Origin of the sequence: Chitinophaga chungangae (assembly GCF_017742215.1) — a bacterium.
Taxonomy (GTDB): domain Bacteria; phylum Bacteroidota; class Bacteroidia; order Chitinophagales; family Chitinophagaceae; genus Chitinophaga; species Chitinophaga chungangae.
In genome coordinates, this window is the sequence record NZ_JAGHKP010000002.1 from 932080 (window position 1) to 1046817 (window position 114738).

General features: G+C 53.3%; 109 protein-coding genes, 2 tRNA genes and 1 riboswitch (2 of these 112 cut by a window edge). Of the genes, 59 read left to right on the plus strand and 52 right to left on the minus strand.

Annotated elements, in window-relative coordinates:
* The 6 genes from J7I43_RS12025 to thiS form a co-directional block, all read right to left on the minus strand.
* Positions 1–676 carry the 5' portion of a thiazole synthase gene (locus J7I43_RS12025; RefSeq protein ID WP_209145923.1) on the minus strand. 98 nt of this gene lie to the left of the window's left edge, so 676 of the gene's 774 nt are visible here — the first part of the coding sequence; its start codon is at positions 674–676; its stop codon lies beyond the left edge, outside the window.
* A 10-nt stretch (positions 677–686) separates the two neighbouring features.
* Positions 687–1292 (minus strand): thiamine phosphate synthase, encoded by a 606-nt coding sequence (gene thiE, locus J7I43_RS12030; protein ID WP_209145924.1) that lies wholly within the window; start codon positions 1290–1292, stop codon positions 687–689.
* 135 nt (positions 1293–1427) lie between these two features.
* Positions 1428–2240, minus strand: coding sequence for a hydroxymethylpyrimidine/phosphomethylpyrimidine kinase (locus J7I43_RS12035; protein ID WP_209145925.1), 813 nt, complete (start codon positions 2238–2240; stop codon positions 1428–1430).
* Between the two features lie 142 nt (positions 2241–2382).
* Complete coding sequence (locus tag J7I43_RS12040; RefSeq protein WP_209145926.1) at positions 2383–2961, minus strand: thiamine phosphate synthase; 579 nt, start codon at positions 2959–2961, stop codon at positions 2383–2385.
* Complete coding sequence (gene thiC, locus J7I43_RS12045) at positions 2961–4772, minus strand: phosphomethylpyrimidine synthase ThiC (RefSeq protein ID WP_209145927.1); 1812 nt, start codon at positions 4770–4772, stop codon at positions 2961–2963. Before thiC ends, J7I43_RS12040 begins: the two co-directional genes overlap by 1 nt.
* Before the next feature lie 144 nt (positions 4773–4916).
* Complete coding sequence (gene thiS / locus J7I43_RS12050; protein WP_209145928.1) at positions 4917–5120, minus strand: sulfur carrier protein ThiS; 204 nt, start codon at positions 5118–5120, stop codon at positions 4917–4919.
* Between the two features lie 50 nt (positions 5121–5170).
* Positions 5171–5271, minus strand: a riboswitch (TPP riboswitch).
* Positions 5272–5355: 84 nt separating this feature from the next.
* Between thiS and J7I43_RS12055 the strand changes: the two genes are divergently transcribed.
* On the plus strand, positions 5356–5838 hold the full coding sequence (locus J7I43_RS12055; RefSeq protein ID WP_209145929.1) for a lipocalin-like domain-containing protein: 483 nt from the start codon (positions 5356–5358) through the stop codon (positions 5836–5838).
* A 107-nt stretch (positions 5839–5945) separates the two neighbouring features.
* Here J7I43_RS12055 and J7I43_RS12060 read toward each other — a convergent pair whose 3' ends face one another.
* From J7I43_RS12060 to dnaN, 3 genes are all read right to left on the minus strand, one after another.
* Positions 5946–6200 (minus strand): hypothetical protein, encoded by a 255-nt coding sequence (locus J7I43_RS12060; RefSeq protein WP_209145930.1) that lies wholly within the window; start codon positions 6198–6200, stop codon positions 5946–5948.
* Positions 6201–6235: 35 nt separating this feature from the next.
* Positions 6236–7069, minus strand: a complete 834-nt coding sequence (locus J7I43_RS12065; RefSeq protein ID WP_209145931.1) for a sterol desaturase family protein — start codon at positions 7067–7069, stop codon at positions 6236–6238.
* A gap of 310 nt (positions 7070–7379) precedes the next feature.
* Complete coding sequence (gene dnaN, locus J7I43_RS12070; protein ID WP_209145932.1) at positions 7380–8498, minus strand: DNA polymerase III subunit beta; 1119 nt, start codon at positions 8496–8498, stop codon at positions 7380–7382.
* Between the two features lie 284 nt (positions 8499–8782).
* Here dnaN and J7I43_RS12075 point away from each other — a divergent pair, with 284 nt between their 5' ends.
* Positions 8783–10042, plus strand: a complete 1260-nt coding sequence (locus J7I43_RS12075; RefSeq protein WP_209145933.1) for a pyridoxal phosphate-dependent aminotransferase — start codon at positions 8783–8785, stop codon at positions 10040–10042.
* Between the two features lie 79 nt (positions 10043–10121).
* Here the strand turns inward: J7I43_RS12075 and J7I43_RS12080 are convergent, their stop codons facing one another.
* Positions 10122–10427 carry a hypothetical protein gene (locus tag J7I43_RS12080; RefSeq protein ID WP_209145934.1) on the minus strand — a complete coding sequence of 102 codons (306 nt, stop codon included), beginning with the start codon at positions 10425–10427 and terminating at the stop codon, positions 10122–10124.
* Positions 10409–10756 (minus strand): hypothetical protein, encoded by a 348-nt coding sequence (locus J7I43_RS12085; RefSeq protein WP_209145935.1) that lies wholly within the window; start codon positions 10754–10756, stop codon positions 10409–10411. The genes J7I43_RS12080 and J7I43_RS12085 overlap by 19 nt, the downstream gene beginning before the upstream one ends.
* Before the next feature lie 623 nt (positions 10757–11379).
* Here J7I43_RS12085 and J7I43_RS12090 point away from each other — a divergent pair.
* From J7I43_RS12090 to J7I43_RS12110, 5 genes are read left to right on the plus strand one after another with little or no spacing between them, the layout of a single operon-like run.
* The gene (locus tag J7I43_RS12090; protein WP_209145936.1) at positions 11380–11985 is read left to right on the plus strand and encodes a TetR/AcrR family transcriptional regulator; all 606 of its coding nucleotides are present in this window, start codon (positions 11380–11382) and stop codon (positions 11983–11985) included.
* Between the two features lie 2 nt (positions 11986–11987).
* A complete protein-coding gene (locus J7I43_RS12095; protein ID WP_209145937.1) occupies positions 11988–12596 on the plus strand; it encodes a TetR/AcrR family transcriptional regulator in 609 nt (202 codons plus the stop codon).
* A gap of 24 nt (positions 12597–12620) precedes the next feature.
* Positions 12621–13979, plus strand: a complete 1359-nt coding sequence (locus tag J7I43_RS12100) for a TolC family protein (protein WP_209145938.1) — start codon at positions 12621–12623, stop codon at positions 13977–13979.
* Between the two features lie 8 nt (positions 13980–13987).
* Complete coding sequence (locus tag J7I43_RS12105) at positions 13988–15055, plus strand: efflux RND transporter periplasmic adaptor subunit (RefSeq protein ID WP_209145939.1); 1068 nt, start codon at positions 13988–13990, stop codon at positions 15053–15055.
* Positions 15056–15085: 30 nt separating this feature from the next.
* Positions 15086–18280, plus strand: coding sequence for an efflux RND transporter permease subunit (locus J7I43_RS12110; RefSeq protein WP_209145940.1), 3195 nt, complete (start codon positions 15086–15088; stop codon positions 18278–18280).
* A 121-nt stretch (positions 18281–18401) separates the two neighbouring features.
* On the opposite strand, the gene proC is transcribed toward J7I43_RS12110, so the two are convergent.
* The 3 genes from proC to dusB form a co-directional block, all read right to left on the minus strand.
* Complete coding sequence (proC, locus tag J7I43_RS12115) at positions 18402–19202, minus strand: pyrroline-5-carboxylate reductase (RefSeq protein WP_209145941.1); 801 nt, start codon at positions 19200–19202, stop codon at positions 18402–18404.
* 136 nt (positions 19203–19338) lie between these two features.
* Entirely contained in the window at positions 19339–19908 is a 570-nt protein-coding gene (locus J7I43_RS12120) for an HNH endonuclease (protein WP_209145942.1), read from the minus strand.
* A 34-nt stretch (positions 19909–19942) separates the two neighbouring features.
* A complete protein-coding gene (dusB, locus tag J7I43_RS12125) occupies positions 19943–21013 on the minus strand; it encodes a tRNA dihydrouridine synthase DusB (RefSeq protein WP_209145943.1) in 1071 nt (356 codons plus the stop codon).
* Between the two features lie 81 nt (positions 21014–21094).
* On the opposite strand from dusB, the gene J7I43_RS12130 reads away from it, so the two are divergent.
* The 5 genes from J7I43_RS12130 (at position 21095) to J7I43_RS12150 (ending at position 24316) form a co-directional block, all read left to right on the plus strand.
* Positions 21095–22045, plus strand: a complete 951-nt coding sequence (locus tag J7I43_RS12130) for a CPBP family intramembrane glutamic endopeptidase (RefSeq protein WP_209145944.1) — start codon at positions 21095–21097, stop codon at positions 22043–22045.
* Between the two features lies 1 nt (position 22046).
* Positions 22047–22280, plus strand: coding sequence for a putative signal transducing protein (locus tag J7I43_RS12135; RefSeq protein WP_209145945.1), 234 nt, complete (start codon positions 22047–22049; stop codon positions 22278–22280).
* A gap of 32 nt (positions 22281–22312) precedes the next feature.
* The gene (locus J7I43_RS12140; protein ID WP_209145946.1) at positions 22313–23209 is read left to right on the plus strand and encodes a phosphatidate cytidylyltransferase; all 897 of its coding nucleotides are present in this window, start codon (positions 22313–22315) and stop codon (positions 23207–23209) included.
* A gap of 70 nt (positions 23210–23279) precedes the next feature.
* The gene (locus J7I43_RS12145; RefSeq protein WP_209145947.1) at positions 23280–23930 is read left to right on the plus strand and encodes a phosphatidylserine decarboxylase family protein; all 651 of its coding nucleotides are present in this window, start codon (positions 23280–23282) and stop codon (positions 23928–23930) included.
* A gap of 149 nt (positions 23931–24079) precedes the next feature.
* A complete protein-coding gene (locus tag J7I43_RS12150) occupies positions 24080–24316 on the plus strand; it encodes a hypothetical protein (RefSeq protein WP_209145948.1) in 237 nt (78 codons plus the stop codon).
* 72 nt (positions 24317–24388) lie between these two features.
* Here J7I43_RS12150 and J7I43_RS12155 read toward each other — a convergent pair whose 3' ends face one another.
* Positions 24389–25081 carry a YjjG family noncanonical pyrimidine nucleotidase gene (locus tag J7I43_RS12155; protein ID WP_209145949.1) on the minus strand — a complete coding sequence of 231 codons (693 nt, stop codon included), beginning with the start codon at positions 25079–25081 and terminating at the stop codon, positions 24389–24391.
* 131 nt (positions 25082–25212) lie between these two features.
* Between J7I43_RS12155 and J7I43_RS12160 the strand changes: the two genes are divergently transcribed.
* From J7I43_RS12160 to J7I43_RS12170, 3 genes are all read left to right on the plus strand, one after another.
* Positions 25213–25920 (plus strand): SDR family oxidoreductase, encoded by a 708-nt coding sequence (locus J7I43_RS12160; protein ID WP_209145950.1) that lies wholly within the window; start codon positions 25213–25215, stop codon positions 25918–25920.
* 96 nt (positions 25921–26016) lie between these two features.
* A complete protein-coding gene (locus J7I43_RS12165) occupies positions 26017–27996 on the plus strand; it encodes a BatD family protein (RefSeq protein ID WP_209145951.1) in 1980 nt (659 codons plus the stop codon).
* A gap of 6 nt (positions 27997–28002) precedes the next feature.
* On the plus strand, positions 28003–28776 hold the full coding sequence (locus J7I43_RS12170) for an SH3 domain-containing protein (protein WP_209145952.1): 774 nt from the start codon (positions 28003–28005) through the stop codon (positions 28774–28776).
* A 4-nt stretch (positions 28777–28780) separates the two neighbouring features.
* Here the strand turns inward: J7I43_RS12170 and J7I43_RS12175 are convergent, their stop codons facing one another.
* From J7I43_RS12175 to J7I43_RS12205, 7 genes are all read right to left on the minus strand, one after another.
* On the minus strand, positions 28781–29524 hold the full coding sequence (locus J7I43_RS12175; RefSeq protein WP_209145953.1) for a LytR/AlgR family response regulator transcription factor: 744 nt from the start codon (positions 29522–29524) through the stop codon (positions 28781–28783).
* A gap of 46 nt (positions 29525–29570) precedes the next feature.
* Positions 29571–30437, minus strand: coding sequence for a histidine kinase (locus J7I43_RS12180; protein ID WP_209145954.1), 867 nt, complete (start codon positions 30435–30437; stop codon positions 29571–29573).
* A gap of 119 nt (positions 30438–30556) precedes the next feature.
* On the minus strand, positions 30557–31267 hold the full coding sequence (locus J7I43_RS12185) for a response regulator transcription factor (protein ID WP_120518973.1): 711 nt from the start codon (positions 31265–31267) through the stop codon (positions 30557–30559).
* A 50-nt stretch (positions 31268–31317) separates the two neighbouring features.
* The gene (locus tag J7I43_RS12190) at positions 31318–32337 is read right to left on the minus strand and encodes a sensor histidine kinase (RefSeq protein WP_209145955.1); all 1020 of its coding nucleotides are present in this window, start codon (positions 32335–32337) and stop codon (positions 31318–31320) included.
* Between the two features lie 89 nt (positions 32338–32426).
* Positions 32427–32924, minus strand: coding sequence for a gliding motility lipoprotein GldH (locus J7I43_RS12195; RefSeq protein ID WP_209145956.1), 498 nt, complete (start codon positions 32922–32924; stop codon positions 32427–32429).
* A gap of 14 nt (positions 32925–32938) precedes the next feature.
* Positions 32939–33814, minus strand: coding sequence for a YicC/YloC family endoribonuclease (locus tag J7I43_RS12200; RefSeq protein WP_209145957.1), 876 nt, complete (start codon positions 33812–33814; stop codon positions 32939–32941).
* An 81-nt stretch (positions 33815–33895) separates the two neighbouring features.
* On the minus strand, positions 33896–34483 hold the full coding sequence (locus J7I43_RS12205) for a pseudouridine synthase (protein WP_209145958.1): 588 nt from the start codon (positions 34481–34483) through the stop codon (positions 33896–33898).
* Positions 34484–34554: 71 nt separating this feature from the next.
* Between J7I43_RS12205 and J7I43_RS12210 the strand changes: the two genes are divergently transcribed.
* From J7I43_RS12210 to J7I43_RS12220, 3 genes are all read left to right on the plus strand, one after another.
* Positions 34555–35259: a Crp/Fnr family transcriptional regulator gene (locus J7I43_RS12210; protein WP_209145959.1), complete on the plus strand. Its 705-nt coding sequence runs from the start codon at positions 34555–34557 to the stop codon at positions 35257–35259.
* Between the two features lie 402 nt (positions 35260–35661).
* Positions 35662–36603, plus strand: a complete 942-nt coding sequence (locus tag J7I43_RS12215) for a UDP-3-O-(3-hydroxymyristoyl)glucosamine N-acyltransferase (RefSeq protein ID WP_209145960.1) — start codon at positions 35662–35664, stop codon at positions 36601–36603.
* A 10-nt stretch (positions 36604–36613) separates the two neighbouring features.
* Positions 36614–37312: a hypothetical protein gene (locus J7I43_RS12220; RefSeq protein ID WP_209145961.1), complete on the plus strand. Its 699-nt coding sequence runs from the start codon at positions 36614–36616 to the stop codon at positions 37310–37312.
* A 74-nt stretch (positions 37313–37386) separates the two neighbouring features.
* Here the strand turns inward: J7I43_RS12220 and J7I43_RS12225 are convergent, their stop codons facing one another.
* The 3 genes from J7I43_RS12225 to pheS form a co-directional block, all read right to left on the minus strand.
* Positions 37387–38370: an NAD-dependent epimerase/dehydratase family protein gene (locus J7I43_RS12225; RefSeq protein WP_209145962.1), complete on the minus strand. Its 984-nt coding sequence runs from the start codon at positions 38368–38370 to the stop codon at positions 37387–37389.
* A 34-nt stretch (positions 38371–38404) separates the two neighbouring features.
* A complete protein-coding gene (locus tag J7I43_RS12230) occupies positions 38405–39262 on the minus strand; it encodes a 3-hydroxyacyl-CoA dehydrogenase family protein (RefSeq protein WP_209145963.1) in 858 nt (285 codons plus the stop codon).
* A gap of 79 nt (positions 39263–39341) precedes the next feature.
* Positions 39342–40370 (minus strand): phenylalanine--tRNA ligase subunit alpha, encoded by a 1029-nt coding sequence (pheS, locus tag J7I43_RS12235; protein ID WP_209145964.1) that lies wholly within the window; start codon positions 40368–40370, stop codon positions 39342–39344.
* A gap of 63 nt (positions 40371–40433) precedes the next feature.
* Between pheS and J7I43_RS12240 the strand changes: the two genes are divergently transcribed.
* Positions 40434–41717, plus strand: coding sequence for a histidine kinase (locus J7I43_RS12240; RefSeq protein WP_209145965.1), 1284 nt, complete (start codon positions 40434–40436; stop codon positions 41715–41717).
* Positions 41718–41794: 77 nt separating this feature from the next.
* Positions 41795–42262 (plus strand): hypothetical protein, encoded by a 468-nt coding sequence (locus J7I43_RS12245; protein WP_209145966.1) that lies wholly within the window; start codon positions 41795–41797, stop codon positions 42260–42262.
* A gap of 149 nt (positions 42263–42411) precedes the next feature.
* On the opposite strand, the gene purU is transcribed toward J7I43_RS12245, so the two are convergent.
* On the minus strand, positions 42412–43239 hold the full coding sequence (purU, locus tag J7I43_RS12250) for a formyltetrahydrofolate deformylase (protein ID WP_209145967.1): 828 nt from the start codon (positions 43237–43239) through the stop codon (positions 42412–42414).
* 101 nt (positions 43240–43340) lie between these two features.
* Here purU and J7I43_RS12255 point away from each other — a divergent pair, with 101 nt between their 5' ends.
* Entirely contained in the window at positions 43341–43664 is a 324-nt protein-coding gene (locus tag J7I43_RS12255; protein WP_209145968.1) for a YegP family protein, read from the plus strand.
* A 35-nt stretch (positions 43665–43699) separates the two neighbouring features.
* Here the strand turns inward: J7I43_RS12255 and J7I43_RS12260 are convergent, their stop codons facing one another.
* Positions 43700–45040, minus strand: a complete 1341-nt coding sequence (locus J7I43_RS12260; RefSeq protein WP_209145969.1) for a sugar porter family MFS transporter — start codon at positions 45038–45040, stop codon at positions 43700–43702.
* 623 nt (positions 45041–45663) lie between these two features.
* Here J7I43_RS12260 and J7I43_RS12265 point away from each other — a divergent pair.
* From J7I43_RS12265 to J7I43_RS12275, 3 genes are all read left to right on the plus strand, one after another.
* Positions 45664–48942 carry a SusC/RagA family TonB-linked outer membrane protein gene (locus J7I43_RS12265; protein WP_209145970.1) on the plus strand — a complete coding sequence of 1093 codons (3279 nt, stop codon included), beginning with the start codon at positions 45664–45666 and terminating at the stop codon, positions 48940–48942.
* Positions 48943–48959: 17 nt separating this feature from the next.
* Positions 48960–50666 (plus strand): RagB/SusD family nutrient uptake outer membrane protein, encoded by a 1707-nt coding sequence (locus J7I43_RS12270; protein WP_209145971.1) that lies wholly within the window; start codon positions 48960–48962, stop codon positions 50664–50666.
* Between the two features lie 157 nt (positions 50667–50823).
* The gene (locus tag J7I43_RS12275; protein WP_209145972.1) at positions 50824–51750 is read left to right on the plus strand and encodes a hypothetical protein; all 927 of its coding nucleotides are present in this window, start codon (positions 50824–50826) and stop codon (positions 51748–51750) included.
* 82 nt (positions 51751–51832) lie between these two features.
* On the opposite strand, the gene J7I43_RS12280 is transcribed toward J7I43_RS12275, so the two are convergent.
* The 9 genes from J7I43_RS12280 to J7I43_RS12320 form a co-directional block, all read right to left on the minus strand.
* Entirely contained in the window at positions 51833–52594 is a 762-nt protein-coding gene (locus J7I43_RS12280; protein WP_236023360.1) for a LuxR C-terminal-related transcriptional regulator, read from the minus strand.
* A 103-nt stretch (positions 52595–52697) separates the two neighbouring features.
* Positions 52698–52778 (minus strand) — tRNA-OTHER (locus J7I43_RS12285).
* Between the two features lie 92 nt (positions 52779–52870).
* Positions 52871–53101 carry a hypothetical protein gene (locus J7I43_RS12290; RefSeq protein WP_209145973.1) on the minus strand — a complete coding sequence of 77 codons (231 nt, stop codon included), beginning with the start codon at positions 53099–53101 and terminating at the stop codon, positions 52871–52873.
* A 16-nt stretch (positions 53102–53117) separates the two neighbouring features.
* Entirely contained in the window at positions 53118–53696 is a 579-nt protein-coding gene (locus J7I43_RS12295; RefSeq protein ID WP_209145974.1) for a hypothetical protein, read from the minus strand.
* Between the two features lie 136 nt (positions 53697–53832).
* Positions 53833–54108, minus strand: coding sequence for a hypothetical protein (locus J7I43_RS12300; RefSeq protein WP_209145975.1), 276 nt, complete (start codon positions 54106–54108; stop codon positions 53833–53835).
* The gene (locus J7I43_RS12305) at positions 54096–54689 is read right to left on the minus strand and encodes a hypothetical protein (RefSeq protein WP_209145976.1); all 594 of its coding nucleotides are present in this window, start codon (positions 54687–54689) and stop codon (positions 54096–54098) included. The genes J7I43_RS12300 and J7I43_RS12305 overlap by 13 nt, the downstream gene beginning before the upstream one ends.
* A gap of 322 nt (positions 54690–55011) precedes the next feature.
* A complete protein-coding gene (locus J7I43_RS12310) occupies positions 55012–55596 on the minus strand; it encodes a hypothetical protein (protein WP_209145977.1) in 585 nt (194 codons plus the stop codon).
* 496 nt (positions 55597–56092) lie between these two features.
* Positions 56093–57316, minus strand: a complete 1224-nt coding sequence (locus J7I43_RS12315; RefSeq protein ID WP_209145978.1) for a site-specific integrase — start codon at positions 57314–57316, stop codon at positions 56093–56095.
* A gap of 178 nt (positions 57317–57494) precedes the next feature.
* Positions 57495–57568 (minus strand) — tRNA-Ile (locus J7I43_RS12320).
* Positions 57569–57695: 127 nt separating this feature from the next.
* Between J7I43_RS12320 and J7I43_RS12325 the strand changes: the two genes are divergently transcribed.
* Positions 57696–58316: an HAD family hydrolase gene (locus J7I43_RS12325; protein ID WP_209145979.1), complete on the plus strand. Its 621-nt coding sequence runs from the start codon at positions 57696–57698 to the stop codon at positions 58314–58316.
* Here the strand turns inward: J7I43_RS12325 and J7I43_RS12330 are convergent.
* The 3 genes from J7I43_RS12330 to J7I43_RS12340 all read right to left on the minus strand — a co-directional run bounded on the left by J7I43_RS12330 (position 58313) and on the right by J7I43_RS12340 (position 59263).
* On the minus strand, positions 58313–58567 hold the full coding sequence (locus tag J7I43_RS12330) for a hypothetical protein (RefSeq protein ID WP_209145980.1): 255 nt from the start codon (positions 58565–58567) through the stop codon (positions 58313–58315). The genes J7I43_RS12325 and J7I43_RS12330 overlap by 4 nt on opposite strands.
* 65 nt (positions 58568–58632) lie before the next feature.
* Positions 58633–58986: a TM2 domain-containing protein gene (locus J7I43_RS12335; RefSeq protein ID WP_209145981.1), complete on the minus strand. Its 354-nt coding sequence runs from the start codon at positions 58984–58986 to the stop codon at positions 58633–58635.
* Positions 58979–59263 carry a DUF2752 domain-containing protein gene (locus tag J7I43_RS12340; protein ID WP_209145982.1) on the minus strand — a complete coding sequence of 95 codons (285 nt, stop codon included), beginning with the start codon at positions 59261–59263 and terminating at the stop codon, positions 58979–58981. The genes J7I43_RS12335 and J7I43_RS12340 overlap by 8 nt, the downstream gene beginning before the upstream one ends.
* A gap of 185 nt (positions 59264–59448) precedes the next feature.
* Here J7I43_RS12340 and J7I43_RS12345 point away from each other — a divergent pair, with 185 nt between their 5' ends.
* The 6 genes from J7I43_RS12345 (at position 59449) to J7I43_RS12370 (ending at position 68790) form a co-directional block, all read left to right on the plus strand.
* Positions 59449–59913 carry a ribosome maturation factor RimP gene (locus J7I43_RS12345; RefSeq protein WP_209145983.1) on the plus strand — a complete coding sequence of 155 codons (465 nt, stop codon included), beginning with the start codon at positions 59449–59451 and terminating at the stop codon, positions 59911–59913.
* Positions 59914–59928: 15 nt separating this feature from the next.
* Complete coding sequence (gene nusA / locus J7I43_RS12350; protein ID WP_209145984.1) at positions 59929–61176, plus strand: transcription termination factor NusA; 1248 nt, start codon at positions 59929–59931, stop codon at positions 61174–61176.
* 127 nt (positions 61177–61303) lie between these two features.
* Positions 61304–64645 carry a translation initiation factor IF-2 gene (gene infB / locus J7I43_RS12355; RefSeq protein WP_209145985.1) on the plus strand — a complete coding sequence of 1114 codons (3342 nt, stop codon included), beginning with the start codon at positions 61304–61306 and terminating at the stop codon, positions 64643–64645.
* Positions 64646–64798: 153 nt separating this feature from the next.
* Positions 64799–66169, plus strand: a complete 1371-nt coding sequence (locus tag J7I43_RS12360; RefSeq protein ID WP_209145986.1) for a peptidylprolyl isomerase — start codon at positions 64799–64801, stop codon at positions 66167–66169.
* A gap of 161 nt (positions 66170–66330) precedes the next feature.
* Positions 66331–68178, plus strand: a complete 1848-nt coding sequence (locus J7I43_RS12365; protein WP_209145987.1) for an amidophosphoribosyltransferase — start codon at positions 66331–66333, stop codon at positions 68176–68178.
* A 108-nt stretch (positions 68179–68286) separates the two neighbouring features.
* The gene (locus tag J7I43_RS12370) at positions 68287–68790 is read left to right on the plus strand and encodes a SixA phosphatase family protein (RefSeq protein WP_209145988.1); all 504 of its coding nucleotides are present in this window, start codon (positions 68287–68289) and stop codon (positions 68788–68790) included.
* Between the two features lie 29 nt (positions 68791–68819).
* On the opposite strand, the gene J7I43_RS12375 is transcribed toward J7I43_RS12370, so the two are convergent.
* From J7I43_RS12375 to J7I43_RS12385, 3 genes are read right to left on the minus strand one after another with little or no spacing between them, the layout of a single operon-like run.
* Positions 68820–69206: an acyl-CoA thioesterase gene (locus J7I43_RS12375; RefSeq protein WP_209145989.1), complete on the minus strand. Its 387-nt coding sequence runs from the start codon at positions 69204–69206 to the stop codon at positions 68820–68822.
* A gap of 10 nt (positions 69207–69216) precedes the next feature.
* On the minus strand, positions 69217–70116 hold the full coding sequence (locus tag J7I43_RS12380; RefSeq protein WP_209145990.1) for an SAM hydrolase/SAM-dependent halogenase family protein: 900 nt from the start codon (positions 70114–70116) through the stop codon (positions 69217–69219).
* 21 nt (positions 70117–70137) lie between these two features.
* Positions 70138–70686: an RNA polymerase sigma factor gene (locus J7I43_RS12385; protein WP_209145991.1), complete on the minus strand. Its 549-nt coding sequence runs from the start codon at positions 70684–70686 to the stop codon at positions 70138–70140.
* Positions 70687–70780: 94 nt separating this feature from the next.
* Between J7I43_RS12385 and J7I43_RS12390 the strand changes: the two genes are divergently transcribed.
* The 9 genes from J7I43_RS12390 (at position 70781) to J7I43_RS12430 (ending at position 83283) form a co-directional block, all read left to right on the plus strand.
* Positions 70781–71794 carry a FecR family protein gene (locus J7I43_RS12390; RefSeq protein WP_209145992.1) on the plus strand — a complete coding sequence of 338 codons (1014 nt, stop codon included), beginning with the start codon at positions 70781–70783 and terminating at the stop codon, positions 71792–71794.
* 37 nt (positions 71795–71831) lie between these two features.
* Entirely contained in the window at positions 71832–75302 is a 3471-nt protein-coding gene (locus tag J7I43_RS12395) for a SusC/RagA family TonB-linked outer membrane protein (protein ID WP_209145993.1), read from the plus strand.
* 34 nt (positions 75303–75336) lie between these two features.
* Entirely contained in the window at positions 75337–76920 is a 1584-nt protein-coding gene (locus tag J7I43_RS12400; RefSeq protein WP_209145994.1) for a SusD/RagB family nutrient-binding outer membrane lipoprotein, read from the plus strand.
* A 26-nt stretch (positions 76921–76946) separates the two neighbouring features.
* On the plus strand, positions 76947–78275 hold the full coding sequence (locus J7I43_RS12405) for a glycosyl hydrolase family 18 protein (protein ID WP_209145995.1): 1329 nt from the start codon (positions 76947–76949) through the stop codon (positions 78273–78275).
* 87 nt (positions 78276–78362) lie between these two features.
* Positions 78363–78863, plus strand: a complete 501-nt coding sequence (locus J7I43_RS12410) for an RNA polymerase sigma factor (RefSeq protein ID WP_209145996.1) — start codon at positions 78363–78365, stop codon at positions 78861–78863.
* 26 nt (positions 78864–78889) lie between these two features.
* A complete protein-coding gene (locus J7I43_RS12415; RefSeq protein ID WP_209145997.1) occupies positions 78890–79327 on the plus strand; it encodes a hypothetical protein in 438 nt (145 codons plus the stop codon).
* Between the two features lie 113 nt (positions 79328–79440).
* Positions 79441–80847: an aspartate ammonia-lyase gene (aspA, locus tag J7I43_RS12420; protein ID WP_209145998.1), complete on the plus strand. Its 1407-nt coding sequence runs from the start codon at positions 79441–79443 to the stop codon at positions 80845–80847.
* Positions 80848–81196: 349 nt separating this feature from the next.
* A complete protein-coding gene (locus J7I43_RS12425) occupies positions 81197–82537 on the plus strand; it encodes an anaerobic C4-dicarboxylate transporter family protein (RefSeq protein WP_209145999.1) in 1341 nt (446 codons plus the stop codon).
* Between the two features lie 257 nt (positions 82538–82794).
* Complete coding sequence (locus J7I43_RS12430; RefSeq protein ID WP_209146000.1) at positions 82795–83283, plus strand: VOC family protein; 489 nt, start codon at positions 82795–82797, stop codon at positions 83281–83283.
* A 1-nt stretch (position 83284) separates the two neighbouring features.
* On the opposite strand, the gene J7I43_RS12435 is transcribed toward J7I43_RS12430, so the two are convergent.
* Genes J7I43_RS12435 through J7I43_RS12445 form a run of 3 tightly spaced genes read right to left on the minus strand, consistent with a single transcriptional unit; the run spans position 83285 to position 85641 of the window.
* A complete protein-coding gene (locus J7I43_RS12435) occupies positions 83285–83770 on the minus strand; it encodes a low affinity iron permease family protein (RefSeq protein ID WP_209146001.1) in 486 nt (161 codons plus the stop codon).
* Positions 83771–83773: 3 nt separating this feature from the next.
* A complete protein-coding gene (locus tag J7I43_RS12440; RefSeq protein ID WP_209146002.1) occupies positions 83774–85225 on the minus strand; it encodes a sigma-54-dependent transcriptional regulator in 1452 nt (483 codons plus the stop codon).
* Between the two features lie 53 nt (positions 85226–85278).
* Entirely contained in the window at positions 85279–85641 is a 363-nt protein-coding gene (locus J7I43_RS12445) for a response regulator (RefSeq protein ID WP_209146003.1), read from the minus strand.
* Between the two features lie 313 nt (positions 85642–85954).
* Here J7I43_RS12445 and J7I43_RS12450 point away from each other — a divergent pair, with 313 nt between their 5' ends.
* Positions 85955–86140: a CsbD family protein gene (locus J7I43_RS12450; protein ID WP_209146004.1), complete on the plus strand. Its 186-nt coding sequence runs from the start codon at positions 85955–85957 to the stop codon at positions 86138–86140.
* A gap of 336 nt (positions 86141–86476) precedes the next feature.
* Here the strand turns inward: J7I43_RS12450 and J7I43_RS12455 are convergent, their stop codons facing one another.
* Complete coding sequence (locus J7I43_RS12455; protein WP_209146005.1) at positions 86477–86935, minus strand: ferritin-like domain-containing protein; 459 nt, start codon at positions 86933–86935, stop codon at positions 86477–86479.
* A gap of 218 nt (positions 86936–87153) precedes the next feature.
* Between J7I43_RS12455 and J7I43_RS12460 the strand changes: the two genes are divergently transcribed.
* Together J7I43_RS12460 and J7I43_RS12465 are read left to right on the plus strand one after the other, a co-directional pair.
* The gene (locus J7I43_RS12460) at positions 87154–87306 is read left to right on the plus strand and encodes a lmo0937 family membrane protein (RefSeq protein ID WP_120519031.1); all 153 of its coding nucleotides are present in this window, start codon (positions 87154–87156) and stop codon (positions 87304–87306) included.
* A 90-nt stretch (positions 87307–87396) separates the two neighbouring features.
* Entirely contained in the window at positions 87397–88320 is a 924-nt protein-coding gene (locus J7I43_RS12465) for a DUF6528 family protein (protein ID WP_209146006.1), read from the plus strand.
* Here J7I43_RS12465 and J7I43_RS12470 read toward each other — a convergent pair.
* Positions 88317–89753 carry a hybrid sensor histidine kinase/response regulator gene (locus J7I43_RS12470; RefSeq protein WP_209146007.1) on the minus strand — a complete coding sequence of 479 codons (1437 nt, stop codon included), beginning with the start codon at positions 89751–89753 and terminating at the stop codon, positions 88317–88319. The genes J7I43_RS12465 and J7I43_RS12470 overlap by 4 nt on opposite strands.
* Before the next feature lie 49 nt (positions 89754–89802).
* Positions 89803–91212, minus strand: coding sequence for a sensor histidine kinase (locus tag J7I43_RS12475; protein WP_209146008.1), 1410 nt, complete (start codon positions 91210–91212; stop codon positions 89803–89805).
* A gap of 302 nt (positions 91213–91514) precedes the next feature.
* Here J7I43_RS12475 and J7I43_RS12480 point away from each other — a divergent pair, with 302 nt between their 5' ends.
* From J7I43_RS12480 to J7I43_RS12495, 4 genes are all read left to right on the plus strand, one after another.
* Complete coding sequence (locus J7I43_RS12480; RefSeq protein ID WP_209146009.1) at positions 91515–91964, plus strand: hypothetical protein; 450 nt, start codon at positions 91515–91517, stop codon at positions 91962–91964.
* 36 nt (positions 91965–92000) lie between these two features.
* Positions 92001–92630 carry a YciE/YciF ferroxidase family protein gene (locus tag J7I43_RS12485; protein WP_209146010.1) on the plus strand — a complete coding sequence of 210 codons (630 nt, stop codon included), beginning with the start codon at positions 92001–92003 and terminating at the stop codon, positions 92628–92630.
* A 69-nt stretch (positions 92631–92699) separates the two neighbouring features.
* On the plus strand, positions 92700–93569 hold the full coding sequence (locus J7I43_RS12490) for a glucose 1-dehydrogenase (protein WP_209146011.1): 870 nt from the start codon (positions 92700–92702) through the stop codon (positions 93567–93569).
* On the plus strand, positions 93544–94572 hold the full coding sequence (locus J7I43_RS12495) for a DNA topoisomerase IB (RefSeq protein ID WP_209146012.1): 1029 nt from the start codon (positions 93544–93546) through the stop codon (positions 94570–94572). Before J7I43_RS12490 ends, J7I43_RS12495 begins: the two co-directional genes overlap by 26 nt.
* 51 nt (positions 94573–94623) lie before the next feature.
* Here the strand turns inward: J7I43_RS12495 and J7I43_RS12500 are convergent, their stop codons facing one another.
* Positions 94624–94998 carry a hypothetical protein gene (locus J7I43_RS12500; RefSeq protein WP_209146013.1) on the minus strand — a complete coding sequence of 125 codons (375 nt, stop codon included), beginning with the start codon at positions 94996–94998 and terminating at the stop codon, positions 94624–94626.
* 233 nt (positions 94999–95231) lie between these two features.
* On the opposite strand from J7I43_RS12500, the gene ku reads away from it, so the two are divergent.
* The 11 genes from ku to J7I43_RS12555 all read left to right on the plus strand — a co-directional run bounded on the left by ku (position 95232) and on the right by J7I43_RS12555 (position 109623).
* On the plus strand, positions 95232–96008 hold the full coding sequence (gene ku, locus J7I43_RS12505; protein WP_209146014.1) for a non-homologous end joining protein Ku: 777 nt from the start codon (positions 95232–95234) through the stop codon (positions 96006–96008).
* Positions 96005–98662 (plus strand): DNA ligase D, encoded by a 2658-nt coding sequence (ligD, locus tag J7I43_RS12510; RefSeq protein WP_209146015.1) that lies wholly within the window; start codon positions 96005–96007, stop codon positions 98660–98662. Before ku ends, ligD begins: the two co-directional genes overlap by 4 nt.
* Before the next feature lie 74 nt (positions 98663–98736).
* Positions 98737–99231 (plus strand): DUF4199 domain-containing protein, encoded by a 495-nt coding sequence (locus J7I43_RS12515; protein WP_209146016.1) that lies wholly within the window; start codon positions 98737–98739, stop codon positions 99229–99231.
* Between the two features lie 97 nt (positions 99232–99328).
* Entirely contained in the window at positions 99329–100663 is a 1335-nt protein-coding gene (locus J7I43_RS12520; protein WP_209146017.1) for a sigma-54-dependent transcriptional regulator, read from the plus strand.
* Between the two features lie 423 nt (positions 100664–101086).
* A complete protein-coding gene (kdpF, locus tag J7I43_RS25020; RefSeq protein WP_378108749.1) occupies positions 101087–101164 on the plus strand; it encodes a K(+)-transporting ATPase subunit F in 78 nt (25 codons plus the stop codon).
* A gap of 22 nt (positions 101165–101186) precedes the next feature.
* Positions 101187–102902 carry a potassium-transporting ATPase subunit KdpA gene (gene kdpA / locus J7I43_RS12530; RefSeq protein WP_209146018.1) on the plus strand — a complete coding sequence of 572 codons (1716 nt, stop codon included), beginning with the start codon at positions 101187–101189 and terminating at the stop codon, positions 102900–102902.
* A gap of 21 nt (positions 102903–102923) precedes the next feature.
* Positions 102924–104972, plus strand: coding sequence for a potassium-transporting ATPase subunit KdpB (gene kdpB / locus J7I43_RS12535; RefSeq protein ID WP_209146019.1), 2049 nt, complete (start codon positions 102924–102926; stop codon positions 104970–104972).
* Positions 104973–104984: 12 nt separating this feature from the next.
* Positions 104985–105545, plus strand: coding sequence for a K(+)-transporting ATPase subunit C (locus tag J7I43_RS12540; RefSeq protein WP_209146020.1), 561 nt, complete (start codon positions 104985–104987; stop codon positions 105543–105545).
* 117 nt (positions 105546–105662) lie between these two features.
* A complete protein-coding gene (locus J7I43_RS12545) occupies positions 105663–106739 on the plus strand; it encodes a porin (protein WP_209146021.1) in 1077 nt (358 codons plus the stop codon).
* A 77-nt stretch (positions 106740–106816) separates the two neighbouring features.
* The gene (locus J7I43_RS12550; RefSeq protein ID WP_209146022.1) at positions 106817–107923 is read left to right on the plus strand and encodes a sensor protein KdpD; all 1107 of its coding nucleotides are present in this window, start codon (positions 106817–106819) and stop codon (positions 107921–107923) included.
* A complete protein-coding gene (locus J7I43_RS12555) occupies positions 107920–109623 on the plus strand; it encodes a sensor histidine kinase (protein ID WP_209146023.1) in 1704 nt (567 codons plus the stop codon). Before J7I43_RS12550 ends, J7I43_RS12555 begins: the two co-directional genes overlap by 4 nt.
* Here J7I43_RS12555 and J7I43_RS12560 read toward each other — a convergent pair.
* A complete protein-coding gene (locus J7I43_RS12560; RefSeq protein WP_209146024.1) occupies positions 109620–112586 on the minus strand; it encodes a PAS domain S-box protein in 2967 nt (988 codons plus the stop codon). The genes J7I43_RS12555 and J7I43_RS12560 overlap by 4 nt on opposite strands.
* 217 nt (positions 112587–112803) lie before the next feature.
* On the opposite strand from J7I43_RS12560, the gene J7I43_RS12565 reads away from it, so the two are divergent.
* Positions 112804–113517, plus strand: coding sequence for an outer membrane beta-barrel protein (locus J7I43_RS12565; RefSeq protein WP_209146025.1), 714 nt, complete (start codon positions 112804–112806; stop codon positions 113515–113517).
* A gap of 89 nt (positions 113518–113606) precedes the next feature.
* Here J7I43_RS12565 and J7I43_RS12570 read toward each other — a convergent pair whose 3' ends face one another.
* Both J7I43_RS12570 and J7I43_RS12575 read right to left on the minus strand, forming a co-directional pair.
* Positions 113607–114389, minus strand: coding sequence for an enoyl-CoA hydratase-related protein (locus J7I43_RS12570; RefSeq protein WP_209146026.1), 783 nt, complete (start codon positions 114387–114389; stop codon positions 113607–113609).
* A gap of 51 nt (positions 114390–114440) precedes the next feature.
* A protein-coding gene (locus J7I43_RS12575) for a S9 family peptidase (protein ID WP_209146027.1) crosses the window boundary here: on the minus strand, positions 114441–114738 show its final stretch. It continues 1658 nt past the right edge of the window; 298 of the gene's 1956 nt are visible here — the last part of the coding sequence; the start codon falls outside the window, past its right edge; it ends in the stop codon at positions 114441–114443.

Here is a 114738-nt window from a genome sequence, read left to right on the forward strand (position 1 = left end):
CCTGTTTGAAGGCGGCCGCCATTTTTACGGGCTGCCGCGCCACGGCGATGGCGGTATTCACCAGCACCGCATCGGCCCCCGCTTCCATGGCCTGCGCGGCGTGCGAAGGCGCGCCGATGCCCGCATCCACGATCACCGGCACCTTGCTTTGCGCGATAATGATCTCCAGGAAATCGATCGTGCGAAGACCTTTATTGCTGCCGATCGGCGAGCCCAGCGGCATTACCGCGGCCACGCCCGCTTCTTCCAGGCGTTTGCACAACACCGGGTCTGCATGGATGTACGGCAGCACGACGAACCCGAGCTTCACCAGTTCCCTGGCCGCTTCCAGCGTTTCTACCGGGTCTGGCAGCAGGTATCGCGGGTCGGGATGGATCTCCAGCTTAAGCCAGTCGGTTTCCAGCGCTTCGCGCGCCAGCTGCGCGGCATACACGGCCTCTTTGGCGGTGCGCACGCCGGAGGTATTGGGCAGCAGGTGAATGTGCGGATGTTGCAGAATGGATATCATCCCGTCGTGTTGCGTATCGGAAGTGTCCACGCGTTTGAGCGCCACGGTCACCAGTTCCGAGCCGGAGGCGAGTATGGCTTCTTCCATTACCCGCGGCGATCCGAATTTGCCGGTGCCGGTAAACAGGCGGCTTTGAAAAGTTCTTCCGGCTATGATGAGTGTGTCCATTGAAAACGATTTAGTTTTTTAATAACTCCATGATTTGCGCCACCATGGCTTTTTTGTCCGGTGCATGGGTGATGAGGCCCGATACCGCGATGCCCTGCACGCCGGTGCTCATCAGTGCCGGAATATCTTCCGGCAGGATGCCGCCGATGGCGAGCACGGGCAGTTTCCCGCCGATGCCTTTCATCAGCTGCCGGAAACCATCAATGCCTAAAATGGGACTGAGCTTTTCTTTGGTGACGGTGAAGCGGAAAGGTCCCGCGCCGATGTAATCCGCTCCGGCATCGGCATGCATGAGCGCATCGTTGAGCGTATTGGCGGTGCCGCCCAGCCAGCAGCCGTCGCCCACAATCCGGCGGGCTTCGTGCACGGGCATGTCCTGCAGGCCCACATGCAGCCCGAAAGCCCCGACCGTTCTGGCGATAACGGGATGATCGTTGATGGACAATTTTGCGCCGTATCGATCGCAGACCTGTTTTGCATCGAACGCAATGGCGGAAACATCGCCTGATTTTACGCGGAGCTGCACCCAGCGGCAGCCTGCTTCACAGGCTTCGCGGATATTGTCCACATGCGAAGCGCCGGGCGTTTGTTGGGAAATGTATAAGAGACGTTCCATTTTTTGGTTTGTTTAAAGGGAAATGAATGATTGTTTGTATGTGCGGGTGCCTTGCGATGAACGCGCCCATCCTGTGGATATTTGGCTTCTGAAACAGTTTGAGCAAATGTTTGTTTTCATTTCATGTTGAAAGATTTATTGCTGCCCTTTCTGCTTTATGGAACAGGTTAGATGATGGCCGAAATCGGAGCTATTTTGAAGAGCATTCTGCATACCATGCCAACCGAGCAACGACGGACTGCTTTGCAGGTAACGGTACGTGTAAGCTTTTCCTTCGCGGCAGGCGTCTTCCAACAAAAGGCCTTTTGCCAGTAAAGCCGTAATGGCGGCGGAAAGCACGCAGCCCGAACCATGCTTCGGAAAAACGTCATCCGAATGCGGCCCGAAATCGATACGCGCATCTCCGTCGTACAAAATATCCCAGCCTTTGCGGTCCATACGGTGACCGCCTTTCAGCAAAACCGCACAATGCCTTGCCAGGTGCTGCGCCGCTTTCTCTCCATGCGGCTCTCCGCTCATAGCGATCACTTCTTCGAAATTCGGCGTCAGCAGGCGGAGGTACGGCAGCACTGCTTCCCACTGGCGGGAAATGGCTGAATGAAAAACGTACCCGGCGGAAGCTTTCAACACGGGATCGAGAATAAACTGCAGGCCGGGCGCGATCTTGCGCAGCGCTGGAAACACTTCCGCCAGCACGGCGGGGTGCGACACGATGCCCACTTTGCAATACGCCACGGGGAATTTCTCCAGTAACGGCAATGCCTGCGCGATGATCTTATCCGCCGTAAGCCATTCCACGCCCAGGAACTCGCTGTCTGTTTGCGCGGTAAGGGCCGTGCATACGCCCAAACCATGCAGCCGGTGCGCTTCGAAAGTTTTGATATCGGCCAGCAAACCCGCGCCGCCGCTGGGGTCCAGGCCGGCGAGGCTCATTACGTATGTGGACATATGATTGCGTTGTTCGTTGATGGTTTTATTTTTATGATTCCACAAGTCAGCATACGCGCATAAGCCCGCAAGACTTGCGCCAGCCATGGGGCAGCGCTGCGCATGAAAACTCCATCTGCCCCAACCGAATCGTTACCGCAGGCTATTTCCATAACTCTTTTGCGCGCATAAACACCTCTACCGCCTTCGCCGGCTCCTGCCATACGGCCCCGAGCAGCGCTGCGCCTGAGAACCCCATCTGCCGCACCTCTTCCGCATTGCAGGGCGTTACGCCGCCGATGCCTACCGCGTTGTACGGCACGCTGTCAAAACTCCGGCCTTTATAATTCGCTTTGGAAATGCTGTCGAATACAGGGCCAAGCAGCAGGTAATCCCAGTCTGACGGATCAGCCGCTACGCCCGAAATTCCCGGGTGTAGCGACGTGCTCACGAAAAAGCCGGCAGCCCTGAAAGCGGCCGTTTCCTTCGTGGGAACTATGGCCCGCAGCCTTTCGCTGAGATGCAGCCCTTTGAGGCCGTAAGGCGCTACCAGCTCGGGATAGCCCGCCAGCATCACACGATGACGGAAACCCGGCGGAATGCTTTGTACCAGCTTTTCATACCCGGCCGCGCTCCACCCGGGCTTGCGCAGCAAAAGCGTTTCCAGACCAGCGGAAAACAGGTCGTAATAAATCGATGCTTCCTGTTCAACGGCTTCAGGAGCGGTTACCACCCAGATCATCAGGAATAGATTTCGCCGCCCTGGTCCGCAAATGCTTTGGACTTCTCCGCCATGCCCGCTTCGGCCTCGGCGTATTCCCTCACTTCCTGTGTGATTTTCATGGAGCAGAAATGCGGGCCGCACATGGAACAGAAATGCGCCACCTTGGCGTTTTCCGAAGGCAGGGTTTCATCGTGGTAAGCACGCGCTGTATCCGGGTCCAGCGAAAGATTGAACTGATCTTCCCACCGGAACTCGAAGCGCGCCTTGCTCAACGCATTGTCCCGGTACTGCGCGCCGGGATGGCCTTTGGCAAGGTCCGCCGCGTGCGCCGCGAGTTTGTAGGCGATCACGCCCTGTTTTACGTCTTCCCGGTCTGGCAGGCCAAGATGTTCCTTGGGCGTTACGTAACACAGCATGGCGGTGCCGAACCAGCCGATCATGGCGGCGCCGATGGCGCTGGTGATGTGGTCGTAGCCGGGCGCAATGTCTGTAGTGAGCGGGCCGAGCGTGTAGAACGGCGCTTCATGGCAATGCTCCAGCTGTTTGTCCATATTCTCTTTGATGAGATGCATGGGCACATGGCCCGGCCCTTCGATCATCACCTGTACGTCCTGCTGCCAGGCGGTTTTGGTGAGCTCGCCCAGGGTTTCCAGCTCGGCGAACTGCGCGGCGTCGTTCGCATCTGCAATAGAGCCGGGGCGCAGGCCGTCGCCGAGAGAAAACGCAACGTCGTAGGCTTTCATGATCTCGCAGATCTCATTGAAATGCGTGTAGAGGAAATTTTCTTTATGATGCGCGAGGCACCATTTGGCCATGATGGAACCGCCGCGGGACACGATGCCGGTCATGCGGCGGGCGGTGAGCGCCACATACCGCAGCAGCACGCCGGCATGAATGGTGAAATAATCCACGCCCTGTTCGGCCTGCTCGATGAGCGTGTCGCGGAACAGTTCCCAGGTAAGCTCTTCGGCTTTGCCGTTCACTTTTTCGAGCGCCTGGTAAATAGGCACGGTGCCGATGGGCACGGGACTGTTGCGGATGATCCATTCGCGGGTTTCGTGGATGTGTTTGCCGGTGCTGAGGTCCATGATCGTATCTGCGCCCCAGCGGCAGGCCCACACGGCTTTTTCCACTTCTTCTTCGATGGAAGAGGTAACGGCGGAATTACCGATGTTGGCGTTTATTTTCACGAGAAAGTTGCGGCCGATGATCATCGGTTCGCTTTCCGGGTGATTGATGTTGGCGGGAATAATGGCGCGGCCTTCGGCCACTTCTTTGCGCACAAATTCGGAGGTGATGAACGCGTTGTGTTTGCCCGTGCCGCGGTGTTGCGCCCAGAGGGAATTATCGGCGCGGAACTGTTCTTCCGTGCGCTGGTTCTCCCGGATGGCGATGTATTCCATTTCAGGGGTAACAATGCCTTTGCGGGCATAATGCAGCTGCGACACGTTGGCGCCGGGTTTGGCTTTGCAAGGAAGCTGAAGGTGCTCGAAACGGAGATGGTCCAGCGAAGCATCGGCGAGGCGCGCGCGGCCGTAAGCGGAAGAAAATTGATCGAGCAATTGCACGTCCCCGCGGGAGGCGATCCATGTCTGGCGCAAGCGGGGCAGGCCTTTGGCGGGATCGATGTGAACGGTGGGATCGGTGTAAGGGCCGCTGGCGTCGTAAACGGTAACGGGCGCGTTGGCTTCGGTGGCGCCGTTGCGGCCATGAAGGCGTGTATCCGTGAGCGTTATTTCGCGCATGGCCACTTTGATGTTGTGCAGGCTGCCTTTGACATAAATTTTTTGCGATGCCGGAAACGGCGTGCGGGTGATGTTGGTGTGCATTTTTTACAGTCTTTTAAAATGATGGGAAAAAAGAGGGCCCGTTTGCGCGGGAAAACGCGCAAACGCCCGTTCGCATCCCGCCGCTGAAGTGTGCGACGCAACGGATGCCTGGACCGGGCACTGAAGCCGGGCTCCGAAAAAAGATCAACCGCCCTGTGTGGCCTGGATGATCGTAACCTGGTCTGCCGGACGCAACGTAACGTCGCTCCAGCGAAGGCGCGGCACTACTTTCTGGTTAACGGCAACGGCAATGCCCTTGCGGGTGGTGAGCTGAATAAACTGTAAGAGGGCAGCGAGCGTGGTTTCCGGCTGCACCGCATAAAGTTTATTGTTTACAAGCACTTCCATGTTTGCAGGAGTTTAGGTGAAACAATAAACTTTAAGGATGTGATGAGAAGGAGTTCAGTATTACTTTTCCCTACGCCAGTGTGAACTGTATCAGGTACTGAGGGTATCATCTCAGTTCCGGCTTTGGGCCGGAACACCCCTAAAGTGGCTACAAAGCTAAGGGGTAAAATTCAAATTCCAAATAGCCGGCCGTTTAGCATTATCTTTGATAACAACCTGGAATAAAATCGACCGTATGAATAAACCTTGGATGCTACTGACCTGCCTGATGGCGATGGCCGCGTGCCAGCAGCCCGAAAAGCAGGCAGCCGTGCAGGATTCCGCCGCCGCGATGCCGGCGGACAGTGTGGCGGATACCCTTGTGATGGAAGCTGATTCGGTAAAGGTGGCGCCCGATACGGTGCATATCGATTCCACGCTGGCGCCGGGCAGATGGATGCAGCCGGTGCCGGGGCTGGACAGTCTTACACAGGGCATTTATCTCCGGAAAAACGGCAAAGCATCTTCCATCAACATGCATACGCTGCTGTACGATAAATGGGCTTTAGTAAAGGACACTTTGTTTTTATGGAGCCACTCCGAGGGCGTTGAAAATCCTGTTACAGCTGTCGATACGCTTCTCGTTAAGTCGCTGGACGATACATCCATGGTATTATTCCCGCTGAAGGCCGCGCCGGGGTACCTTGAAAAATATACGCGGAAGGGGAAGGGGAAATAGGCTCAAAGCAAGTTCCCCGATCCGGATTCGGGAGGTTTCTTCATTTTTGGGTACGGTTATTACACCGGCACCCGAAAAGAGGAACTTGTTACGCACTTCTGTGCAGGTTACAGGTTGTACAGCTGCCAAACGCCGATGCCTGTAGCCACGATGGACAGGAACAGGCCGGCCACGGCCATTTGCAGTTCGTCGATATTCTTACGGGCGATAACCAGGGACACGAGACAAGCTAAAACTCCCGCAGCGCCAAAATAAATGGCTGCTTCGGCAGATTTGCTGATGAATGCAAAGGCGGCAGTGATCACACCGATAAAGATGGACGCAAATCCTGCAATCTTAGGCAAACTAGTTGGGTGGTGCATTGTAATTGTATTATATAGTGATCAAATAAAAATCCCTACTGTTGTTGTAAGCCCACCTGTTTTTTCGGTACAGGTACGTTCTCCCAGGGCGTCTTAAGCAAAGCCCCTATCTGCCGGTATTTTTCATCCTGGTATTCGTTCAGCCCATAACGCAGGCTGGCGGTATCTTTTACCGTTACGAAAGTGCCGAATAAACGGTCCCAGACAGAAAATATGTTCGCATAATTAGAATCGGTTTCAGGTTGATGACGGCTGTGATGCACCTTGTGCATGTCTGGCGACACGATGACCCAGCTCAGCGATTTATCTACCCAATGCGGCAAATGAATATTGGCGTGATTGAACTGGCTCATGAGGGCGCTGAGGCTTTGATAGAACATCACCATCCAGATGGGCACGCCCATAACCAAAATAGCCGCCAGCAAAGCGCCCACGCGGAACACGGATTCCACGGGGTGATGGCGCAGCGCCGTGGTAGCGTCTACCGCGATGTCCATATGATGGATCTTATGAAAATGCCACATCCAGGCGATCTTGTGCTGCACCCAATGCACGAGGTACGCGCCGATAAAGTCCAGCATCAGCAGGGCGAGGGCAGCATGCAGCCAGAGGGGCAGCTGAACGAGGTACAGCAGCCCGAACTGGTCTTTCGCGGTAAAATCCGACGTTTTTACGACCAGGAAAGCAAAGCCGAGGTTGACGATAGCGGTAGTGAGGGTAAAAAAGAGATTGGCGCCGGCATGGCGGTAGCGGTTGCCGGAGAAACGCAAACGGGGAATCACTCCTTCGAGTATCCATAAAATTACCAGCCCGGCAACGAGAAAAGCGGTACGGTAATAAGAGGGAATATGTTCGAAAAATTCGGTCATTGGTTTTCAGGGTTGAGACGTGTAGTCATACCAGTTACGTGAAATTCTGCATTAATCCACTTAGAATTTACGACATTTTGCCCAATAGTGGCGGATTTCAGGGCAGGAATTTCTCGCGGGGAAATCAAGAAATTCATTCATAGAATGCTTTATATAAGAAGAAAGATTTAATTGTTTGTTAAAATGGGAGCTTTTAAAACCGATGACTTAATAGTTTAATATATAGTGCAGTTTAATGCCTGGCCGGTTTACGAAATAAAAAAAGGGCAGTTATCAAACGATAACTGCCCTTGTATTTTTAATGCTCTTTTTAGTTGTTCATCAGTAGCGGCATTACCAGCATCAGCAGGTCTTCTTCGTCCGTTTTTTCAACGGGGCGGAGAATGCCGGCTTTGGTGGGGGCGCTGAGGTCGATGGTGATCTCGTCTCCTTCGGCCGCGTGCAGCATTTCGATGAGAAATTTCGCGTTAAAAGCGATCTGCATGTCTTCGCCGTTGTACTGGCAGCTCATGCGCTCATTGCCTTCGAAGGAAAAGTCCACGTCCTGGGCGGAGAGCTGCAGTTCAGAACCGCTGATGCTCAGGGCCACCTGGTTGGTGCTTTTATTGGCGAACACGCCTACGCGTTTCAGTGCGTTCTGGAAGTCGTTTTTCACGAGCGTGAGACGGTACGGGTTTTCTTTCGGGATCACGACCTTGTAATCGGGGAAACGTGCATCGATCAGGCGGCAGATCATCTGTGCGTTGTCGTGCGTCACGAAAAAGTGGTTGCGGCTGTAGGCTACCTGCAGGGGGCTGTCGTTGTCCGGGATGGCGGATTTGAGCAGGTTCAAAGGTTTTTTAGGCACGATGAAGCTGTCTGCCTGGGGGCATTTTACGTCGGTGCGGATATATTTTACCAGCCTGTGCGCGTCGGTGGCAACGAAGGTGAGGTTCTCCGGGTTGAGCTCGAAGAACACGCCGGTCATTTGCGGGCGGAGATCGTCGTTGCTGACAGCGAACAGGGTCTTGTTGATAGCGGTGATCAGTGCGCCGGACGGCATTTCGAATTTGGTCGCGTCTTCGGCGGCGGGCTCTTTCGGGAAGTTTTCGGGATTTTCGCCCATTACTTTATACTTACCGTTGTCTGAAGTGATCTCCACGGCGAAAGAGTTAAGGTCGATGTTGAAGGTGAGCGGCTGCTCGGGCAGGTTCTTCAGCGAATCCATGAGGATCTTTGCGGGAATGCAGATGCGGCCGCTTTCTTTGGCTTCCACCTCCAGCTTTACCTTCATAACGGTTTCCAGGTCGGTAGCCACAACGGTCAGTTCATTCTTTTCGATCATGAAGAGAAAATCTTCGAGAATGGGCAATACCGTGTTGGAGTTGATGACGCCGCTGATCTGTTGCAATTGTTTTAATAAAGTAGAGGAAGAAACGATAAACTTCATAAGGTTACTTAATAATTGTTGCAAATGTAAGGTTAAAGATATAAAGTTTTGCGATTGATCGCGGACGGCTTTTCCACATCGGGAACAGCAGGGGCAAGCATTAGCGGAAAATTTAATTCTTGCTAAATATGCAGTAAAAAGGCCCGTTTTTGAATGAAACGACAGTTTTTTACCAAAATGTTGAAAATATTGGAAACCATTGCCCGTTTCTTTTAAATTATTGATAAATCGGTTAGTTTTGCGGGCGCAAAAACAATCATTCATTAAAAACAAAAACAGGGGTTATGAAACTGTCTCATTTAGCCGAAACGCTGATAGGTTCCGAAATTATCAAACTTGCAGGAGAGATCAAGGAAAAGCAGGCTAAGGGTGAAAAGATCTACAATTTCACCATCGGTGATTTTGACCCCAAGGTGTTCCCTATCCCGGTTGAGTTCGAGAACGAGATCTGCCAGGCGTACCGGGACAAATACACCAACTATCCCCCGGCAGACGGTATCGCGGAGCTGCGCAAAGCCGTTGGCGAGTTTATCGCCGAGCGCGAAGGGCTTACCTTCGACCCTGCAAGCGAGATCGTGATCTCCTGCGGCGGCCGCCCGATCATTTATGCGACTTACCGCACCATCGTAGACCGTGGGGAGAAAGTGATCTATGCCACACCGTCCTGGAACAACAATCACTACACGCACTTCCTGGAAGGCGAGCACGTGGTGCTGGAAGCCAAAGCGGAAAACGACTTTATGCCTACGGCGGCGGAACTGAAGCCCCTGCTGAAAGGCGCAACGCTGCTGGCGCTCTGCTCTCCGCAGAACCCCACTGGCACTACTTTCGGGAAAAAACAGCTGGAAGAGATCTGCGATATGGTGCTGGCCGAGAACAAAAGCCGCGGCGCGGACGAAAAACCGCTGTACGTGCTGTTCGACCAGATGTACTGGGTGCTCACATTCGGTGAAACCGAGCACTACAACCCGGTAAGCCTCCGCCCGGAAATGAAAAACTACACCGTGTTCATCGACGGGATGAGTAAGGCGTTTGCCGGCACTGGCGTACGCGTGGGCTGGGCGCTGGGCCCCAAACACGTGATGACCAAAATGAAGGCGATCCTTTCCCACGTTGGCGCATGGAGCCCGATGGCAGAGCAGAAAGCAGCCGCGAAATACCTTGTACAGAAAGAAGCGGTAGATAAATACCTGAAACATTTCAAAGGGGAAGTAGAAGAAAGACTGGTAAAGATCTACGAAGGTTTCGACGCGCTGAAAAAAGCAGGTCATAAAGTAGACGCCATTGCGCCGCAGGCGGCGATCTACCTCACCATCAAACTGGACCTGGCCGGCAAAAAAACAGCCGACGGCATAGTGCTGGAAGACCAGGGCGCGGTAACCTCGTACATCCTGGACGAAGCGAAACTGGCGGTGGTTCCGTTCTATGCATTCGGTTCCGCGAAAACTTCCCCCTGGTACCGCCTGAGCGTGGGCACCTGCGTGAAGGAAGAGATCCCGGCGATGCTGGCTGCGTTGAAAGCCGCGCTGGAGAAACTGCAGTAAGTTTAATGTAATTATTATAGGGAGGCGCTCCGGGAGGAGCGCCTTTATTTTTTGAAAGCCGCGTTGTGATACGGGCAGGTTATTTTCTGACCATTTCGGATTCGGCTGAACAGTGCAGCTGATCGTTGCTGTCCATGATCTGGATGGTAAAAATATTCCTCCTTGTTTCTTCGTCTGTCGTTTCCCACAGTATTCCAAACAGTAATTCCAATGCATCTGAACAATACATCTCCTCCACCCATGGAGCCCTTATCTGGACGATAAATGGTGTGGCGGCATCCCCTGGGAACGCTTCTATAAGACAATAGTCAGATAATGGCTTTCCTTTTTCGCTACACCTGGCAGCAAAAGGAATCAAAAGTTCTTTTAATTGTTCTCTATCCATGATAAAAATCCATTATCTTCTGAAAGCAAAGTTATCATTTTTTCTACGTCTTTATTTGCCATATGCCCGCAAGGCTTATAGCGGGCGTTTTCATTCCATGAGCGAAAAAGCAAAGAGTTTGCGATCGCCAGGTGCATGTTCGTTGCTTTATCTTTATTAAACTGATCTTTTAATCCGCTGAAGATTAATAAGATAAATAAATTGTGCGTTTTTAAGGCTTTTCTGATTTCCCCGATTCCGGCAATGGAATTTGAGGTCGGGTCAGTTTCATCAAAAAGATTTGGAATACCAAGCCGGTCGCAAATTTTTGCTTTTAGCGTCAGCTCCACACTATACCCCGCTAAATAAAATGCCCCATCGCATTTTCCCGCTTTGAATAATATTTCAAGCTTCTTCCAGGCGTTGTTTTGCCAATTTTCTTATTTCTTGAGGACTGGTCATTTATGTATCGGTTCAAGAATCAATCATTGTTGTTTTATCTGTCTCATGTATTTTAAAGACAACAACCGGATGATTTTGGGTGAAGCAAGGCCCGGAATAATTTTTCACGATAAATTTTAAGTCAAAATATCGATTGATTCTGAGGCTCATAACGCCAATCTCTTTCTTTGCCGATACCCCTGCTTCAAAACAGTTATGAGCGGGTAAATTCGCCTAAAAACATATTAATGATGTTTTTACACATTTTATTTTGAACGCAACCCGATCCTGATTCTTTTGTGTAAAACACATAATAATTACTCAATTAACTGATTATCAATTAATATTGATTTTTCCGCTTTTTTCCTTCATTTCCTAAAATACTGACACTCAAGCCCCCGAAACCCCAGAAACCGCGAAGCCTCCCATCCTCAAAAAATAGTTAAAAATCCGTTAAATGGTCAACCATGCTTACTAATATTCAAAAGTTGTTTCTAATTTTGACTTTGTAACTAAAAAAGTCAGAAAGTTAATGCACACGGAAAACAGAGACGAAATGCGCGAGCGGATCATCGAAGCGGCTCTGAAACGGTTCACTCATTATGGGGCGTCAAAAACCACCATGAACGAGATCGCCGACGATCTGCATTGCTCGAAAGCTTCCCTTTATTATTATTTCCCCGACAAACACGCCCTTCACCTCGCCGTGCTCGAAAAAGCCGGGGAAATGTATTTCCAGGAAATAGAACAAAGCACCGCCGAAGCCCCCAACGCCGAGGCCGCTCTCCTGGACATGATACCCGTACGGCAGAACTTCGCCCGCAAATTCTGCCGCCTGGAACTTTTTAAAGTTTTAAAAGACAAGCAGCTATTAAACTCCGACGAAACCTTCCGCCTGGCCCGTGAAAAAGAGACAGCCATCGTTGCAGGAATCATCAGAAAAGGCGTCGCCGGCGGAGAACTGGTTTCAGACAACCCGGACCAGGTAGCTGCCCTTTACATACAATCCATGATCGGCCTGCGCCTGTCGCTCTCTACCCGTGAATTGACCGACGAGATCAGTGAGGAGGAGTTTGAAACCGTGAGACAGTGGCAGGTGCAACTGGCCGACATTTTCATCAAAGGCTTAAAAAGTTGATCATGCGGGAAAGGATACTTGAAACCGCTTTGAAGCTCTGCCGCACCTTCGGCATCAAAAGCATCACCATGCAGGACATTGCCCGCGAATGCGGCATCTCCAAAAAAACGGTGTACGAACATTTCCAGGATAAAACCGAACTGATCAACGAGGTGGTCGCCTTTATGACCCGCAGTTACTGCCGGCAGCTGGCGGAATGCGCCACGGCCGGCGCCAACGCCATTGAAGAGCTGGCGCTGTCTATCAAACACACCGAGCGCCTCGCCCGGATCACCAACCCGGTACTGCTTTTCGAGCTGGAAAAATATCACCCTGCCGCTTGGAAGACCATACTGGACTTCCGCCAGCAGCAGGTTACCGGCATCATCCGCGCCAACGTGGAGCGCGGCATCCGCGAAGGGCTTTACCGCTCCACGCTGCACACGGGCATTCTCGTGCACATGCGCCTGCTGCAGCTCAACGCGCTTTTTAACCCGCTGCTTTATCCCGCCTCGGAGTTCGACCTCCACGAAGTGGTGGAACAAATGACGGCCCACTATATACACGGCATTGCCACCGCGGAAGGCCAACGCGTGGTGGAACAATACTTACCGGAAAAATTAAACGCATAACTCATTCGCCATACAAACCGTAACATGAAAAAATGGATCATACCGTTCCTATTCCTCTCAACCGCAGGAACGATTAACGCGAACGCACAAACGAAACAGCTCACGCTGCAGGAATGCCTCCGCTTTGCCCTCGACCATAACCAGACGCTGGCCGTTAGCCGCCTGGAAGAAGACCTGGGCAGGCTCAAAACCAAAGAGATCCGCGCGCAGGCGCTTCCGCAGGTTACCGGCACCGGCAACCTGACAGACAACCTGAAAAAACAGGTAATGGTATTGCCCGGCGCCTTTAACCAGGCCGAGCCCGGCAAACCCATGCCCGTGGAAGTAGGCACCACCTGGAACGCCACCGCCCAGGCCGACCTTAACCAGCAGATCTACAACCAAAGCGTGTTCACCGGCCTCAAAGCCGCCAAATCGGGCGAAGAATATTACAGCCTGCAAACCCAGCAGACAAAGGAAAACGTGATCTACGGCGTATCCGGCCTGTATTACGCCCTGCTGGTAAAACAGGAAAAAATGAGCGTTATCCAGACGAACATCGACAAACTTTCCCGGCTCGTGGAAACCACGCAAAGCCAGTTGGACAACGGCCTGGCCAAACGCATCGACCTGGACCGCATCAAAGTGAGCCTGGTGAATTACCAGACGCAGAAAAGCCAGCTGCAGAACCAGCTGCGCGTGGAAGAGAACAAACTCAAACAGCTGATGGGCATGGCCGTGGAAGAAAACATCGCGCTGCCGGCCCTCGAGCTCAGCGATATAGAAAGAAAAGCCGCCGTGACAACGGATTTCGGCAACTTCGACCTCAGCAACAGAACTGAGTTTAAACTGCTCAAAAAAACGGAAGAGCTGCAAACCTTCCAGAAAAAAGCATACATCGCGGAATATTTCCCCAGCCTGAGCTTCAACGGCCGCTACTCTTACAACGGCCTCAGCGACAAGTTCGACCTGTTCAAAGGCGGCTCCCCCGCCAACTGGTTCGGCATGGCTTCCATCGGGCTTACGCTGAAGATCCCCATCTTCGACGGTTTTGCGCGCCGCTCGCGGGTAGACCAGGCCAATGTTACGCTCGCGCAGGTAAACAAACAGCTGGAAGCGAACAAACTGGAACTGACCACCGCGTTCGAAAACAGCCGCCTCGTGCTGTTGAACAGTCTGAGCACCATCAAAACACAAAAAGAAAACGTATCCCTGGCCGATGAGGTGTACGCCTCCACCCAGAATAATTATAACCTGGGCCTCGCCAGCCTGACGGACCTGCTGAACGCGGAAACCTCGCTGGCGGAAGCGCAGAACAGCTACAACGAAGCGCTGCTGCAATACAAGCTCGCAGAGCTGGACCTCATCAAATCACACGGCAACCTGCCCTCACTTTTAAACTAATGCAAGCCATGAAGAAAGTTTTAATCTACGGCGTTTTAACAATAGCGGCCCTCGCCGCCATCATCTGGAAACTGAATGCGAACAAAAAGGCCAACACCGAAAAAACCGAGTTCGTAAAACAAGCCAATACGGGCGATGTTCCGGTGCTGACCGAGAAAGTGACCACCACCGATTTCGCCCAGGCCTTCGCGGCCAACGGCAATTTTGAACCGGTACGCGAGCTTACATTCCTCAGCGAAACTTCCGGCCGCATCACCAAACTGATGGTGGATGAAGGTTCCTACGTAAAACAAGGCCAGATCATGGCGCGCATCGACGACGAATTGCTGGGCACCGACCTGCAATCCGCCAAAGTGAACCTCGAACAGCTGAAAGTGGACAAGGAACGCTACGAAAGCGCCTACAAAACCGGCGGCGTTACGCAGAAACAAATGGACGATACGCGTCTTCAGTACGAGCTCGCCCAAAGCAAATACGAGGCCGCTTCCCGCCGCATCCGCGATACTTACGTGAAGGCGCCCATTTCCGGCACCATCAACGCCAAATATGTTGAACAGGGTGCCTACCTCTCCGCAGGCACCAAAATGTTCGATATCGTGGATGTAAGCCGCCTGAAACTGCGTGTAAGCGTTCCCGAACAACAGGTGATCCATCTCAAAAACGGCGACAACGTGGAAGTGACCACCAACGTTTTCCCCGAAACCAAATACAACGGCAAGATCACCTTTATTGCCGCCAAAGGCGACGCTTCGCTGAGCTACCCGGTGGAAATGGAAGTGAGCAACGTGAGCGGAAAAGCCCTGAAAGCGGGCATGTACGGCACCGCCAATTTCGCGATGCCGCAGCAGGCCGCCGCCATCCTCGTTTCCCGCAACGCATTTGTGGGCGGCGTGAACGGCAACCAGGTATACGTGATGGAAAACAATACCGCAAAACTTCGCAAAGTGACAGCAGGCCGCATTTTCGGCGACAAAGTGGAGATCCGCGAAGGGCTCGCCGAAGGAGAAACCGTGATCACCAGCGGGCAGATCAACCTGACTGACGGCGCGAAAGTAACCGTACAGCAGGGCAAATAACCGGACCGTTTACCTAAACAATTTTGACCGATGAAGATTACAGAGATTTCGATAAAGCGGCCTACCGTAGTGATCGTGTTGTTCACGATCCTCACCCTGCTGGGGCTGATCAGCTACAAGGCGCTGAACTATGAGCTGCTGCCCAAGTTCAGCTCGCCTATCGTAACGATAGCCACCGTATACCCCGGCGCTTCGCCGCAGGAAGTGGAAAGCACCGTCACCAAAAAAATTGAAGACGCGGTGGCTTCCATGGAAAAGATCAAAAAACTGACCTCCCGTTCCTCCGAAAGCCTTTCCATGGTTACGGTGGAGCTCAATAACGACGCGGATGTGGACATTGCCCTGCAGGACGCGCAGCGGAAGGTGAACGCCATCCTGGCGGACCTTCCCGGCGACGCCAAACCGCCCAGCCTCAATAAATTTTCGCTGGACGACCTGCCCATCATGACCCTTTCCGCCACCGCTAAAATGGACGACCGCCAGTTTTACGACCTGGTGGACAAAAAACTCCAGCCACAGCTTTCCCGTCTCCCCGGCGTTGCGCAGATCACGCTGATCGGCGGGCAGGAAAGGGAAATAAAGATCAATATCGACCCGAAGAAACTCGAAGCCTACGGCCTTTCCATTCTCCAGGTTCGCCAGATCGTAACCAACGCCAACCTGGACTTCCCGACGGGCAAGGTTAAAACCGTGGACCAGCAGATACTGGTGCGCCTGGCCGGTAAATATAAAAACGTAGACCAGCTGCGCAGCCTCGTGCTCACCACCACTGCCGGCGGCACGCAGGTGCGCCTCGGCGACGTGGCGGACGTGCAGGACAGTCAGAAAGACGCTGAAAAACTCGCCCGCGTAGACGGCGAAAGCGCCATCGCGATGCAGGTGCAGAAACAGACGGACGCCAACGCCGTAACCGTGAGCGAGGCCATGCAGAAAGCCATTCAAGAAATTGAAAAAGAATACGCCGCCGCCGATGTAAAGATCAAGATCGCGAACGACGCGTCTGTATTCACACTGGAATCCGCCGATTCCGTGATACACGACCTGATCATCGCCATCCTGCTCGTGGCCGCCGTGATGATGCTGTTCCTGCATAGTCTGCGCAACGCCATCTTCGTGATGATCTCCATCCCGGCTTCGCTGATCGCCACGTTCATCGGCATGAAAATGTTCGGCTTCTCGCTGAACCTGATGAGTTTGCTCGGCCTGTCGCTGGTAGTGGGCATCCTTGTGGACGATGCGATCGTGGTGCTGGAGAACATTTACCGTCATATGGAAATGGGCAAAAACAAAGTGCGCGCGGCTTTCGACGGGGTGAAAGAGATCGGGTTCACCGTTACTTCCATCACGCTCGTAATCGTGGTGGTGTTCCTTCCCATTTCTTTGACGAACGAATTGGTGAGTAAGATCCTGCGCGAATTTTGCGTGGTGGTGATGATCTCCACCATGTTAAGCCTTCTCACCTCCTTCACCATCGTGCCTTTGCTGGCATCGCGCTTCGGAAAGCTCACGCACCTGACCGGGAAAAATATTTTCCAGAAATTTATTCTCTGGTTCGAAAGGCAGCTGGACAAATTCACGAACTGGATGACCGGCCTGCTGAAATGGGCGCTGGCGCATAAAACCATCACCATTGTTGGTTCCATCGTGCTGCTGATCGCTTCTTTCCAGCTGGTGGGCAGGGGTTACATCGGCGGGGAGTTCATCCCCAACGGCGACCGCGGCCAGTTTATCGTGATGCTCGAAATGCCGAAAGACGCTTCGCTGGAACAGACCAACCAGGCTACGCGCAAAGTGGAGCAGCTCATGAGCAAAAAGAACGCCGTGACCTCGCTGATCACTACCGTGGGGCAAACTTCCGAAGACGGTTTCGGCGCTTCGCAATCCACCGCTTACAAATCCGAGATCACCGTGATGCTGGTAGACCAGCACCTGCGTGAATCTTCAGACATCTTCGCGTCGAAGATCAAAAAAGAGCTTTCAGGCCAGTTGCCCGGGGTGAAGGTGAAAACCACGCCCGTGAGCATTCTCGGCACCGCGCAGCGCGCACCGGTGGAGCTGGTGGTGATGGGCACCGATCTTGACAGCGTGATGCGCTTCGCCAAAGTGGCGATGGCCGAATTAAAAACGATCGAAGGTTCCAGCGAGGTGAAATTGTCTGTGGAAGAAGGAAACCCGGAGATCAACGTGCAGGTGGACCGCGACAAGATGAGCGCGCTCGGTCTTACGCTCGAGAACGTGGGCGGCACGATGCAGACCGCGTTCAGCGGCACGGCAGACGATTCGAAAGTGAAATTCCGCCAGGGCGAATACGAATACGACATCAACATCCGGTTCGACGATTTCAACCGGAAAAACATACAGGACGTTTCGCAGATCGATTTTAAAAACGACAAAGGCGAGCTGATCAAGCTCAGCCAGTTCGCAACCGTAACCGAAGGTTCCGGCCCGAGCAGGCTGGAGCGCCGCGACAAAAACACGTCCGTGAACGTGCAAAGCCAGGTGATGGGCCGGCCTTCCGGTACCGTAACGCAGGAGTTCGCCGCCAAACTGGCCAAGCTGGAAAAACCGACCGGCGTATCGTACAAATTCGGCGGCGACGCGGAAAACCAGGGCGATTCTTTTTCCACGCTGGGCATGGCGCTGCTGATCTCCATCGTGATGGTGTATCTCATCATGGTGGCGCTGTACGACAACTACATTTATCCTTTCGTGGTGATGTTCTCCATCCCGCTGTCTATCATCGGCGCACTGCTTGCGCTTGCGCTCACGAACAACACGTTGAACATCTTCACCATCCTCGGTATGATCATGCTGATAGGCCTGGTGGCGAAAAACGCGATCATTCTCGTGGACTTTACGAACCAGATGAAAGAAGAGGGCCAGAGCACGTACAATGCGCTGATCCACGCCAACAAGGCGCGCCTCCGACCGATCCTGATGACCACCATCGCGATGGTGATCGGCATGCTGCCGATCGCACTGGCGACGGGCGGCGTGGCTTCCACCAAAAACGGCCTGGCATGGGTAATCATCGGCGGTCTCATCTCTTCGATGTTCCTCACGCTGATCGTGGTGCCGGTGGTGTATATGGTGGTGGATAAACTGATGGCGAAGTTCGGCATGGGCCGCGTTTCGAAGAAACGTTACATCCGCCAGCGCATGGTGGCGCCTACGGTGCAGGAGATAGAAGCGCGCGACCTGTCGTCTGCTTCGATGATGAACTGATAAAATACTTGCATAAGTGATAAGATTGTTACGAACAGTGTAACAGTTGTAGGTTTAACTAAATGGCCGGGATATTCTTATCCCGGCCTTTGTTTTTAGTTATATCTACGAAGTTGAATGTTTATCCTTTCACGATCTTATCGTAGCTGGCGGTGATGCCTTTGATGAGGGAAGAGCTGAAGCCCTGGTGTTCCATTTCGTTCAAACCCGCAATAGTGCAGCCTTTGGGCGTTGTCACCTTGTCTATTTCCGCTTCGGGATGGCGGTTGCCCTTGATCAGCAGTTCCGCCGCGCCTTTTACGGTTTGCGCTGCAATGAGGTTGGCCGTAGCCGCGTCGAACCCGATCTCGATGCCGCCCTGGATATTGGCGCGGATAAAACGGAGCGCATAGGCGATGCCGCAGGCGCCGAGCACTGTGGCTGCGTCCATCAGTTTTTCGTCGATGCTGACGGTAATGCCCAGCTGGTCGAACATTTCTTTTACGAAAGCGGTTTGTTCGGCCGTAACGTTGCGCCCGCAAATGCAGGTAATGGATTCCTGTATGGCGATAGCCGTGTTGGGCATGGCGCGGAAAATGGGGAGGCCGGGCAGGGTGATCTTTTCAAGATCGTCCAGCAGCACGCCGGTAACCACGCTGATCAGGATCTGCTTTTTGGCGTCGAAGCTGGCGCGCAGCTCGCTGAGCACTTCTTTGACGTTGTAGGGTTTGAGGGCCACCACCACCACGTCAGATTGGCTGATGGCTTTGGCGTTATCTGATTCCACATGCACGCCCTTTTCGCTCAGGGCGGCCAGTGTGGCGATATTTCGTTTGGTGACGGTGATGCTTCCGGGTTTGCTGAACCCGCTCTTTAAAAGTCCTTCCGCTATAGCGGAACCGAGGTTTCCGCCGCCGATGATCGCTATTTTCTTGTCTGCCATAGTCTACTGATTTGGGAGAGTAAGGTACGGCAAAACGGGGAAGCAAGCAAGAAGGGCTAAAAAGGCAGCGGCCCCGTTGGTACGAAGGCCGCTGTCAGACAACATCAAAATATGATCATTCCTGAAGATTCAGGCTTTAATCCAGGGTAACATGGCTCCAGTTCTCGCCGCTTTTGATGCGGTAGAGCTGCATTTCGCTGATGGAGAACTGTTCGGCGATCTGCTTCATGGTTTTTTTGCCGGGTTTATCCAGCAACCGTTTGATGCTTTTCACCTTTGTTACGTTCAGCTTCAGCCCTTTCAGGCGGTGGCGCTGCAGTTCCTTGTAGGCCAGCTTCGCCGGGCTGTTCTGCTGGTGCCTTTCCATTTCCTCCTTGGTGGCCCAGCGGAGGTTAGACACCTTGTTGTTCTTTTTATTAAAATCGAGATGGATAACGTATTTCTGCGCCCGGCTGGTTTTAGGGGAGAAGAGCCGCGCCACTTCACGGTGCAGGTAAAGGCTTTGATAGGTGTCCGCCGGTTTGATGTTCAACACCGTATAACCTTCAACGGTAGAACCGTTCAGCAGCTTCCCGTCTTCGATGCTTTCGTGGTAACTGATCACTCTTCCCATGTTGGACACTGCGTACCTTTTGCGCAGGGCAGATTTGTTTTTAATCTGCAAGTCTTTCCAGACTTCATTTTTCAGATTTTTAACCGTGGCCATTGTGAATGCAGTTTTTTGGTGATTCAATTCGGGGTTAATCCGCGATACCACACGCCAGTTCTCTTTCTGTCTGAATTGCTGTTCCTTCCGAGCCAGCCATTGGGGGCATTGTCCTCTCAAATATATGATCTTTGTACTGTAATGCAACGGCATCCAGTACCGCTTCAATTGCTGACGCCGTATTGCAAGTTACTAATTGTGCACGGAATTCTTTGATATGCGGAAGCCCTTTCAGGTAATTGGTGTAGTGCCTCCGCATTTCGAGTATGCCAACGATTTCTCCTTTCCAGCTGATGGAATGCCGAAGGTGCTGTTTGCATACTTTTACTCTTTCTTCAACAGTCGGCGGCGGCAAGTGTTCGCCTGTTGACAGGAAATGTTTGATCTCGTTAAATATCCAGGGATAACCGATGGCCGCGCGGCCGATCATCACCCCGTCCACCCCGTACTTTTCCCGCGCGTTTTTTGCCTGTTCGGGCGTACAGATGTCTCCATTACCGAAAATGGGTATATGTATCTTCGGGTTGTTCTTCACTTTGCCGATCAATGTCCAGTCCGCGCTGCCTTTGTACATCTGGGTGCGGGTGCGGCCGTGAATGGTCAGCGCTTTGATCCCCACGTCCTGCAGGCGTTGGGCTACTTCTTCGATGTTTTTGGTATCGTCGTCCCAGCCGAGGCGGGTTTTGACCGTTACGGGCAGCTTCGTGGCCTTTACGACCGCTTCGGTAAGCCGCACCATTTTGGGAATGTCTTTCAGGATGCCGGCGCCCGCGCCTTTGCAGGTCACTTTTTTTACGGGGCAGCCGAAGTTGATGTCCAGCAGGTCGGGATTGGCCGCTTCCACGATCTGGGCGGCCATGGCCATTGGCTCTTCGTCTCCGCCGAAGATCTGGATGCCGACGGGCCTTTCGTAATCAAAAATGTCCAGTTTCATCCGGCTTTTGATCGCGTCACGGATGAGGCCTTCGGAGGAAATGAACTCCGAATACATCAGGTCTGCCCCGCTGGCTTTGCATACCGCCCTGAACGGAGGATCGCTCACATCTTCCATGGGCGCCAGCAGCAGCGGGAATTCACCCAGTTCTATATCTCCGATTTTCACCATATTATTCCTGCCCGTTTTTATTTTGTCGGTCAACTGGCAAACACGGTGTAAATTTACGCAAAATTACTTCAGCGATAGTTTATGGACTTAATACGAAGATCGTCTCCCTGGGCCCAGCTATTCTGGCTTCTGACGCTGTTTTTCACCTGTTACGTCGTAACAAGCGCCCTGTTGTGGATAATATTCCCCGCTATCAGCGGCGGCTATACGTTTACGCAGATCAACGAAACGGCGGTATGGAAGGACCCCTCGTTTGTTTTCGCCGCCAAAACCATGCAGTTCCTGTTCACGCTGGGGGCGTTCCTCACGCCGGGGCTGATATTCGCCCGCCTGGCCAGTCCGCGCCCGGGCGCATACCTCGGGCTGGAAGGACGTTCTTCTTTCATTCTCGTGGCGCTGGCATTGCTGATCATGCTGTCTGCCCTGCCCATGGTAGGCCTGCTCAGTGAATGGAACCAGCTCTGGCCCCTGCCAGACGTGCTGGCCGAACTGGAAAAAGATGCCAAAACGCAAACGGAAATGATCCTCAAAATGCCCGATACCGCTTCGCTGGTGGTGAACCTGGTGCTGATCGCCCTGGCCCCGGCCATCGCCGAAGAAGTGCTGTTCAGGGGCGTGATCCAGAACCTCGTTTTACGCATGGTCAAAAACGGCTGGGTGGCCGTGGTGATCACCGCGCTGTTCTTCAGTTTTATTCATTTCCAGTTCCTCGGATTCATGCCCCGCGCGCTGCTGGGCTTTTTGCTGGGTGCGATATACCTGGTTACCGGGAACCTCTGGCTTTCTATCCTCGCGCACTTCCTCAACAACGGATTGCAGGTGGTGCTCGTGTTTCTCTACCAGGCGAAAATGTCCAATTACGACGCGATGGCAGACGAACATGTGCCGCTGTATTTCGGCCTGCTGAGCACCGCCGTTACCGGCCTGCTGATCTGGCGGCTTCATAAACGGGCGCAGGAGAACGGGTATACCTACGGGTTAGCGGACGAATACCCGGACGAGACCATTTCAACAACAGAAAAAGAATACTGATATGGAAAAAGATTGGGTAAAAGTATTTGCCAGCAACGTGTCTTTCGAATCGGAGATCATTAAAGGCATGCTGATAGAAAACGAGATAGAAGCCGTGATCGTGAACCGGCAGGATTCCTCTTTTGTGACCATGCTGCCGGGCATGGACGAAGTATACGTGCATAACAGCAACGAGGCGAAAGCGAAAGAACTGATCGCGGCCAGCCGGGAAGGCAAGAATGAAAACAATGCGTAGCTTTACGGCCGATCCAATATTGTAAGCACAGTATGAAGACCTTCATCACGCGTACCATTACCGCCCTGTTTTTCGTAGCCATCATGCTTGGGGGCATCCTGTGGAATGAATTGAGTTTCTTTCTTCTTTTTTTCCTGATCAACTTTTTTGCCCTGCGGGAGTACGTGAAACTCGTGCGCCTGATGGACGGCGATTATAACGAAGTATCGCCCTGGCACAGCGCAGGCTTGCTGATTGCGGGCTGTGCGGTGATGATGGCGGTTACCGACCGGCATTTTGGCGGAAGCGGCGTAACGCTCGGCGAAATAGGTTTTGTGATGGCGTTTATCTTTATACTGCTGCTGCCGCTCGGCGAGATCCTGATGAGCAAGAACTTTTCGCTGAAAACGATCGGTTATTCCATCCTCGGCCTCATTTATGTAACGGCGCCTTTGAGCATGATGGTAGACCTGCGTTTATTGCCTGTTTCATTTTCTGTTGTGCCCGGATGGCATACGACGATCGGCGGATCAGGCAGCGTGCTGATTCCCTTACTGCTGATCGTTTTTATCTGGATCAACGATACCATGGCCTACATCGTTGGCTCCCTCATCGGCCGCACGCCGTTCGCCCCGTCCATCTCCCCGAAAAAAACCATTGAAGGTACGGTAGGCGGCATGATACTGGCCGTTGCCGCCGCCGGCGTGTTCGGTTATTTCTGGGGCGCAGACCGCTGGGGCCTGGCCTGGCCGCATTGGGTGGCGCTCGCGGTGATAGCCGCCGTTTTCGGAACGGCGGGCGACCTGCTGGAATCGCGCTTGAAAAGACTGGCCGGCGTAAAAGATTCAGGAAGCATCATGCCGGGCCACGGCGGTTTCCTCGACCGCTTCGATTCGCTACTGGTAGCCGCGCCTTTTGCATGGATATACGTGAGCCTCTTTGTGCGATAAATTTTTATTTTCTTCATACCTTCGTACCGCCGGAAAAAAACCGGCGATCTTTCATTAACAAAACAGAACAATGACTATCCATCGTGAGGGAACGGCGACCATCGCCATCACCTTTGTGATACTGGCGCTGATCAACGGCGCGGTATTTTACCTGGTGTCCCCGGTTGCGGGCTACATCGTGTCCGCCATTTCACTGGTTTTTTTCCTTTTCATCGTTTCCTTTTTCCGTATTCCCAACAGGGAAATGAACCAGGACGAACAGCTGGTGATTGCCCCGGCAGATGGTAAAGTGGTGGTGATCGAAGAAACTTTCGAGACAGAATATTTCAAGGATAAAAGATTGCAGGTATCCATTTTTATGAGCCCCGCCAACGTTCACGTAAACCGCAACCCCATCAGCGGCGAAGTGAAGCTCAGCCAATACCATGCCGGTAAATACCTCGTGGCCTGGCATCCCAAATCGTCTACCGAAAACGAACGCCATACCGTGGTGATCGGCAACGGCAAAAACGAGATACTCGTGCGCCAGATCGCCGGCGCCCTCGCCCGCCGCATCGTGAACTACCTCAAAGCCGGCATGCAGGTGAAGCAGAACCAGGAAATGGGCTTCATCAAATTCGGCTCCCGCGTGGACATTTACCTGCCCGTTGGCACCGAAGTGAACGTGGCGCTGGAGCAGACCGTAAGAGGCGGCCAGACCGTGATCGCGAAGCTCGGCTAAGTTTTAACAGTTTTTTAAACCGGTTTGGAGTATCTTCAGGGTATTATGCAACCCGCTCAAAAAACAAATACCCGCAGCCGTTTGAAGTCTTTCCTGAAAGGAATGAACGTATTCGGGCTTGTTTTGGAGTTCTTCACGACCTTTTTAATATGAAAAAAGTATTCTTCGCCCTCGCGGCAATTACACTGATGGCCGGCCCCGCGCCCGCGCAGGAGAAACCCGCCGCTAAAAAGAAGCCGCCTGCAAAAGAAGCCGCCTGCCAGAAACCCGGCGAAGGCAAATCGTGCTGCATGCCCATGCCTTCCAGGACTTCCGCCGCGATGAAGAGCAAACCCGCCAAACCCGCGGCCAAGGCCGAAAAAGCCAAACCTTCCACCAAAGGATAATATTCACTTAACGATAAAGAAAAAGCGGCGTTCCATATCCGGAACACCGCTTTTTTTATGATTGCGTTGTTTTTAAAGAATTTCCTTCAGCTCGTGCAGGCTTTGGATGGTGTAGGTAGGCTGAATGCCTACGGCCGGTTTCGGTGAAAAATACACCTGGTCGATGCCGGCCTGCTGCGCGCCGAGAATGTCCACATCCAGCGTATCGCCGATCATGATGCATTCGGCGGCCGTGCAGCCGGAGAGTTTCATCGCATAGTCGAATATTTCGCGGTGCGGTTTCAGGCTGCCCGCAGTTTCGGAAGTAACTACATGCGTGAAATAATCGTTGATGCCGGAATGTTTCATCTTGAGCCGCTGCGTTTCCTCAAACCCGTTGGTAATCAGGTGAATGGGATATTTTTTGTCGCGCAGGTAATCCAGCACGTCCGTGCAATGAGGGAACAGCGCGGTTTTGGTCGGCAGCAGCTCGATAAAACGCGCGCCGATGCTTTCGCAAAGCCGGTCGTCGCACAGTTTGAAATCGAGGAAGGTCATGCTGAAACGTTTGGTGCGCAGTTCGTTGCGGTTGATGAAACCTTTGCGGAAGCGGTCCCACAGTTTATCGTTGATCACGGAATAGGACGCGTAAAAAGTGTCGAAAGACGGAATACCTCTCTTTTCAAGGGCGTATTCGGCGTAAAGTTCCTGCAGCGTAGCGGTGGCGTTGGCCTCGAAGTCCCACAATGTATGGTCCAGGTCGAAAAAAATATGTTTGTATCTCATAATGATCTGTAGCGTTGGCAGCTGTGTGTTTCCACGGCAAATTTACGATAATCGGCGGGAAGCCCGGCCATTTTAACGATTCCGTATTTTTTGCGTTATTTTTAGGGGCTTTAAAAACGGTAATCAGAAATATGTACGCGATCATTACAGGCGCCAGCAGGGGAATTGGCCTGGCAACAGCTGAAAAGCTGGCTGCTGAAGGGTTTGACATTGCCATTTGCGCGCGCAACGCCGCCGTGCTGAAAGAAGCCGGCGAATCCATTCAACAACAAAGGCAGGGCGCCAAAGTGCTGGCCGAAACCGTGGATATGGGCGACAAACAGGCCGTGCTCGGTTTCGCAAAAAAAATAAAAGAAACGTTCGGCGATACGCCGGCCATACTGGTGAACAACGCCGGCATTTTTACGCCCGGCGCGGTACATGAGGAAGAAGACGGGCATCTCGAAAAGATGATGGCCGTGAACCTTTACAGCGCATACCATCTCACGCGTGCGTTCATACCCGCCATGAAAGCGGCGCGCAAAGGGCATGTGTTTAATCTTTGCTCCACCGCCAGCCATAAAGCATACCCCAACGGAGGATCGTACAGCATCACGAAATTCGCGCTGCTGGGCTTTTCCAAAAACCTGCGCGAAGAAATGAAACCGTTCAACGTAAAAGTGACCTCGGTAAGCCCCGGCCCGGTATGGACCGCCAGCTGGGAGGGTTTCGAAGCGCCGGCGGACAGGCTCATGGAAGCCCGCGATGTGGCGGATATGATCTGGGCCGCGTATAACCTCAGCCCGCAGGCCGTTATCGAAGACATCCTGATGCGCCCGATGTTGGGCGATATAGGATGAAACTCTTTCCTGTGGCTTGTTTTGCTACTATTTTAACTTTCTTTTAACTCACAGCGCGCGTACGCCGGTGCGGCTTTGGTTAAATTTGTTTCCAGGATGAAGGTCTACACTGTCATTGTAAAGAAAAGTTTATTCACGCTGCTGCTTTCCCTTTCTGCAGCGCTTTCCGCCTATGCGCAGGAGTTCCGTTTCACCACCCATAGCAGCGCCAACGTAATTGCGATGGACGAAATGGTGCGTGTGCAGTTCCTGCTCGAAAACCCCGTGAACTTCAGCGGGGAGATCACCCCCTCGTTCAAAGGTTTTACCGTGATACGCGGGCCCGAGCTGATGCAAAGCACGTCTTTCGTGAACGGGAAAGTATCCAACTATCTTGGTTATTCTTACGTGCTGCAGCCGCAGGCTCCCGGGCGTTACACCATTCCCGGCGCCACCGCGCGGGTAGACGGCCGGCTCGTAAAAAGCAATCCCATCAATATCGAAGTGGTGAAAGGCGGCCCCGGCTCGCAGCTGCCGCAGCAGCAGGCGCAGCCCCAGCCACCGCCGCGCCGCGGAGGCTATGGCGGAGACGCCTACGGTTCGTCGCACCCCGGGGTGATCAGGGAAGGAGAAGATGTAAAAGACAAACTGCGTAAAAATATTTTCGTGAAGGTGGAGGTAGACAAAACCACCGTGTACGAAGGCGAACAGATCACCGCGACATACAAACTGTACACCCGCCTGCCCACGAACTCCAACGTTACCAAAGTGCCCGCGTTCAAAGGATTTTCAGCGAAAGACATCGAGCTGCCCAACCCGCCGCGCGCACAGGAAGAAGTAGTGAACGGCATGAGGTTCAACGTATTCGTGATCCGTAAAACGCTGCTGTTCCCCCTGCAGTCCGGCGAACTGGAACTTGATCCCGCGGAGGTAGACAACCAGGTGCATTTCGTAAAACTCGGCGGCAAGCGGAAACGCGCGGCCAACGATCCGTTCAACGATCCCTTTTTCAAAGACGCGTTCGGCGGCAGCGCGTTCGACGACTTTTTTAACGACGATCCCTTCGCTACGCCCGAATATGAAGTAGTGCCGTATAAGATCCAGAGCCCGGTGCTGAAAGTGACCGTGAAACCTTTGCCTGCTGAAGGCCGCCCGGCCAGCTTCAACGGCGCGGTGGGCAAATTCACCATGACGGCGCAGCTCGATAAAAATAAACTCAGCACAGACGATGCGCTTACGCTGAAAGTGAACATCGCGGGGCAGGGCAACGTGAACCTGCTGAACGCGCCGCCGCTGAACATTCCGCAGGCGTTCGAAAAATACGATCCGACGGTAACCGACAACATCGAAAAGAACAGCAACCCGCTTAGCGGCAGCCGCCAGTTCCAGTACGCGCTGATGCCGCAGGAAAAAGGTGAGTACGAGTTGCCGCCGGTGGAATTTTCCTACTTCGACCCTGCGGCGCAGGCTTATAAAACACTCACATCTTCCCCCTTCGCCATACATGTAACGCAAGGCAAACAAACGAAAAGAGACCGCGAAGATTTCGGGGTGCCCACCGAACTGGCGGACATTCGCGTAAGCGGGCAAAGCTGGAGCAAAAACAGCCCGTTCTTTTTTGGCAAGGTGCTCTTCTGGATATTGCTGCTGCTGCCGCTGCTGGGCATCGCCGCCATGGCATGGCACCGCAGGCGCCAGCAATTCCTGAGCACAAACGCCGCCATGCTGCGGCACAGGCATGCCAACCGCGTGGCGCTCAAACGCCTGGAGCTGGCGGCGCGTTATTTGAAAGAAGGGAAAGACAAAGCATTTTACGAAGAAACATCCCGCGCCACCTGGGGTTACCTCAGCCACAAACTGAAGATCCCGATGGCCGAGCTGAGCAAGCAGCTGGTGCACGATAAACTGGGCGCGCAAAACGTGAGCGCCGCCACCATGCAAAAACTGATGGAGCTTACAGACCGATGCGAAATGGCCCTGTACGCGCCCGCCAGCAGCAACGAACACCGCCAGGGCGCTTACCAGGAAGCCGTGGAAGTGATCAGTGCCATCGAAGACGAATTAAAAGGCAAAGCCGGAGGTGCCGCCGGAAAATAACCGATTATGACGCGTTCATTCAAACCATCCATCCGGGTACTGTTCTTCCTCCTTCTCACCGCCGCCGCGGTTAGGGCGCAGGCGCAGAAGGCGCCCGCCCTTTTTACCGAAGGCAACCAGCTGTACCAGCAGAAAAAATATGAAGAAGCCGCCGCTAAATACCAGCAGCTGATCGATTCGGGATACCAGGTGGCAGACCTGTACTTCAATGCCGGCAACGCTTATTACAAAAGCAACCAGACGGGCATGGCCGTGTACAGTTTCGAAAAGGCGCTGCATCTCCATCCCGGCGACGAAGCTACCGAGCAGAACCTGGCGCTGGCCAACCAGCGCGTGGGCAGCAATGTCGAAACGCTGCCGCTGCTGTTCTTCGAAAAATGGTGGCTGCAATGGCAGTCGCTGCATTCCGGCGCGGGCTGGGCGGTGTGGAGCATCGTATGGTTCTGGCTGCTGGCCGCTTCCGCGATCATGTACTTTTTTGTCGCGGTGAAAGGCAGGCGTTGGTTCCGCTGGGCCATGGCGCTCACCGGTGTGCTGTTCATTGGTTATTTCTCCATGGCGATCTGGATGCACAACAAAGCGTACAACAGCGGCGAAGCCATTGTGATGCACAGCGCGGTAAAAGTCAAATCCGCGCCGGACGATGGCAGCAAAGACCTGTTTGAACTGAAGGAAGGCATGAAAGTGAAGGTCCTCGACGGCACCAGCCAGTTCAGCAAAGTGCAGCTCGCCGACGGTAAAAGCGGATGGGTGGCGGTAAACGAACTGAAGCCGCTTTAACGCATCATAACTTCTCGATCCTCGTCAGGAATTCCTGTTTCCTGTGGCGGCTTACCGGCACGCTCCGCCCGTCTGTCATGATGATTTCCCCGCCATCTCCCTTGATGTATTTGTACATGTACGAAAGGTTGATCAGGTAGCTGTTGTGCACCCTGAAAAAACCTTTGTCTTTGAGCACGTCTTCCACTTCCTTCAGCGAGCGGCAGATGAGCAGCGGCGAGGCATGCTGCTGAAGGAACACGCGGGTGTAACTTCCTTCCGATTCGCAATAGGTGATCTCGCGCACGGGCATCATACGGAGGCCGTCTACCGTAGGCAGGGCGAGCCTTTCGTTGGGCTGCATGTGCTGGTGAAGGAACTGGAGGAGCGCTTCGGTCTTGGGGCCTGAAGCGTGACGCTGGCTGACGGCTTTTTTGACCGCCACTACCAGCTCTTCCTTATCTACGGGCTTCAGCAAAAAGTCGAGCGCGCTGTGGCGGATGGCTTTGATGGCGTATTGATCGTAGGCGGTGGTGAAGATCACGGAGAAGTTCGGCCGGCCGATGGTTTCAAGCAGCTCAAAGCCGTTCATGCCGGGCATTTCCACGTCGAGAAACACCAGTTGCGGCTGAAGCCTGACGATGGCTTTAAGCCCTTCTTCGGAGCCGGCGCATACGGCTACTACCTGCAATTCAGGACAATAACGCGTGAGCAGCAGATGCAGCACATCGCGGCAATGTTCCTCATCGTCTATAATGATGGTAGTCATGAAAGCCCTTTGTTAGGGTAAAAGGAATATACTCAGCAATGCTAATTTACTTAAAAATCTCCGCTTCTTCCGGAAGGGAAGCCGCGGTAACGTCCGGCAGGCGGATAACCGTGTAGGTGCCGGTTCTCTGGTGATGCTGATCGTACACATGACCGGTGGTGATGGCGGCATGGGTATGATAACGCGTGTTGATCCAGTGCAGCCTTTCCGCGGCCACACGCGTGCTTTCCGTGCGCTGCTGGTAGCTATGGAAAACGCTTTGGCGCGCCACCCCGTTGTCTTCCAGTTTAATAAAAAACACCCCGTCTTTCCTCCCGATCTCGATGCTGATCAATCCTTTCCGTTCCGCGCCGCGGTGCAGCAGGCGGTGCCAGATGGCGTTCTGCACATGGGGCTGTACCACGAAGGGCGGCAGCAGCACGGAAAGCTGGGGACAATCGGGCAGGCGGTGTATCACGTATTCGAACTGCCCGTCGAACCGCAGCTGTTCCAGCTGCAGGTACAGCTCCAGCGATTCCAGCTCTTCTTCCAGCGTGATCCATTCGCGGCTGCTGTTTTCGAGCGTGAGGCGCATGAGTTTGCTGAAACGCGTGAGATAAGAAGAAGCCAGTTCGGTGCTGGAGGAAAGGATAAAGCTGTGAATGGCGTTGAGGCTGTTGAAAATAAAATGCGGGTCCATCTGGCTTTGAATGGTGTGCAGTTCCAGCGAAGCGCGGCTGTCGTGCATGGCGATCTTTTCCTGCATATTGCGCCGGAGCCTGCGCTCGCGCCACCAGAAAAAAAGACCGGTAACCGCGGCCAGTACGAAAAAAACAATGATGAGGATAAAGACGCCCGGTAAGGGCAGTAATTCCAATGCCGGCGGCGCCGTGAGTGCATGCGATAGATCCAGTCCGCTTGTGGGGTTATACATATCAGATTCCTAAGCCGCTTAAAAGTAAGAAGCGTTCAGCGGCTGGAAAAACGGTATTGAATAGCTGGCGGGAGCTACTTTACAATCGGCGGGGGAATAAGGATAGCTGGTGCGGGGCCTCAGCCGTCGGTGAATTTGTAGCCTACGCCGCGAACGGAGTGGAAATACTGGGAATTGCGGCTGTCCTGCTCGAAATATTTGCGGAAATTGAGGATGAAGTTGTCGATGGTGCGGGTGGTAGGGTATACGTTGTAGCCCCATACCACCTGGAGGATCTTTTCACGGGTCACCACTTCTCCTTTGTTTTCGATCAGCAGCTTGAGCAGCATGGTCTCTTTTTTGGACAGCTCGTGATGTTTGCCGTCTTTCCCCACGCATTCCTGCGCTGCGAAGTCGATCATGTTATTGCCGAAGCGGTATACGTTGGGAACGGAATCTTTATCCTGGATCTTTTTGTTTTTGACGATGAGCTTTTCAACGCGGAGGAGCAGTTCCTCGAGATTGAAAGGTTTGGTCATATAGTCGTCCCCGCCTTTTTTGAGGCCGAGCACACGGTCTGCGCTGCTGTTTTTGGCGCTGAGGAAAAGGATGGGCACTTCGTTGTTCTGAATGCGGATGTTTTCGCAAACGGCGAGGCCGTCCATTTCCGGGAGCATGATATCGAGGATGATCAGGTCGAAATATTCGTTTTTCACGGCTTTCAGCGCGCTGGTACCATTATCCACGGCCGTTACCTCATAACCTTCCAGTTCCAGGTTGAGCTTCAGCGCTTCCTGGAGGTTCTCCTCGTCTTCTACCAGCAATATAGATGCTTTCGTCGCTTCCTTCATAGTGATGCATTGTGGTGGTTGCCTATAAAATTACGTACAACCGGTTAATTTTATACAGATTGTACGGAATAATCATTCCAGGTGATCTCAAAACACGTGCCTTTCGGGGAATTGTCCTTCACGGCGATAGTACCGCCATGCTGCTCTACGATCTTGCGGGTGAGGTACAGGCCCAGCCCGGAGCCTTTGCTTTTGCGGGTATTTTCGTTGCCGATGCGGTAGAATTTCAGGAAGATCTTGCCGCGCTCTTCCGGCGCAATGCCCTCTCCTTCGTCGCTCACGGCCAGTTTCAGCGTTTCGCCCGATCTGAAAAGTTTCACGCGGATGGTGCTGCCTTTGGGGGCGTATTTGACCGCGTTTTCCACCAGATTGTTCAGCATCAGGGTGATCATGAATTTATCGCCCTGTAATTCCACGCCCGGCATTATGTCAGCTTCTATGTTATGACTGACGGTACGGCATTGCAATTCTTCCGTTGCGTCTCTCAGCAGCCGGGAAAAATCGAGATGCTCGAGGAAGGGCTGGTATTTGCGGTGCTCGAACTGCGAAGCCAGCAGGATATTGTTGCACAGCTGGTCGAGGCGGTTGGTTTCGCGGATGGTGGCATCCAGCAGCTTGCGTTGTTTTTCTTCGTCCAGTTTATGTCGGCGGAGGGTTTCGAGGTTGAGCTTCGCGACGGCGATGGGGCTTTTCAGCTCGTGGGTAACGGCCATCATGAAGTTTTGCTGCTGCTGCCCAAGCTTCATCTGTTTCCATACGGCGCGGTAAACGATGGCGGCGCCGGCGAGTATCAATACGAGAAAGATCACGCCTTCGCCGATGTACTTGAAGGTGCGCATCTGCTGCTCTTTGTGAAGGCGCTGCATTTCCTGCATAAACTCGGCGGGGTGCGTCAGCTCCTGGATCTTATGGGTAAGCGCGATCTGTTCGTTTTTCGCGATCTGCTTGCTTTGCTGATGCAGCAGCACGCCCCACCACAGCAGCTGTACGATGGTGTATACCAGCACAAAAATATAGATGCCGGTGATCATCTTCCTGTTCGGCAGGCCGGATGATGAGGATTGTTTCATCCGTAATTAATGTTTTTTTTAAAGGCCGGATGAATCTATCGATACATCCGCCGTTTTGTGTTTACTGACAATGCCCGGGCCTGTGCCGTTTATTTCCTCGGGGCGGCCTTTTCGATGCGCAGCCCCACGCTCAGCATATCGGGGAGCGGGTTCTGGCGCATGTTCTGCTCGAAGGTAAAGCGGTACATGCCGGGTTTTGCAAAGATGGCGTTTTGCTGGATAGGAATGCGGTGCTCGTAGATGTCGTCGATGCCGCTTCCCAGCCATTTGCCGTAAGTGTCCGCCAGCGGCAGTTCCACGCGGCGGGTAGCCGCCGCGCTGTCTCCCGGCAGCTGCGTGCTTACAAGTAGCCAGAGATTATTGTAAGGGTATGCGTCCGTATGCCGCACGTTCACATAAATGTTGTAGTAGTACGCGGTATCTTCGGGAGCCAGCTCCAGTTCGAATACCGGCCGGTTGTCTGCCGACCATTCCGAATGCGGGATATCCCTGTTTTTTTCGAAGGTATCCAGTTTCGGGGGCTTGCAGGCGAAGGCCAGCAGGCATGTAAAAAGGACGGCGTATCCCTGGTTCGTCTTTACGGTCATAGTTGTATTTCAGCTTAAAGTACGTTCAGTACCTGCTCTTTTGCTTTTTCCAGTTCGTCTTTCATCATCACCACCCATTGCTGGATGCCGGCGTCGTTCGCCTTTGAGCCGGTGGTGTTGATCTCGCGGCCGATCTCCTGCAGTACGAATCCCAGTTTTTTGCCTTTGGCGGCCTCGGCTTCGGCGAGTATGTCTTTGAAATACCGGCAGTGGTTCTGAAGACGGATCAGTTCTTCCGAAATGTCCAGCTTTTCCAGGTAAAAGATCAATTCCTGCTCCATGCGGTTCGCGTCTACGTTTTCTTTGCCCACATATTCGGCCAGCAGTCCTTCGAGGCGGGTGCGCGCTTTATCTTTACGCAGCGGGTCCAGTTCTTTCACTTTTTCGGTGTACAGCAGGATGTTGTCGATGCGCAGCAGCAGGTCTTTTTCCAGCATGGCGCCTTCGTCGATGCGGTGCGCGTCCATATCGCCTACCGCGGTGCGGATCACCTTTTCCACTTCGAGCCATTCGGATTCTTCCATTTGTTCGGAAGCGGGCGTTACCACTTCGGGCAGTTTCATGAGCACGTTGAGCATGTCTTCCTGAGGCAGGGAAAGCTCGGTGGCCATGGCGGTGATGGCGGTGTGGTAATAACGCGCAAGCTCGGTGTTGATCACCACGGGGCGGGTAGCGCCGTTCTGCTTGATGTTGATGGTGGCATCGAGCGTGCCGCGCTGCAGCTCCTGCTGGAGGAGGTTACGGATATCGAATTCGTAGGGCTTTAACAGAGGGGACATTTTCAGGTTCACTTCGAACTGTTTGCCGTTGAGCGACTTTATTTCCGCCACAATGGTTGTTTCTCCCCGGGTTACCTCCGCACGGCCGAAGCCGGTCATGGATTTGAGCATATTTTCTGTTTAATGTGACAAATCTAGTTAAATGAAGCCATATTTCTGATTGGGAACCAGCCAATTTGGGCGGGAGCGATGTTAACGGAAAAGGGCTTTGTATATCTCCTGCTGCGTATGCTCCATCATATCGCCCGGCTGAAGGCCGTCGATCGTGAGCGTTCCGATCCTGTAACGGATGAGCCTCAACGTGGGAAAACCAACGGCGGCGGTCATTTTACGCACCTGCCGGTTTTTTCCTTCACGAACGGTCAGCCTGATCCAGGGAGCGGGGATATGTTTGCGGAAACGGATAGGCGGGTTGCGTTCGGGCACGATGGGGTCGGCCGTAAAAATTTCCGCGTCGGCGCCGCGGGTGCGGTAAGGTTTGCCGTCGATGCTGATGGTAACGCCTTCCTGCAGTTGCCGGATGGCCTGGTTGGTCACCGCTCCGTCTACCTGCGCCCAGTATTCCCTTTCATGCGCATGTTTGGGGTCCAGCAGGCGGTGGTTGAGCGACTTATCGTTAGTCAGTATCAGCAGTCCTTCACTGTCGTAATCGAGGCGGCCTACGGGATAAACATCGCGGGGCACGTCAAAGTAGTCGGACAAGACGGCTTTATCTCCTTCTTTTCCGAAGCGGGTCAACACTTCGTATGGCTTGTACACGGAAAAATAGTGCAGGCTCAAGATGCTTACTTTGGTTAAGGGCCTGTAAATTAGTAATTTTGCCGCATCCTTGAGGTTTTATGGCATATGATATGTTAAGCGATCAAACAGAATGCCGGTTCTGCAACAAATTCCTGGGCGAGATATTTTCCGCCGCTACGCCTGAACATGTAGCGGAGATAGCCAATGCCAAAACGTGCAAAGTGTACAAAAAAGGCCAGGTAATTTTCCAGGAAGGCGCCCATCCCTATGGCATCTACTGTATCAACACAGGTAAGGTGAAACTTTCCCACAGCGGCGACGAAGGGAGGGAGCAGATCATCCGCCTCGTAAGGCCCGGCGACCTCATCGGTTACAAAGCGCTGATCGATAACGAGCCTTATACCGCAACAGCTACCGTGTTGGAAGACAGTGCGGTGTGTTTTATTCCCCGCGATATTTTCCTCCAGATACTCCAGACAGACACCGCCCTTTCGCTCAAGATGATGCAGATACTTACCAGCGAACTGAGAAGGGCCGAAACCAAGATCACCCATCTTGCACAGAAGCCCGTCAGGGAACGGCTGGCCGAAACCCTGCTGACGCTGAAGAACACTTACGGCCTGGAAGAAGATGAACAGACCATCAACGTAACCCTTTCCAGGGAAGAGATCGCCAACCTCGTGGGCACCGCTACCGAATCGGCTATCCGCCTGCTTTCCGAATTCAAAAAAGAGAAGGTGATAGACCTTACGGGGAAAAAGATCAGGATACTCCGCCTTCAGCAACTCATTAAAATGGCAAACCTGCAGGATTAACCTTTGAAAGCATCCCCGCCAGCAAAAATTTTTGCCTTTAAAAGCGCTTTTAAGGGCCGGCCGGATCAAAAAACGGGAAAAACAGGAAAGGGCAACTTTACGCTTCAACCCCTCAAAACGGGCCGCGCATTTTGTTCGCGATGATGTGAGGAAAAAAAATGAATGCTTTGAAACGCTTTGCTGCCGCGGGTTACAAGGGCAATAAAAAAAGTCTGACCGTGAGAACAATCAGACTTTCTTGTTATGTGAATGGGTTAGTAAGTACAGGGAAATAAAATTCCCTACACAATATTAAAAAGAATTTCATCACAAAAGAAAAATTTTACAAGAAATTTTATTCACAGGCAGAAAAAAAGTGTGGATAACGCCCCCTAACTTTGCTGTCTGATTTAAAGATGAACTATGAAGTTTGAAACACCGATTGCGGTAAAAGAAATAGCTGCGTTCATTGGCGCAGAGCTGGCAGGAGATGAAACGCTCATGGCTACCGGCATCAACGAGATCCATAAAGTGGAAACGGGAGACATCTCGTTCGTGGATTTCGAGAAGTATTACAACGCCTGTCTTACTTCCCCCGCCACCATCATCATCATCAACAAGAAGGTAGACGTGCCCGCCGGCAAGGCTTTGCTGGTAACGGACGATCCGTTCAGCGCCTACGTCAGCCTCGTGAAGAAACACCGCCCCTTCGTGCCCCTTACTTCCCCCCTGAGCGATACGGCTGTGATCGGCGAAGGTACCGTTGTATCTCCCGGGGTGGTTATCGGGCATCACGTAACCATCGGCAAAAACTGCATCATCCATCCTAACGTTACCATCTACGACCATACCACTATCGGCGACAACGTGATCATTCACGCGGGCACCGTTATCGGGGCAGACGCGTTTTATTTCAAGAAACGCGCAAGCAGGGAGGTGATGTACGACAAACTGCTCAGCTGCGGCCGGGTGATCATCGAACATGATGTGGAGATCGGGGCGGGCTGCACTATCGACAAAGGCGTAAGCGGCGATACCATCATCGGCGCCGGCACCAAGTTCGATAACATGGTGCACATCGGTCACGGCGCGGTGATCGGGAAGAACTGTCTTTTTGCCGCGCAGGTAGGCGTGGGCGGAAAGGCCATTATCGAAGACAATGTGATACTCTGGGGACAGGTAGGCGTTAACAAAGACCTGACCATCGGGAAAGGCGCCGTTGTGCTCGGGCAAAGCGGTATCGGCAAGTCTATCGACGGCGGTAAAACTTACTTCGGCTCGCCCGTGGAAGACGCCCGCGAAAAGAAAAAGGAACTCGCCTGGATCAAACGTATCCCGGAAATATGGTCAAAGCTCAACAGTTAGTTCTACACGCATGATAAAAACACTTTACGGCCCTTTCATTGCCCTTTGCCTGCTTTTGACGGCCTGCGCCTCCGTAAAACCGCCCGCCGCCGATCCCGGCCTTTATATCGCCGCCAACGAACTGCCGGTGAAGATCAAAGACGGCTGGCTGACGGCAAAAACCATCACGCTCGGCGATTTCTCCACTTCTTCCCGTACCAACGGCATAGCGGCCAATACACCGGCAAAACAATTCAAAAGCACGGCGGACGCTTTTTATTTCACCGCCAAAGGCCGGGACGCGGAGCAACCCGTGCAGGTGCTCAGCACGGGGAAGATCACCTTCTCCAACCGCCCGCTTCCCGAATACCTCAACACCCTGGCAGGCGATGCGCCGCTTTGGTACATCTTTGCCGGCGCCACCGCGCAGGACCCGCTCAAAAGCTGGGAACTGCTGCTGAAGAAAAACATCGCCTTCCTCGAACTGAACGATAACAAACCCGTCGGCATCCTGCGCTCCGCCACAGACGAGATCAGGGTAACCGCGCACAACCGCTACGGCATCCGCAACAGTACCGACAAGATCTGTTACGAGTTCCAACTGAAGGGCGTGCCGGTTGCCGCCGTGCTTACGGGAGACAATCCCCGGGCATGGATCAACGCAAAAGCCGATGCAAACGTGCAGCGAACGCTGGCCGCGGTAATGCTCGGGCTGCTGTTCAGGCAATAACACGACGTTTTGATGATATCGCAAAGGGCGCCCCAGCGGGCGCCCTTTTATATTGCGGGAATATTGTTTGGTTTTTACCGGGCCGTTTGGGCGGCGAGATAAGCTTTGCTTACGTCCGTTACCGTTTCTTCCATCGGGCGGAAGCGGAAGCCTGGCAATGTTTGTGTGATCTTGCCGCTGTTGTAGAAAACTTTCAGCTGTGCAGTACGGGCGGTTTCGCGGGTAATAAGCGGGCGTTTGCCGGTGAAGAGGCTGCGGAGTTTTTCCACGCGCCATACGAGCGCGGCCATCCAAGGTTTGGCGGCGATATGCGGCGGTTTTTTGCCCAGCGTTTCCGCCATGCGGGTGAACAATTGGCGGTAAGGCCAATTGTCGCCGTTGAGGATGAACCTTTCTCCCGAAACGGAACTGTCCATCAGTTTCACCATGGCGTCCGCCACGTCGCGAACGTCTACGAAACCGTTCACACCTTCGGTGTAGTACGGAAATTCTTTCCAGGCGTTTTTCAGCATCAGCCCCGTGCCGTCGTGCCAGAAGCCGCTGCCGAGAATGATGGAAGGATTTACGATCACAGCGTTGAGCCCTTCGGCAATGCCGCGCCATATTTCCATTTCGCTGAGGTGTTTGCTGACGGCGTAGTTGGAATTGTTGCCGCTTTCTTCCCACTCCGCTTCTTCGGTAAGCGCCGTTTGTTCTCTCGCGCGGCCCAGCGCGGCTACGGAACTGACGTGAACGATCTTCCGGATGCCGGCGTCGATAGCAAGGTTCACCACATTGGCCGTTCCTTCGATATTGGTCTTGAACATTTCATCCCGTTTATCCGGGTGAAACGAAACGATCGCCGCGCAGTGATAGATCTCGGTGATGCCTTCCATCGCGTCTTCGAGCGCGCCGAGGTCTAACACATCCGCCTTTACCCATTCCACTTTTTCCCTGATGTCGTTCACCTGTTCGGGAATGCGGCTGCGGTACAAGGCGCGCACCGGTTTGCCGGACTGCACGAGGGCCCGTAAAAGATAGCTGCCTAAAAAACCTGTTCCCCCGGTTACAAGGATCATTGCGGATGGATTGTTATTGCGGCACAAATGTAAATTAATAGTTGTAAAAACCTTTCCCGGTTTTGCGGCCCAGTTCGCCTTTGGCGACCAGCTCCGCCTGCATGGCCCCCGGCTTGAACCGCGGCGCCTGTTGAAAGGCTTCGTAAAGGGAAACGGTCACGGCATAGTTCACGTCGTTGCCGATGAGGTCCATCAGCGCGAAAGGCCCCATCCTGAAACCCGCGGCTTCCAGCAGGCGGTCGGTAACGGCGATGTCTGCAATGCCGTTGGCCACCACTTCCATCGCTTCAAGATAATAATGCCGGGCCACGCGGTTCACGATAAAGCCAGGCGAATCTCTTACGCGCACGGGCGTTTTGCCCATCTCTTTCACAAGCGCGTACAACAGGTTGGCCACATGCGGGGAAGTTTGTTCGCCGCGCACCACTTCCACCAGCTGCATAAGGTGGGCGGGGTTGAAGAAATGCATGCCGGCCACGCGCGCGGGGTGTTCGATCTGCCGCGCTATTTCGCTGACGGAAAGAGAAGAAGTATTGGTGGCGAAAATAGTATCCGGCGTGTTCACGGCGGTCAGCCGGCTAAACAACGATACTTTCGCTTCGGTTTTTTCCACGATGGCTTCAATGATCACATCGGCGGTACATTCGCCGATATCGTGGCAAAGCGTGAGGCGCGAAAGGATGTCCGTCATCTGCTGCTGCGGCATTTTCCCTTTGTCTACGGCTTTCTGCAGGTTGTTTTGTACCTGCGCGTAACCCTGCTGCAAAGCTTTTTCGCTGAGGTCGAACAGCAAGGTGCGGAAGCCGGCGGCGGCGCTCACCTGCGCAATGCCCGCGCCCATGGTTCCGGCGCCGCAAACGGCAATTACCTGGATGTCTTGAACGGATTGCATAACGAATGGAGTTAGGGTAAACACGAGGGGGAAAAACAACAAGGCCGGAACAAAACGGTCCCGGCCCTGAAAAGAAGAATTATATGGCGCCCTGGAACTGCTTCAGGAAACGAAGGTCGTTTTCTGAGAACAGCCGGAGGTCTTTGATCTGGTATTTGAGCATGGTCAATCTTTCGATGCCCATGCCGAATGCGAAGCCGGTGTATTTTTTCGAATCGATGCCGCAGTTTTCCAGCACCTGGGGATGCACCATGCCGCATCCGAGAATTTCAACCCAGCCGGTATGTTTGCACACGCTGCAGCCTTCGCCGCCGCAGATGAGGCAGGAGATGTCCATCTCGGCGCTGGGCTCGGTGAAGGGGAAGAAAGACGGGCGGAAGCGTACTTTGAAATTCTCGCCGAAAAACTCCTGCACGAAATAATACAGCGTTTGTTTCAGGTCGGCGAAAGAAACGTTTTCCGCGATGTACAACCCTTCGATCTGGTGGAAGAAACAGTGGGCGCGGGCGCTGATGGTCTCGTTGCGGTATACGCGGCCGGGGCAGATGATGCGGATGGGCAGATTGCCTTCTTCCATCACGCGCACCTGTACGGAGGAGGTATGCGTGCGCAGCAGCCAGTCGGGGTTGTTGTGCACGTAAAACGTATCCTGCATATCGCGGGCCGGGTGATTCTCGTCGAGGTTCAGTGCGGTGAAGTTATGCCAGTCGTTCTCGATCTCCGGGCCTTCGGCGATGGTAAAGCCGAGGCGTTCGAAAATACGGATGGCCTTGTTGCGCACGATGCTGATAGGATGGCGCGTGCCGAGGCGGTGCGGCTCGCCGGGAAGCGTAAGGTCGAGGTGACCGGAAGCGTCTGCCGCGCCGTTTTTCAGGTGCTCAAATTCTTCGTATTTGCCTTCAGCCAGCAGCTTGAAACTGTTCAGTACCTGCCCGAACTCTTTTTTCTGTTCGTTGGGCACGGATTTCATTTCCCCGAAAAGCGCTTTCACCAATCCTTTGGTGCCGAGGAACTTAATGCGGTATTGTTCCAGTTCCTCCGCCGTTTTGGGCTGGAAGGCGGCAATTTCCTGCTTGTATGCTTCTATTTGCTGCACGATCTGATCCATGGGTGCAAATATAACGTGCTGCGGAGAAAAAAGAGTAAATTGGGGTGGAATTTGGGGAATCCAATGCCTGCAACCGCTTATATCGCCATTATCGCTGCGCTTATATTGCTGCTGGCGGTAATTTACCGCCAGATGGCCCGCTACAGGCGGCAATACAGAACAGAAGCCACGCTCAACTATTTCACCACCTCGCTTTTCGGCAAAAATACGGTAGACGACATCCTCTGGGACGTTGCCAAAAACTGCATTTCCCGCCTGCACCTCGAAGATTGTGTGATTTACCTGGTAGACGAAGAACGGGGCGTGCTGGTGCAAAAAGCCGCCTACGGCCCTAAAAATCCCGTGCGTTTCGAGATCCGCGACCCGATCGAGATCAGGCTGGGCCGCGGCATCGTAGGGTCGGTGGCGGTTACGGGCCGCCCCGAGCTCATTCCTGATACGTCCAAAGACCCGCGGTATATCGTAGACGACGAGCGCCGCCTTTCCGAGATCACCGTGCCTATTACCGAAAGCGGCAAAGTGATCGGCATTATCGATTCGGAGCATTCCCGCCGCAACTTCTACACCGCCGGGCATCTCGTGCTGCTGCAAAGGGTGGCCGCCATCTGCGCGTCCAAAATTTCCCGCACGGTAATGGAGGAAGAAGCCCGCCGCCAGGCCATGGAAGTACAGCTGCTGCACAAACAGCTGGCCGAGTTCAGGCTGGTAACGCTCAAAAGCCAGATGAACCCGCATTTCCTGTTCAACTGCCTCAACGGGATCTATCATTGTATTTTGGCGTCGGATATAGACAAAGCTTCGGATTACGTGTCCAACTTCGCTCGGCTGCTGCGGATGGTGCTGATGCACGCGGAAAAAAACTTTATTTCCCTCCGGGAAGAAGTGGAGCTGCTGGGCCATTATCTCAAAATAGAAGCTTTGCGTACCAACAAGCCGTTCGAATACGCGATTTATATAGAAGACGGCATCAATCCCGATGAATATTTTGTGCCGGGCATGCTCATCCAGCCTTTCCTCGAAAACGCCATCTGGCATGGGCTGATGAACAAGGAAGGCGACCGCAGCCTCAACATCCACTGGCGCCGGCCTAAGGAAAAAGAACTGTTGTGCGAGATCACGGACAATGGGGTGGGCCGCGCACAATCCATCCGCCGCCAGCCTTCCAGTCATGCTTCCAAGGGCATGAGCCTGTGTATGGAACGCGTAGAGCTGTACAAAGCGCTTTTCAACACCACTTTCCACATCCGCGTGATCGATCTTTACGGGGAAGACGGCGTTGCGCAGGGCACGAAGGTGAACATCGCGTTCGAGATTGCTCCGGGCTCGGGAGTGGCGCACATGGGTTAAAGCCGTTTTTTGAAGAAAATTTTCTGGAATTTTTATGGAAACGGGGAACGTCTGCGTCTTCCTAAAAATTACCCGTTATGCTCAAGCTACCCGCTGCCCTGGCAGGCGTATTGCTGTTGGCCTGCACTACGCTCCCGGCCCAGGAAAAAGAAAAACCCCCGGCCCCTTCCAAACAACTTTCCCCTTCCAAAGGCAAAGTGCCGCCGCCACCGCCGCCCGCTCCTCAGAAAGAAGCGGACTTTACGCCGCCGAAATTCAAAAAGAACGTGCCGCCACCTCCTCCGCCCGCTCCTCAGAAGGAAGTGAAATTTACGCCGCCAAGATTCAAAAAGGGCGTGCCGCCACCTCCTCCGCCAGCGCCGCCTGCAAGGAAACAGGAAGCGAAATTCGCTCCGCCGGGGCTCAAAAAGGATGCGCCGGTAAAATCAAAAGAAGTAAAATTCGCTCCGCCGGTGATTAAAAAAGACGCTCCCGCAAAACCGAAAGAAGAAATAAAGTTCACACCGCCGGTGATTAAAAAAGATTCGCCCGCGAAAGAAGCATAAGAAAAAATATTCCGTTACCGGGCTCATTCCCCGGCATTATCCGAATGACGGCGTCCGCCTCCGCCGCCCAATGAGATTAATCCCGCCCATGAACAGGAAAAGCGCACATCGTGCGCTTTTCTTTATGATATCATTTTACATTCAGCATTTTACTCGAACACCACGGTCTTATTACGGTAAACAAATACACGGTCGCTGAAAACCAGGCTGAGCGCCTTTGCCAGCACAGATACTTCGATCTCTTTGCCTGCCCTGATCATATCCGCCGTGGTGAACGAATGGTTCACCGGTATCACCTGCTGCGCGATGATCGGCCCTTCGTCCAGCTCGTTGGTTACGAAATGGGAAGTGGCGCCGATCAGTTTCACGCCTCTTTCGAAAGCCTGTTTGTACGGATGGCCGCCCGCGAAAGCGGGAAGGAATGAATGGTGGATGTTGATGATCCTTTCCGGGTATTTCGCCACGAAAGCGGGGCTCAGCACACGCATGAATTTCGCCAGCACGATGTAGTCAGGATTATACCCTTCAATCACTTTTTCCATCTTTTCCTCGAACACGGCCTTGCTGTCCTGTTCATGCGAAATGTAATGGAAAGGAATGGCGAAACGCTCGCAGATATTCTGCAGCACCTGGTGGTTGCCGATCACGCATTGTATGGAAGCGCCAAGGGTATTGAACTGGTTTCGCACGAGAATGTCTGCCAGGCAATGGTATTCTTTGGTCACCATTACGACGATCTTTTTTTCCGGCCTGGGGTTGATGCTAACATAGGCTTCGGGCGGAAGCACCTGGCGGATGGCGGTTTCCAGGGCAAGGATATCCGTATCTTTTTCGGCTTCTATACGAATGTAAAAACGGTTATCTGTTTTATCCACAAATTCCCGCAGCGACACGATATTCAGCCGTTCCTTCGCCATGATGGCGGAAATGCCGGCCACCAGGCCAACACGGTCGATCGATTGTATCAGGACTATCATAGGACGCCTAATTTAGTAATAATTGTTGTTGCGGCAAATCCTGTAATTTGTCGTATTTTCATTACGACCCCTTTATTGTTTTACCCTAAAAACTTCAACTTATGGGCAAATTCGTTATCGCCAAGGGCCCTTCCGGCGCATTTTATTTTACCCTGAAAGCCGGCAACGGAGAGAAGATACTCACCAGCGAACATTACACGACCAAAGACAAATGCCTGCAGGGCATCGCTTCCGTAAAAACGAACGCGGCGATAGACCGGCAGTACGAAGACCACACGTCTAAAGACGGCCGGTATTATTTCGTGCTGAAAGGCGGCACGGAAGTGATCGGCACCAGCGAGATGTACAACAGTACCGGCGGCCGCGAAAAAGGCAAAGTATCGGTAAAGGCCAACGCCCCCGATGCCGTGATCGAAGAAGCATAAAGAAGAAGGCTGACCATTTTGTCAGCCTTCTTCTTTTATTTGATGCCAAGGTCTTGCTGTATCTGTTCCAGCGATCTGCCTTTCGTTTCCGGCATTACCCGCCAGATAAAAAGGAAAGAGGCCAGCATCATGACGCTGTAAAAGATGAAAGAATAAAACCCGCCGTTGGCGCTGCCTTCCACGATAATTGGGAAGGTCCAGGAGATGATGGCCGCCATGATCCAGTGGGTGAAGCTGCCCAGCGAGCCGCCCTGCGAGCGTACGGCGTTGGGGAATATTTCGGAAATGAACACCCAGATCACCGCGCCCTGCGAAAACGCGAAGCAGGCGATAAAACCGATCAGGTAAATAATTACGCTGGTGCCGCCGCCGCCCGGGCTGTTAAACGCAATAGCCGTTAACGCGAGAAAAACGAACATGCCCGCCGCGCCGGCCAGCAGTAATTTTTTCCTCCCGAAACGGTCGATCACGCTCATGGCCAGCAGGGTGAAAATGAAGTTCGCCAGGCCGATGTACACCGATTGCTGGAAAGCGTTCGCCTGGCTGAAGCCCGCCATTTCGAAAATGCGCGGCGCATAATAAATGATCGCGTTGATGCCGGACAGCTGGTTGAACATGGCCAGCAGCATGGCGTAGAAAATAGGTTTGTTGTATTTGCCGGAGAACAGCTTCTCTTTGATGCCTTGTTTCGCCAGTGCATGTTCTTCCCTGATCAGGTCTGCAATACCGGTTTCGCCCGTACGCGCGAATACGCGCTCCGCCGCTTCGTCCTGCCCGTTAAGCACCAGCCAGCGCGGGCTTTCGGGGATGGTTCTCACCAGGATAGCGAATATCACCGAAGGGATCGCCATCACGCCGAGCATATAACGCCAGGCATCTTCCCCGATACCGGCCAGCAGGAAGTTGGCAAGATAAGCCACCAGTATGCCCGCCACGATATTCACCTGGAACGATCCAGCCAATGCGCCGCGTATTTTCGCCGGGGCTATTTCGGAAATGTACATGGGCCCTACCACGGAAGACGCTCCCACGGCCAATCCGCCGATAAAACGGAACAAAACGAACAGCAGCCAGGCCGAGCTCAGCGCGCAGCCGATGGCGGAGAGCAGGTACATCAGCGCAATGGCGATCAGTACTTTTTTGCGGCCGTATTTCTGTGCAGGACCGCCGGCCAGCAACGAGCCGAACACGGTGCCGATAAGACTGGAAGCAACGGTGAAGCCTTGCCAGAAGGAACTTAACGACCATAGCTGCTGGATGGTTTTTTCAGCGCCGGAAATAACGGCCACTTCCATACCGAATAAAAAACCGCCGAGGGCGGCGATCAACGATACGCGAACGGCGTAGCCGTGGTTACGTGGAATTACTGTTGTCATGTGGATCTTTTAGGATATGGATGAAATTAGGAGATGTTTTCGGGAAATCATAGGAAGGAAGCTGCTAATATGCTTGCTAAAATTAAGGCCATGGAAGCAGGCCCTGTCAGGCGGCGGATTTCTTGTGCTGAATTTTGGAATTGATGAAAAGATAGTGTACATTTAACATGTTTCAATATTATCTGAACTATAAAAAAGCATTCCACAAATCGCAGTTTAAGAAACAAAAAGCCAAACGACCCACGCCCATTCTAATTTTATTGAGAAACGTAGCAGGAGAAAATAAAAAGTAAGGTCTGCACTAAAAACCAAGTTTAGCGCAACGCCTTAATAGTTTAAAGCCAAATTCGGAATCGAGATGATTAAACCACGTTAATCAAGCCTAATTTATTGTCCACTCAAAAACCGGCGGGAAACCGGTACCTGGGGACTTATGCCCGTTTGTGATCTGATGTGGCCGGTTACGCCGGCCGCGTGGTTATTTTTTAACCTTTAAAATCCCATGTTATGACACCTATTTAGGTTTTCCACGTAAACCGGCAATAAGCTGTATTGCTGTGTGGGCAAGGCTTTTCCGGGAAAGAAGTTCAAAAATCTTCGCTGAACTATAACGCAAAAAAATTATGAAAAACAAGAGGAACGTTGCTTTTCTGAAAAAGGCGATAGGCGGAGCTTTTCTCCTTGCCTTCGTTTTTTCCGGCCCCCTTCACGTTCGGGCGTCCGTAGCCTCAGGGCTTTTTTATCAACAGGTACAAACCGTCAAAGGCAAGGTAATTAGCGAACAAGACAAACAACCGGTACCCGGCGCCGCGGTGCAGATCAAGGGCACCAGCAAAGGGACCGTTACCAACGAAAACGGTGAATTTTCCATCCAGGCCAATGCGGGCGACGTGCTCGTTATTTCCAGCATTGGTTTCACTTCCCAGGAAGTGGCTGTAGCAGCAGGCAAAACTTATGACATCACATTGGCCTTCTCCAATACTTCCCTCGAAGAAGTGGTGGTAACGGGTTATTCAGCGCAACGTGTAAAAGACCTTACCGGGGCTGTGGCCGTGGTAAACGTGAACCAGATGAAACAGCAGCCCGTGGCCAGCCCGGTGGAAGCCCTCCAGGGTAAGGCAACCGGCGTGCAGGTGATCAGCGACGGCGCGCCCGGCGCTACGCCGCAGATCCGCATCCGCGGTTTCTCCACCATCAACAACAACGACCCGCTCTTCGTTATCGACGGCGTTCCTTATGAAGGCAAGCTCTCCTGGCTGGACCAGAACGATATCGAAACCATGCAGGTGCTGAAAGATGCGTCCTCCGCATCCATCTATGGCGCCAGGGCGAACAACGGCGTTGTGATCATCACCACCCGCCAGGGTGTAAAAGGCCCGCCGAAGATCAATCTCAGCACATACTACGGCGTTCAGACGCCGCGCCGCGAGGCTTTCCCGGAAATGATGAACCCGCAGCAATATGCCGAATACCTGTTCGAAGCATTCCGCAACGCCGGTCTTACCCCCGGCACCGATGCCACAACCGGCAGCAACTACGGGAACGGCAGCACGCCCACTTTGCCGGAATACCTGCTTGCAGGCAGCAAAACAGGGCAGAACATCACTCCTGCGGATGCTGATCCGTCTAAATACAATTACAGCCGCGACGTGGCTACCTTCTACCAGATTACAAGAGCCAACCAGCAAGGTACCGACTGGTTCAGGGAGATCACGAAAAACGCTCCCATCCGCAACGTGCAGCTGGGCGTTAACGGCGGCGGCGAAAATGCCACTTATGCCATCGGTGCCGGTTACCTCGGCCAGGAAGGTATCGTGAAACATACCGGTTACGAGCGGTATAACGTTCGCGCCAACACGAGATTTTCCGCTTTCGACAATCATTTCCGCTTCGGCGAAAATATACAGTACAGTTATGAAGAATTTGCCGGCGTGGGCGTAAACCCCAACGTATCGGGCGATTACCAGGGAGAAGGCAGCGCATTCGGTTTTGCGTACCGCATCCCTGTGATCATTCCCGTGTATGATATCATGGGCAACTTCGCGGGCAGCCGCGGCGACAAGCTGGGCAACGCCCAAAACCCGCTCTCGATGCTTTACCGCGCAAAAGATAACATCAACAAACGCAACTTCTTTTTCGGAAATGTGTTCGGTGAAGTAGACATCGTGAAAGGACTGATGGCGCGCACTTCTTTCGGTGCGCGTTATGAGAATTACAGCGGGGTTTCGTTCACCTATCCGAACCTCGAATTTTCCGAAGGCAGCGCGGCAAACGGCATGTCTGAGTTCCAGGGCTTCAACACAGACTGGACATGGACCAACACGCTGACCTACAAATGGACAGTGGCCAATGTGCACGCGCTGACCGTACTGGCGGGCACCGAGGCTTACCAGTCGCGCAACCGCTTCCTTTCCGCAGGCCGTAACGACTTCTTCCTGCTCGGAAGCCCAGATTATTATTACCTGCCCGCGGGCGCATCCAATATCAATAACACGTCCAGTGGCGGCGTAGGTTCGCTGTTCTCCATCTTCGGCCGCGCCGATTATTCGTACCTCGACCGCTACCTGGTTAGCCTTACGGTGCGCCGCGACGGATCTTCCAATTTCGGCGAGAACAACCGCTACGGTACCTTCCCCGCGGGAAGCATAGCCTGGCGCCTTTCCGAGGAAGGTTTCCTGAAAGGCAGCTCAGTGATCACCGACCTGAAACTTCGCGCAGGGTACGGTATTACCGGTAACCAGCGTATTCCCGGTTTCCAGTACCTGGACCGCTACGAAAGCCTTCTCGCCAACGCCGCCTATTCGTTTAACGGCAAAAGCGTAGTTGCCGGTGTTTGGCAAAAAGCGTATAAAAACGAGGAGGTAAAATGGGAAGAACTGAAATCCCTCAACATCGGTCTTGACTTTACCCTGTTAGGCGGGGAGATCGATGGTGCGATCGACTGGTACAACCGTAAAACCACAGACATGCTGTACCCGGTTCCGCTGCCGTCCACTTCCGTCGGGATGGGCGCGTCTCCTTTCGTGAATATCGGGGATATGAAGAACCAGGGTATTGAAGTGGCGGTAGGTTATCACTACGGCCAGCGGGACGACAGGCCCTTCAAGCTCGATGTAAACCTGAACGTATCCCGCAACGTAAACGAAGTACTTGAGCTGGCCCCTTCCGTGAAAGAACAGCTGTACGGCACGTTCCGCAGCCTTCAAACCACGATCCTCAGGCCTGGCGAACCTTTCGGCTCTTTCTACGGGTATAAATCGGAAGGCATTTATCAAAGTGAAGACGACCTCGGCAAAAGCCCGAAATACAGCGGCGCGCGCGTGGGCGGCCCGAAATACACGGATGTATCCGGCGACGGGCAGATCACGCCGGACGATCGCACCGTTATCGGAAACCCGCATCCGGACTTCCTGTACAGCCTCAGCATTAACGCCAAGTATAAGAACTGGGATATGAACATGTTCTTCAACGGTTCGCAGGGCAACGACCTGTATGAGGCCACCCGTTACTTTACGGACTTCAGCACCTTCGACGGTACGGCCAGCGTGCGTATGCTGGACCGCTGGTCGCCCAGCAATCCCACTTCTACGATTCACACGCCTAACAGAAGGGCATCCGATTATGAACTTGCTTCTTCCAGCTATTATGTGCAGGACGGCAGCTTCTTCAGGATGAAGAACCTCCAGCTGGGCTACAACTTCAAAGTGGAAAACTGGTTCAAAGGCCATATGCGCACCCTGAGAGCGTATGTGGGCGTCACCAATCTGTTCACCATCACCAAGTACACCGGCCTGGACCCCGAAGTGAGCCAGACCAACTCCACCTTCTCGGCGCTGGGCGTGGACTTTGGTGTTTACCCGGTGGGGCGTCAGTTTCTTTTTGGCATCAGTGCAGGTTTCTAACTTAAAAGAATTTGAAAATGAAAAAGATTCATAGCATCATATTATTGGCATGCGCAACTATCCTGGGCTCCTGCGGCGAAGGTTTTCTGGAGAAGACCCCGCAGGGAGAACTGATCCAGGACCAGATCGAAACGCCGGCGGGTGTGGAAGGCATGCTTACCGGCGCGTATGGCCTCGTCAACGGCAATGTGAACGGCACCTGGGGAAATTATTCTTCAGCGCCCAGCCAGTGGCTGTTTGGCGAAGTAGGCGCGGACGACGCGCATAAAGGCAGCAACAACGGCGACCAGCCGAACATGAACCAGGTAGAGCTGCACGATGTGTCTACCACCAACGATAATACCGAGATCATGTGGAACCGGTATTACGAAGGCGTGGCCCGTTGCAACAACACCCTCCGCCTGCTGAAGGCGGTGCAGGCAGGCACCAGCAAACTGTCTGACGCGAGGGCGAAGGAAGTGGAAGCCGAGGCCCGCTTTCTGCGCGCGCACTATTACTTTTTCCTCCGCAGGGTGTTTGTAAACATTCCGTATATCGACGAAAATGTTTCTTCCGAGGATGCGATGAAAGTGACGAACGAAGAGGAAGTGTACCCGATGATCCAGGCGGACCTGGAATTTGCCGTGGCCAATCTGCCGCCTACCTGGGACGCCGCAAACATCGGCCGCGCCAGCAAAGTGGCTGCCCAGGCATATCTTGGAAAGGTATTGTTGTATCAGAAGAAATACGGCGAAGCATTGCCGCTGTTCACCACGGTGATCGGCGCAAGGCCTTCCATCGAAACGATACCGTTTGAAAACAATTTCGACGTAACAAAAGAAAACGGCCCCGAAACCATTTTCGCTTCACAACATGCCATTAACCCTGACGGCGGCGGCGACAACGCCAACGTGGGCGATATGCTCGGCGGTTTTTATGGTACCGCGCCTGTGTCCTGCTGCGGGTTCTACCAGCCCTCTTTCGACCTGGTAAACTCATACAGGGTAGCCGCCAACGGCCTGCCCATGCTCGACGGCAGCTATCGTACCAATCCGTATAAATCTGACTTCGGGCTTACGGGCAATGCCAAAGCCCAATATGCAGTGGATACTACCATTGCCTTCGATCCGCGCCTGGATTACACGGTGGGCCGCAGGGGCGTGCCTTACCGCGACTGGGGCGTAATGCCCGGTGACGCCTGGATCCGCGACCCGGCATATGCCGGCCCGTTCGTAGGCGTTAAGCACATGGTAGACGGCGCGGTGCGTGGTACGGAAACGGTGGCGGGCGCGCCTTACATTACGAGCCTGAACGTAAATATCATCCGGCTGGCAGACGTTTACCTGATGGCGGCGGAATGTTATGTGGAGCAGAATAACCTGGGCGCCGCGCTGAACCTGGTGAACAAGATCCGTCTCCGCGCGGCGAAGCTGCCGCCGAAGATGGTCGGCAACTCCCGCGCGGCGAAGTACAACGTACAGCAGTATGGATCTTTTGCAAACCAGGACCAGGCCCGCACCGCAGTACGATTCGAGCGGAGGCTGGAGCTGGCGCTGGAAGGCCACCGCTTTTACGACCTGGTACGCTGGGGCATCGCCAAACAAACGATCGAAAGTTATTCCGCCTTTGAAGGCTCATTGCTGTCTGCATTCCTGAACATACATTTCGAGCCGAAAGATGAATATTTCCCCATCCCGCAGCAGCAGATCGACCGCTCGCAGGGTGCGCTCAAACAGAACGATTAAACTTATTTTCCTGTAAAACCCCCTTCGGCGCCTGTTGCAGAACAGGCGCCGTTTTTTTATCTCCTTCCGGGCGGCGGGCTATTTTAGCCGGTGCTGAGATTATTGTAATTTTGGCAGCATAACCATTCTTTATTTTTTCACACAAAAAAATGTGATTATGAAAACCGTTTTATTCACCCCGCTGGCCTTTGCGCTATTGTTTTTCAGCTGCCAAAAAAACGATAAACCCGATAATCCCAAGCCCCCGGACAGTACGCAGAAGTATCCCGTGCGCTTCGACGTGAGCGGGTTTGACCGCACCATTACAGAGTTTGGAAGAACGGACAGTTTGCCCGCCCAGATCAGTAATCTGTACTACGTCGTATATTCGGCGACTGGCGTGGTACACCTTTTGGAACAGGTTGCGGGAGACGAGAACTTTGGCACCTTTCACGATTCACTGCCGGCCGGCAAATACCGTATCGCGCTGTTAGCCACGGAAGGTCCCGCAAACATACGCGATCACGGTCTGAGCGAATTGCCCTATTTTCTTATTTACCCTTCGGGCGATGCGTTTTACAGGGGAATTGAGATTAACGTAAACGGCGCTGTGAACCAGATCGTAAGCCTCAACAGGATTGTGACCAAATTGAAACTGGTCTTTGCCGACAGGGTTCCCTACGATGCAAAAGAAATGAAAATGACCGTGGCCCAATACCCGCTGCCCGAGCCCCCGGGGCTTACTCCACTGATGGCCGCGCTTTACCTGCCTTCCGGTACCCTGGCTACCCCGCACCCCGTCGATGTCTGGAATTATTCGGACATGACCTGGTTATTCCATCCTGAAGACAAAGGCATGACCAACTGGTCGATGGAAACTACGTTGTTATTGCTGGAGCCATCCACGGTAGCCGTTGAGTTTACAACTTTTACAACAACCGGGTCGATAATTGCGAGGAAAGAAATCTATAACGTGAGAATGGAGCCCGGGAAAACCACGGTGTTAACGGGCAATGGATTTGATAATCCCGTCAATGGCGATGGAGTAAGTCTTATCATCAATGATCCGGTTTGGTCTGAAGACAGCATAGCGGTGAGTTTTTAAACAGGAGCATAGATACATCTTTATCGACAGCCGCATTCCTGCCGGACCTCACCGCAAGGCTTGGGGGGAATGCGGTTTAACATCAGATCACTCCTTGCAGCATACATTTTTTTATAAGCTGTCCGGTATTAGTGACGCCTGCTTTTGTTAATATGTTGCGGCGGTGATTCTTTACGGTATCGAAGGCAATAGAAAGTTTCTCCGCTATTTGCCGGTTGGTAAAACCTGCGGCTATCAGCTTCAGGATCTCGGTTTCTCTTTTGGTATAAAGCGGGTTCCCGAGGCGAGGGGGTTGGTAAATATCGATGTCTGTATACGATGGCATGCCATGCAGCCCGATGATCGACAATTTGTAGTTGTTGATATTTGTAAAATGACTGATGTCGGTATGTATGTTCAACGCTTTGGCGATACCGTTGTGTTTGTCCAGCGTAAGCTGCATGCCCTGGTGCATGAATAATTTATAAGAGCCGTCTGCAACTTTCATCCGGAAACAATAACACGATTTATAAGAAAAAATATTATCCGGCGTGAACAGCTGGTTGCGTATCAGATCAAGGATATATGCTTCCGTTTGGGCGACGTAGCTGACATCATCGGGGTGTATGCGGGCCAGGATATCATTGAAAGTAATGGTTTCGGGGCTCAGGCCATATATTTGTTTTACGGATGCGCTCATGTGCGATAGCGACATATCGTAAAAGTCGATGACGTAATAATAAGACGGCCCCGCAGTAAATACGGAGCTGACAATTTCATCAAATTTAACGGGCAGCTCTGTTTCCTGCACGGCTTTCATTTCGTGCTGCCATACATTGTACAGTTTTAAAACCTGTTGATCCATATTGGTTTTTTGGGACAGTGTTTTCGGGTGAATATGTAATAATAGGATTTTGTGATGTAAAACAAAAAAGCGCCGGTAGATCGGCGCTTTTGAGAAATTTAAGTGGTCCCACCTGGGCTTGAACCAGGGACCCTCTGATTATGAGTCAGATGCTATGGTGGCGGGTTTCCGCTGACCGGGCACCTTCTCCCGGAATGCCGGGCACCTGTTCAGGCACCCCTTGCCGCGAAAATGTTGTTGAGAAGAGTGCAGGGAGTAACCGGCCCTGCGCCCGGTTTAGAAGACCTTCAATGTGGTGACCAGAAAGCTATAGCTGACCGTTCGCCGCCTGCCATTGATGGCGATACAGACTTCCGGTTCTCCGTCATTTCCTTCATTTACCTCGATCTCTGAAGGGAAACCCATAGCACACCCGCCGAAGGAATCGATGAATTCGATGAGATGGTCGCCGATTTTGGCGCGGAGGTCTGCTTTAAGTTGTTGACGATCATCGATTAAGGTTGTCATCGTGTGTCGTGGTTTGTTAAAAGCTGAAGGATTCAGTGTTTCCGTTGCCCTGTCGTTTGGTGTCTCCAACCTCGAAACGAAACGAGTGAGGAACGCGCGTTTCGAATATGGACTTCCCGCTGTTCAGGAATGAGTTGTCAATGACCTCGTACTTCGCATACTCGGTTCTTTTCTGCAACAAATCCGTCTCAAATCCTCTATCATCCTCCTGTCTTTTATAACCAGCCCGGAGCTTTTCCCCGATGAGGGTCTTCCTGATTCTAAGCAGCAGCTCCAAGTCCGAACTCTCTCCCGAAAGGATGATCGCTTTGGGCTTTCCTGCATCGTTATACTGGATTTCGGCATCTGCAACAACCTTGTCTCCGGCGCTGAATATGGTGATCTGTTTCGCGGTCTTATATTTTCTGTACAGCCGATCCAAATCCGACATTGGAGCGGCCTGCTTCTTCAGTTTGGGTTTAGCTGGCTCCACAGGTAGGTAGTCTGTTATGTCAATGGATTTCGGTTGCTTGGTTTGCGAAAGGCAGGGAAGGGACCATAACGCCACCGGGAAGGCGCAGGCAACCAGCAGCAGCCAACGTGAGGTTTGATTCATAGTTTCGTTTTTAGGGATTGAGGGCATGAATGTACAGTTTCTCCCTGTAACTTCCAGAAAATGATTGAGGGGGCCTCACTGTGCGAAACTCGCAATCAGCAAGGCTTCCCCCAACAGGAAGGGGTGTCTTGCCCCCTTATTGCTTGTTTGTTTGGGCCATAATAAACCGCAGCTCCTCCTCGATCAGCTCCTTATAGATCAGGAAGAAGCGCTCATCCTGAGCATTGGTAAACTGTTGTCCAGACCTCGGGCCGTTCGCATTGCTTTGTGCCTTCATCTTCTCGTAAATAGTTCGCGTCTTCCATCGATATTCTTCGTTGACCTGTTCGCGAAAACGAGGTGCGAGCGTGTTCAATCGTTGATGCAGTATCCGCAGGCGGTTGCTGGTTGGCACCTCTTTCATTCTTCCCATGGGGCTTGGTTTTCAAAGATGGAGCAATTGGTTTCCTCGTAAATCTCGTGAAGAACAGCGGCGGCAGAAGGGTGCGGTACTTGCAGATTGGTAATACCCCACCAAGTACACCCATATATCCGCAGGATGACCTCTCCTTTCTGGGCAAGCTCTTCACCCAACCAGTAAGAAACCGACCACCAACTGTACACCTGCCGTTGTACGCTCTCCGCTGCTTCGTAAGATGTAATCTTTCGCTCCAATGCAGCCAGCTCTTCCGTGGCCGCTTTGTTCTGGGCGTATGTCAGGTATCGCTCCTTGCCGGTTCGTGAGAGTTCGTTTTGCCTTCGTCTCCATTCGTCCAGCTGGGCAAAGTATTGCGTCTCTGGTATCTCCGTCACTTCATCTCCGCTGTGAAAGTGATAGGCGTACAGGTTCGTTTCCCGGGGTGTGTCGAGTTCCCCCAACAACAATGGGTCTTTTTTGTCCGCACTGTTGTCGATCTTCAGCAAGGTGGTCACCAATTCGGTGTGGTCATGATGGACAAGACATTTCGGGGAGCACGGCCTCGCCTCTCCCTGATGGCTTTTTGTTTGCTTCATGGTAATGCGTTTGGTCTGGTAGGGGGATATTTCCCTACGCGGGCTTAGTGGGGGTGGGGCAAAGAAGGTGGTACTGCTCCTCGGCGGGCGGGATGTGAAAACGATCCGCGGAAGAAGGCAGGAATGTGAACCGATGGCTGGGTTTGGGCAGAATGTGTGAATGCGAGACGCATTTACCGCCCTAACCGTGATTTGAAGGCTGTAGGCTTCCATGATAGCGAGGGGTGGTGTGTCTTCCTCTGCTGGTTCTTTCTCTACATTGTTACCTACTACAGAAGCGAACAACGGAGGCGATGAAAAAAGCCCCCGCTGTTTTGGCATCCTAACTTTTGGGAGGGAACGCCTCGGACTGGTCGTACGAGCTTATCACGTTGTCCCTGTTGTATATCCCATTTTTACGGTAAAAGGAATAACGCCCACCCTTGAACATCACATGAGGGTTGATCCAGAATAGCCAGTAATTCTCGGTTTTCGATTCTGGCGTACTCCTGCCGGAGTCCGAAACCCTAGCAATGATCTTGGCTTCAACGAGGCGGTTGATAGCCTTGCGGAAAGTGTTTCCCTTTAGGCCGCAGTCCTTTGATACCCGTTTTTCCGTTATCCGGATAAGGTCTGTATCGTACTTCAGCCTGTACAGTATCCAAAGAAACAACTCCTTGGCACAAGGCTCCAGCTTCATAACATGGTGAAAGGTTGCGGCAGGGCTTGTAAATACCTTGCTGCATTCATCAACGTCGATCTGAATCCAGTGCTTACCCATCTTGGCGGGCTTGCTTTCAAACAGGTGAATATCCCTTGCAAGAGGGTTGAAGGAAAAGTCAAGATCGTAATAACGAAGGTCAAACCCTCCTTGCTCTTGATCTGGCACCGGCAGTTCGTTGCCGGCATGTGTTGGGTTGCTGTTCATGGCTCAAATTTTGCGGTTACGAATTTGGATACAACAGACTGTCCGTCAGTGCTTTGGAAGGTGTTTCCAGGCGAAAAGACTCAAGCATAGAAGATATATATGCTGTTCGGACGGCCTTCGGAATGCTGCGCAAACCCTCTGGTATAGTGGGTTACGGCGGATCATGCAAAACTCAAAATTTGCGGTGGAGAATGCTCGTTCCTCCTTCCTTGTGCAGTAAGGTTTCCCTACCTTTGCAACGGGTATCAGTCTACCACCAAAATACGATATTCCGGCAGGCTCAAAGCCGGTTACGAAGAGAAAAAGCGGGAGGTTTTCACTTCTTGCTATGCGTTATTTCTCCACAGATATACGGGTGCTTACATAGCCAGTTTCGGCAGGTCTTCCAACGTGGTGTACATCACCAAACCGAAGTTCTGAAGATGCCACTGGCGGGAGAATGTCTTCCTCAGTCTGATCGTTATACAGCCTTCGTTCAAGGTCATCTGTCTGGCTCTCACTCTTCTCTTCGTGGAGATAGCATCTCCCCAACCTCCGCCATTGCCAGCCCCAGCTTCTTCAACTCCACCTGGGCGTAATGCCTCTCTGTAACGAGGACAGTCGAATGTCCCATCAGTTCGCTCACCACCTTCATAGGGACGTTGTGGTAAAGCAGGAGAGAGCCGAACGTCTTCCGGGCAATCTTATGCGTTAGGGGTGTGTCCAGCCCTGCGATGTCGGCCACCTCCTTGAGATAGCTGTTTATCTTCTGGTTACTGAAGCGAGGAAGAAGAAAGGGAAACTGTGTACCGATCTCCCGGAAGTGAGCAATCAACTGCTTGGCGTTATTCAGCAGGGGAATGTGTATCTCCTTCCCGGTCTTTGCCCTTGTGTATCTTATCCACTGCGCACCATCAACGCCGGTGATAACGTTTTCTTCAGTCAGGCTCATGGCATCGCTGTAATGCAGGCCGGTGTAAACGCTGAAGAGGAAGATGTCGCGCACCTTACGCAACCGTTCCTGTGTAAAGGTGTGGCCTTCCAGTTGCTGCAATTCTTCATGAGTAAGGAACACGACCTTTATCCGCTCGTGCTTGAAATGGTGGCCGGGGAAAGGGTTGTCCGCAATCCAGTTAAAATCAACCGCCATCCTGACAACCGACTTCAGCTTTTGCACGACCTTGTTTACAGACACCAGCTTCATGCTCTTTTCTGCGAACAGGTAAGTTTCCAGCTCGTGAAGGAACTGGTTATTCAACTTGGATAAGGGAAGGTCGTCCGTCTTGTGATGCCGCCGGATAAACGCCTGCACTGCATTGGATAGCTGGGAGAACTTCACCAGCGTAGAAGCGGTATAACCCTTATCCTTCATCTTCTTCATCTGCTGGTAACGGTATTTGTAAGCCTGCATGAGGGTGCGGCACTCGCTTCTTCCCCGGTTCAGGACAAGGTTAACAATGTCCTCCACCTCAAAAGATTCTCCCCGCTTGATGAGGGTTGCCTCTGCTTGGTGTATCTGTTGCGTGATTTGTGCAATACGTGCGTTGAGGGCAGCGGCTTTTGGAGCCTTCCCCTTCGCGCGCTGTTTGTCCCTGTCCCACATGCTTAAGGGGAGGCGTTCACCCACCATGAACCGCTGCTGTCTTTTGTTGAAAGTGAGGCGGCAATATACCGGCGCTTCGTCGTCGTTGTTCGCCCTCGATGCAAGGGCCATAAAAAGAATGTTGAGTTGTGAGTTCATCGCTTTCTATTGGAATGTGGAAGCGGCAAGGGCGTGGGTTTACAGGGATAGCACCGGGCACCTCTTGGGATTCTCCCAAGCACCTCTGTGAGCACCTCCGCACGAGGTGCCACAAACAAAAAGCGGGTTCCAACTTTCGCTGAAACCCGCTTCTGTATTGAGTTTGGTGATTTACCGGTGGTCCCACCTGGGCTTGAACCAGGGACCCTCTGATTATGAGTCAGATGCTCTAACCAACTGAGCTATAGGACCGGTGCCTTTGCAGGCAAAATATAGAGAACTTTTATTGGGCCCCTTTTCTCAGGGGACGGCAAAAGTAAAGATTTTTTACTGAATCTTTTGCAAATTTTTCCCCCCGAACCCTAACTTTGCTCCCGCCATGCAAGGAATCAAACATATCATTTTCGATCTCGGGGGCGTTATCCTCAACATCAATTACCAGCTTACCAGCCAGGCTTTTAAAAACCTCGGCGCCAAAGACTTCGACAAACTCTACAACCAGTTTCACGCCAATGCCCTGTTCGAAGACCTCGAAACCGGCCGCGTAACCCCGGAAGAATTTCTCGGCAAAATAAAAGAACACCTGCCCGAAGGCACTACCGACCAGCAGATCGTCGACGCATGGAACGCCATGCTGCTGGATTTTCCTGTGGCAAGACTGCAACTGCTTCAGCAGCTCAGGAATCACTACGACCTTTTCCTGCTGAGTAATACCAACGCCATTCACCTCGAAGCGTTAAATAAAATACTGGAGAAAGAACGGGGCATCCCGTCGCTGGCGGCGTTTTTCGACCGGAGTTATTATTCCCACCTGATCGGTTACCGCAAGCCGGAGAAAGAAGCGTACCTGGTGATCCTCGACGAAAACGGGCTGAAACCGGAGCATACGCTGTTCATCGACGACACGCTGCCGAATATCGACGCGGCAATCGCGCTCGGCATACAAACGATCCATTTGCAGGCGCCGAAAACCATACTGGATATTTTCAGGAAAAATTAATTCTTGATCTCTTCAAAGTCGATGTAATCGCCTTTGTCCCGCTTAACGGGCTCGGCCGGAGGGGGAGGCGCCTGTTGCCGGCGCTGTTGTTGCTGCTGCTGTTCGAACTGCTGGCGCATCGTGTCCTGCATGTCGCGCATCTGGCGGCGCACGTGTTTGGTGCCGCGGTACACGGGTATGATGAAATCGAAGATCAGCTTATATAATACCCATCCGACAATGATGGATATGATGAGTTTACCTAACGACATAATGCCACAAAGATAGCCCTCTCTCCCTTTTTCCGGCCTATTTTAAGTTTTCTTTAACGAACGGCTCAGAATTTGCCGATCATCGCGGCTACTTCGAGCGACACCTGTTTGTTGTACTCCCAGGTGAGCTTGCGGTAATTCACTGCGTCGATAATGGTGCCGATCAGGCAGAAACCGAACGTGAAAAGGAACAGCAGGCCCATGAGGATCTGGTCCATCATAAAACGGTGAATGCCGTTGGGGCCGATAAACCCGATCAGGCAGGTGAGCAGCACGGTCTGCGGGTCTTTCCGCCGGCCCTGGTAGAGATACAGGAATTTTTTCCTGCCTTCCGCGTCGAACTTTTTGGTCAGCTCTTCGAGCCAGATCAGCTCTTCATGATCGATGCCGGGTAACATGGCAAAATAGAAGTCATTCATATCTGAAAGTATAATATTGGTCCCTGGCGAGTTTGCCGATGCGCCAGAGCAGCATCAGCAGTACGGGTGCTCCCAGCTTGTGGCTTTCCCAGCTTTCGCGGAGCTCGCCGTGAAAAAGGTGCGAAATGGAACGGCCGAGGCCGCAGCCGGGGCAATTGCCGAATCCCGCAAGTTTCGACACGCAGAAGCTGGGCAGCCCGGCATGCGGGTCCAGCAGGGCGAGCAGCACAAGGCCCAGCGCCCAGGCCGGCAGTTCGATGTTGATGCGGGAAATCATCCTTCCGAAAGTAAGACAATCCGGGCGGCTATCCAATTAAAATAAAAGATAATGTGTGTGGTATGGGGTTTTTACGGGGTTATATTTAGAATAAATTGTTCTTGGAATGAAAATAAATGCTAATTTTGTAACGGTAAAATGATTCAAATGAAGGGGACGCGATCGGTCCCCTTCTTCTATTTCATATGGCAAACGAACAAGTGATAGCGCGCATCACGGACATGCTGGAAGCGCTGCTGGCGGATAAACCGGAGTATTTTATTGTAGAGATCAGGATAAAGCCCACCAATAATGTGAAAGTTTTTGTGGATGCTGACAATGGTGCCTCGATAGACAAACTTGTGTCCCTGAACCGCCAACTCTATCCCCAGCTGGAAGCTGCCGGGTTGTTCCCGGACAATGATTTTTCCCTGGAAGTATCTTCCCCGGGGTTGGACGAACCGCTGAAAAATCCTCGTCAATTCACGAAAAACGTTGGCCGCAAGGTGGAAGTAACCCTGCTGGACGGCTCCGTGAAGGAAGGCAAGCTGCTCGCCGCCACGGATGCGGACCTGACGCTGGAAGAAACCATCGGCAAGAAAAAAGAGGTCATCGTAACAAACATCAATTTATCTGAAATAAAGCACACAAAGGTGTGTATCGTGTTTTAAAAACTATAACAGAACATGGCTAGTATTAACCTGATTGAGTCATTCACCGAATTTAAGGAGGCGGAAAACATTGACCGCCCCACGCTGATGAAGGTGTTGGAAGATGTGTTCAAGACGCTGCTGCGTAAGAAATATGGCTCAGATGAGAACTTTGACGTGATTGTAAATACCGAAAAAGGTGACCTGGAGATCCTCCGCCGCCGCACCATCGTGGAAGACGGCACCGTGGAGGACGATAACGCCCAGATCGCCTATTCTGAAGCTATATTGGTGGAGCCTGACTACCAGGTGGGTGAAGACCTGTACGAGGAAGTGGAGATCATGGACTTCGGCCGCCGCGCCATTCTCGCAGCCAAACAGACCCTTACCGCGCGTATCGGCGACCTGAAGAAAAACATCCTGGTGAAAAAATACGGCGACCGTGTAGGCGAGATCGTAACCGGGGAAGTATACCAGGTCTGGAAAAAGGAAGTTTTATTATTGGATGATGAAGGGAATGAACTAATATTGCCTAAATCTGAACAAATTCCGACTGATTACTTCAAAAAAGGTGAAAACGTCAGGGCCGTGGTAAAGAAAGTGGAGCTGAAGAACAATTCCCCGCTGATCATCCTTTCCAGAACACATCCCTCCTTCCTGGCCAAACTCCTCGAAATAGAGGTGCCGGAGATCTTCGACGGGCTGATCGTGATCAAAAAGATCGTACGTGAGCCGGGCGAAAGAGCCAAAGTGGCCGTGGAATCCTATGACGACCGGATCGACCCCGTAGGCGCCTGCGTGGGCATGAAAGGTAGCCGCATTCACGGCATCGTTCGCGAGCTCCGGAACGAAAACATCGATATTATCAACTATACCGCCAACATTCAGCTGTTGATCCAGCGCGCGCTTACGCCCGCAAGGATCAGCCGGATGGACGTGGATAACGACAATAAATACGCCTCCGTTTACCTGAAACCCGACCAGGTTTCCCTGGCCATCGGTAAAAAAGGCGTAAACATTAAACTGGCCTGCGAACTGACCGGGTACGAAATAGACGTATTCCGCGACGAAGAGCAGGAACAGACCGAGTTCGACATCGACCTGGAAGAATTTGCAGACGAGATCGAACCCTGGGTGATCGACGAACTGAAACGCATCGGTTGCGATACCGCCCGCAGTGTGCTTGACCTGACTCCGGAAGAACTTGTACGCCGTTCCGACCTCGAAGAGGAAACCGTACATGAGGTGAGAAGGATCTTGCAGGAAGAATTTGAAAAAGAATAAGCCGGCCGCTACACCTTCCCATGGGGTAGGCTTTTTTGATTGCAGAGATATTTTGAGTTATTGTTAAATGTTAAAAGAATTACTCCGCCGGTTGGTGGGGATTAAACGGGAAGGACGAGAATACGATATGCCTGAAGTAACAAACAACACACCGCGATTGCTGGCTGCGGCCAAGGAATTCAATATTGGAAAGGACACGCTCATCGAGTTCCTGGCCAATAAGGGCTTCGATATGGACGGTTTCGGGTCTCCCAACGCCAAACTCACGGCCCAGATGTACAATTCCCTCCAGCAAGAATTCCAGCAGGATAAGGCGAACAAGCGCAAAAGCGACCAGATCGCCCTGCCCAAAGGAACGGTGTTAGACGCAGCGAAAAAGAAGGAGAAGGAAGAAGCGGAACTGGCGGCAAAGAAAAAGGAAGAAGCGGAAGCTGCAACCAAAAAGAAAGAAGAGGCCCCGGCCAAACCCGAGCCTCAACCTGAACCGGAAGCTCCCAAACCCGCTCCCAAGCCGGAAGTGAAAGCGGAAAAACCCGAACCCAAACCGGAACCGCAGCCGGAAACCAAACCCGCAGCCGAAGCGCAGCCCGAGCCGAAGCCCGCCCCCAAAGCGGAACCCACGCCCGAGCCTGCAGCCAAAGCGCCGGAAACGCCCGCTCCTGCCCCCGAGGCGGAAGCGCCAAAAGCAGAATCCCCCCGCGTGGCCGGCCCCAAAATTATGGGCACCATCGACCTCGACGCGCTGAACGCCGCCAACCGCGGTAAAAAACCAGCCGCTAAAAAAGAGGACGAAAAACCTGCCCCGGCCCCCCAGGAAGCCGCGCCCGCGCCCGAAAAAGCGCCCGCAGCTCCCAAAGCCGAAGCGAAGGAAGAGCCGAAAAAAGAGGAACCGGCAACGGTAAAAGCCGAAGCGCCCGCCGCCCCCAAAGCGGAGGAAAAAGCCGCCGAAGCCAAACCCGCCCCCGAAAAAGCGCCCGCCGCCAAAGAGCCTAAAGCTCCCGAAGCTGAAAAGCCCGCAGCAAAAGCCGAAGAGCCCGCACAGGCCGCGGCTGCCGCAACCCCGGACGCAGCGGAAGCAGACGAAGCCGTGATCGAAAACATCCAGGCTACCAAACTTACCGGCCCCAAAGTGATCGGTAAGATCGATCTGCCCGTTTCGCAGGAACGCAGGGACAACAAAAATTTCAACAAAGACGAAAAACGTAAGCGCAAGCGCATCGTTATAGAAAAGAAACCCGAGCCCATCAAACCCGGCGAATTCGCCAAAGAAGGCCAGGCCCCTGCCAGCAGGGATAATCGCGGCCCCGGCGGCCCGGGCGGGCACCAGGGCGGTAACCGTGGCCCCGGCGGCGGTCACCAGGGCGGCAACCGCGGCCCCGGTGGTCACCAGGGCGGCAATCGCGGTCCGGGCGGTCACCAGGGCGGCAATCGCCCCGGCGGTCACCAGGGCAACCGCGGCCCCGGCGGCGCACCAGGCGGTCCGAGCCGGCCGCACCAGCGCAGGGACCAGCGTCCCGGCCAGGGCGGATACGGTCAGGGCGCACCCCGCAGGGCAGACGACAAAGAGATCGACAAAAACGAGATACAGAACAAGATCAAGGAAACCATGGCCAAACTGGGAGGCAACTCCCGCGGAGGCAAAAGCACCAAAGCCAGCCGCCGCCGCGACAAACGGCACGAAGCGGCCGAACGCGAAGCACAGAGCGGCGCAGACGGCAACAAGCTGCAGGTGACGGAATTCGTTTCCGTGAGCGAGCTCGCCAACCTTATGGACGTGAGCTTTGCGGAAGTGATCTCGAAATGTATGGGCCTCGGCATCATGGTATCCATCAACCAGCGCCTCGACGCGGAAGTGATCGAGCTGGTGGCCGGCGAATTTGGCTATGAAGTTGAATTTATCGGTATAGACGACGCCACCGAAGACGATGAGGAAGAAATCGTGGACGATCCGGAAGACCTGGAGCCCCGCGCCCCCATCGTTACCATCATGGGTCACGTAGACCATGGTAAAACCTCCCTGCTCGACTACATCCGCAGCGCGAACGTAGTGGCCGGCGAGGCAGGCGGCATCACCCAGCACATCGGCGCTTACCAGGTAACTACCTCCAGCGGCAAAAAACTGACCTTCCTCGATACCCCCGGTCACGAAGCGTTTACCGCGATGCGTGCCCGTGGCGCGAAAGTGGCGGACATTGCCGTGATCGTGGTAGCGGCGGACGATGCGATCATGCCCCAGACGCGTGAGGCCATCAGCCACTCGCAGGCAGCGGGCCTTCCCATGGTATTTGCCATTAACAAGATCGATAAAGAAGGCGCCAATCCCGAAAAGATCAAAGAACAGCTGGCCGGCATGAACCTCCTCGTAGAAGATTGGGGCGGTAAGTACCAAAGCCAGGAGATCTCGGCGAAAAGCGGCCTGAACATAGACGTGCTCCTTGAAAAGATCCTGCTGGAAGCAGAATTGCTGGAACTGAAAGCCAACCCGGACAGGGAAGCCACCGGTACCGTAATTGAAGCAACCCTGGATAAAGGCCGCGGTTACGTGACCACCGTGCTGGTGCAGAACGGCACGCTCGAACAGGGCGACACCATCGTATCCGGCGCGCACTTCGGTAAGATCAAAGCCATGTTCAACGAACGCGGCCAAAGGGTCGAAAAAGCCGGTCCTTCCGCGCCTGTACAGCTGCTCGGCCTCAACGGCGCGCCGCAGGCAGGTGAGAAGTTCAGGATGTACGAAGACGAATCCGAAGCCAAAGACCTCGCCAACCGCAGGGCGCAGATCGTTCGCGAACAGGGTATCCGTACGAAGAAACACATTACCCTCGACGAGATCGGCCGCCGTCTTGCACTCGGCAACTTCAAGCAGCTGAACCTCATCATCAAGGGCGACGTGGACGGTTCCGTGGAAGCATTGAGCGATTCGCTGCAAAAACTCTCCACCGAAGAGATCGTGGTAAGCGTGGTGCTGAAAGGCGTAGGCCAGATCACCGAATCGGACGTACTGCTCGCTACCGCATCAGATGCATTGATCATCGGCTTCCAGGTACGCCCGTCTATGAACGCGTCGCGCCTGGCGGAGAAAGAAAATATCGAGATCAGGACCTACTCCATCATCTACGACGCCATCGACGAACTGAAAAGCGCGATGGAAGGCATGCTGGAACCCAAGATCGAGAAGAAAGTTACCGCCAACGTGGAGATCCGCGAAACTTACAAGTTCGACAAGGCTACCGTGGCAGGCTGTTACGTGCTGGATGGCAAACTCTTCCGCAATTCGCGCATAAACCTGGTTCGCGACGGTATCGTAGTGCACACCGGCGAACTGCAGAGCCTCAAACGCTATAAAGATGACGTGAAAGAAGTCGTATCCGGTATGGAATGCGGCCTTTCCATCAAAAACTATAGCGATCTGAAGGTAGGAGACATCGTGGAAGGTTTCGAAGAAGTGGAAGTTAAACGAACACTCTAAAATACGGTTGCGCAGGGCCTTTTCGGCCCCCGCGCAAACCCGAAATTTTTGTTAAATAGATTAGCCGTCTTTGTGCGGCTAATTTTTTATTGGTTACTTTGATATTACAGTAGCGATACCATGAAAAAATTTCTTATATCCTCTTTTGGCGTAATGCTCCTTTTGCAAGGCGCATTTGCACAGCAAAAGAAAATGGTGGCGGATAAGATCGTGTCCAAAGTAGGGGAAAAAATCGTTCTCCAGTCGGATATCGAATCAGCTTTGGTAGACATGCAGCAGCAGGCCCTCGAAGGCATGCCCCTGCCGGCTAACGCCAGCTGCCAGGCCATCGAGCAGATCATTGCGCAGAAGATCCTGGTGCTCCAGGCCGAGCGGGACAGCTTGCCCATCAGCGAAGCCGATGTGGACGGCCGTATCGAAAGCCAGATCCGCTGGGCCGAACAACGGTACGGCAGCCGCGAAAAAATGACCGAGATCACCGGTTACACCATCTACCAGCTCCGCGAACGTTTCCGCGACGCCATCCGCGAAAGCATGCTGGCGAAAGCCATGCGCGACAAGATCGTGAACGCCGTGAAAGTAACGCCCACCGAAGTAAAGAACCATTTCGAAAGAACACCGAAAGACAGCCTTCCCTTCTACGAATCGGAACTGGAGATCGGTCAGCTCGTAATACTTCCCAAAGCGAGCTACGAAATGGACAAATACGCCATCGACCGGCTGAACGACTTTAAAACCAAAGTGGAAAACAAGGAAGGCGAATTTTCCACCTACGCCAGCCTGTACTCCGAAGACCCCGCGGTGAGGGAGAACGGCGGCACATACATACTGAACCGTAACGACAAGAACTGGGACCCCGCTTTCATGCAGGCGGCATTCCGCCTGAAAGAAGGCGCTATTTCCAGCCCGGTGAAATCGCAGTTCGGCTACCACCTTATCAAAATGATCAAAAGGGCGGGCGACAACGTGACCGTGCAGCACATTCTCATCAAACCGAACGTGCTCACCGCAGATATCAACAACGCCATCAACAAGCTGGATACCATCCGCGCCAATATCATCTCCCGTAAAATGTCTTTCGGAGAAGCCGTCACCAAATACAGCGACGAGCCGATGGCCAAATTCAACGGCGGTATGCTGCAAAACCCGAACACGGGCAGCACCTACATCACCATCGACCAGCTGAACGATCCGTCTACCAAAGACATCGTGATGCTGCTGGACAGTCTGAAGCCGGGCGGCGTAACCAAACCGCTGATCTTCGACGACGAGCAGGGCCGCAAAGCCGTGCGCCTCGTATACCTGAAAACCCGCACCGAGCCTCACCGCGAGAACCTGAAAGACGATTACTCCCGCATCCAGCAGAGAACGCTCCAGGAAAAACAGGTGACCGCGCTCAACAAATGGCTGCAGGACAAGATCCCGACCTTTTACGTACACGTAGAACCGGAATACAGGCAGTGCGAGAACATTGCGAAGTGGACGGCGAACTCGCCGGTGTCTACAACGGCTTCCACCAAATAAGCGCAAAACATTTGAAAAATATCCGCATCCCGGGCCAAAACAGGCCCGGGATGTTTATTTTCAGGCAGTTCTTTGCCTAAATCCTATCACTGTTAGCAGAATGCTAAAGGCGCGGGTGGTTTGGAAATTTAAGCGTAACTTTGCGACTTCAATTTTACAGCATGAGTGACGCGATTAAGCATGAATGCGGCCTGGCATTCATAAGATTAAGAAAACCATTCTCTTATTATCAACAGCAATACGGAACGGTTTTCTACGGCCTCAACAAACTCTACCTCCTCATGGAAAAGCAGCACAACCGTGGGCAGGACGGCGCAGGGGTAGCCACTGTAAAATTGCACACCGAACCAGGCGTTCCCTTCATGCACCGCATACGCAGCAGCCAGCCGCAACCTATCGGCGACGTATTCGGCAAGATCCGCGACGAAATAGCAGAAATAGAAAAATACCAGCCGGAGATCACCAAGTACCCCGGCCTCATGAAAGGCCACGTGCGGTTCCTGGGCGAACTGCTGATGGGCCACCTCCGTTACGCCACCCAGGGCAAAAACAACGTGGAGCTGTGCCACCCGTTCGTGCGCTACAACACCATTCCCGCCCGCAACCTTACTATGGCGGGGAACTTCAACCTGGTGAACGTAGACGAGCTTTTTAACTTCGTAAAAGTTTCGCCCGGCGAAACCCATAAAAACAGCGACCTCGCCGCAATGCTCGAAGTCGTGTCTCACTTCCTCAACAAAGAAGACGAGGAGCGCCGCAACGGCCTCGACGTAAAAGCCATCCTGCAGCAGGCATTTGGCATGTTCGACGGCGGTTACCACGTATGCGGCCTCATCGGGTCCGGCGATTCCTTTGTGATCCGCGACCCGCATGGTATTCGTCCTTCGTATTATTACATCAACGACGACGTGATCGTGGCCGCTTCCGAAAGGGCCGCCATACGCACCACTTTCAACGTGGGCGAGAACGAAGTGATGGAACTGATGCCCGGCACCGCGCTGATCGTAAAGGAAAACGGGGAATACAGCATCGAACAGATCATTCCCGCCAAAGAACGCCGCGCCTGCAGTTTCGAACGTATCTATTTCTCCCGCGGCAACGACGAGAAAATTTACAAAGAACGCTCCGCCCTCGGCTACCATCTTTCTGAAACCGTACTCAAAGCGATCGACAACGATCTCCGCAATACCATCTTCTCCTTCATCCCAAACACCGCCGAAGTAGCGTTCTACGGCCTTATCAAAGGGCTGGAAGATTACCTGAACCGCATCAAGGTGGAAAGGATCATGAGCTGGGGCAAAGATTTCGATGAAGAGAAGCTCAACGAAATGGTGAACCGCCGCGTACGCATCGACAAGATCGCCATTAAAGACGTGAAGATGCGCACCTTCATCACCGAAGATTCCAGCCGCAACGAAATGGTGCAGCACGTGTACGACATCACCTACGGCACCGTAAAACCCGGCACCGATACGCTGGTGGTGATAGACGATTCCATCGTTCGCGGCACTACCCTGCGCGAAAGCATCATCAAAATGCTGGACCGCCTGGGCCCGAAACGCATCATCGTAATGAGCTCCGCTCCCCAGATACGTTACCCGGACTGCTATGGCATAGACATGAGCAAGATGGGCGAATTCGTCGCTTTCCAGGCCGCCATCGCGCTGCTGCGCGAACAGGGCAAGGAATACATCCTGCAGGAAGCGTACGGGCTGTGCAAGGAGCTGGAAAGGACCAATACCCTCCACGCGCAGAACGTGGTGAAGAACGTCTACAAACCCTTCACCCCCGAAGAGATCTCCGCGAAGATCGCCGAGATCATTACGCCCGCGGGCATCAACGCCCAGGTGGAAGTGATCTACCAGAACATCGAAAGCCTGCACGCCAGCTGCCCGAACAACCTGGGCGACTGGTATTTCACCGGCAATTATCCCACTCCGGGCGGTAACCGCGTGGTGAACAAGGCGTTCATGAACTATATGGAAGGCAAAAACGAGCGCGGGTATTAATCTCCCAAAGCAGTGTTAATTTTCTTTTAATTCGGGGTTGTTTTTTCACCTCCGGGGAAAAAGGCGTATTTTAGGATAGTGTTTGTACTCAATTGTTTACCAATGTGTATGAAAACATTATTATTGATCCGACACGCCAAGTCCAGTTGGAATGATCCTGAAATGGATGATTTCGACCGCCCGCTTAACAAACGCGGAAAACAGAACGCCCCGGAAATGGCCACCAGGCTGCTCTCCCGGGGAGTTGTGCCCGAACTGATCATCTCCAGCCCGGCAAAACGCGCCCGCACCACGGCCCGCATCATGGCGAAAGAATGGAAATACCCCAAAGAGGCCATTTTGCTGGAAGACGAGCTGTATCTCTGTTATGCCTCCACTTTCCTGAAGGTGATCACCAAAATCGACGACGATTTTAACAACGTCGCCATTTTTGCGCACAACCCCGGCATTACCGATTTCGCGAATTATCTTACAGAGGAGATCCGGATAGACAATGTGCCCACAACGGGCATTTTTGGTATTGAGGCGGATACGGAACATTGGGAAGAGTTCGACCGCGCCAAAAAACGCTTCCTTTTCTTCGATTACCCCAAAAGCGAAGGCCTCGTATAATCACACTAAAGTGCTGACAAGGTTTGCCGTTACGCCTCCAGCGGCACCGGCCGTTTGTATTCGTCGATCGCCACAAAAGTGAAGGTGCCGCTGATCGCTTTATACCTTTCCATCGAATACATTTCCTCCACGAAAATTTCCACTAGCACTTTCAAACTGGTGTTTCCCGTTTCCACCACCCGGGCGATCAGCTCCACGATCGTGCCTGCCGGAATGGCTTTTTTAAAATCGATCTTGTCCGACGAAACGGTTACCATCCGTTTGCGCGCGTAACGCGTAGCGGCGATAAAAGCGACTTCATCCATCAACTGCATGGCGGTGCCGCCGAAAAGGGTGTCGTAATGGTTGGTGGTATTAGGAAACACGGCTTTGAAGATGCGGGTTTCCGATTGCTGTATTTTTTCTGCTTTGTTCATCTGTAAGGATTTATGGCGCTTTCGTCACTTCCACCGTCCATTCCGGGCCGCTGGCGAGGTTGTACGTTTCGGCCAGGTTGCCGTAATTGATGGCGAAAGAAAGGTTCATCAGGCTGTTCTGATAAGCCAGCAGCGCGCCTTCCGGCACGGAAGCGAATGTGGCCGCAAAAGGCAATGTGCCGGTGAACATCAATATCCCGCCTTTGAATATTTTCACGCTCAGCCTGTCTCCGAATTTCAGCCCCAGCGGTTGTAATGTTTTTTCACTGATGTTCGTCCATACATTGCCGTATTGCACGTCGAGAATGGGAATGTTGCCGTAAACGGTGTTGTTTTTAAAAACCGCTTCCTGGTAACTGATCCGCACCACGGAATCGGGCAGGCGTGTGCCAACGGAATCGAAGGGAATAACACCCGCGGCCAATCGCGCGCCGGTGTAAGCGTACACATCACGCCCGTGAAAAGTGTAGGAAGCGGAAGAGCCCGGCAGCCGGTTGCGGGTTTCGTCGATCTCGCGCATGGCTTCAATGCCCATGCTTTCCGCAACGAGCGTGAGCGTTCCGTTGTCTGGCGTCACGAAATAATGCCCGCTTTTGGTTTGCAGCACCACCGATTTGCGCTCGGAGCCCACACCGGGGTCTATCACCGACACAAAAACGGTCCCCTTCGGCCAGTAAGCCGCGGTTTGCTGCAGCCGGTAAGCGGCTTCCCAGATATTAAAAGGGGGAATTTCGTGGGTGAGGTCGTAGATCTTCAGCTGGGGCGATACGCCCACGGCCACGCCTTTCATCGCGGAAACGGCGCCGTCTTTCAGGCCAAAGTCCGTTTGCAGCACCAGCACGTTGGATTGGGAAAAGGCGGTCCCTTTCAGCAAAAGAAAAAGGACGCACAGGAGGTTAAACGGTTTCATGCCGATGAAATTAACGGAAAATCAGTTCATTTCCTTGCGCAGCACCTGCAGGGCATTGTGGAGGGTATTGTAAATGGTGCGCTCGGTGAGCCCGGTCACTTCGGCGATCTCTTTAAACCCGCGCCCCTCGAAATAACGCAGCTGCACCAGCTGCAGCTGCCGGCCGGAAAGCTGCGTCAATGCCGACCGCAGGCGGGCTTTGATGCCTTCGTCTGTTTGCGTTTCGATCAGCATTTCTTCGTAAGACGACTGGGTGAGCTCCATATGCGCCGCCTCGTCGAACGGCACTTCTTTGGGTTGATTCGTTGATTTATAAAGCAGGCGTTTGAAGATCGTGATCACGTATTGCTGGATGTTCTGCACCCCGGCCAGCCGCTCCCTGATCTTCCAGAGTTCCAGGAACAGTTCGTTGATGCAGCCCTGCACAAGGTCTACATCGCGATAGAGGGACAAGCCCAGGCGGAAAAGGTCGTCGTAAAACAGGTCAAAACATTCATACAGGCCCTGACGGTCTCCCCCGGCGAGCAATTGCCAGTTCTTTTCTATTTTTTCTTGGCGATGCGGGCTCATCTTGGCGATGAAAACGGTTCTTTTGGTTGATCTGAAGTAAAATAAATTATTTTTTGCATTTCATTGGTAAAAAGGAAAGCTTTCCCGCACTTGTATGTATCAACCAGATCAGGACATGCAATATTCGCATCAGACCGCAGAAGAACTGCTGCTCGACACATCATTTATCCATTATTGTAAAGGCGCGCCTGCAGCGGATGTACAATATTGGCAGGAGTTGCTGGAGAAGCTTCCCGGCCAGCGGCCCGAGGCAGACCGTGCCCGAGAATTATTCCGCCTTATGCAAGGATACCCGCCCGTTTCGTTGAAAGCCGCCGCGCTGGAGCGTTTGAAAGAAAGCCTCGACGCGCAGGAAGTAACCCGTTCCATCGCCCCGCGCGTGCGCAGGCTGCCCTACCGCTGGATAGCCGCCGCCGGCGTCGCCATTATTGCGGCTTCCGCGTTCCTGCTTTTCGAGGATACCGAAAAACACATCACCCATTACAATACCCTCGCGCAAACGGGCACGCAGGACCGCAAGACTTTCAGCCTGCCCGACGGTTCGCAGGTATTGCTGGGCACCGCCAGCACCTTGCAGCTCAGCGACGCTTTCGGGAAAAAAGACCGTAACGTATACCTCGACGGCGAAGCGTTTTTTGCCGTAAAATCCAATACCAACCTGCCTTTCACCGTGGTAACCCGGAAAGCCGCCACCACCGTGCTGGGCACTGAATTCAAAGTACGCTGTTACGGGGAAGATGCGCAGGTAATGCTTTCCTCCGGCAAAGTGCGCGTGGAAGCCGACGCGGCCGCCATGGAGCTGCAGCCCGGGGAAGAAGCCGTGGTGGAAAACGGCGCGCCGCTGAAAAAGAATGTTTTCAAAAAAGAGGATATGCAGAACTGGATCAGCCGGAAAGTGGAATTCGCCAATGCGGACATGGACCAGATCACCGCTATTTTAAAGGAATATTACGGCGTAAACGTGAGGTTGGAAAAACGCCCTGCCGGCAAAGTCATGTTTACCGGCATATTTCATGATCAGCAACTGAACGTAGTACTGGACGCAATTAGCTTTACCAACAACTTTACTTACCGCCTGGATCACAATGAGGTGGTGATCCGTTTTTAGACAGGACGCAATTTTCAAGATCCTAAATCCTTTATACATGAAGAGAACTATACCACGTTCATGTATGATGCCGGCATTGCTATGGCTATGCCTCACCATCAGTACAGCAACCAGCGCACAACAGAAAGTTTATTCGTTTAACTGGGAAAACACAGCGCTGTCCAGCGTTTTCAGGCAGATAGAACAGGCCGCCAACGTTCGTTTTTCTTACAACCCCTCCGGTATTAAAGAAGATATGCCCGTCCGGCTGAAGATCGACAGTCAGCGGCTGGATGCGGTGGTCGAGCGGCTTTGCAAAGCCATCAACTCCAATTACAGGATCACGGACAACATCGTGATGCTGCGCCCTTCAAACGAACCGCCGGCCGCGGCCGATTACCGCCTGCACGGAAAAGTTCTGAACGAAAAAAATGAACCGCTGCCCGGCGTTACCGTGCATAACCAGCGGCTCAGGAAAGCGGTGCATACTTTGGCAGACGGTGTTTTCAGCATCGACGCGGCGCCGGGCGATCATATCGAGTTTTCCATGATCGGGTTCGAGCGGCAGGTGAATGCAGCAGGCGCCGAGGGGTCAACGATGGTGGTGACCATGAAAGAAAAAGTGACCGACCTGGGAACCGTAGTGGTAACGGCCCTCGGCATCAAACGCGAAGCCCGCGCGCTCGGTTATGCGCATGCGGAAGTGAATGGAGACGATATGAAACGCGCCCGCGAAACCAATGTGATCAATTCCCTCGCCGGCAAAGTGCCCGGCCTCATCATCAACAGCACGGCCGGCGGGCCCGCGGGCTCCAGCCGCGTGATCATCCGCGGCAACACGCAGATCTCCGGCAACAACCAGCCGCTGTACGTGGTAGACGGCGTGCCTATCGACAATTCCAACTACGGCCAGGTGAGCGGCGATAAATATTCCAGCGGCTTCGATTTCGGCGACGCGATCTCCGCCATCAACCCGGACGATATCGAAACGATCAGCGTGCTGAAAGGCCCTTCCGCTTCCGCCCTTTACGGCAGCCGCGCGGGCCACGGCGTGATACTCATCACCACCAAAAAAGGCACGCTGAAAAAAGCCCTCGGCATCGAGTTCAACAGCACCGCCACCATGGAAAAACAGCTGACCCGTTTCGACGATTATCAATATCAATACGGTCAGGGTACGGGCGGAACGATCCCGCGGGACCGAGACCAGGCGCGCACCACCATGTTCAGCAATTTCGGCGCAAGGCTCGATCCCACGCTGATGGTAGCCAGCTTCGACGGCAAACAGCGCCCCTACGGCCTCGTGCAGAACAACATCGAAAATTTCTTCCGCACCGGCTCCACTTTCACCAACACGATCTCCCTCACCAGCGCAACAGACAACACCGCCTTCCGCCTTTCCCTGTCTGACCTGAAAAATAACGACATCGTGCCCACCAGCGAAATGCGCCGCAACACCGCCAATTTCTCCAGCAATTCCAAATTCGGCAAACGCCTTACGCTCGACGCAAAAGTGATGTACATGCGCGAGGAAGTGAACAACCGCCCCGCGCTGGCAGACGATGCGGGCAATATCGGCAATGCGTTCGTAGGCCTTGCGAATAACATCGACCAGAGCATTTTTTCCACCGGTTATAAAAACGATAACGGCGATTATGTGGACTGGGGCGGCGGAGAATACCGTCTGAACCCCTACTGGGTGATCAACGAAATGCGCAACTCCACGAAGAAAGACAGGATCATGGGCAACATCGTGACCAATTACCAGTTCGCCGACTGGATCGGTTTACAGGGGCGTTTTTCAACAGACATCACTTATTTTAAATACCGGAAATACAGTCCGCCCAGCACGCCCGGCTCCATCACCGGCCGTTACGAAGGCATCGACCAGAAGTTCCATACCACGGAGGCGGATCTGCTGCTTACTTTGCAGAAACAATTTACGCCCAACTGGTACGGCGCGGCGCGTTTGGGCAGCAGTCTCTCGCAATATTCTCGCCCAGGCGTGAACCTGATGGGCACGGACATGCAGCTGGAAGAAATTTCCATCAACAGCTTCAACGACCGTGTAGCGACGGAAACCGAATCCCGCAAAAGGATCAATTCCTTTTACGGACTGTTCAGCGGCGCATATAAAAACTGGGCGTACCTGGACGTGACCGTTCGCCGCGACGCATCTTCCACGTTACCCACAACAGATAATACCTACCTCTATTCTTCCTTCTCCGGCAGCTTCATTTTTACCGACGCGTTCAAAATAAAAAACAAAGTGCTGACGTACGGCAAGCTGCGCGCGTCTGTAGCGGAAGTGGGCAACGACACCGATCCGCATATGCTGAACCTGAACTATGCGCTGCTGCAGCAGAAAATAAACGGCGATGCCGCAGGCGGCATCAGCACCACCGTGCTGCCGCCCGATTCGCTGCGGCCCACGCGTACCCGGTCTTACGAAGTAGGCACCGAACTGAAGTTCTTCAGCGGCAACATCGGCCTGGACGTAACGGCGTACACGCAGGATTCGCGGGACCAGATCAACTATGTGCCCATCCCCACTTCGTCCGGCTACCGCACCAGGCTGGTGAATGCGGGAGTGATACAGAACAAGGGCATCGAGATCGCATTGTCTGCAACGCCCGTACGCACGGAAAATTTCCGGTGGGACATCAGTGTGAACGCCGCGCGCAACAAAAATACCGTGAAGAGCCTTGCCACGGGCATTCCCTTCCTGACGCTCTCCGATGCGCGCTGGCTGGGCGTTTCAGTGGTAGCGCAACCGGAGGCCCCGTACGGCGCCATACTCGGGTACGATTACCAGAGAGATCCGTCGGGCAACGTCATTCTCGATTCCATCACCCTTACGCCTATGCCCACAGACGAACGCAAGGTAATGGGCAAAGGCACCTGGGACTGGACGGGCGGTTTAACCACCACGCTGTCTTACAAAAACTTTACGTTCAACGCCATTCTGGACATGAAACAGGGCGCCGATCTTTTCTCGATGACCAATCTTTTCGCGGTGCTGAGGGGCAGTCATGAAATTACGCTGGAAGGCCGGCAGGAGTGGATACATTCCGAAGAAGAAAGGATGGCCGCGAACAAAACCCCGGTGGAATGGAAAGAGGCGGGCAATGTGAGAGGATATGTGCCGCAGGGCGTTGTGCGGAACGGGGTAGACAATGCGGGCAAGCCGGTGTACGTGAAAAACACGCAGGCGATGGACCCGGGGCAATACTGGTCGTTGTTTTATGCGGACGCAAAAGGCATCACCTCGCCGTTCCTCTACGATGCGTCCTACATCAAAGTGCGGGAGCTGGCGCTGATGTACAGTTTGCCGCAGGCGATGCTGAAAAAAGCGGGGATAGGCGCGGTAACCGTTTCGGTAGTGAGCCGCAACCCGTTCATCCTGCATAAGAATGTACCGAACGTAGACCCGGATTCCAACTACAACAACGGGAACGGTCAGGGCCTCGAATACGGCTCGCTGCCATCGCGCAGGAGCTGGGGGCTGAACCTCAACGTGAGACTTTAAACCGAGCCGTATGAACCACAAAAAAAGAACCCGTATGAAAAGTTATTATAATTTCCTGGTATGCCTGGGCCTGATGATGGTGGGCTGCAACGACTTCGGGGATATGAACACCAATCCCACGCAAAGCACCACTATGGACCCTGCCCTTCAACTGGTACAGGTACAGGCCCGTTTTTCCGGCGACCTTGAATCCAATGAAAGGGTGAGCACTTTCATGTGCATGCCCATGGTTCAACAGCTGGGCGGCGCCTGGGCCTGCCAGTATGGCGGCTTTTACGTAAAGCAGCAGCAATATATGAGCATCCTCTGGGAACTGAACTACACCAACGACGTGCTGAACCTGGTAGACGCCGTGAACCGCGCCAAAGACGATCCCAAGAAACCCAATCTTTACAACATCCTTCGCATCATGAAGGTGTACCTCTTCGCGCGCCTCACCGACCTGTACGGCGACATTCCCTACAGCGAAGCTTCCGCGGGATATACGCAAAAGATCGTGCGCCCGAAATACGACCGGCAGGAAGATATCTACAACGACTTCTTCAAAGAACTGACCGAAGCATCCATTGCATTGGACGCTTCGCGGGATAATGTGGCCAACGACCAGTTTTACAAAGGCGACATCGGCAAATGGAAAAAATTCGCCAACAGCCTGCATCTTCGTCTTGCCATGCGCCTTGTGAAACGCGACGCGGCCAAAGCAAAAACCGAGGCTGAGAAGGCTTTTGCACGCGGGGTTTTCGAAGGCAACGAAGACATCTGCAAAATGACGCACGCCAACATCCTCAACAATTACGCGGACGTTCGCGGCAACGGTCTTTCCGCTTCCATTTCACAAGGTGAGGTAGTGCCTTACCGCTTCAACCAGGTATTTATCGACGCGCTGCGCAATACCAACGATCCGCGACTGAATTACATCGCCAAATATTACATCGACAAACCGTACGCGTTTATGGAGCGGACAGACATCACCAACGAAGTGAAAGCCGTAGTGGGATATACCGCCTGCAAAAACGGCGATTTTGTGTGGGACGACTGGAAAAACACTTTCACTATCCAGGTGCCGGGCCTTGGCGCTTACGATGTGGGCAACAACACGCAGAAGCTGCAGCTGGCCAATTTCCTCATCGCCAACGACGCGCCTTTCCTTCACCTCACTTATGCCGAAACAGAGCTGCTGCTGGCCGAAGCATGTTTCCGCTGGAGCCTCAACCTCAACGGCGATTTTATGGCGCATTACAACAGGGGCATAGAAGCCGCCATGAAACAGCTCGCCATTTACAGCGGCGGCCCGCAGATCGGCGATACCGAGATCAACAAATACAAAACAGACAATGTGATAGCACCGGGGCAGGAACTGGCCATGATCAACCACCAGCTGTGGGTGGCGCTTTTCATGAACGGCCCCGAAGCTTATGCCAACTGGCGCCGCAGCGGTTTCCCGGTGCTTACGCCGGGTTATAAGCCGGGTTATTCCAGCATCAACAGCATCCCGCGCAGGTTCGAATACCCGCTCTCCGAAAAAGAACAGAACGCCGACAATTATAACAAGGCGGTGCAGGCCATGGACGGGAAAACAGACGACTGGACGGGCCGCGTATGGTGGGATAAGCAATAGCATTTCAATCACTAACAATCAAGGTCATGCACAAAAAACTAAATATACTGCTGGTTAGCATCCTCGCCCTCGCGGCTTGCGGGAAAGAACGCATCAAAGACCCCGAGTTCGGCCCCGGAGATTACCCGCGCATCTTCGATATACAGAACGCATTTATTTCGCCCGTGCGCATCCTCGACGAAGGGCAAACGGCGGACTTCAAAGGGCTGGTGTATTCCCCGGGCGGCAAAGTGAATATTTCCTGGAAAGTGGACGGGGAAGAAAAGTCCAAAGACACGGTTTTTTCTTTTACGCCCACGGCGGGCGGCGAATACACGGTTTCGCTGGAAGTGGAAATGAACGGCCTGAAAAGCGGGCGCAGCTCCAAAGTGCTGGTTAAGCCGGCGACCTATACGCCAAAACCGTATACGAAAGTGATCATGTCTTACCTCACCGCGGAGGGCACCGCGCTGAATGTGAACTGGGAGCAGTCCACCCACGTAACGTTCCTAGCCGGCCGCGTAGCGTCAGACGGTACGGTGGACCTTTCGGCCGGGCAGACCAACCAGCGTATGGACGAACTGGTGGCGCGCGGGCACATTGCAGGGAGGGCCGTGCTGCTGGGCCTTGCGGGCAGGCTTTCGCCGGTGGACGGATGGGCTTTATATGAAGCGAACGATTTTGGCGAGGCGATCCGCACGCCGGCAACACGCGCCGCGCTGGTAACCGCCGTTGCAAATTATGTGACCGCCCGCAAGCTGGACGGTGTAGATGTGATGATGAGCGACATTAATTCCGGCGCTTACGCGCAGAACGTGGCGGCCATCGCGCCGTTTATCTCCGAGCTGAAAGCCTCGCTGCCGGCGGGCTCCATCGTAACCGTAACCGTCGGCGCGGGATGGCAGCATTGGGATTATCCGAGCCTTGCCGCCGCCACCTGGGTGAATGTGCGCGCGTTTGAAGACGGGCTGCATGTAGGCCCGGGCGCGCCGAGAGGCCAGGCGTCTTCCTACGATTATATGCTTGCAGCGGCGAAGATCTGGGTAGATTTTCACCTGCCCGCGGACAAACTGGTGATCGGTATTCCCGCGTTCGGGCTGCGGTACAACGCGGTAGACGGGAACGGCAACAATCTCGACTGGGGCTCGTACGATTATGTGCCATACAGAACGATCCTCGGCTTCGATGCGCAAGCCGCCACGAAAGAACAGGTGAACCATGCGCAGGGCGTGTATTACAACGGTCAGCCATTGGTGAAAAAGAAAGGCGACTTCCTGAAAACGTCTGCTTACAAAGGGGCGTACCTCTGGGCCGCGGATTACGACAGCCAGGATGATAAGGCCTTACTCAAAGAATTACATAACTCATTGAAATAGTACATTTTTGGTTAATTGAGCAAAGGGTCGGCCGCGAGGCCGGCCTTTTGATTTTTTCAGTAACTTTAAATACACCAAAGCAGGTTTTTGTTGCAACCCGAGCAGGTCCCTACCGAAGAAATACTTCTCGCACAATTGCGCGAGGGCAATATCGTGGCGAAACAATGGTTATACGACCGTTATGCCGCCCCGCTTTACGGTCACCTCATTCAACTGACCGGCGCGAAACCGATTGCAGATGACTTGCTTGTGATCACTTTCGAAAGAATTTTTAAAAATATCCATGAATATGAACAAAGCCGCGGAATATCCTTATTTTCGTGGTTAATAAAAATGGCGCGGGAAACGGCAATTAAAACGCCCTCCGACGCCGGATTAACTGGTAATGACATCACTCACAGCAGAAGTGGAGCCCTGCACTTTATGAATGCCCTCAGCGAACAATGTAAACGGGTGTTTGTTTTGTGTTATTATAAGGGATTTTCAAGAATAGAGACGGCGAAACAATTAGACATGACAGACGAGCAGGTGCTTAATTACCTGAAAGAAGCCCTGACCGCGCTCAGAAGATTTTCAAGACGCAGTTGAAAGTTGAAGAATACATAGAAAACGGTATGGTGGAAAGCTACGTGCTTGGCCTGGCTACTCCCGAGGAAAGGGAGGAGATGGAAAGACTTTTGCCCCAATACCCGGAACTGCAAACAGAATTACTAATCGTCGAAAATACCTTTCATAAACTCTGGCTCGAAGATGCGTACCCGCCGCCCATTGAGCTGCGCCAGCGCACCCTCCGACCCTACGACTGGGCGGATACCAACGCCGGCCCCGAGAAAAAACCGAACTACACTTTCATCAACATCGCGCCCAACCAGTCCGACTTTATCACCGTGCATAAAGTCTGGAAATGGATCTTTCTTGCGGCGTTCCTTTTATTCAAACTCTGCCTTTTCCTCGCGTTCTTCTTTTATTTCAAATACCGGCAGGCGGAAGACCGCCAGCAGGACCGGGAAAAAGTAAGACAGGAATACCAGAATCAGAATATCCCCCGCTGACCTTCTCCGGCACGTGTGTTCTCTCACGTGTAAGTCGTTCATTCCCAATTCTCCAAACAAATCCTTGTTTTCCAATGTTGTAATGAAAGTTACAAACCATTTAATATTTAGCTATGGCACAACGTCGCGAACACGACTTCCTGGGAGAGCGCGAGATCCCGAAAGATGTTTATTATGGTATCCAGACCCTCCGGGCGATCGAGAATTTCCACATCACCGGCATCCCGCTGAAAGTAGAGCCGCTTTTCGTGCAGGCCCTCGGTTTCGTGAAAAAAGCCGCCGCCCTGGCCAATTCCGAGCTGGGCGTATTCGACAAAAACATCGCGTCGGAGATCGTGAAAGCAGCGGACCGTGTGATTGCCGGCGAATTCAACGACCAGTTCATTACCGACCTCATCCAGGGCGGGGCGGGCACTTCGGTGAACATGAACGCGAACGAAGTGATCGCCAACGTGGCGCTGGAAATGATGGGAAAACAAAAAGGCGAATACGAATTTTGTCATCCCAACAATCACGTCAACTGCTCGCAATCCACCAACGACGCGTATCCCACGGCTTTCCGCATTGCGCTGATCAATAAGCTGAACGATTATAAAACCAGTCTTGATAAACTGGCCCAGTCTTTCGAAAACAAAGGCGAGGAATTTAAACAGGTGCTCAAAATGGGCCGCACGCAATTGCAGGACGCGGTGCCCATGAGCATGGGCGATGAATTCAAAGCGTTCGCCACTAATCTCCGCGAGGAGCTGTCGCGCATTGAAGACAGCAAAAGCCTCATTTCCGAGATCAACATGGGCGCCACGGCCATTGGCACCGGCGTGAACGCGCCGAAGGAATATCCCGAGCTGGTGACCAAATATCTCCGCGAAGTGACCGGCCTCGATCTCAAGCTGGCGTCTGACCTCATCGAAGCGACCTACGACGCGGGGGCTTACGTGCAGCTGTCTGGCGTGCTGAAACGAACCGCCGTGAAAGTTTCCAAGATCTGCAACGATCTGCGGCTGTTATCGTCCGGCCCACGGTGCGGGCTAAACGAGATCAATCTCCCGCCCATGCAGCCCGGCTCGTCCATCATGCCCGGCAAGGTAAACCCGGTGATCCCCGAAGTGGTGAACCAGACCGCGTTTTACGTGATCGGCGCCGACCTTACGCTTACCCTGGCCGCGGAAGCCGGTCAGCTGCAGCTGAACGTGATGGAGCCGGTTATTTCGTTTTCCCTCTTCACTTCCATTACATATATGACCAACGCCTGCAATACGCTCCGCGAAAAATGCGTGGACGGTATTACGGCGAATGCGGACCATACGCAGCAGATGGTGATGCAAAGCATTGGCATCGTGACCCAGCTGAATCCCATCATCGGCTATGAAAAATCGGCCGCCATTGCGCGCGAGGCGCTGGAAACCGGCAAATCGGTGCACGACATCGCGGTGAAGGAAAAGAAACTGGTGACCCAGGAAAAATGGGACGAGATATTTACGTTCGAGAATATGATCCGCCCCAAATTCATCAACAGTTAATTTCACGAAACATACCCGGGAAACAGAATTTGATATCAGCGGGGTGAATACTTTGCTGAAAGTCGATATCTTGTACGGTTATTCGAACAGGAATCCTATACTGGTAGACGCGAAAGATAAAGCGCAGGCATCGTGGTAATGCGCTCGTCGCGCACGGGAAGCGGCCGGGTAACGCTGCACGCGGAAACGGACGGCAAGGCGCCGGGTAGCATAGTGAGCGAGGACCTGAACCGGCGAAAGCCCGTAACCAGCTGATGCCGGCGTTGCTTACAACAAAAGGCCCGAAGAAGGTCCGGGAAATGTTTTTCGAATACCAAAATGAGTTCCACATCTAAACATAAACGAAAACATGATCTGGCTTCAATTTGCAGTTCTTTTAGTGGCTATCCTCATTGGCGCGCGCATGAAAGGCATCGGCCTGGGCGTAATGGGCATGGCGGCGCTGGCCGTATACCTTTTTGTATTCCGCATGCGGCCCGCGGAGCCGCCGATAGACGTAATGCTCATTATTCTCGCCGTGGTGTCTACCGCCGCTACCATGCAGGCCGCGGGCGGTATGGATTACCTCGTGCGCGTGGCGGAAAAGATCCTTCGTTCCAAACCCTCCATGATCACGCTGATGGGCCCGCTGGTGACGTTTTGTTTCACCGTGTTCGCCGGCACTGCACATATCACTTATTCGCTGCTGCCCATTATCGCGGAAGTAGCCACAAAAAAACGCATCAGGCCGGAAAGACCGCTGAGCATTTCCGTGATCGCAGCGCACCTGGGCATTACGGCCAGCCCCATTTCGGCCGCCACCGCCGCCATGATCACCATTTTGCCGGGCGCGCTGGAGCCAGTGCAAATTTTAAAAGTATGTATCCCTGCCTGTCTCGTAGGTATTTTGTGCGGGGTGATCGTGGTATGGAAAAAAGGGAAAGACCTGGAAAAAGATCCCGTGTTCCTCGAAAAAATGAAAGACCCTGAATTTGCCGCCGAGCTGGACGCGGAAACCAAAACGGACGAAAAACCGCTGAAGCCCGGCGCCAAAACTTCCGTGATCATATTCGCCATTGCCGTGCTGGCGATCGTACTGGCGGGCGCCTTCAAAGGCATGTTGCCCACGTTTGAGCCCGGCGCGGCCAATCTTTCCGTGAATGCGAACGGCACCATCAAAATGGCCGCGGTGATAGAGCTGGTGATGCTGGCGGCCGCCGCGCTGATGCTGCTTTTCACCCGCACGCCCACCACCGAGGTGGCCAAAGCCAGCCTGTTCACCGCGGGCGGGCAGGCGGTAGTGTCTATCTTCGGCGTGGTGTGGATGAGCGCCACTTTTATGGCCGCGCACGAAACCACTATCGAACATGCATTGGGCGATATGGTCACCGCCGCGCCCTGGACGTTTGCCATCGCATTGTTCGTGCTGAGCATGCTGCTGTTCAGCCAGGCGGCCACCACCAAGGCTTTGATGCCGCTGGGCGTGCTGCTGGGCATTGCACCGCATAACCTGGTAGCTATGTTCCCCGCCACCAACGGCGATTTCGTGCTGCCCGGCTACCCCACGCTGCTGGCGGCCATCAACTTCGACCGTACCGGCAGCACACACATCGGGAAATATCTTGTGAACCATAGTTTTATGATACCCGGGCTGGTGGCCGTGAGCGCATCGGTAGCGGCGGGGTTCCTGTTTGCCGGCTTATTCTGGTAGCAATACGTTAACGATCGCCCCGGCAACAAAGTGAACTTTTTTTTGTTGGTATTAGATTAGTGCCTGGTGTCAAACACCGCCGCCTGGCGGCAGAACAAAAATACGCGGGGCATGGCGTTACATACCCTGATATCACGCCATTGACGATACTTTGATACAAAAGCGGTTCTCAAGCGCGACCGGGTTCAGCGGACAATTACATATTACCGGTTGAAGGAGGGAACCGCTTACCTTTGTGTAAAAAAACAGCAGTATTCATGAGCTATACCGTTCCGCCGCAGACCCGCATCGGGCATGTGCATCTCAAAGTTTCCGATCTTCAGCGCTCGCTGGATTTTTATTGTGGTTTGCTGGGTTTCGAATTGATGGTGACTTACGGCGACCAGGCGGCGTTTATTTCCGCTGGCAGCTATCATCACCACATCGGGCTGAACACCTGGCACAGCAAAGGCATGCCGCCCGCGCCAGTGAATACCGCGGGGCTATACCATGTGGCGATCTTGTATCCTGAAAGAAAAGACCTGGCGGCCATTTACAAAAGGCTCACCGAAGCCGGCGCGCAGTTTACCGGCTTTGCGGACCATGGCGTTTCTGAAGCGCTGTACCTCAACGATCCGGACGGCAACGGGCTGGAATTGTATTGGGACAGGCCGAAGGAAGAATGGCCGGTCGATGAAAACGGCGGGCTGAACATGTATACGGAGCGCCTGAACCTCTCCGACCTGCTGCAGGAATTGAACAGGTGATTTATCTTCTGCCTTTGAGTTTGCTTTCCGTGTTCTCCATCGCCTCTTCGATGGAATGCGAGCGTTTCAGGTCCAGGTTTTTTTTCATTTCCGAGGCCAGTTTCGTATAAAAACTATGAAGGGTATTTAACTCTTCTTCAGACATCGATTCCACGTCTATCAGCCGGTTGCTCGCCGTTTTGGTAGCGGCGATCAGCTCGTTGAGCTTCAGCTGGATGGACTTGGAATCCTTGTTCTGCGATTTCTGGATAATGAACACCATCAGGAAGGTCACGATAGTGGTGCCTGTGTTGATCACCAGCTGCCAGGTGTCCGAAAACCCGAACAGCGGCCCTGTGATCGCCCACACCAGGATTACGGCGAATGCGATGATGAAGGCCCAGGGATTGCCGGTGGCGTTCACCACTTTGGTAGCGAACCGCTCGAAAAACGGCGCTTTGCCGTTTCCTTTCCCATTTCCCGCCGGTACCGGGGGTTTATTTTCCATGTATCAATAATTGATGTTCAGAAGGCGCAACTTGTTGTAGAGGGTTTTCCGGTCGATGTTCAGCAGCTGGGCGGCTTTGGTTTTGTTGTACTTCACCGCTTTCAGCACGTTGATGATCTTATTGTACTCGGCTTTGAGCGCGACGGATTTCAGGTCGTTCTCGTCGAGCATGGGCAGGTCGGGCATTTCGTCGCTGTCTTCCATCGTGCTGGAGGGTGCGGCAGCTGCGGCGCTGCTGAGGCGGGAAAATCCTCCCGCTTTCATTTCCAGCGGCAGCGCGGCCATGGTGATCTCTTTCCCGGAGGGGGTGAGCAGGCTGGCACGGCGGATCACGTTCTTCAGTTCGCGGATGTTGCCCGGCCAGTCGTACTGGCGGAAACAATCCCAAACTTCCTCGGTCATCACCGGCTCGGGTTTGTTGAGCTCTTTGCTTACCTGGCTCAGGAAGGAATCTACGAATAACGGCAGGTCTTCATTACGCACGCGAAGCGGGGGGATATGGATGGTAAATTCGTTGAAACGGTGGAAAAGGTCTTCCCGGAACTTGCCTTTCTGCACGGCTTCGAACAGGTTTTCGTTGGAAGCAACGATCAGGCGTACGTCTACCGCAATTTCCTTCATGCTGCCCACGCGGCGGATCTGTTTTTCCTGGATCACGCGCAGCAGGGCCACCTGGATATCGTAAGAAAGATTGGCAATTTCGTCGAGGAAGATGGTGCCGCCGTGCGCCTGTTCGAACGCGCCTATTTTGGTGCCAATGGCGCCGGTGAATGCGCCTTTTTCGTGGCCGAACAGTTCGCTGGCCGCCAGTTCTTTAGACAGGCTGCCGCAGTCGATGGCAATAAAAGGCTGGTTGCTGCGGCTGCTGTGATCGTGAATGAGGTGCGCCACGGATTCTTTGCCCGTGCCGGTTTCCCCGAAAAGGATCACGCTGTAATCGGTAGGTGCCACCAGCGTCAGTTCGCGGAACAATGCCTTGGACGGCTCGCTTTCGCCGTACACGTATTTTCCGCCGCCGTTTTTGCCGGGCTCGCCGGGCTGCGGCCTTTCCTCATGCGCGTGCGGCGCCACTGCAGGCCCCTGTGCGGAAGGCGCGGGTTGCGAGAGCGCTTTGTTTACAAGGCCCAGGATCTCGTCCGGGTATAAAGGTTTGGAAATGTAATCGTAAGCACCGTTTTTCACCATCTCCACCGCTATCCGTACATCGGAATAACCGGTGATGATGATCACGACCGTTTGCGGCCTGAGCGCGCGGATGTCGTTGAGCAGCTGCGCCCCGTCCGTGTCTTTCAGCCGGTAATCACAAAGCACCAGGTCATAGGCTTCCTCTTTCATCATTTTCAGGGCCTGTGCGCCGGTCATTGTGCTGTCTGTCTTAAAGCCATGTTTGCTCAGGAATTTGCTGAGCAGGGTACAAATGTTTATTTCATCATCAATAATGAGGATACTCTTCATATTATCTGATATTGGACGGATACTAAATTTACTAATAATTATGCACTTGGTATTTACCAGCTCTTGACATCGAAAAGGATTTCCTGTAATTCCCCTACATTAAAAGGTTTCGGCAAAAAGTGGGCCGCTCCCGCTGTTAGCGCGCGTTGTTTTTCCATCCCGTTATCATATGCGCTGATGGTGATCACCGGCAGGTCAGGGTATTGGGTTTTGATGACGGGCAAGGCCTCGAGGCCCGAGCCGTCGGGCAAATGAATGTCCAGGAACAGTACGTCCGGCTGCTGGCGCTCCAAAAACTGCATGCCTTCCACAAGGCGATGCACATACTTCACCTTGTACCCGTGTTTGCTCAGGCTCAGCTGAAGAAGTTGGCATATATCCGGCTCATCGTCGATGATTAAGATCAAATCTCCCATGGTGTTGGGTTTAAGTAGATTTCCGGGGTTACTGACATCACGGGAAGTAATACTGGATGCGCTGGATATTTTTTTTCCTGGATTCATAACTCACTGTCCGGTTTTTATGATAAAATTCCTTTCATTAATACCCTTGCAAACATTCTGCCGGGCCGATTAGATGTCTAAACAGCAATAAATGGGGAATATTTTCCACATTTTTCCCTCCTGCTGTTTCCCCAATCTGCGATAATATACATCCAAATTTGTAGTTGAAAGCCTGTTTGGCACGATGGTACATTAATTGCACTTTTTCCCGTAAAAGTACTATCATATGAACTCACTGCAATTGAAAGGAGCATGGAACGAGATCAAAGGTAAGCTGAAACAAAAATATGCGGACCTGACGGACGATGATCTCACCTACACAGAAGGGAAAGAAGATGAACTGTACGGCAAGCTCCAGACGAAACTCGGAAAGTCCAAAGAAGAAGTTGAAAAGCTAATCAACGAGCTATAACCGTTTTTACCGGTTATACTTTTATCATAGCTGTTGTTTTAGTTATTGGCTGCTTTATATGGTTATAAAATGTTTAGCAGCATTACAACAGGGATCCAAAACCAGGATAACTACTGTTCAATGCAAAAGCATAACATATTTACAACCTGAAAGCTTGCCAAAGCTGTCCTGCATCGAAAGGTGCGGGACAGTTTTTTGCATGCATCCGTTTTTTGTTGCCCGGAACGCTCCATGTTCTATTAGCCCCAACCTTTTTTAGATAGATTGATCCATTACGAATTTTGAAATTGAAACCCGAAAAAAAGCTCCGGAAATTTCCCGGAGCTTTTTTTATGTTTATTTGTTCACGGCTTCCACATCGCGCATGTGGCGGATGTTGTCGTGAGAGGCTTTGAGCTTGTTTTGCTGCTGGCGGATGATGACGCGGAGGTCTTCCGGGAGATAGTCCTGCTCCATCGCCTGGCGGTACGATTTCTGGGCCGCGTCTTCGCCGAATTCGCAGGATTTCAGGATGGTATGGCGGTCGTTGCCGCCGAAAGACACCTTCACGTCCATCCAGGTGCGGTAGATTTTCCCGGCAAGGGTGGTATCTCTTTCCCTTTCTTCGCCCATATTCCTGAGGTAACGGTTCAATTCCACCGTAAAATGTTTGCTGTCGGCGATCAGGCCGTCGAAGAGGTCTTTCAGGTCTGTTTCATTGGTCTGTTTCGCGGCTTTCTGGTACCCTTCGATCCGGTCGTTGTTGATCTTCACGAGGTCTTCCACCACGGCGGCGATTTTCTGATGATTTTCCATGGTTAAAATTTTTGGGTGATCTGATGCTTACATCCGTCCAAAAAAGAAGCCATGCCCATACCCCGCCGCAATGGCGCGCCGATGGCGGGAAATTGCCACTGATGGTGGAAACGCCTCCCCAAACCGTGAGCCGGAAACCCGCTACAGCATTAATAATCCGGGGTTTCGGGGTTGGCATAATATTTTGAATGTATTAAGTGAACTAAACATCTAATGCCATGAGTAATTTACTTTATCTGATCGCAGTGATCCTTATCATAGGATGGTTACTCGGATTCTTCGTTTACTCCGCAGGCGGCCTGATCCACGCTTTACTGGTACTCGCCATTATCGCGGTGCTGATCAACATTATCCGCGGCCGGGCCGTATAGTTACGCAGCGTAAAAATTCGATCCATAAAAACGGGGGAAGGGACGGCCTGCAAGTCATCCTTTCTCCCGTTTTGTTTGTAAATTCCACCTATGAATACACTATTGCTGCCCTTTCTCCTGTACTTCGCACAGCAGCCGCTGCCTCCCGTCCTGGTCACCGATCAGGCCGCCCACCGCATCATTATGGCCGACGCCAATACCGGAACGGTGTATTGGGAATGGAAGGCAGGCGATGTGGCGGAAGACCACAAAAAATGGTTCAGCAATCCCAGCGACGTAAAAATGGTGATGGATAACCGCTACGTGCTCACCTGCGCGTCCGGCGGCGGTGTGGCGCTGGTAAGGCTGCAGGACGGGAAGACGGTGTTTTACGATTATGCCGGCGGCAATACGCATTCCGCCGAACTGCTCCCCGATGGTAATATCGTGACCGCTTCCAGCACCGGCAATTACCTTTGCGTTTTCCGGGCGGACACTTCGGGCGGTTATCAACAGGGCCGCCTCAAACAAAAGGTTTTCCTCGCGGATGCGCACAACGCCGTATGGTATTACGGCCGCCTCTGGGCCGGCGGGCGCAGCAAACTTTACGCCTTCCGCTACAACAATTCCCGCGAAACGCCCGCTTTACATAAAGAAGATTCCGTAAAAATACCGGGGAAAAATGCGCACGACATGATCGTGGCGCCCGCCTCGCAAACGCTGTGGCTCAGTATGGAAGACACTTTGCTGGAATTTAACCCCGGCAGCAAAAAGTTCGCGCCCGTAAAAAGCAGGCTGCAGCATAACGTGAAAAGTATTTCCCCCGGCCATGGCGCGCCTGCGCTGGTAACCGTTCCGAAAGAACAGTGGTGGACAGACGAGATCCACGACACCGAAGGCCGCAGCATCCTGAAAAAAGAAGGATGGAAAATTTACAAAGCCCGATGGGCAACGTCCGTCAGCACATCGTCGCATACGCTGGACAATAAAGACGGGTCGAAGAAAAATGCCCTGAAAAAATACACCGCCCACTAACTCAAAGGCAATACGATCATAAACAGCGTTCCTTCGCCGGGAGCGCTTTCCACATGTATGGTACCCTTGTGGTTGATGATGATATTCTGCGTGGAAGTAAGCCCCAGGCCGGTTCCCTTGGTTTTTGACGTGAAGAACGGATCGAACAGTCGGGCTTTATTGTCTTCGGGAATGCCCATGCCGTTGTCGCGGATTCGGATGAAGGCTTTGCCGTTCTCCGCTTCCGTGCTCACGGTGAGGATGCCTTCGCCGGGGATCATCGCTTCGATGGCGTTGATGAAGATATTGAGCAGTGCGATGTTCATTTTTTCTTCATCTGCCTGCAGCGTCACGTTCTCGTCGGTATAAAACTCGTTCAGCTGCATATTGTTCAGCTGGAGACGGTCATAAGCCAGGGCCAGCGCGTTTTTCACCAGCGTGTTCACGTGAAGCTCCTGCAGGTGCAGCTCCATCATGCGGGTGGATTGCAGCAGCTCGGTCACCAGCTGGTTGATGCGCGTGCAGTTCCGCTCGATGATGTCCATGTACATATCGCTTTCTTCTTTCTCCACATTTTCTTCCTGTTTGATCTGCCCTACGGCCAGCAGGATGTTGGTGAGCGGGTTGCGCACCTCGTGGGCGATTACGCGGGCGATGCGGCCGGAGATGACGAATTTTTCCTGCGCCCGTTTTTCATGTTCCTCGCGTTTCTTTTCGGTAATGTCTTCCGCCACACAGAGAAAAGTGCCCAGCTGCTCGTCGAGTTTGTTGGCGTTGATAAGCATTTCCAGCTTCTGCCCGCTTTTATTTTTAAAGGAATACTCCTTCTGCGCGATCGCATCGTCCTGGCAAATGTCCAGCAGGAATTGGGTAGCTTCCAGTTCGCCCATGAACAGGTCTTTGAGGTTCATGCGGAGGAACTCTTCGCGGGTGTACTGCATTTTTTTCAGTGCGATGGGGTTCGCATCGATGATATTTTTGTTGCAGTCTGCCAGGAAGATCAGGTCGTGGCTTTTTTCGAAGATGCCGAAATATTTGCGCTGACTTTCCGCAATAATGCGCAGATGCCGGGATTCCATAATGGCGTACCGCACGGCACGTTCCAGCTCGGGGCCGGTGATCTCGCCTTTCACGAGGTAATCGGAGGCGCCGGCCATCATGGCTTCGTTGTCTATCGCATAGTCGCCCTTGCCGGTGAGCATGATCACGGGAGCGTCGTTGCCTATTGCCTGGAAATGCCGGAGAATGTCCAGGCCGGTGTAGCGCCCGAGGCGGTAATCGACCAGGTATAGTTCGTGTTCCTTTTTTTCGATGGCTTCAATGGCCTTATCGTAAGTGGACGCCCATTCGATATCATACTGGTCCCCCGCTACGTCCTGCAGCAGGGTATTGACAAGGAAAAAATCATCTTCGTCATCATCCACCATCAGTATGCGTGTCCTTGTGTCTTTCATATTTTTCCCCAATAGTTCGTTTTTGTTAATGCAATAAACATGCAAATATTTAATCTTCGCGGATTTGTTTCACCGGCAATACGATTACGAAAGTGGAGCCCTGGCCGGCGGCACCAACGGCTGTAATGGTGCCGTTGTGCGAATCCACGATCTTTTTGCAGATAGCAAGCCCGATGCCGGTACCTTTGTATTCGCTGACGCCGTGCAGGCGCTGGAAAATGAGGAATATCCTGTCTGCGTACACCTGGTCGAACCCGATGCCGTTATCCTGGATGGAAATGCGGCAGTAGGTTTCCCCCCATTTTTTTTCGCTGGTGAAACCGGCTTCCTTGCCCGTGAGCAGTTCGCGGCGGATGCGGATCTCCAGCGGCCGTTCGGGGTGGGCGAATTTAATGGAATTGGACAGCAGGTTCTGGAAAAGCTGGTGAAACCCCGTATCGCTGCCTTCGATAACGGGCAGCTGGTCGAACAGGATGCTGCCTTTTTTCTCCTGCAGGGCGGGTTCGAGGTCGCCGATCACATCCTGGAGGATAGTGTTGAGATCGATGGGCACGAGGCTTTCCGGCGTGATGCGGCCGGCGCGGGAAAAACTGAGCAGGTCGTTGATGAGGATGCGCATGCGGCCCACGGCCGCCACCATGCGGTCTATCAGCTGACCGGCCTCTTCCGGCAGCTCGTGGCGGTGTTTGGAAAGCAGGCGGTCCGAGAATGTGGAGATCTTCCGCAGCGGCTCCTGCAGGTCGTGTGAGGCCACGTAGGCGAATTGTTCCAGTTCTTTATTGGTATTGTTGAGCAGCGCGATGTTTTCCTGCAGCTCGCGCTGGTAATTTTTCATGCGGGCCTCGATATGCAGCTGAAGGCGGAACTCGCGGGTGAGCGTGATGTAGGAATAAACGCCGATCAGGATGGCGGCGATGGAAATGATGAACAGGACGGGGATAGACAGGCCGGAGAAAAAATGGAACATGCGCGTTTTTTCATTCAGCTGCGCCTGTTCGATCAGGATCATATCTTCGACCTTATGGTCGATCCGGTCCATGGAAACTTCCGCTTGTTGGATAGCCGCGCTGCTGGAGCCTTTGCGCTGGCCGGTAAGCTGGGTGTATTTCACGTCCAGCAGGCGTTTGAGCGTGTCCAGGTTGCGTTGCTGGGCAGGGTCGTCGATAATGCGGCGCAGCTTGCGGTATTCGTTTTCGATCTTAATGCTGCGTTCTTCCATGCTCGGGTTGAGGAAAGCCTCTTCTTTGGTAAGACTGTAACCGCGGATGGCGGCCTCGGCATCCTTGAGGTAACGCGTAATGGCGTCGAGGCGTTTAGATACTTCCACCGCGTGGCTGAGCCTGTCCGCATTATGCATCAGGTTCCTGGCGATCACGTAAGATACCAGCGAAGCAACCACGATAATGGTGAACGCGATAAAAAAACCGACCCTGATCTTCTTGTGTACGCTGATGTGCATGGATTCGAACGTTTTATATTCCCCTTTGCCTGTGAACGATTTTCTACAGAATGAAAATCTAATTCTACAAAGAATATTCCCCTGTTGTAAATAATTGATCTGAATTTACGAAAACCTGCGAAAACAGCGGATAAAACAGCAGCTGAAACGCATTTGTGCAGCCGTTTATATTGTTGTTGCTCTTTTTCCTGCAAATCATATGCCCCGTATTGGAATGCCGTTTGAACTATAATACAAATGAAATCCGGAGAGACTTTCACTGTGTTACTATCAGTGTTTTTTACACCTTAAAACTGTGAGTTATGAAGAGCCAAGCCAATCAGGAAACCCAGCCCAAACCCGGGCAAAAAGGGCAGAACAGCCAGCAGCCCCCGGGGTTGGAAGGGAACCAGGAACGAAACCGTGACCAGGGAAGCCATGGCCAGGGAGGCGGACAGCCCAAACCGGGCCTTGATAAGGGAGAAGGAGAAGGCGAAAACAAACCCAACATTCCCCCCGAAGTGCCCAAACGCGAAGTAGAACGCAAACCCAGCGACCCGCAATCCGAGCCGGGGCCGGAAGTAGGCCCCAAGCCTGAAATTCCCGACAAAGCGCCGGATACCGAGCCAAAACAGCAGGGGAAAGGCGGCCCGCCCGAAAATGAGGAAAACAACGACGTCGAAGAACAATCGCCAGACATCGTGGGCGAGGAGAAAAAAGAAGAAAGCAGCCTGGTAGACAAACGCGACCGTTTTCCATTTCCTAACAAATAAAAAATGCTTTAATCACCCAAATAATCCTCACATATTATGGCAACTAAATCCACCGGTTCCCGCAACGGAACAAAAAAAAGCGCCGCAACAACGCGCAAAAACACCGGCAGCAATTCAAGATCAGCAGCGCCTGCCCGTAAAAGCACCAGAAGCAACGGTAAAGGCGAGGATATGCCCAACTCCAAGTTCCACCAGCTTTTCATGGACGAGCTGAAAGATATTTACTGGGCCGAAAAACACCTGGTGAAGGCTTTGGGTAAAATGCAGAAAGCCGCTTCCTCGCAGGAGCTGGTAAATGCGTTCGCCGACCATCTTGAAATGACGAAAGAACACGTTTCGCGTGTAGAAGAAGTATTCGAATTGATGGGCATGAAACCCACCGCTAAAAAATGTGAAGCGATGGAAGGGTTGGTAGCCGAAGCGCAGGAACTCATCAGCGAAGAAGAAGAATCTTCCGTGCTGGATGCGGGCCTGATCATCGCCGCGCAAAAAGTGGAACACTACGAGATCGCAGCATACGGCAGCCTGCGTACCCTGGCCAACAGGATGGGGCATACAGACGCGGCCGCCATCCTCGAACAAACGCTGGACGAAGAAAAGGAAACGGATTCTTTGCTCACGCAGATCGCAGAATCTTCCGTGAACGAAGAGGCGATGGCGGAATAGCCGCCATTGCAGGAAAGAGGCTGACAACGGTGACACGTTCCAGCCTCTTTTCATTTAACGAAAGGAACTATGCAGAAAACAAATAAAAAAAAAGACATCAGACCCCCGCAGCATCAAAACCGCCAGCCGGGCATAGAATCGAGGATGCAGCCGCAGCCGGTGTCTGAAAAAAAAGATAAACCCGCAGGCGGCAGGCTGCAGGACAGGATCGCCGTGATCACCGGGGGAGACAGCGGCATCGGGCGCGCCGTGGCATTGGCTTTCGCGGCGGAAGGCGCGCATATCGTGATCGCGTACTACGATGAAGACGGCGATGCGCAGGATACCGCGGAGCGCATCCTGGCGCTGGGCAGGGAAGTGCTGCTGGTGGCGGGAGATGTGAGCAGGGAAAAACATTGCGGGAAGATCATCCGGAAAACCGTGCAGCGCTTCGGAAGGATAGACGTGCTGGTGAACAACGCCGCCGTGCAGTTCCCGCAGAAAAAGTTCGAAGACATTTCCTCCGAACAGCTGCTCCGTACATTCTCCACCAATATATTCGCGCATTTTTACATGGTGCGCTTTGCCCTGCCGCATATGCGGAAAGGCAGCTCCATTATCAACACCACTTCAGTGACCGCCTACCGCGGCAGCAGCCACCTGGTGGATTATTCCGCCACCAAAGGAGCCATCGTTTCATTTACCCGCTCCCTTTCCTCGATGCTGGCCGATAAAGGCATCAGGGTGAACGGCGTGGCCCCCGGCCCCATCTGGACGCCGCTGATCCCCGCCACGTTCCCAGCTAAACACGTAGCCGAATTCGGTTCGGACGTGCCGCTCAAACGCGCTGGCCAGCCCGTGGAAGTGGCCACCAGCTACGTTTTTCTCGCGTCAGACGATGCGGGGTACATCACCGGCCAAATATTGCACCCCAATGGAGGAGAAATTGTTAACGGCTAACGCTCCCGCCGCAATGGCCCAGGCCGCCCGCCTGCGCTACGTTTCCCCCGCACGCCCCGGGTTTACGCGCGTGCGCGAGGGCAAAGAATTTTCCTATCTCGACACTGCCGGCAAAAAGATCACCGACGAAGAAATACTCGGCCGCATTAAAGGCCTCGTACTGCCGCCCGCCTGGGAAAACGTGTGGATCTGTCCCTACGCGAACGGTCATCTCCAGGCCACCGGCACCGATTCGCTCGGCCGCCGGCAATATCGTTACCACACGCGCTGGGCCGCCATGCGCAACGAAACGAAATACAACCGCCTGCTGCAGTTCGGCAAAATACTGCCGCGCATCCGGGCGCAGATCAAAAAAGACCTTCGCAGGAAAGCGCTGGACAAACAGCGCGTTTGCGCCATCGCCCTGCGCATTATGGAAGAAACGCTGATGCGCGTGGGCAACGCCGAATACGAAAAAAAATATCATTCCTACGGCCTCACCACCCTGCACAACCGCCACGTTAAAATAAACGGCAACGAACTTTTTTTTTGCTTCAAAGGCAAAAAAGGCGTGGAACATAAAATTTCACTGCGCCATGCGTCGCTCGCGCGCCTGCTCAAAAAAGTCCGCGACATTCCCGGCCAGGAACTGTTCCAGTATTACGAAAGCGGCGAAGTAAAAAGCCTCGATTCCGGAGAACTGAACGATTACCTGAAAAATATCACCGCGGAAGAATTCACCTGCAAAGACCTGCGCACCTGGGCCGGCACCCTCGAAGCGCTGCACCTGCTGGCGGCCTGTGAGCCCTTCGAATCGCAGGCGGCCTGCAAACGGCAGATCGTGGAAGTGATAGAAAGTGTGGCGCAAAAACTGGGGAATACCCGCGCAGTGTGTAAAAAATACTACGTTCATCCCTGCCTCCTTTCCCTGTACGAAGAAGAAAAACTGGGGAAATACCTGCAAAAGGAAGTGGACGAAAAGCTACTGCTGCGAATCCTGAAAGACCAGGCGCAAAAAAAATAGGGATGCCTTTTTCAGCTTCCCTATTTTTTTATTACCCTTCAAAACATCACATCAGCCGAAAATCACCTGTTCTTCCCTGTCTTCAACAGGTATTTTCTGGAGAAACTCATCAAATCCGGATTCGTCGTGGGAGGAATACATGCCATACGCGTCGAGTACATAGCCTTTGCGGCCTTCCCGGTCTTCCAGGAGGTACAGTACAGAGTTGTCTGATGGGTCTGATTCCCCTTCAAAACGGTAGGTTTTGATGATCTTGAGATCTTCAGGGTTATAGATTTGTTCGCCGTTGGGAGATTGCATCCTGCCGTGGTCGCTTACTTTAAATTCATTGTCGAATCCTTTCGAGTGAAGCTTGCTCATGATCTGTGAAAGGGTCGTCATTTCCCCAGGCTTATTTGCATTATTGTTCGTGTTCGGTGTTTCCATAATGATCGGGTTTAGTTTTTAATGTTGAAATGCCAAAACCTATGCCATAGAAATCTGGCCTGATTGTTGGCTGATAATTTTCAGAAATCATTAACACCGTATTTATTCGACGAATGTATTCCCCCCAATAGTTATGCATATTAAAGAAACACGGCCGTTCCGTTCCCGGGGCGGCTATTTCTTTTTCAGCCCCGTGGTATAATCATTGTTGTAGAATAGGAAAACCTCTCCCCATGCGATCAATATGGACAGGCAGCATAGGTTTTGGGCTGGTGAACATACCGGTGAAGTTGTACAGCGCCGTGCAAGACAGCCGGCTCGACCTCGATATGCTGGATAAAAAAGACCACTCCCGCATCCGTTTCCAGCGGATCAACGAAAAAACAGGCAAAGAAGTGGCCTGGGAAAACATCGTGAAGGCTTACAATCTCAACGACGAGTACGTGGTGCTGGACGAATCTGACTTTGAGGACGCGGCGCCCAAAAAGAGCAAAGTGATAGAAATTTCCACCTTCACTGCCACCAGCGAAATAGACGCGATATATTTCGAATCGCCGTACTTCATCGCTCCGGATAAAAGTGGCGCCAAAGCTTACGAGCTGCTGCGCGCCACGCTCGAAAAAACGGGGAAGGTAGGCATCGCGCTGTTCGTATTGCGCTCTCAGGAGCACCTGGCCGTTGTACGCGCGAAAGAAGATTACCTTATGCTGCACCGCCTGCGATTTGCGGAAGAAGTGCGCACGGCAGACGATCTCACGCTTCCCTCCAAAACCACCATTCCCAAAAAGGAGCTGGACATGGCCGTGAAGCTGGTGAACCAATACACCGAGCCGTTCGACATTTCGCAATACAAAGACGAATACGCGAAGGAACTGCTGCGCATCATCAAAGCCAAAGCCAGCGGCAAACGCGCGAAAGTGAAGAAAATGAAAGTGGTGACCACCAAAAGCACCGATCTGTTCGACCAGCTCAAAGCCAGCCTTGGCACGGGTAAAAAACGAGCGTCATGAGCCTGCAGAAATATCACCAGAAACGGGACTTCCAACAAACGTCCGAGCCGCGCTCCGGCAAATCCAAAGGCAAAGCGCACATCTTCGTGGTACAGCGCCACCATGCCACCCGGCTGCATTACGACTTCCGGCTGGAGATGGACGGCGTGCTGAAAAGCTGGGCCGTTCCGAAAGGCCCCAGCCTGAACCCGGAAGACAAACGGCTGGCCATGGCGGTGGAAGACCATCCTTACGATTACAAGGATTTTGAAGGAGAAATACCGCCCGGCAATTACGGCGCGGGTTATGTGTACGTGTGGGATAAAGGCACTTACGAGCTGCTGCACGAAAACGGCAGATCGTTCGACGCTTCGGCGCTGAAAGAATGGAAAGACGGCAACCTGAAAGTGGTGCTTCACGGCAAAAAACTGAAAGGGGAATTTGCGCTGGTGAAAATGAAAGGCGGGCGCGAAGAGAACGCCTGGCTGATGATCAAACACCGCGACAAATACGCGGTAGACGAGGCTTACGACAGCGAGGAACATACACCGAAACGCGTGATCGAAAAGCTGAAGGGGCCTTCGAACAACAAAGCGGCCGAAACCAAAGGCAGGAGAACGCCGGCGAAAAAGGCCACGCCAAAAAAGAAAGCCGCCACCGCAAAAAAGGCCAGTCCGCGCGCGAAAAAAAGCGCCGCTGGCGCCGCGAAAAAGCCGGCGGCGAAAAAGGATTCGGAACACACGTCGCGCATGAAAACCTTTTACGCCCCCATGCTCACCACGCTGGTAGATGCGCCTTTCGACCGCGAAGGCTGGATCTTCGAACCGAAATGGGACGGGTACCGCGCCATTGCCGCGGTGAAAGACGGGGAAACCGAATTGTATTCGCGTAACAAACTCTCGTTCAACGAAGCATACGCTCCTATTGTTGAAGCTGTGGAGAATATTCCCCACAATGTTGTGCTGGACGGCGAGATCATTATTCTCGGCGCAAACAAAAAATCGGATTTCCAGGCCTTGCAGAATTACCGTTCCACCGGCAAAGGCAAACTGGTGTACCAGGTGTTCGACCTGCTTCATCTCGACGGGCATGAGCTGGGAGAATTGCCGCTGACGGAAAGGAAGATCCTGCTGGAAGAACTGGTAAAGCAGCTGGACGATCCGCGGGTGCAGTATTCCGCGCATGTTGCCGGCAAAGGCGTGCAGTTGTTCGAAAAAGCGGCAAAGGCGGGATGGGAAGGTATTATCGCGAAAGATGGCGAAAGCGGGTATGCCGGCGGCGTACGCACGATGAGCTGGCTGAAGATCAAAGTGACAGGCCGGCAGGAAGCCGTGATCTGCGGGTACACCGCCCCGCGGGGAGCGCGTAAGAACATCGGCGCTTTGCTGCTCGGCGTGTATGAAGGAAAAAAACTGCGGTATATCGGTCTTTGCGGCGGCGGTTTCAACGACGTGGGGCTGAAAAGCCTGTATGAAAAACTGCAGGATTACCGGCAGGATGATTCGCCGTTCGAAGAAAAGATCAAAACCAATATGCCGGTCACCTGGCTGAAACCGGAGCTCGTATGCGAAGTGAAATTTTCAGAATGGACGCAGGGAGGACTGCTGCGCCAGCCCATTTTTATTGCGCTGAGGGAAGACAAACCCGCCACCGCCGTAAAACGCGAAGTGGCCCAACATATCACTGGCGCCGGGAAAAAAACGGCCGCCGCTAAAAAAGAACCCATGCACAAACCCAAGGCAAACATGCAGGAGCCCGCCGAAGTGGCAAAAGACCGGGTGCTGACGCTCAACAAACAGGAAGTGCAGCTCACCAATCAACAGAAGATCTATTGGCCCAAAGAAAAGATCACCAAAGGGCAGCTGATCGATTATTATTTATCGGTGGCGGATTATATTTTGCCGCACCTGAAAGACCGGGCATTGTCGCTGCACCGCTTCCCGAACGGCATTGCCGGGCAGAGCTTTTACCAGAAAGACCTCGACCTGGAGCAGGTGCCGGCGTGGCTGAAAACCACGCAGGTGCATTCCGAATCCACCAACAAAGTGATCGACTACCTGGTATGCAACAACGAAGCAACGCTGGCGTATATGGTGAACCTCGGCTGTATCGAGATCAACCCATGGTTGTCCCGCATACGCAAACCGGAGAATCCCGATTACGTCGTGCTCGACCTCGACCCTGAAGACATTGCGTTTACCGCCGTGGTGGAAACCGCGCAAACCATCCGCAAGATCCTCGAATCGCACGACATCGTTTCTTACTGCAAAACTTCCGGCGCCAGCGGGCTGCATATTTACGTGCCCACCGGCGGGAAATATCCATACGAAACCTGCCGCCTTTTTGCGGAATACATTGCACAAACCGCCAACGAACAGTTGCCGGAAATCACCAGTATCATCCGCGCCAAAGCGAAAAGAAAAAATAAGGTCTATATCGATTTTCTGCAGAACGCATGGGGCCAGACGATCGCCAGCCCGTATTCGGCAAGGCCGCAGCCCGGCGCGACCGTAGCCACGCCGCTGCAATGGAAGGAAGTGAACGCAAAACTCGACATCAAAGATTTCCATATCGGGAACACGCTTAAAAGACTGGAAAAACAAGGCGATCTGTGGGAAAATATCCTGAAAGAAAAAAACGACCTGAAGACAATTCTGAAATCGGTGGCACAATAGGCACGTTATTGGCTTTGGTATACACAGACTGAAAGGGGGTGATGAAGCATGTTATTCACTAAATCCAAACGCGTATGCAACAAACAATGCAATCACCACGAAAACTGCCATGGATCTATGGCGTATTGATAGGGCTGGTCAGTATTTTATTTACCCTGTTCTTTTATATCACACGTTGGATGACCGATCTGTGGACGGGGTATTTCGTGAGCGCCGTCATTTTTATCGGGACGATGATTGCCGTAATGCACGCCAATAAGGCTTATGGAGGAAGAGTATCTTTGGGAAGATTGTTTTTGTCGGGCCTGCTGGCGGCTTTTGTAGCCGTCGTGATGGTATCCACCGCTAATTTACTGTTCCAGCTGGCCACGGAACCCGTAGCGGGCACGGGCGTAGACCTTCCCTCCGAAGGGAACCGCATCAGCGAATACAGCGATACAAAAAGACAGGGTTTCTGGATCTTCACTGTTACCAATATATTTTTTACGAACGCGGTAATGGGCGGCTTGGGCGCTTTTATAGGCGCGATAACGGTAAAACGCAACCAGAAAACCACCGACGCGAAATAACGGATAAACGGATCAATCATATTGTAACCCGGGGCTGGCCAATGCGGCTGCGCCCCGGTTTTTTATTTAATGTCGATAACTGTTTACTTTTGCATCCATGTCTAAAGGTACCATACTGATCATCGACGACGAAGAACAGCTCCGTAAACTGCTGGGCAGGTTACTGGCACTGGAAGGTTATTCCATTCTCGAGGCGGGAAACATCAAATCCGCGCTGAAGCTGCTGGAGCGGGAAGAGGTGCAGGTGGTGCTGTCTGACGTGAAACTCCCGGACGGCAACGGCGTGGAGCTCACCCAAACCATCAAACAGCATTACCCCGAAATAGAAACCATCGTGCTCACGGCTTACGGCAACATCGAAGACGGCGTGCGGGCGATCAAAAACGGCGCGTTCGACTACATCACCAAAGGCGACGACAACAACCGCATCCTGCCGCTGGTAAGCAAAGCCATGGACAAAGCCCGCCTGCAATACCGCGTGCGCTCGCTGGAAGACAGGATCGGCGGCAAGCACGATTTCGAAAACATCATCGGCGAATCCCCCGAGATAAAAGAAGCCATCGCGCTGGCGAAAAAAGTAGCGGGAACGGACGTAACCGTGCTGCTGCTCGGCGAAACCGGTTCCGGCAAGGAAGTGTTCGCGCAGGCCATTCACCGGGCCAGCGAGCGCGGCCAGCAGCCTTTCGTGGCCGTGAACTGCAGCGCTTTCGGGAAAGACATCCTGGAGAGCGAGCTTTTCGGCCATAAAGCAGGCGCTTTTACCAGCGCGGTAAAAGACAAAAAAGGTTTTCTCGAAGAAGCCCACAACGGCACGCTTTTCCTCGACGAGATCGGCGAAATGGCCATCGAGCTGCAGGCCAAACTGCTGCGCGTGCTTGAAACGCGCGAGTTCTATAAAGTAGGGGATTCCAAGCCCATCAGGGTCAACATCCGCATTGTTGCCGCCACCAACCGCGAGCTGGAAAAAGAGATCTCGGAAGGGCGTTTCAGGGCCGATCTTTATTACCGCCTCTCCGCTTTCCAGATCACTTTGCCTTCGCTGAACGAGCGCAGGAAAGATATTCCGCTGCTCGCGCAATATTTTATCCGCCAGCTTGCGCCCAAGAACGGGAGAAAAATTTCAGGGATGACGGAAGCGTTCAGCAAAGCGCTGCGCGAGCACAGCTGGAAAGGCAATATCCGGGAATTGCGGAACGTGATAGAAAGGGCCGTGATATTGTCAGACACGCCGGAACTGGATATTTCCGCCCTCCCGCTGGACTTCAGCATGAACGGCCCGGCAGACGACGCCCTCACCCTTGCGGACGCCGAGCGCCGGCACATCATCCGCATCCTTCACCTCGTAAAAGGCAACAAAACAAAAGCCGCCGAAGTGATGCAGATCGGTCTTACCACGCTGTACAACAAGATCAAAGAATACAATATCCAATAACCCGTTTTTGCAGATACCCTTCAGATTCTGCACGGTTTCCGGCATTGGCATCCTGTGCCGGAATTGATTAATTATTTGAAATCCAGTTATTTAAGACTTCGTTAACCCCTCTGGCATTCCGCTCGCTGATACCGGTGCAAATTAAATCATCATGTTACCGGACGCCAAAGTACCGTTATTGATCGCCCACCAGATACCCGCTTTAACGCCGGATATGCAGCCGGGCGCTTTGTTACCAAATCCATCGGGGTATGCTCCGTTGAAATCGTACCTGCCCGCATCGCTGCAACAAGTCCGTCATCAAATCATCTTAAATAACGCATTATGTTAATCGCACTACTGCTCCTTGCGGGCCTCGTTTGTTTCTGGCTGTTCTTCAAGTCCGTGGACTATTTCGAAAATATTTAAACCGACCGATCTATGATGAACGCATTATTCGTTTTGTCTGTCCTGGTCTTCATTTACATGATCTATGTATTGCTGAAGCCGGAAAAATTCTGAATCCCTAACTGTCTTTTAAAAAATGAATACAGAACTGCTGGGCGTCATAGCCACCTATGCGCTGACATTGATCATAGCCATCCCGCTTGGCCGTTACATCGCCAAAGTGTTTAAAGGTGAAAAAACCTGGATGGACTTTCTCGCGCCGCTCGAAAGGCTGATCTACAGGATCAGCGGCATCAATCCGAAAGAGGAGATGAACTGGAAACAGCACCTGAAAGCGCTGCTCACCATTAACCTCATCTGGTTCGTGTACGGTTTTTTCCTGCTGATCTTCCAGGACAAATTGCCGCTGAACCCGGACGGCAACCCCGCGCAAACGCCGGACCTTGCTTTTAACACGGTGATCAGTTTCCTCGTGAACTGCAACCTGCAGCACTACTCCGGCGAATCGGGCCTTACTTACCTGACGCAATTATTCGTCATTACTTTTCTTCAGTTTTTAAGCGCCGCCACCGGCATTGCCGCGCTCATCGTGGTGTTTAAGGCGCTGAAAGACAAAACGGTCACCCAGCTCGGGAACTTCTGGGAGTTTTTCGTAAAAACCAACACCCGCCTGCTGTTGCCCGTCTGCTTGGTGATCGCGCTCATACTTTCCTTTAACGGCACGCCCGCCAGCTATGCAGGCAAAGACGCCATCGTGACCATGCAGGGCGATACCGTAGGGGTGTCCCGCGGGCCCGCTGCAAGCATGATCGCCATCAAACACCTCGGTACCAATGGCGGCGGCTGGTTTGGCGCCAACTCCATTCACCCGCTGGAAAACCCGAACTATCTCACCAATATGACCGAAGCGATCGCGCAAACCATCATTCCTGTTGCGATGATCTTTGCGCTTGGTTTCTTTATCCGGCGTAAGAAGTTCGCTTACGTGATATTCGGGGTGATGACGGCCGGCATGCTGCTGTTGCTGATCCCGACCATCATACAGGAAACGGGCGGCAACCCGGCCATCGCCAGGATGGGCATCCTGCAATCCACCGGTGCCATGGAAGGTAAAGAAGTACGGTTCGGGCCAACTGCCACGGCTTACTGGAGCACTATCACCACGATCATTTCCACCGGTTCCATCAACGGGTTTCACGACAGCACCATGCCGCTCACCGGTATGATGCAGCTGGTGGCCATGATGACCAACTGCTTTTACGGCGGTTGCGGAGTGGGCATTCTCAACTACTTCGTGTTCATCATCATCGCCGTATTTATTTCGGGATTGATGGTAGGCCGAACGCCGGAGTTCATGGGGCACAAGGTCGAAGCGCGGGAAGTAAAGATCGCCGCGCTGGTAGCTTTGCTGCATCCGTTCCTGATATTGGCGGGCACTGCATTGTCTTCCTTCGCCGTCGCGCACGGCTGGGGCGCGGGATGGGCCACGCCGCCGGGCAACTGGCTGAACAACCCGGGCTACCACGGTTTCTCCGAAATGCTGTACGAATACACTTCCGCCGCGGCCAACAACGGTTCCGGGTTTGAAGGGCTGACGGACAACAATATTTTCTGGAACGTAAGCACCGGGTTCGTGCTGATCCTGTCGCGTTTCCTTCCGATCATCGGGCCGGTGGCCATTGCGGGCCTGCTGGCGCAGAAGAAATACATCCCCGGATCGGCGGGCACGCTGAAAACGGATACCGCCACTTTCGGCGTGATGACCTTTGCCGTGATCGTGATCATCGCCGCGCTGGCATTTTTCCCGTCACTCGCACTGGGGCCTATTGCGGAATATTTCTCCCTGTATTAATAAAAAAATGCTGAATTGATCATGAGAACAAAAAATAATACACTGTTCCCGGCGGACCTGGTGAAGGAAAGCCTGAAACAATCCTTCGTAAAACTGAGCCCGCGGGCGCTGATCAAAAACCCGGTGATGTTCACCGTAGAGCTGGGCACCATCGTGATGCTGATCGTTACGCTCCGGACGCTGTTCACGGGTGACCAGTCGCAGGGCAGCTTCGGCTATAACCTCACTGTTTTTATGGTGCTGCTGCTTACCGTGCTGTTCGGCAACTTCGCCGAAGCGATTGCTGAGGCGCGGGGAAAGGCGCAGGCTGAAAGTCTTCGTAAAACAAGGGAAGAAACGCCCGCCAAAAAGATCCTGGCCGTAGGCGAGATCTTCACGGACGAAATAAAAGTGGTGTCTTCTTCCCAGCTGAAAAAAGGCGACCTGTTCGTTTGCGAAGCGGGAGACATCATCCCGGCAGACGGCGAGATCGTAAAAGGCCTCGCCAGCATCGACGAATCGGCCATCACCGGCGAAAGCGCCCCCGTGATCCGCGAAGCGGGCGGCGATAAAAGCAGCGTGGTAGGCGGCACCAAAGTGCTCAGCGACCGAATTGTGGTAAGCGTGACCACCGAAGCCGGCGAATCGTTCCTCGATAAAATGATCGCGCTGGTAGAAGGCGCCACCCGTCAGAAAACACCCAACGAAATCGCGCTCACCATCCTGCTGGCCAGTTTCACGCTGGTGTTTATCATCGTATGCGTTACGCTGAAACCGTTCGCCGATTACGCCAATACGCCCATCACCATCGCCGCGTTCATATCATTGTTCGTGTGCCTGATACCCACCACTATCGGCGGTTTGTTATCTGCCATCGGTATCGCCGGCATGGACCGTGCGCTGCGCGCCAACGTGATCACCAAATCGGGAAAGGCCGTGGAAACCGCCGGAGACGTGGATGTGCTGCTGCTGGACAAAACCGGCACCATCACCATCGGCAACCGCAAGGCCACGAATTTTTATCCCGCGAACGGTTACTCCGAAGCGGAATTTATCCGCATCAGCGCGCTAAGCTCCCTGGCGGACGATACGCCCGAAGGAAAGTCCATCGTAGAGTTGGCGGGTAAAGACATCGTAAGCCGCCTTTCGCCGGACGGCGGCACCATGGTGAAATTCACCGCCGAAACCCGCAGCAGCGGCATCAACCTGGCAGACGGCACCCGCATCCGAAAAGGCGCGTACGACGCCATCCGCAACCTCTCCCGGCACGAAGGCCAGCCCTTCCCGCCGGAAACCGAGGCCAAAGTGAAAGAAATTTCCGGCAACGGCGGCACCCCGCTGGTGGTGGCCGTAAACAATAAAATAATGGGTGTGATCGAGCTGCAGGACATTATCAAACCCGGCATCCAGGAACGTTTTGAACGGCTGCGCAAAATGGGCGTGAAAACCGTGATGGTAACGGGAGACAATCCGCTCACCGCGAAATACATCGCCGAAAAAGCGGGTGTGGACGATTTTATCGCTGAAGCGAAACCGGAAGATAAAATGCGCTACATCAAAAAAGAGCAGCACGAAGGCCGCCTGGTAGCCATGATGGGCGACGGCACCAACGACGCGCCAGCCCTGGCGCAGGCAGACGTTGGCGTGGCGATGAACAGCGGCACGCAGGCCGCGAAGGAGGCGGGCAACATGGTAGACCTGGACAACGATCCTACCAAGCTCATCGAGATCGTGGAGATCGGCAAACAGCTGCTGATGACGCGCGGAACACTTACCACATTTTCCATCGCGAACGACGTGGCCAAATATTTTGCCATCGTGCCGGCGCTCTTCATCCTGTCTATTCCCGCTTTGCAGGGTATCAACATCATGCAGCTGCATAGTCCAGAAACGGCGGTCCTCAGCGCGGTGATCTTCAACGCGATCATCATCCCGCTGCTGATACCGCTGGCTTTGAAAGGCGTAACATACAGACCGGTAGGCGCCAGCGCGCTGCTGCGCCGTAATCTTCTCATCTACGGCCTCGGCGGCGTGATCGTGCCTTTTATCGGCATCAAACTGATCGATATCGTAGTGGCTTTATTCTTTTAATCTGAACAGATCATGAAAAAATATTTTTTCCCTGCATTAAAACTGACCGTGGTAATGGTCTTGCTGACCGCGGGCATTTATCCCCTGTTGATCGCAGGCATTTCCAAACTGGCTCCGGGCAAGGGAGACGGGGTAACCGTGACGAACAAAGGCAAAGTAGTGGGCTACGCGAACGTGGGCCAGCAATTTACGGACGACAAATATTTCCAGGGCCGCCCTTCGGCTGTGGGGTATAATGCGGCCGGCTCCGGCGGTTCCAACAAAGGTCCGTCTAACGGAGATTATCTGAAAGTGGTGCAGGAACGGATAGACACCTTCCTGGCACATAACCCCGGGGTAAAAAAGGAAAACATTCCCGCGGAACTTGTAACAGCGTCAGGCAGCGGGCTGGACCCTCATCTGTCTCCGGCCGCCGCCCTGCTGCAGGTCCCCAGGATTGCCAAACTCCGCAACCTGCCGGAAAACAAACTGAACGAACTGGTGAAAGAAAACACGAAAGGCCCGCTGCTGGGCATGTTTGGCCCTTCCACCGTAAATGTGCTCCGGTTGAATATTGCGCTGGACAATCTGTAATAGGTCACACGACGTTCCTGCCTGTGAAAAACGTACATCACGCTTTCCCGGGGCAATGCGCGCCCGGGGAGCGTGAGCGGTACGGACATTCTGGACTTTTTAAACACACGCTATAAAATGAAGAAGATATTGATGATCGCCGCCGGCGCTATGTTTTGCATGCATGCAATGGCACAGGGCCAGCCGGAGAAAACGGAACCGAAACTGACGATTTCCGGTTATGCGGAAGCTTATTATTCCTACGATTTCAACGAGCCGGAAAACCACACCCGTCCGGGGTTTTTGTACAACCATACCCGCCACAACGAACTGAACGTTAACCTTGCATACCTCAAAGCCAATTACAGCAGCGGCCGCGTAAGGGCCAACGTAGCCCTGATGGCGGGCACTTACGGCCAGTACAACCTGGCCGCGGAACAGGAATTGCTCCGCTACGTGTACGAAGCGAACGCAGGCGTTCGCGTCGGGAAAAACGTATGGATAGACGCGGGCATCATGCCTTCGCATATCGGGTTCGAAAGCGCGGTGTCCAAAGATTGTTACACGCTCACCCGCAGCATCATGGCGGAAAATACACCGTACTACGAAACCGGCGCCAAAGTTACCTGGACGCCGGATGAAAAATGGACAATATCCGCCATGTACCTCAACGGCTGGCAAAGGATCAAACGGCCTGACGCCAATCAAGCGCCCGCTTTCGGCACGCAGCTGACCTTTAAACCCGGCAGCAGGGTAACGCTCAACTGGAGCACGTTCGTGGGCAACGACAAACCCGATTCCGTACGCCAGATGCGTTACTTCAACGATGTTTACGGTATCTTTAATATCACGGACAAATTCAGCCTGATAGCGGGTTGCGACTATGGCATGGAAGAAAAACAGCAAGGCGAAAGCGGCGTCAACAGCTGGTACAGCCCGATGGCCGTGGCGCGGTACGCTTTCACGGAAAAAATAGCCATGGCGGCGCGGTATGAATATTATAACGACGAAAAAGGGGTGATCATCGCCACGGGAACGCCGAACGGTTTTAAGACCAGCGGTTATTCCCTGAACCTGGACGTCGCTCCCGCGGGCAATGTGCTGTTCCGCGTGGAAGGGAAAATGTACGACAGTAAAGACGGGATCTTTACCAAAAACCTGGAAACGAAGAGCACCAACGTGGCTATCACCACATCGCTGGCAGTTTCATTTTAAACCATAACAAAATCCCATCTCAGCAGCGGAGCCTTGTTTACAAGCGCTCCGCTGAGGTGGTTTAACAAGATCGGCACATGATGCAACGGTTTTTACATCCGGCGAACAAAGCCGGGCGCGGTCAGTTTAAAATTTACATCGGCATGAGCGCCGGCGTGGGCAAAAGCTACAGGATGCTGCAGGAAGCTCATGCCATGCTGCGCAAGGGTTTGAACGTGCAGATCGGGTATATCGAAACGCACGGGCGAAGGGAAACGGAAGCCCTGCTGGAAGGGCTGCCCCTGATCCCGCGGCGGCAGGTTTTCTACAAAGGCAAAATGCTCGACGAAATGGACCTCAACGCCATCCTGCTGCTGGCGCCGGAATGGGTGATCGTGGACGAGCTGGCCCATTCCAACATACCCGGTTCCAAAAACGAAAAACGCTGGCAGGACGTAATGGACCTGCTCAACGCCGGCATCAACGTGATCTCCGCCGTCAACATCCAGCACATGGAAAGCATCAACCACCAGGTGAAAGCCATCACCGGCGTGGAAGTGCAGGAACGTGTGCCGGACAGCATGCTGCAAATAGCGGACGAAGTGGTGAACATCGACCTGACGGCAGATGAGCTCATCACCCGGCTGAAAGAAGGCAAAATATACGACCCGGGCAAAGTGGAAAACGCTTTGCGCAACTTTTTCCAGTCAGACAAAATTCTCCAACTGCGGGAACTGGCGCTGAAAGAAGTAGCTTCGCAGGTAGAAAGGAAAGTGGAAACCGAAATACCGCGTAACCGGCAGATGCGCCACGAACGTTTCCTGGCCTGCATTTCCAGCAACGGGGAAATAGCCCGGAAAGTGATCCGCAAAACCGCGCGGCTGGCCGCGTATTATCACGGCGAATGGTATGTGCTGTATGTGCAGACGCCGAAAGAAAGCGCGGGCCGCATCAACCTGGCTTCGCAGCGCCACCTGATCAATAACCTGAAACTGGCCACCGAGCTGGGCGCGGAAGTGCTCAGGGTGCAGCATGCCAACGTTGCGGAGGCCATTATCGAAACGGCGCGCGAAAAAGAGATCACCACCGTGTGCATCGGCAAACCGCATATCAGCCTTTTCGGCATTATTTTGCGAACAAGCGTGTTTAACCAGTTATTAAAAACATTATCCTCTCACGAAACCGACCTCGTAATATTGTCATGACCAAACTCAGGCTTAAATCAAAGATCACGATCGGGGTGTTGTTCCTTTTCCTGATGCTGCTGCTGGTGAGCATTTTGGGATATTATTACCTCGACCGTGTAAACCGCGGCTCCCGCGCGATCCTGGAAGACAACTACGAATCCGTGGAGTATACCCGCAACATGCTCCGCACCCTCGACAGCTGGGGCCAGGCGCCTTTTTCTTCACAGCAGGAATTTGAGGCCAACCTCGTAAAACAGGAAAAGAACGTGACAGAGCCCGGCGAAGGCGCGCCCACGCAATCTATACGCAAACGGTACGGATCGCTTAAAAACGGCGACAGCTCCCAATTGCAGGCGATCAAAAAAGACCTTTTCGCCGTGATGGAAGTGAACATGAAAGCGATCGTGAACAAAAACGAAGCGGCCATGGAAACGGCGGACAAAGCGCTGCTATACATTGCTATTATCAGCGGCGTATGTTTCCTGCTGGGCGTTACGTTCGTTTACAATTTTCCCGGTTACATCGCCGACCCTATCCACAAACTTACCGAAGGCATCAGGGGCATCGCGGAGAAAAAATACGAACAGCGGCTGTATTTCAAATCCGGCGACGAGTTTGGCGAGCTGGCCGCGGCGTTTAATACCATGGCGCAAAAGCTGGATGAATACGAGCACAGCAACCTCGCGCGCATCCTATTTGAAAAACAGCGCGCCGAAGCGGTGATCAGCAGCCTGAAAGACGCCACCATCGGGTTGGACAACCAAAACACCATTCTTTTCGCCAACAATGAGGCCCTTCAGCTGCTCGGCGTTCCGGATAAAGAACTGGTAGGCAAAGCCGCCGGCGAAGCGGCCCAACGCAACGACCTGCTGAAATTCCTGCTGGAAAAGGGCCCCGGCGGCCCCATCAAGATCGTGGTGAACAACCGCGAAAGTTTTTTTATGCGCGAAGCGGTGGACATTTTTCATGAAAAAGAAAAGATCGGTTACGTCATCATCCTCAAAAACATCACGGCTTTTAAAGAGCAGGACCTCGCGAAAACGCATTTTATCGCCACCATCTCCCACGAACTGAAAACGCCGCTGGCCGCCACGGATTTCAGTCTCAAGCTGCTGGACGACGAACGCACCGGCCCGCTGCTGCCGGAACAGAAAGAACTGCTGGACGGCATCCGCAACGACAACCGGCGGATGATCCGCATGGTAAGCGAACTGCTCGACTTTTCAAAAGTGGAAAGCGGCAATATCCAGCTGCAGATACAGCCGGTGAAACCCCGGCAGATCGTGCAATACGCGCTGGATACGGTGAACAAACAGGCCGCGGGCAAACAGGTGAACATCCGCGCAACGCTGCCGCCCGACCCCGTGCAGATCAGCGCGGACGCGGAAAAGAGCGCGTGGGTGCTGGTGAACCTGCTCACCAACGCCATCCGTTATTCCGCCCCCGGCGCGGAAGTGGAGCTGGACGTGCTCGCCACCGGCACCGGCGCCCTGCACTTCAGCGTGCGCGATCACGGCAAAGGCATCGATCCGGCATTCAGGAATAAAATATTTGAAAGATTTTTCCAGGTGCCCGGGGCGGACGATGCGAAGGGAAGCGGCCTGGGCCTGGCCATCGCCAAAGAGTTCATCGAGGCGCAGGGCGGCAGCATCGGCGTGGAAAGCGAACCGGGAAAAGGCAGCCGCTTCTGGTTTTCGCTGCCTTTGTACAGGAGTTAGGAAAGTTTGTTGACCTCTTTTTGCAGCACTGCGTGCGCATCTTTGTACAGCTTCACCGCCAGGTGAATATTCGATAAAATGGTATGCAGGCTTTCGCGGTTGCGGGCCTGCTGTTCTATTTCTATGATCATTTCCAGCATCGGGTGAATGCGCACTACCATCAGGCTGCTGCGTAAAAGACTGGCGTGCTGGCTGGTTTCGTCCCAGTCTTCCAGCTGCGCGCTGTTTTCCAGGTTGCAGAGCATGCCGCTGGTCCGTTCCAGGAAAGTGTTCAGGATGTCGAGCATGTATTCGCGGCTGTCGCCCGCCACGCTGCGCAGGTAATGCAGGTCTACCATCGACGGCACTTTCTGTTCCTCGTAATCGGGCCCGGTGAATTTGTGCTGCACGGGGTCGCGCTCGCCGAGGGCTTCCAGTATTTTCTGGAACAGTTCGTTGGGGATGAAAGGTTTGGAGATGTAATCGTTCATGCCCGCCATCAGGCAGCGTTCGCGGTCGCCTTTGAGCGCGGAGGCCGTCATGGCGATGATGGGTATGGAAGAGCCGCCGTCGCGGATCTTACGGGTGGCTTCGAGGCCGTCCATCTGCGGCATCTGTATGTCCATCAGGATGCAGTCGTATTTGTGCGAGCGCAGTTTTTCGAGCGCTTCCACGCCGTTCTCCGCCAGTTCTACCGCTGCGCCGGCATTGGCCAGCGTGCGGATGGCGAGTTTCTGGTTTACGAGATTATCTTCGGCCAGCAGGATATTTTTCCCCTGCAGCGGCGGCAATAGTAAAGCGCCGTTGCTGGCGGCCGGCACAGGCACGGGTTCCCGCGCCTGGCGGTTATACGGTATCGAAAAACGGATGATGGTGCCGCCTTCCGGATTGTTGCGGATGTGCACCTTGCCCTGCTGCAGCTCCACCAGCTGGCGCACCAGCGCAAGGCCCAGCCCGGTGCCGCCGTGTTTGCGATCATTGCCGGCATGCACCTGCGCGAAGGTGGTGCCCATTTCGTGGTGCAGATGTTGTGGAATACCAATGCCCGTGTCTGCCACTTCAAACAGGTACTTCACCTGCTTTTCATTTTCCTCGGAAACATTTACCGTCAGCCGTACGGAGCCTTCGTCCGTGAATTTAACCGCATTGTCGAGCAGGTTGTCCAGCACTTGTTTCAGCCGCAACGGGTCGCCCAGCACCTTGTTTTCCATATTCTCCTGGATGTCGCAGAAAAGCTGCAGCCCTTTCCCCTCGGCCCTTTGACGGTATTTTTCCGTTTGCTGCGCCACCAGTTCCCCGAGGTCGATCGCGGTATGTTCCAATACCATATGCCCGGCCTTGATGCGCGAAAAATCCAGCAGGTCGTTCACCAGCGCCAGCAGGTGATTGGCGGAATCGAGCACTTCGCGCACGTATTCCGCCTGAATTTCGCTGGTAGGCGTTTGATCGAGCAGGTAAGTAAAACCGAGGATGCCGTTGAGCGGCGTGCGCAGCTCATGGCTCATGTTGGCCATAAAAAATTCCTGCGCGCGGCGTGCGTCGATGGCTTTTTTGCGTTCGTCGATCAGCGCATGTTCGTGCTGGATGCGCTCGGTAATGTCCGTCGCGATGCCGCAAAGACCGTACACGCGGTTGGTATGGTCGCGGAGCGGGAATTTGGTGAGAAAAAAATAATGCGTTTTGCCGTCTATCTCGATGCTGTCTTCCGATTCCACCGGCCTTTCGTGCAGCAGCACTTCCCGGTCCGATTCAATGCTTTTTTCCGGTTTCAGTTTGGTGGGGAAGTCTTTATCCGCCCGCCCGAGAATATTCTCGCTTTTGATGCCGAACACCTCTTCGAACCGTTTATTCACCAGCACATATTTTCCGTTGATGTCTTTGATGAAGATCATCGACGGGGTGTTGAGCAAAATGGATTGCAGCCGGGAATGAAGGATGTTCATTTCATTTTTCGTTTTCACGATCTCCTCGTCGGCCATTTTTCTGGCGTGAATATCCTTCACGATGCATTGGTAGCCGCTGAAAATGCCGCTTTGCCGCGTCAGCACCACATGTTGCTCCACCCATTTCCGTTCGCCGTTTTTGCAGCGGATGGGAAAACGGAGGGTGGATTCGTTGTGGCCCTCGAAGGCCTGTTTTTCATAATGTTCGCGGATGCGCTGCTGTTCCGGCGGGTCGATGAGCATGATGTATTGTTTGTCGAGCAGCTCCTGCGGTGTATAGCCGGTGAGGTCGTAGGCTTTGGCGTTCACGTATTTGAAAAACCCGCCGCGGTTGGTGGTGAACATGGTGGCGCCCGCGTCTTCCACGAGTTTGCGGTATTTGGCTTCGCTGGCGCGGAGCACGGTTTCGGTGGCTTTGGCCCTGCGCATGTCTCTCACCAGCCGGTACAGGCCCCAGCAAATGATGATCAGGGCCAGCGCGCTGGCGGCGAGGGTGGCCAGGAACGGCAGGCGGTTGGGAATGCTGCGGCTGAGGCGGCTTTCCATTAAGGCGTATTGTTGGTTCAGCAGGCGCTCTGTGAGCTGCGTGAGCGGGTCGGGCGGCGCGGGCGTTTGCACCGGGCGGATCATGGCGGCCGCTATAATGGGGGATTCTCTGGCGGACGAAATGAGATAATTAAAATAGACGATGCGCTGGTATACCATGGCCCGCAGGGAATCCATGGCACGGGCCTCCTGCGGGTTGCCTGACGCAAAAAACTGGAGGTTTTCGACCGGGGTGCGCAGCTGCGCCTCGGTAAAGTTTTCCCGGGAAAGAAAACCGCTGTCTCCCGTGATCACATACGCTCTCACGGACGATTCCAGGCTTTTTACGGTCAGGGCTACCCGCTCCAGCAGGCGGATCTTGTCGTTGGTAAGCTGGATCCTTTCGTTCCTCCTGATGGCGTCGGCATCCGAGAACCAGGCGCTCCAGGCAAACCAGGCAACGGACACGATGGCGGCAACAAACACGATAATGACAGGGCTGCTGATCTTTTTCATTTACCAGGTAATTTATTCAGGGTCGTCTCTGCGTGTGGCTTTTTCGGAACAAGGGGATCTTTTCGAGTATTCGGTTGCGCGCTCAATTTACTTAAAATCTGTTTAACGGCGGCTGTGTAATTACCATGCATTATTTTTGCAATATTTTAACCAATTGATTTATTTGCATTCCATTAAATTTGCCTGATATTCTTTTTGCCAAGCATTTAAACATATTATGAAAAAATTACTTTTTACGCTGGGATTAATCGCGGTTTCCGCAGGTGTTTTCGCACAGGATAACAACGGGGCTGGCGCAGCGGCCATTGGTAAAGCCAGGGAAAAGGTGTCCTTTTCACGGGACTTCCTTGTGATCGGTATTTCTTACGACGGATGGGCTTCGGCTCCGGACAGCGTTAAGACCAAAGGGCTGAGCCGCGGGTTCAATATCGCCCTGATGTACGATTTCCCGGTTACGAAAGAGCATTTCAGCGTGGCTTTGGGTCTTGGCTTCAGCTCCAGCAGCGTTTTCCTCGACGACCAATATATCGACATGACCAACGGCCAGTCCAGCGCCGTGCGTTTCGTAAACGACGCCGACAAGTACAAAAAATACAAAGTGGCCACCAACTACCTTGAGGTTCCCCTCGAGTTCCGCTTCCGCGCCGTGTCAGACAATGCCAATAAGGGCTTCAAAGCCTCTATCGGCGCCAAAGTGGGCATGCTCGTGAATGCGCACACCAAAGGCAAGAACAGCCTGGGTGGGGAGAAGAATATCATCAAGGAACAAAACAAACGTTTCTTCAACCCCTGGCGTTTCGCCGGAACGGCGCGCGTCGGTTACGGGAACTTTGCCGTATTCGGCACCGTGAACCTGAACCCGCTGTTCAAAGACAACACCAACCTGGACATTCGTCCTTATTCCATCGGTATAGCCCTCAGCGGTTTATAATACACGAAGTTTTAACAGAAAGCCGCCCTGGTATTGCTCCGGGGCGGCTTTTTTATTGCCGGCGAGGGTAGTATTGCAGCCTTTTACGTTTATTTTCCTTTGAAAGCCGGTTTTCTCTTTTCCAGGAAGGCGTTTACGCCTTCTTCGTTGTCTTCCGTGTTGCCGGCTATTTCCTGGCAATACGCTTCATAGTCCAGTACGGCGTCCAATTGTTCGGTCATGCCTTTGGTGAGCATTTTTTTCATCAGCGCGATCGCTTTCGTGGGGGCGTTGGCGTAAAATTCCGCTTCGGCCTGCACAGCGGCGTCCAGCTCTTCGTGTTTCACCACTTTGTTCACCAACCCCATCTGCAAAGCCTCCGCGGCCGTGAGTTTGGTGGCTTTGGTAGCCAGTTCGAAAGCGCGGTGGTAACCCACGGCGCGCGGCAAAAAGTAAGAAGAGCCCGAATCGAGCACCAGCGCGATGTTGATGAATATTTCGATCATGCTGGCCTGTTCGGAAGCGATGATCACGTCGCAGGCCAGGGCCAGGGAGCAGCCTGCGCCCGCCGCCACGCCGTTGAGCTTGCATATCACGGGTTTGGGCATGTTGCGGATGGCCCGGATGATAGGATTGTACCGTTTGTGCAGCGATTCCCCGAGATTCCGCCTGCCGGCGGCTTCCAGCGAAGCTTTCAGGTCCTGCCCGCTGCTGAACGCCTTGCCCGCACCGGTAAGCACAACGGCGCGCACGGTCTCGTCTTTCTCCGCCTGTTTTAAAGCGTCCTGCAATTCGTAACTGAGGGCATCGTTGAAAGCGTTGTAAACGTCGGGGCGGTTAAGGGTGATGGCCGCAATATTGTTTTGGATGTCGAGGTTAAGCGTAGTGAACATGGTATGGTTTTTAAAAAAGGGATGCGGCCTGCAAGCCGCATCCCGTAAGGATTATAACGTTTCTTTCAGCCAGCCGAAAAATTCCCGCTGCCAAACGATGGCGTTTTGCGCGCTCAGCACCCAGTGGTTTTCTTCGGGGAAATACACCAGTTTGCTCTTCAGCCCTTTCAACTGCGCGGCCTGGTAAGCCTGAAGCCCCTGCTCGATGCCCACGCGGAAATCGATGCCGCCCTGCACGACCATAATGGGCCTGTTCCAGTTATTGACAAGATTGCTGGGATTAAATTGTTCGTAGCTTTTGGCGTTTGCGGGGTCGAAATACGCGCCGATGTCCCAGTTGGCGAACCAC

Excerpts from the sequence above, each read along its gene's own strand:
- thiE (WP_209145924.1), bottom strand. The coding sequence starts at position 1,292 with ATGGAACGTCTCTTATACATTTCCCAACAAACGCCCGGCGCTTCGCAT.
- J7I43_RS12035 (WP_209145925.1), bottom strand. The coding sequence starts at position 2,240 with ATGTCCACATACGTAATGAGCCTCGCCGGCCTGGACCCCAGCGGCGGC.
- J7I43_RS12040 (WP_209145926.1), bottom strand. The coding sequence starts at position 2,961 with ATGATCTGGGTGGTAACCGCTCCTGAAGCCGTTGAACAGGAAGCATCG.
- thiC (WP_209145927.1), bottom strand. The coding sequence starts at position 4,772 with ATGCACACCAACATCACCCGCACGCCGTTTCCGGCATCGCAAAAAATT.
- thiS (WP_209145928.1), bottom strand. The coding sequence starts at position 5,120 with ATGGAAGTGCTTGTAAACAATAAACTTTATGCGGTGCAGCCGGAAACC.
- J7I43_RS12055 (WP_209145929.1), top strand. The coding sequence starts at position 5,356 with ATGAATAAACCTTGGATGCTACTGACCTGCCTGATGGCGATGGCCGCG.
- J7I43_RS12060 (WP_209145930.1), bottom strand. The coding sequence starts at position 6,200 with ATGCACCACCCAACTAGTTTGCCTAAGATTGCAGGATTTGCGTCCATC.
- J7I43_RS12065 (WP_209145931.1), bottom strand. The coding sequence starts at position 7,069 with ATGACCGAATTTTTCGAACATATTCCCTCTTATTACCGTACCGCTTTT.
- dnaN (WP_209145932.1), bottom strand. The coding sequence starts at position 8,498 with ATGAAGTTTATCGTTTCTTCCTCTACTTTATTAAAACAATTGCAACAG.
- J7I43_RS12075 (WP_209145933.1), top strand. The coding sequence starts at position 8,783 with ATGAAACTGTCTCATTTAGCCGAAACGCTGATAGGTTCCGAAATTATC.
- J7I43_RS12080 (WP_209145934.1), bottom strand. The coding sequence starts at position 10,427 with ATGGATAGAGAACAATTAAAAGAACTTTTGATTCCTTTTGCTGCCAGG.
- J7I43_RS12090 (WP_209145936.1), top strand. The coding sequence starts at position 11,380 with ATGCACACGGAAAACAGAGACGAAATGCGCGAGCGGATCATCGAAGCG.
- J7I43_RS12095 (WP_209145937.1), top strand. The coding sequence starts at position 11,988 with ATGCGGGAAAGGATACTTGAAACCGCTTTGAAGCTCTGCCGCACCTTC.
- J7I43_RS12100 (WP_209145938.1), top strand. The coding sequence starts at position 12,621 with ATGAAAAAATGGATCATACCGTTCCTATTCCTCTCAACCGCAGGAACG.
- J7I43_RS12105 (WP_209145939.1), top strand. The coding sequence starts at position 13,988 with ATGAAGAAAGTTTTAATCTACGGCGTTTTAACAATAGCGGCCCTCGCC.
- J7I43_RS12110 (WP_209145940.1), top strand. The coding sequence starts at position 15,086 with ATGAAGATTACAGAGATTTCGATAAAGCGGCCTACCGTAGTGATCGTG.
- proC (WP_209145941.1), bottom strand. The coding sequence starts at position 19,202 with ATGGCAGACAAGAAAATAGCGATCATCGGCGGCGGAAACCTCGGTTCC.
- J7I43_RS12120 (WP_209145942.1), bottom strand. The coding sequence starts at position 19,908 with ATGGCCACGGTTAAAAATCTGAAAAATGAAGTCTGGAAAGACTTGCAG.
- dusB (WP_209145943.1), bottom strand. The coding sequence starts at position 21,013 with ATGGTGAAAATCGGAGATATAGAACTGGGTGAATTCCCGCTGCTGCTG.
- J7I43_RS12130 (WP_209145944.1), top strand. The coding sequence starts at position 21,095 with ATGGACTTAATACGAAGATCGTCTCCCTGGGCCCAGCTATTCTGGCTT.
- J7I43_RS12135 (WP_209145945.1), top strand. The coding sequence starts at position 22,047 with ATGGAAAAAGATTGGGTAAAAGTATTTGCCAGCAACGTGTCTTTCGAA.
- J7I43_RS12140 (WP_209145946.1), top strand. The coding sequence starts at position 22,313 with ATGAAGACCTTCATCACGCGTACCATTACCGCCCTGTTTTTCGTAGCC.
- J7I43_RS12145 (WP_209145947.1), top strand. The coding sequence starts at position 23,280 with ATGACTATCCATCGTGAGGGAACGGCGACCATCGCCATCACCTTTGTG.
- J7I43_RS12150 (WP_209145948.1), top strand. The coding sequence starts at position 24,080 with ATGAAAAAAGTATTCTTCGCCCTCGCGGCAATTACACTGATGGCCGGC.
- J7I43_RS12155 (WP_209145949.1), bottom strand. The coding sequence starts at position 25,081 with ATGAGATACAAACATATTTTTTTCGACCTGGACCATACATTGTGGGAC.
- J7I43_RS12160 (WP_209145950.1), top strand. The coding sequence starts at position 25,213 with ATGTACGCGATCATTACAGGCGCCAGCAGGGGAATTGGCCTGGCAACA.
- J7I43_RS12165 (WP_209145951.1), top strand. The coding sequence starts at position 26,017 with ATGAAGGTCTACACTGTCATTGTAAAGAAAAGTTTATTCACGCTGCTG.
- J7I43_RS12170 (WP_209145952.1), top strand. The coding sequence starts at position 28,003 with ATGACGCGTTCATTCAAACCATCCATCCGGGTACTGTTCTTCCTCCTT.
- J7I43_RS12175 (WP_209145953.1), bottom strand. The coding sequence starts at position 29,524 with ATGACTACCATCATTATAGACGATGAGGAACATTGCCGCGATGTGCTG.
- J7I43_RS12180 (WP_209145954.1), bottom strand. The coding sequence starts at position 30,437 with ATGTATAACCCCACAAGCGGACTGGATCTATCGCATGCACTCACGGCG.
- J7I43_RS12185 (WP_120518973.1), bottom strand. The coding sequence starts at position 31,267 with ATGAAGGAAGCGACGAAAGCATCTATATTGCTGGTAGAAGACGAGGAG.
- J7I43_RS12190 (WP_209145955.1), bottom strand. The coding sequence starts at position 32,337 with ATGAAACAATCCTCATCATCCGGCCTGCCGAACAGGAAGATGATCACC.
- J7I43_RS12195 (WP_209145956.1), bottom strand. The coding sequence starts at position 32,924 with ATGACCGTAAAGACGAACCAGGGATACGCCGTCCTTTTTACATGCCTG.
- J7I43_RS12200 (WP_209145957.1), bottom strand. The coding sequence starts at position 33,814 with ATGCTCAAATCCATGACCGGCTTCGGCCGTGCGGAGGTAACCCGGGGA.
- J7I43_RS12210 (WP_209145959.1), top strand. The coding sequence starts at position 34,555 with ATGTTAAGCGATCAAACAGAATGCCGGTTCTGCAACAAATTCCTGGGC.
- J7I43_RS12215 (WP_209145960.1), top strand. The coding sequence starts at position 35,662 with ATGAAGTTTGAAACACCGATTGCGGTAAAAGAAATAGCTGCGTTCATT.
- J7I43_RS12220 (WP_209145961.1), top strand. The coding sequence starts at position 36,614 with ATGATAAAAACACTTTACGGCCCTTTCATTGCCCTTTGCCTGCTTTTG.
- J7I43_RS12225 (WP_209145962.1), bottom strand. The coding sequence starts at position 38,370 with ATGATCCTTGTAACCGGGGGAACAGGTTTTTTAGGCAGCTATCTTTTA.
- J7I43_RS12230 (WP_209145963.1), bottom strand. The coding sequence starts at position 39,262 with ATGCAATCCGTTCAAGACATCCAGGTAATTGCCGTTTGCGGCGCCGGA.
- pheS (WP_209145964.1), bottom strand. The coding sequence starts at position 40,370 with ATGGATCAGATCGTGCAGCAAATAGAAGCATACAAGCAGGAAATTGCC.
- J7I43_RS12240 (WP_209145965.1), top strand. The coding sequence starts at position 40,434 with ATGCCTGCAACCGCTTATATCGCCATTATCGCTGCGCTTATATTGCTG.
- J7I43_RS12245 (WP_209145966.1), top strand. The coding sequence starts at position 41,795 with ATGCTCAAGCTACCCGCTGCCCTGGCAGGCGTATTGCTGTTGGCCTGC.
- purU (WP_209145967.1), bottom strand. The coding sequence starts at position 43,239 with ATGATAGTCCTGATACAATCGATCGACCGTGTTGGCCTGGTGGCCGGC.
- J7I43_RS12255 (WP_209145968.1), top strand. The coding sequence starts at position 43,341 with ATGGGCAAATTCGTTATCGCCAAGGGCCCTTCCGGCGCATTTTATTTT.
- J7I43_RS12260 (WP_209145969.1), bottom strand. The coding sequence starts at position 45,040 with ATGACAACAGTAATTCCACGTAACCACGGCTACGCCGTTCGCGTATCG.
- J7I43_RS12265 (WP_209145970.1), top strand. The coding sequence starts at position 45,664 with ATGAAAAACAAGAGGAACGTTGCTTTTCTGAAAAAGGCGATAGGCGGA.
- J7I43_RS12270 (WP_209145971.1), top strand. The coding sequence starts at position 48,960 with ATGAAAAAGATTCATAGCATCATATTATTGGCATGCGCAACTATCCTG.
- J7I43_RS12275 (WP_209145972.1), top strand. The coding sequence starts at position 50,824 with ATGAAAACCGTTTTATTCACCCCGCTGGCCTTTGCGCTATTGTTTTTC.
- J7I43_RS12280 (WP_236023360.1), bottom strand. The coding sequence starts at position 52,594 with ATGGATCAACAGGTTTTAAAACTGTACAATGTATGGCAGCACGAAATG.
- J7I43_RS12290 (WP_209145973.1), bottom strand. The coding sequence starts at position 53,101 with ATGACAACCTTAATCGATGATCGTCAACAACTTAAAGCAGACCTCCGC.
- J7I43_RS12295 (WP_209145974.1), bottom strand. The coding sequence starts at position 53,696 with ATGAATCAAACCTCACGTTGGCTGCTGCTGGTTGCCTGCGCCTTCCCG.
- J7I43_RS12300 (WP_209145975.1), bottom strand. The coding sequence starts at position 54,108 with ATGGGAAGAATGAAAGAGGTGCCAACCAGCAACCGCCTGCGGATACTG.
- J7I43_RS12305 (WP_209145976.1), bottom strand. The coding sequence starts at position 54,689 with ATGAAGCAAACAAAAAGCCATCAGGGAGAGGCGAGGCCGTGCTCCCCG.
- J7I43_RS12310 (WP_209145977.1), bottom strand. The coding sequence starts at position 55,596 with ATGAACAGCAACCCAACACATGCCGGCAACGAACTGCCGGTGCCAGAT.
- J7I43_RS12315 (WP_209145978.1), bottom strand. The coding sequence starts at position 57,316 with ATGAACTCACAACTCAACATTCTTTTTATGGCCCTTGCATCGAGGGCG.
- J7I43_RS12325 (WP_209145979.1), top strand. The coding sequence starts at position 57,696 with ATGCAAGGAATCAAACATATCATTTTCGATCTCGGGGGCGTTATCCTC.
- J7I43_RS12330 (WP_209145980.1), bottom strand. The coding sequence starts at position 58,567 with ATGTCGTTAGGTAAACTCATCATATCCATCATTGTCGGATGGGTATTA.
- J7I43_RS12335 (WP_209145981.1), bottom strand. The coding sequence starts at position 58,986 with ATGAATGACTTCTATTTTGCCATGTTACCCGGCATCGATCATGAAGAG.
- J7I43_RS12340 (WP_209145982.1), bottom strand. The coding sequence starts at position 59,263 with ATGATTTCCCGCATCAACATCGAACTGCCGGCCTGGGCGCTGGGCCTT.
- J7I43_RS12345 (WP_209145983.1), top strand. The coding sequence starts at position 59,449 with ATGGCAAACGAACAAGTGATAGCGCGCATCACGGACATGCTGGAAGCG.
- nusA (WP_209145984.1), top strand. The coding sequence starts at position 59,929 with ATGGCTAGTATTAACCTGATTGAGTCATTCACCGAATTTAAGGAGGCG.
- infB (WP_209145985.1), top strand. The coding sequence starts at position 61,304 with ATGCCTGAAGTAACAAACAACACACCGCGATTGCTGGCTGCGGCCAAG.
- J7I43_RS12360 (WP_209145986.1), top strand. The coding sequence starts at position 64,799 with ATGCTCCTTTTGCAAGGCGCATTTGCACAGCAAAAGAAAATGGTGGCG.
- J7I43_RS12365 (WP_209145987.1), top strand. The coding sequence starts at position 66,331 with ATGAGTGACGCGATTAAGCATGAATGCGGCCTGGCATTCATAAGATTA.
- J7I43_RS12370 (WP_209145988.1), top strand. The coding sequence starts at position 68,287 with ATGAAAACATTATTATTGATCCGACACGCCAAGTCCAGTTGGAATGAT.
- J7I43_RS12375 (WP_209145989.1), bottom strand. The coding sequence starts at position 69,206 with ATGAACAAAGCAGAAAAAATACAGCAATCGGAAACCCGCATCTTCAAA.
- J7I43_RS12380 (WP_209145990.1), bottom strand. The coding sequence starts at position 70,116 with ATGAAACCGTTTAACCTCCTGTGCGTCCTTTTTCTTTTGCTGAAAGGG.
- J7I43_RS12385 (WP_209145991.1), bottom strand. The coding sequence starts at position 70,686 with ATGAGCCCGCATCGCCAAGAAAAAATAGAAAAGAACTGGCAATTGCTC.
- J7I43_RS12390 (WP_209145992.1), top strand. The coding sequence starts at position 70,781 with ATGTATCAACCAGATCAGGACATGCAATATTCGCATCAGACCGCAGAA.
- J7I43_RS12395 (WP_209145993.1), top strand. The coding sequence starts at position 71,832 with ATGAAGAGAACTATACCACGTTCATGTATGATGCCGGCATTGCTATGG.
- J7I43_RS12400 (WP_209145994.1), top strand. The coding sequence starts at position 75,337 with ATGAAAAGTTATTATAATTTCCTGGTATGCCTGGGCCTGATGATGGTG.
- J7I43_RS12405 (WP_209145995.1), top strand. The coding sequence starts at position 76,947 with ATGCACAAAAAACTAAATATACTGCTGGTTAGCATCCTCGCCCTCGCG.
- J7I43_RS12415 (WP_209145997.1), top strand. The coding sequence starts at position 78,890 with ATGGTGGAAAGCTACGTGCTTGGCCTGGCTACTCCCGAGGAAAGGGAG.
- aspA (WP_209145998.1), top strand. The coding sequence starts at position 79,441 with ATGGCACAACGTCGCGAACACGACTTCCTGGGAGAGCGCGAGATCCCG.
- J7I43_RS12425 (WP_209145999.1), top strand. The coding sequence starts at position 81,197 with ATGATCTGGCTTCAATTTGCAGTTCTTTTAGTGGCTATCCTCATTGGC.
- J7I43_RS12430 (WP_209146000.1), top strand. The coding sequence starts at position 82,795 with ATGAGCTATACCGTTCCGCCGCAGACCCGCATCGGGCATGTGCATCTC.
- J7I43_RS12435 (WP_209146001.1), bottom strand. The coding sequence starts at position 83,770 with ATGGAAAATAAACCCCCGGTACCGGCGGGAAATGGGAAAGGAAACGGC.
- J7I43_RS12440 (WP_209146002.1), bottom strand. The coding sequence starts at position 85,225 with ATGAAGAGTATCCTCATTATTGATGATGAAATAAACATTTGTACCCTG.
- J7I43_RS12445 (WP_209146003.1), bottom strand. The coding sequence starts at position 85,641 with ATGGGAGATTTGATCTTAATCATCGACGATGAGCCGGATATATGCCAA.
- J7I43_RS12450 (WP_209146004.1), top strand. The coding sequence starts at position 85,955 with ATGAACTCACTGCAATTGAAAGGAGCATGGAACGAGATCAAAGGTAAG.
- J7I43_RS12455 (WP_209146005.1), bottom strand. The coding sequence starts at position 86,935 with ATGGAAAATCATCAGAAAATCGCCGCCGTGGTGGAAGACCTCGTGAAG.
- J7I43_RS12460 (WP_120519031.1), top strand. The coding sequence starts at position 87,154 with ATGAGTAATTTACTTTATCTGATCGCAGTGATCCTTATCATAGGATGG.
- J7I43_RS12465 (WP_209146006.1), top strand. The coding sequence starts at position 87,397 with ATGAATACACTATTGCTGCCCTTTCTCCTGTACTTCGCACAGCAGCCG.
- J7I43_RS12470 (WP_209146007.1), bottom strand. The coding sequence starts at position 89,753 with ATGAAAGACACAAGGACACGCATACTGATGGTGGATGATGACGAAGAT.
- J7I43_RS12475 (WP_209146008.1), bottom strand. The coding sequence starts at position 91,212 with ATGCACATCAGCGTACACAAGAAGATCAGGGTCGGTTTTTTTATCGCG.
- J7I43_RS12480 (WP_209146009.1), top strand. The coding sequence starts at position 91,515 with ATGAAGAGCCAAGCCAATCAGGAAACCCAGCCCAAACCCGGGCAAAAA.
- J7I43_RS12485 (WP_209146010.1), top strand. The coding sequence starts at position 92,001 with ATGGCAACTAAATCCACCGGTTCCCGCAACGGAACAAAAAAAAGCGCC.
- J7I43_RS12490 (WP_209146011.1), top strand. The coding sequence starts at position 92,700 with ATGCAGAAAACAAATAAAAAAAAAGACATCAGACCCCCGCAGCATCAA.
- J7I43_RS12495 (WP_209146012.1), top strand. The coding sequence starts at position 93,544 with ATGGAGGAGAAATTGTTAACGGCTAACGCTCCCGCCGCAATGGCCCAG.
- J7I43_RS12500 (WP_209146013.1), bottom strand. The coding sequence starts at position 94,998 with ATGGAAACACCGAACACGAACAATAATGCAAATAAGCCTGGGGAAATG.
- ku (WP_209146014.1), top strand. The coding sequence starts at position 95,232 with ATGCGATCAATATGGACAGGCAGCATAGGTTTTGGGCTGGTGAACATA.
- ligD (WP_209146015.1), top strand. The coding sequence starts at position 96,005 with ATGAGCCTGCAGAAATATCACCAGAAACGGGACTTCCAACAAACGTCC.
- J7I43_RS12515 (WP_209146016.1), top strand. The coding sequence starts at position 98,737 with ATGCAACAAACAATGCAATCACCACGAAAACTGCCATGGATCTATGGC.
- J7I43_RS12520 (WP_209146017.1), top strand. The coding sequence starts at position 99,329 with ATGTCTAAAGGTACCATACTGATCATCGACGACGAAGAACAGCTCCGT.
- kdpF (WP_378108749.1), top strand. The coding sequence starts at position 101,087 with ATGAACGCATTATTCGTTTTGTCTGTCCTGGTCTTCATTTACATGATC.
- kdpA (WP_209146018.1), top strand. The coding sequence starts at position 101,187 with ATGAATACAGAACTGCTGGGCGTCATAGCCACCTATGCGCTGACATTG.
- kdpB (WP_209146019.1), top strand. The coding sequence starts at position 102,924 with ATGAGAACAAAAAATAATACACTGTTCCCGGCGGACCTGGTGAAGGAA.
- J7I43_RS12540 (WP_209146020.1), top strand. The coding sequence starts at position 104,985 with ATGAAAAAATATTTTTTCCCTGCATTAAAACTGACCGTGGTAATGGTC.
- J7I43_RS12545 (WP_209146021.1), top strand. The coding sequence starts at position 105,663 with ATGAAGAAGATATTGATGATCGCCGCCGGCGCTATGTTTTGCATGCAT.
- J7I43_RS12550 (WP_209146022.1), top strand. The coding sequence starts at position 106,817 with ATGATGCAACGGTTTTTACATCCGGCGAACAAAGCCGGGCGCGGTCAG.
- J7I43_RS12555 (WP_209146023.1), top strand. The coding sequence starts at position 107,920 with ATGACCAAACTCAGGCTTAAATCAAAGATCACGATCGGGGTGTTGTTC.
- J7I43_RS12560 (WP_209146024.1), bottom strand. The coding sequence starts at position 112,586 with ATGAAAAAGATCAGCAGCCCTGTCATTATCGTGTTTGTTGCCGCCATC.
- J7I43_RS12565 (WP_209146025.1), top strand. The coding sequence starts at position 112,804 with ATGAAAAAATTACTTTTTACGCTGGGATTAATCGCGGTTTCCGCAGGT.
- J7I43_RS12570 (WP_209146026.1), bottom strand. The coding sequence starts at position 114,389 with ATGTTCACTACGCTTAACCTCGACATCCAAAACAATATTGCGGCCATC.